Raw genomic sequence first — 110,395 nt, 5'->3', positions numbered from 1 at the left:
ACCCCACAGATCTCGACGGAGGCACGCACCGAATACAGATAGTCATCGTGCGTCCGGGGGATCAGCTTCGAGATCCCGGTCGTCCCACCCGAAAGTTGCAGGAACGCGATGCCCGCGCTGGTCGACGCGGCTCGGGTGCCGTGGACACCGCTGGGCCCGGATTCCCGGCCCATCGGCGCCCACGTCGCCACATCCACGAGGACCGGAGTCGCACCGGTCAGGCGGGCGACTGTGGCTTCGTGAAGTGAGACTCGGTCCGGCCCGCCCTCCTCGGTGGCAACGACGATCGCCGCGGCGTCGGCGATCTGGCAGAACTGAGCGAGTTCGAGCTCGCGGTGCGTGGGGAGACCGAAGACGGGGAGGGCGCCCATTCGGAAGAGACCGGTAATGACGGCGACGTACTCGACGATGTTCGGCAACGCGACGACGACACGGTCACCACTATCGACACCACACGACGAGAGCCGCGCAGCGGCATCGAGGGAAGCCCGGTCGAGCTCGGCGTACGTCCACCGGACTTCCGCGCCGTGGGCGTCGACGCCGACGACGGCGGTGCGGTCGGCGAAGCGACGCAGCCGGTCGTCGAAGAACGCGGGAAAGGTCTCGCCGGTCCAGAGGCCGGCCTCGCGGTAGCGCGCAGCAACGTCGTCGGGGACGAGCCGGACCGGGAGCAGGGGTGACCTCACTGGACGCCCACCGCCCGCAGCATCGTGGCGAGCTTCGCGCCCGTCTCGCGTCCCTCGGAGGCGGGGTCGGAGTCGGCGACGATGCCTGCACCGGCGAAGAGCCGGAGCCGCTCACCGTCCAGGACGCCGGCGCGGATCGTGACGGCGAACTCGCCGTCACCGTCAGCGTCGACCCAGCCGACGGCTCCGGCGAGTGGACCGCGATCGCCCTCGAGCTCGTCGATCAGTGACAGTGCCCCAGCAACCGGAACGCCACCCACGGCCGGGGTCGGCTGCAGCAGCTGCGCGAGGTGGAGGGCGCTCGACGGCGCGCCGAGGCCGCGCGAGGGATCGAGGCGGGCTGTGATCGGCGTGCCGAGGTGGTGGAGCGTGTCGGTCGTGACGAGGACCGGTCGGGGTGCCGCTTGGAGTTCGACGCACCACGGCTCGAGAGCGTCGAGGATCGCGTCGACGACGTACGCGTGTTCGGCGAGGTCCTTGGCTGAGGTCTGCAGGGCGTCGGCCTGACGGCGGTCCTCACGGGTGTCGGACGACCGCGGCGCGGAGCCGGCAAGCGGGAAGCTCGTCACAGCTGACCCGTGCCGGCGGACGAGGAGCTCGGGGCTGCCGCCCAGCAGGACGGGGCTCTGGGTCGAGGCGGTCAGTGGCAACCCGAAGACGTAGCGACCGGGCCGCGTCGCCAGAAGCCGTGCGAGCACGGCAGCGGCCTCGAGTGGCGGTTGGCTGAGGATCTCGACGCAGCGGCCGAGGACCACCTTCTCGAGGTCGGTCTTACGGATCCGCTCGACCGCAGTGCGGACGCGCGACTCGTACTCGTGGACCGACGGCAGCTCGGTGACCTGGTGCGCGGACGGCACGGCCGCCCGCACGGTGAGGTCATCCGCCCACCGCCCGACGCGCTCTGCACCGTACGGCAGCGGCGCGACCCGGTGGGCGATCGCGGCGCCGCCCGGTGCGAAGTCGAGGGAGACGACGGCCCGCTCCCCCGCTCCCAGCTCGGCGACGACGGTGTCCGCCCAGGCCGTATCGGCGGTGTCTGTCATGGACGTGGACAGGATCCGGCCGGCCGTCACGGTCTCCTCGCCCGAGAAGAGCACGGCAGGCGCGGAGACCAGCCCGGTCTCGTCCAGGAGCGGCCGATCGACGATCTGCGTCACAGCGAGGCACCCCCGTCGACGAAGAGCTGCTGCAGGGTGACGTGACGCGCCGCATCCGAGAGCAGGAACGCGGCCACACCGGCGATGTCGTCGGGATCGGCGATCCGGCCGAGCGGGATACCGAGCCGGTACGCCGACGGGTCGCCGTCGAGGGCGGAAGCTCGGCCGACCTCGGCGTCGGGCCAGAGGTCGCGCTGCATGGCGGTGTCCGTGGAGCCGGGCTCGATCACGTTGCACCGGATCCGGCGGGCAGCCAGCTCGAGGCCCGCGCTCCGCGTGAGCGCCGATGTGGCCGCCTTGGAGGCGGCATAGGCGAGCAGGCCCGTGCGCGGCACGCGCGCTGCGTTGGAGCTGATCACCACCACAGCCCCGCCGTCGCTCATCTGTGCCGTGGCGTGCTGGAGCAGGTGCAGGACCCCGGTGGTGTTGACCGCGAAGTGGCGCTCCCATGACGCGGACGTCACGTCAGCCAAGCCGCCCGGTTCGAGGATTCCGGCTGCGGACGCCAGCCCTCCCAGCAGGCCGAGTGCCCGCACCGCGTCGGCGACCGCCGCGCGGACCGCGGCACCGTCGGCGACGTCCGCGACCAGTGCCAGAGCTGCGGGAGAGCCCTCCCGCTCCGCCTCTTTCGCCGCGAGGGCGAGGGCTTCGGCGTTGCGGTCGAGGAGGGCCACGGGGCGCCCCTCGGTGGCGAGCCGCAGCGCGATCGCCCGCCCGATACCGCTCGCCGCACCGGAGATCAGGACCGGCGAGCCGGTCGTCGTTGACAACATGTGATGATAGTAAGGGAAGCCTTACCTATAGCGAAACAGACTCATGGAGGAGACTGGCACCTATGGCCAACCCCAACCGTCCTGCCCGCCCGCAGCACGTCCTCCGGGTGGAGAGCAGTGAGCGCCTCAGTCCCCACCTCGTCCGGCTGACCCTGAGCGGTGACACGGTGGCCGACTTCCCGGAGGCCAACACGGACGCCTACCTCAAGCTCCTCTTCGTCGACCCCGCCCTGGGGCTCGAGCCGCCGTACGACGTCCAGGAGCTGCGTCGCACGCTGCCCGCCGACCAGCAGCCGGCCGTCCGGACCTACACGGTGCGGTCGGTCGACCGTGCAGCCGCCACCATCACGATCGACTTCGTCGTCCATGGCGACGAGGGCATCGCCGGGCCGTGGGCATTGGCCGCCCGGCCGGGTGACCGTCTCGTCGCCACCGGGCCCGGTGGCGCCTACTCGCCTGCCGTGGATGCGCCGTTCCACCTGCTCGCCGGCGACCTCGCGGCCCTCCCGGCCATCGCGGCCGCGCTCGAGGCGATGCCCGCCGACGCCACGGGCGTCGCGCTGCTGCAGATCCACGACACCGACGACCGCATCGAGCTCGTCGCTCCCGAGGGCGTCGAGGTGCACTGGCTGCTCGACGAGCGCGAGGACGACGAGGAGTTCCTCGCCCGTGCCGTCGCCGGCGCGACCTGGCCCGAGGGCACGCAGGTGTTCGTCCACGGCGAGCGGAGTGCGGTGAGGGCGATCCGCGGTGTCCTGCGCGAGCGCGGAGTGCCGCGCGAGGCTCTCTCGATCTCGGCGTACTGGGCGCGCGGTCGGACCGAGGACACCTTCCAGGCCGAGAAGCGCGAGCCGATCGGCCAGATCGACTAGCGCCTACTCCGGCCCGCCATAGAGCTCACCCAGCCGCGAGCGACCACCGTCGAGGGCGGTCAACGCCCAGAGCCCCGAGGCGGTGAGGGCGAAGGTGTGCTCGAAGTGCGCGGCCCACGAGCCGTCATCGGTCTTCACGGTCCACTCGTCGTCGAGCTCGTGCGTCTTCTTCGTCCCGAGCGTCACCATCGGCTCACAGCAGAGCGCGATCCCGCGCTGGAGCTTCGGGCCGTGGCCAGCCTTGCCGTAGTTCGGGACGTCGGGGTCCATGTGCATCTCGGTGCCGATGCCGTGGCCGAAGTACTCCTCGACGATGCCGTAGCGCTCACCGCCCGGCTGGGACCGGATGTAGCTCTCCACCGCGTGGCCGATGTCGGAGACCCTCCCGCCGAGCCGTGCTGCGGAGATCCCGGCCCACATCGACTCCTCGGTCACCCGCAGCAGCTCGGCCACGTCGGCTGACGCCGGCCCGACGGAGAGTGAGATCGCGGCGTCGCCGTGCCAGCCGTCGACCATCGCGCCGCAGTCGATCGAGATCAGGTCACCCTCGGCGAGAGGCGAGTCGTCAGGGATGCCGTGCACGACGGAGTCGTTGACCGACGTACAGATGGAGGCGGGGAAGCCGTAGTAGCCCAAGAAGTTCGGGAGCGCACCACGGGAGCGGATGGACTCCTCGGCGAGCGCATCGAGCTCGCGGGGGGTCACCCCCGGACGGACCGCGGCCCGCAGCACCTCGAGGGTCTCCCCCACAACGAGACCAGCTCGCCGCATGACGGCGAGCTGGTCCGGAGTCTTGAGCTGGGGACGGCCGAACATCAGCTCTCGGAGACGGAGGCGAGGCCGGCGAAGATCCGCACGGTCACCTCGGTGACCTCACCGAGGCCGTCGATCTCGAGGACCAGGCCACGCTCCTTGTAGACGGCGATCAGCGGCTCGGTCTGCTCGAGGTAGACCTCCTGGCGCTTCCGGATGACGTCGGGGGTGTCGTCGTCGCGACCCTCCTCGACAGCACGGCGGTGCAGGCGGTCGACGATCTCGTCCTGGTCGACTGTGAGCACGATGACGGCGTCGAGCTTGTGACCGGTGAACTTGATCATCCCGTCGAGCTCCTCGACCTGCGCGAGGGTGCGCGGGTACCCGTCGAGGAGGAAGCCGTGCTCGGCGTCCTTCTCGTCGATCCGGTCGCGGACCATGAGGTTCGTGACCTCGTCGGGCACGTAGAGACCCTGGTCCATGAAGCTCTTGGCCTGGACCCCGAGCGGCGTGCCCTGGGACACGTTGGCGCGGAAGATGTCGCCGGTGGAGATCGCGGGGATGCCGAAGCGCTCGGCGATGAACTTCGCCTGAGTGCCCTTACCGGCTCCGGGCGGACCCATGATGATCAGACGCATCAGCGGAGGAACCCTTCGTAGTTGCGCTGCTGCAGCTGGCTCTCGATCTGCTTCACCGTGTCGAGGGCGACGCCGACCATGATGAGGATCGACGTTCCACCGAACGGGAAGTTGCTGTTGGCGTTGATCAGCGCGAGGGCGATGAGCGGGATCAGCGCGATCAGACCGAGGTACAGCGAGCCCGGCAGCGTGATGCGGGACAGGACGTAGGACAGGTAGTCCTCGGTCGGCTTGCCCGCACGGATACCGGGAATGAAGCCGCCGTACTTCTTCATGTTGTCCGCCACTTCCTTCGGGTTGAAGGTGATGGAGACGTAGAAATAGGTGAAGAAGACGATGAGCAGGAAGAACGCCGCCATGTAGAGGGGGTGATCGCCCTTGACGAAGTAGGTGTTGATCCAGTCGACCCACTTGGCGCTGCTGTTCTGGTTGAACTGCGCGGCCATGGCCGGGAGGTAGAGCAGGGAGCTCGCGAAGATGACGGGGATGACGCCCGCCTGGTTGACCTTGAGCGGGATGTACGTCGACGACCCACCGAACATGCGGCTCCCGACCATCCGGCGTGCATATTGCACCGGGATCCGGCGCTGCGCCTGTTCGATGAAGATGACCGCGGCCATCAGTGCGAGTCCGATGACGAGCACGACGCCGAAGGTCCACCAACCATGCTGCTGCTTGACGGCCCACATGGTCGCCGGGAAGGTCGCGATCACCTGGGTGAAGATCAGGATCGACATGCCGTTGCCGATGCCGCGCTCGGTGATGAGCTCACCGAGCCACATGATCACGGCGGTTCCGGCGGTCATGGTCACGACCATGACGAGGAAGGTGCTCTTGCTGTTGCTGTAGAGCAGGTCCTTGTCGCACTGGAGCAGGTTGCCCGAGCGGGCCAGCGCCACGATGCCGGTGGCCTGCAGGAGCGCCAGGCCGAGCGTGAGATAACGGGTGTACTGGGTGATCTTCGTCTGGCCGGACTGGCCCTCGTCCTTGAGGCGCTCGAGTCGAGGGATGACCACGACGAGCAGCTGCAGGATGATGCTGGCTGTGATGTACGGCATGATCCCCAGCGCGAAGATCGTCAGCTGGAGAAGCGCTCCGCCGGAGAAGAGGTTGACCAGGTTGTAGAGACCGGCACCTGCACCCTCCTTCGTGATGTTGATGCAGTCCTCGACGTTTCCGACGTTGACGCCGGGGGCAGGGAGCTGCGAGCCCGCCCGGAAGATCACGATGATCAACAGGACGAACAGCAGCTTGCGACGCAGATCCGGAGTACGGAAGGCGTTCGCGAACGCGCCAAGCACGTGAGGTTCCTCTTCTCAGCTATGAATACGCATGGGCGTGGACAGACGCGCCACAGGCCCGGGGAAGCCTAACAGGGCCGGAGATGCACGAACGCGGTCGGGGCACCCTCGAGGGGTACTCCCGACCGCGTTCTTGAGATGTGCGAACCTCAGGCGACGGTGACCGTGCCGCCGGCAGCCTCGATCTTCTCCTTGGCGGAGGACGAGGCGGCGTCGACGGTCAGGTCGACCTTGACGGAGATCTCGCCGGTGCCGAGCACCTTGACCGGCTCGTTCTTGCGAACGAGGCCCTTGGCGACGAGGTCCGCGACGGAGACGGTGCCACCGTTGGGGAAGGTCTCGTTGATCTTGTCGAGGTTGACGACCTGGAAGGTCACCTTGAAGGGGTTCTTGAAGCCCTTGAGCTTGGGCAGACGCATGTGGATCGGCATCTGGCCACCCTCGAAGGCGACGGGAACCTGGTAGCGGGCCTTCGTACCCTTGGTACCGCGACCGGCGGTCTTACCCTTGGAGCCCTCACCACGACCGACGCGGGTCTTGGCAGTCTTGGCGCCCGGGGCGGGACGAAGGTGGTGCAGCTTGAGCGGGTTGTTCTCAGCCATGATCAGTCGACCTCCTCGACCGTCACCAGGTGACGGACGGTGTTGACCATGCCGCGGATCTCCGGGCGGTCTTCCTTGATGACCACGTCGCCGATGCGCTTGAGACCCAGGCTGCGAAGCGTGTCGCGCTGGTTCTGCTTGAGGCCGACGAGGCCCTTGTTCTGGCGAACCTTGAGCTGAGCCATCAGGCCGGCACCCCCTCGGTGGCCGGCGCGGCGGCGGCAGCCTCAGCAGCAGCCTCCTCGCGAGCCTTGAGGAGCGCGGCCGGAACGACCTGCTCGATCGGAAGGCCACGACGCGCGGCGACAGCCTCGGGCTGCTCGAGCATCTTGAGGGCCTCCACCGTCGCGTGGACGATGTTGATCTGGTTGGACGAACCGAGCGACTTGCTCAGGACGTCGTGGATGCCGGCGCACTCGAGCACCGCGCGCACCGGACCACCGGCGATCACACCGGTACCGGGGGCGGCCGGACGGAGCAGGACGACGCCCGCAGCCTTCTCACCCTGGACGGGGTGAGGGATGGTGCCGCCGATGCGAGGAACCTGGAAGAAGTGCTTCTTCGCCTCCTCGACACCCTTGGCGATGGCCGCGGGAACTTCCTTGGCCTTGCCGTAGCCGACGCCGACGAGACCGTTGCCGTCACCGACGATCACGAGGGCGGTGAAGCTGAAGCGACGACCACCCTTCACGACCTTGGCGACGCGGTTGATCGCGACGACGCGCTCGATGTACTGGCTCTTCTCGGCCTGGCCGCCGCGGCGGTCGTCACGACCACGGCCACGGCCCTGGCCGTCACGCTGGCCGCGCTGGGGAGCAGTTGAGCTCATCAGATATTCCTAGTCTCTCGGTCGCTCGTCAGAACTGGAGGCCGCCCTCACGAGCGGCGTCTGCCAGGGCCGCAATGCGACCGGTGTACTTGTTGCCGGCACGGTCGAAGACGACCGCCTCGATGCCCGCAGCCTTGGCGCGCTCGGCGACGAGCTGGCCGACGGCCTTGGCCTTGGCGGTCTTGTCACCGTCGTTCGCGCGCAGGTCGGCCTCGATGGTGGACGCGGAAGCGAGCGTCTTGCCCACCAGGTCGTCCACGACCTGAGCGGTGATGTGCTTGGCCGACCGGGTGACCACCAGGCGCGGACGCTCGGCAGATCCCTCGATCTTCTTGCGGCCACGGACCTGGCGCTTGAGGCGCGACTTGACCCGAGCAGCGGTGTGCTTGTTGTTGGACAGTGAGATGGCCATCGTCACTTACCAGCCTTTCCGACCTTGCGGCGGACGTTCTCGCCGGCGTAACGAACACCCTTGCCCTTGTAGGGCTCGGGCTTGCGAAGCTTGCGGATGTTGGCCGCAACCTCACCGACCTGCTGCTTGTCGATGCCGGTGACACCGAGCTTGGTCGGGCCCTCGACGGTGAAGGTGATGCCCTCGGGGGCGTCGAAGATGATCGGGTGGCTGTAGCCGAGCTGGAACTCGAGCTGCGTCGGGCCCTTGGGCAGGACGCGGTAGCCGACGCCGACGATCTCGAGCTTCTTCTCGTAGCCCTCGGTCACACCCACGACCATGTTGTTGATCAGGGTGCGGGAAAGACCGTGGAGCGACTTGGAGATGCGCTCGTCGTCGGGGCGCTTGACGTCGAGGACGCCTTCGCCCTTCTCGACAGTGATGGGCTCGGCCACGACGTGCGACAGGGTGCCCTTGGGGCCCTTGACGGTCACGGTCTGACCCTCGATCTGAACGTCCACGTTGCCCGGGACCGGGACGGGGAGCTTGCCAATACGCGACATGTTCTCTACTCCTTCCCAATCACCAGACGTAGGCGAGGACTTCGCCGCCCACGCCCTTCTGGTTCGCCTGACGGTCGGTGAGCAGGCCCTGGCTCGTGGAGATGATCGCCACGCCGAGACCGCCGAGCACCTTCGGGAGACCCGAGTGCTTGGCGTAGACGCGGAGGCCGGGCTTGCTGATGCGGCGCAGACCTGCGAGCGAGCGCTCGCGGTTGCGGCCGTACTTGAGCGTGAGCGTGAGGGTCTTGCCGACCTCACCCTCAGCGGGCTCCTTCACCTCGAACGAGGCGATGTAGCCCTCCTGCTTGAGGATCTCGGCGACGCCCTGCTTGATCTTGCTGTGGGGCATCGTCACCGAGTCGTGGAACGCCTGGTTGGCGTTGCGCAGACGCGTGAGCATGTCTGCGATCGGGTCAGTCATCGTCATGATGTTGTTTCTTTCTCGAAGTGGTTTCGCACCGCACAGGCGAATGCGACCTTCAACGGACTAGATGGTGGTCTTCACCAGCTGGACTTGGTCACGCCGGGGAGCTCGCCACGGTGGGCCATCTCACGCAGGCAGATACGGCACAGGCCGAACTTGCGGAACACGGCCTTCGGGCGGCCACACCGCTGGCAGCGGGTGTAGGCGCGGACGGCGTACTTCGGCTTGCGCGCGGCCTTGACCTTGAGCGCGGTCTTCGCCATGTCAGTTCTCCTTGAACGGGAAGCCGAGCGCCTTGAGCAGCGCGCGACCCTGGTCGTCGTTGGTGGCAGTGGTGACCAGCGTGATGTCCATACCGCGCGGGCGGTCGATCTTGTCCTGGTCGATCTCGTGGAACATGACCTGCTCGGTCAGACCGAAGGTGTAGTTGCCGTTGCCGTCGAACTGCTTGCCGTTCAGACCACGGAAGTCGCGGATGCGGGGCAGGGCGAGGGACAGGAGACGATCGAGGAACTCCCACATGCGGTCGCCACGCAGCGTGACGTGGGCGCCGATCGGCATGCCCTCACGCAGCTTGAACTGGGCGATCGACTTGCGGGCCTTGTTCACGAGCGGCTTCTGGCCCGTGATCGCGGTGAGGTCCTTGATGGCGCCCTCGATGAGCTTCGAGTCACGAGCGGCCTCGCCGACACCCATGTTGACGACGATCTTCGTCAGGCCGGGGACGAGCATGGCGTTCTTGAGCTCGAACTGCTCCTGGAGAGCAGGCGCGATCTCGGCGCGGTAACGTGCCTTGAGGCGGGGCTGGGTTGCCGTGTTTTCGGTGGACGCTGCAGACATTGTCAGATCTCCTTGCCCGACTTGCGCGAGATGCGCACCGAGCGCTCCGCGGCGTAGGTGGAACCGTCGGGGCGACGCTTCTGCACGGCGTCACGACGGAAGCCCAGGCGGACGGGCTGGCCGTCCTCGAGGAGCTGCACGTTGGACACGTGGATCGGCGCCTCGGAGGCGATGATGCCGCCCTGGACCTGAGCGCCGGCGGCGTTCTGGCCCGACTTCAGGTGGCGCTTGATGATGTTGACGCCCTCGACGACGACGCGGTCCTCGTCACGGAGGACGCGGATGACTTTGCCGGTCGCACCCTTGTCCTTGCCCGCGATGACCTTGACCTCGTCACCAGTCTTGATGTTGAACGACTTCGTCATCACAGCACCTCCGGAGCCAGCGAGATGATCTTCATGAACTTCTTCTCGCGCAGCTCGCGGCCGACCGGGCCGAAGATACGGGTGCCGCGGGGCTCGCCGTCGTTCTTCAGGATGACGGCAGCGTTCTCGTCGAAGCGGATGTAGGAACCGTCGGGACGGCGGCGCTCCTTGACGGTGCGCACGATGACGGCCTTGACGACGTCGCCCTTCTTGACGTTGCCGCCGGGGATCGCGTCCTTGACAGTGGCGACGATGGTGTCACCGATGCCGGCGTAGCGACGACCAGAGCCACCGAGAACGCGGATGCAGAGGATCTCCTTGGCACCCGTGTTGTCGGCGACCTTGAGTCGCGACTCCTGCTGAATCATGGATAACTCCTTGTCGAGCCGGTTCTCTCACGCATCCAGGGCGTGCGAGCCTTGCCGAACCTTGATGTGGAATGTTCACCGAACAAGCGCCGGGGAACGGTTAAGTCTCCCCGGCACTCGCTCGTTTCGCCAAAACGGCGTAGGACTACTTGGCCTTCTCGATGATCTCGACGAGGCGCCAGCGCTTGGTGGCGGACAGCGGGCGGGTCTCCATGACCAGGACGCGGTCGCCGATGCCGGCGCTGTTCTGCTCGTCGTGCGCCTTCAGCTTGGTCGAGCGACGCAGGACCTTGCCGTAGAGCGGGTGCTTCACGCGGTCCTCGACAGCGACGACGATGGTCTTCTCCATCTTGTCGCTGACGACGAGGCCCTCGCGCACCTTGCGGCTGTTGCGCTCTTCAGTCTGCTCAGTGGTCTCAGCCATGATCAGGCCTCCTTGTTCTCGGCGCCCGGCGCGGTGCGAATACCGAGCTCACGCTCACGCACGACCGTGTAGATGCGGGCGATGTCCTTCTTGACGACGCGGAGACGGCCGTGGCTCTCCAGCTGGCCGGTGGCCGCCTGGAAGCGGAGGTTGAAGAGCTCCTCCTTGGCCTCACGAAGCTTGGCCTCGAGGTCGACGTCGTTGAGCTCGTCGAGCTCCAGTGCGGTAGTGATCTGGTTTGCCATCAGAACTCACCCAACTCTCGCGTGATGAAGCGGCACTTCATGGGGAGCTTGTGGATCGCGCGGCGCATCGCCTCGCGGGCCACGTCCTCCGGCACACCGGAGAGCTCGAACATGACGCGGCCGGGCTTGACGTTGGCGACCCACCACTCGGGGGAACCCTTACCGGAACCCATGCGTGTCTCAGCGGGCTTCTTGGTCAGCGGGCGGTCCGGGAAGATGTTGATCCAGACCTTTCCACCACGCTTGATGTGACGGGTCATGGCGATACGAGCCGACTCGATCTGTCGGTTGGTCACGTAGTGACCCTCGAGTGCCTGGATACCGAAGTCACCGAAGGCGAGCGAGGTGCCGCCCTTGGCAGCGCCATCCCGCTTGGGGTGGTGCTGCTTGCGGTGCTTGAGGCGACGGGGCATCAGCATGGTGTCAGCCCTCCTGGGTCTCTGCAGGGGTGGTGGCCAGCGCGGTGTCGCCACCGGCCGGAGCCTCGGTCACCGCAGGAGCGTCGGCGGCCGGAGCGTCGTTGCGGGCGCCACGGGAGCCACGGCTCGGACGCTCGCCACCACGGGTCGGACGACCGCTGCGACCGGGAACGCCGGCGCGGGCAGCCTTCTGGGCGTCACGCTCGGCCTTGGTGCCGGCGACCTCACCCTTGTAGATCCAGACCTTCACACCGATGCGACCGAAGGTCGTACGAGCCTCGTAGAAGCCGTAGTCGATGTCGGCACGCAGGGTGTGGAGCGGAACGCGACCCTCGCGGTAGAACTCGGTACGGGACATCTCAGCACCGTTGAGTCGACCGGAGCACTGAATCCGGATGCCCTTGGCACCGGAGCGCATCGTGGTCTGCATCGCCTTGCGCATGGCACGACGGAACTGCACACGACCGGAGAGCTGCTCAGCGACGCCCTGGGCGACAAGCTGAGCGTCGACCTCGGGGTTCTTGACCTCGAGGATGTTCAGCTGGACCTGCTTGCCCGTGAGCTTCTCGAGCTCGGTGCGGATCCGGTCGGCCTCGGCGCCACGGCGACCGATGACGATGCCGGGACGCGCGGTGTGGATGTCCACACGGACGCGGTCACGGGTGCGCTCGATCTCGACGCGGGCGATACCGGCACGCTCCATGCCCTTGGAGAGGAGCTTGCGGATCGCAACGTCCTCGCCCACGTAGGACTTGTAGAGCTTGTCGGCGTACCAACGCGACGTGTGGTCGGTCGAGATGCCCAGGCGGAAGCCGTTGGGGTTGATCTTCTGACCCATGAGTTACTTCACCTTCTTCGCGGCGACGACGTCAGCCGGCTGGACGGCCAGCGTGATGTGACTGGTCCGCTTGTTGATGCGGGTGGCACGGCCCTGGGCACGGGGGCGCCAGCGCTTCATCGTCGGACCCTCGTCGACCTGCGCGACCGAGACGACCAGGTCGCCACGGTTGAGGCCCTCGGTGGTCTCGGCGTTGGCAACGGCGCTCTCGAGCACCTTGTAGACGGTCTCGGAGGCCGCCTGCGGCGCGAACGCCAGCAGGGAGAGGGCCTCGTCGACGGGCAGGCCGCGGACCAGGTCGACGACACGGCGGGCCTTCAGCGGCGTGATCCGCTGGTAGCGGGCGCTCGCGAAGGCACCGACCTCCTCGCCGAGGACGGAGGCGCGGCGGGCGGAGACGTTACGACGGTCAGTGGTGCTCATCGACGCTTCCCCTTCCGGTCTTCCTTGACGTGACCCTTGTAGGTGCGGGTCGGTGCGAACTCGCCGAGCTTGTGCCCGACCATGGAGTCGGTGATGAACACCGGCACGTGCTTGCGACCGTCGTGCACCGCGATCGTGTGTCCGATGAAGGACGGCAGGATCATGGAGCGGCGCGACCAGGTCTTGATGACGTTCTGGGTGCCCTTGTCGTTCTCGGCGTCCACCTTCTTCTCGAGGTGGCCGTCGACGAAGGGACCCTTCTTCAGGCTGCGAGGCATTGGACTACTCCCCTATCAACGCTTGTTCTTGCCGGACTTGCGGCGTCGGATGATGAGGGCGTCACTGGCCTTGCGCTTGCGCGTGCGGCCCTCGGGCTTGCCCCACGGGGAGACGGGGTGACGACCACCGGACGTCTTACCCTCACCACCACCGTGCGGGTGGTCGACCGGGTTCATGACGACACCACGGACGGTCGGGCGAACGCCCTTCCACCGCATGCGGCCGGCCTTGCCCCAGTTGATGTTCGACTGCTCGGCGTTGCCGACCTCACCGATCGTCGCGCGGCAGCGGACGTCGACGAAGCGCATCTCGCCCGAAGGCATACGCAGCGTCGCGCGGCTGCCCTCACGGGCGACCAGCTGGGCCGAGATGCCGGCCGAGCGGGCGATCTTGGCGCCACCGCCGGGACGGAGCTCGATCGCGTGGATCGTGGTACCGACCGGGATGTTGCGCAGCGGGAGGTTGTTGCCGACCTTGATGTCCGCCGTCGGGCCCGACTCGATGACCGTGCCCTGGGACAGGTCCTTCGGCGCCACGATGTAGCGCTTCTCGCCGTCCGCGTAGTGCAGCAGGGCGATGCGCGCGGTGCGGTTGGGGTCGTACTCGATGTGAGCGACCTTGGCCGGCACGCCGTCCTTGTCGTAGCGCTTGAAGTCGATGATCCGGTAGGCGCGCTTGTGACCGCCACCCTTGTGACGGGTGGTGATCCGGCCCTGGTTGTTGCGGCCGCCGGTCTTGGAGAGCGGGCGGACCAGCGACTTCTCGGGCGTGGTGCGGGTGATCTCGACGAAGTCGGCCACCGAGGAGCCACGACGGCCCGGGGTGGTCGGCTTGTACTTACGAATAGCCATCAGGCCTGACCTCCGAAGATGTCGATCCGGTGACCCTCGGCGAGGGAGACGATCGCGCGCTTAGTGTCCTTGCGCTTGCCGAGGCCGAACTTGGTGCGACGCACCTTGCCGACCCGGTTGATCGTGTTCACCGAGGTGACCTTGACGTCGAAGATCTTCTCGACCGCGATCTTGATCTCGGTCTTGTTGGCGTCAGGGTGCACCAGGAAGGTGTACTTGTTCTGGTCGAGCAGGCCGTAGCTCTTCTCAGAGACGACCGGCGCGAGCAGGATGTCGCGGTGGTCCTTGTGCAGGGTGCTCACTTGGAGTCCTCCTTGGCGGTCTTCGAGGAGACGAAGGCGTCGAAAGCGCTCTTGGTGAAGACCACGTCGTCGGCGGCCAGCACGTCGTACGCGTTGAGCTGGTCGACGTTGATGAGGTGGACCTCCGGCGCGTTGCGCAGGGACAGCCACGTGGTGTCGTCCTCACGGTCGAGCACGACGAGGTACTTCGCGCGCTCGGTGAGCTGACGCAGGCCCGCGAGGGCGGCCTTCGTCGACGGCTTCTCGCCGAGGCCGAAGCCCTCGACGACGTGGATGCGGCCGTTCTGCGCGCGGTCCGAGAGGGAACCGAGGAGCGCAGCAGCGATCATCTTCTTGGGGGTGCGCTGGCTGTAGTCACGCGGCTGCGGGCCGTGGACGATGCCACCACCGGCGAACTGCGGCGCGCGGGTCGAGCCCTGACGGGCGCGACCGGTGCCCTTCTGCTTGTAGGGCTTGCGGCCACCACCGCGCACGTCGGCGCGGGTCTTGGTGGCGTGCGTGCCCTGACGAGCGGCAGCCTGCTGGGCGACGACGACCTGGTGGATCAGCGGGACGTTGACGGCAACGTCGAAGATCTCGGCCGGAAGCTCGACCTTCACAGTGGTCAGTGCCATGGTCACTTCTCCGTCTTCTTCGCGGCGGAGCGGAGGACCAGGAGGCTGTTCTTGGGGCCGGGAACGGCGCCCTTGACCAGGATCAGGCCCTTCTCCGCGTCGACGGCGTGCACGGTGAGGTTCTGGGTGGTGACCGTGTCAGTACCCATGTGACCCGCCATGCGGACGCCCTTGAACACGCGACCGGGGGTGGCGCACGCGCCGATGGAACCCGGCTTGCGGTGGTTGCGGTGAGCACCGTGGGACGCCGAGACACCGGCGAAGCCGTGGCGCTTCATCGTGCCGGCGAAGCCCTTACCCTTCGACGTACCGGTGACGTCGATGACGTCACCCGCGACGAAGGTGTCGACCGCGAGCTCCTGGCCCACGGTGTAGGACGCGGCGTCGGCCGTGCGGATCTCGACCAGGTGGCGACGCGGCGTGGTGCCCGCCTTGGTGAACTGACCGGCCTCCGGCTTCGTGACCTTGCGGCTCGCGATCTCGCCGAAACCGACCTGGATGGCGTTGTAGCCGTCCACCTCGGGCTGGCGGATCTGCGTGACGACGTTGGTCGCGGCGGCGACGACGGTCACGGGGATGACCTTGTTGTTCTCATCCCAGACCTGGGTCATGCCGAGCTTGGTGCCCAGAAGACCCTTCACATTACGCTCGAAAGTCATCTCAATCGTCTCCCTCAGAGCTTGATCTCGATGTCGACGCCGGCAGGCAGGTCGAGACGCATGAGCGAGTCGACGGTCTTCGGCGTGGGGTCGATGATGTCGATGAGGCGCTTGTGGGTGCGCATCTCGAAGTGCTCGCGAGAGTCCTTGTACTTGTGGGGCGAGCGAATGACGCAGTAGACGTTCTTCTCCGTCGGAAGCGGCACCGGGCCAGCCACCTTGGCACCCGTACGGGTGACGGTGTCCACGATCTTGCGCGCCGAGGTGTCGATCACCTCGTGGTCATAGGCCTTGAGCCTGATGCGGATCTTCTGTCCCGCCATCTGTCTCTCTCGTCCTTCTCTTCAACAGTCCGACCCCCGCGGTCGGGCGTGTCGCGCTGTTTCCACGCGATCGCGCCCCTCGTAAGGGCCACACTGCTCGGGGTTTTTGGGTTAACACCTGCCAGGGGACTGCCAGGTGGGAATCGGGTCTCCGTATCGGTGCGGACACAGCCTGACCACCGACACACGACTGGACCAGAGATCCAGGAGACGCGATTCAGTAATCAAGATGTAGCCGCACCCCGGCAACCCAGCCGGAGCAACTCGAGAATCTTGCCACTCGCCGCGGAGCTATACCAAATCCGGACGGCGGTGGCGCTCGGCCGGGATCATCAGGCACACGACCGCTGCCGCCAGGCACAGGATGCCTGCGGTGAGCCACGCCGTGAGATAGGTGCCCGTCGACTCCCGGGTCCAGCCGGCGAAGCTGGCTGCCACGCCTGCTCCCACCATATGCGACGCGAAGACCCAGCCGAAGACGACGCCGGACCGCTCCAGCCCGAAATGGCTCCGGCACAGGGCGACGGTGGGTGGCACGGTCGCCACCCAGTCGAGCCCGTAGAAGAGGACGAAGAGGAAGAGGCTCGGGTGGATCGAGTCTCCGAGCAGTTGGTCGACCCACAGCAGGCTGAGCCCCCGGAGCAGGTAGTACATGAAGAGGAGGAGGCGCGGGTCGATCCGATCGGTGAGCCAGCCCGAGGCGATCGTGCCGACGATGTCGAAGATCCCGATCAGTGCCAGCAGGCTCGCCGAGGTCGTCTCCGCCATGCCGTGGTCATGCGCGGCCGGGATGAAGTGGGTGCCGATCAGGCCGTTGGTCGACCAGCCGCAGACCCAGAAGCTCACGAAGAGCGCCCAGAAGGTCCACGTGCCGGAGACCTCACGCAGCGTGGTCAGGGCCAGGGTCGCGGCACCCGGGGTCCGTGGGGCCGGGACGGGCACGGCGTCGGCCGGGCTGCCGTACGGCGTCTCGCCGATGTCCCCCGGGGAGTCCCGCATCACGAGCCAGACCACGGGCGACAGCACGAGGGCGAAGACGGCGACGATGCCTGCGGCCCACCGCCAGCCCGGCCCGTCGACGAGGTGGGCGATCAGCGGCAGGAAGACCAGCTGTCCGGTGGAGCTCGCCGCCGAGAAGACGCCGGTGACGAGGCCGCGGTGGCTGACGAACCACCGGTTGGCGACGATCGCGCCGAAGACGAGGGCCAGCGCGCCCGTCCCGATGCCGACGGCGAAGCCCCACAGTGCCCACAGCTGCCAGGCGCTCGTCATCACGAGGGTGAGCCCCGACCCGGCCGCGGTGAGCACCAGGGCCAGCGGGACGACGCGGCGGATTCCGAACCTCCCCATCAGTGCCGCGGCGAACGGCGCGGTCAGGCCGTAGACGATGAGGTTGAGCGAGACTGCGCCCGAGGTCACGCCCCGGGACCAGCCGAAGTCGCGCTCGAGCGGCTCGAGCAGGGCTCCCGTCGAGGATCGGAAGCCTGCGGCGGCGACGAGCGCCAGCATCGTCACCGTGGCCACCACCCACGCGCGGTGGAGTCGCCGTCGGCGTACGACGGGGGCGGCGGTGAGGGTCACCGAGCGATTCTCCACGATTGGGGCGACGTCCGGCGACCGGGTTAGCGTCCTCGGATGCCACGGCAGAATCTGACGAAATCCTTCGCCCTCCGGCTGGCCGCGCTCGGGTCGGTCCTTGCAATCCTCCTTCCCCTCTCCCCCGCTCCGGCCCAGGCCTACGCATGCGGTCGGTCGAGCGGCTGCACCTCCTTCGAGCTGGTGTCGGCCGGCGCCTCCTACAACTGGTACCCGCTCGTGTGGCGCTACGAGTTCAAGGGCGGCCGCAAGGCCCCCAAGCAGTGGGACCTCAGCGGCGCCGGCCGCGAGTACCAGCAGAACGGCATGCTCACGATCGTGGGCAACAAGGGCGTCCACGCGAAGCCCGTCGCCTCGACCTGGTCCAACGTCGCCTACACCCAGGGCCGCTGGGAGTCGCGCATGCGCACGCGCACGTACGGCGCCGGCCAGCACTTCCGCGTCCAGTTGGCGCTCACCCCCGCGACCAAGGCCGCCCGGCACTGCGGCGCCCAGGACGTGACCTTCCTCGACTACACGCCGGCCCGGAAGAACACCTACCACGTGGAGGCGCACACGCTTCCCGCTGCGACCTTCACCTACTCCAAGAAGCTCGGCCGCCAGATCGGCGACGACGAGTGGCACGTCTTCGGCGTCGAGGTGACGAAGAAGCACATCGCGTGGTTCGTCGACGCGCACCTCGTCTCCCTCGAGGACCGTCCGGCGGCGCTGTCCGGCACCGCCTTCACGATGCAGGCGCGCCTCGTCCCCGTCGACGGCGCCTCCATGGAGAAGACCCGCCTCCAGCTCGACTGGGCCCGCTACTGGTCGATGAAGAAGAAGGGCCGCGCACTCGGCTCGGCGCCGTCACCCACGCAACACGTGAATAAGACCGCCTGCTGAGGCTACGTTTCCACCCATGACCCCCACGATGCGACGCACCTCCGTCTTCGCGCTGGCCGTGGCGCTCTGCTTCTCCCTCGTCACCGCCGGCCCTGCGTCGGCGAAGAAGGGGTCCTGCGGGCGTGCGAGCGGGTGCACGAAGTTCGAGCTCATCCACGCCGGCTCCACCTACGGCTGGTACCCCGCGGCCAAACGGATGGAGTTCGAGTCGGCCAAGGGGGTCCACCCTCCGGCGGCATGGAGCCTCAACGGTCACGCCACCACGTGGGCATCCGGGAAGGCGGGGAGCGGGACGCTCAAGACGATGGCCGGGCCTGACGCCGGGAACCTCTTCACGACGTGGCGCTTCGGCAAGGTCAACGGCCGGTGGGAGGTGCGCTTCCGCAGCCTGTCGAAGCGGGACCCGGGTTCCTCGACCATCCAGATGCAGAACCCCTCGACCGGCGCGTGGGAGAACGTGCCGGCCGTCGACTACAACGTCCGCCTCGAGCTCGTGCCCTATGGCTCGCCGGCCGTTCGGTGTACGCCGACGTCGATCCTGATGTCGGGCTACAACCCGGCCGTCCGGCGCACGGCCACCATCGGAGTCACGGCTCCGGGGGCGACGTACGCCGGCACCGTGACGCCGTGGTCGCAGGTCGCCGACCTGAACAGCTCCCGGCACTGGAGCGGCCCGGTCAACTCCAAGCAGTCGGCCTGGCACGTGTGGGCCGTGGAGCTGAAGCCGACCGTGATCACGTGGTTCCTCGACGGCAAGGTCGTACGCCGGGCCCCGCGGCCCGCGTCGATCAGGAACACCGCCTTCATGTTCCGCGAGACGCTGCTCGCCTCGACCGACGCGTCGAAGCACACCGCGCTCGTCCAGACGCAGTTGGACTGGGCCCGTTACTGGACGCTCAAGCGGACCACCAAGAAGAAGAAGAAGCGTCGCGCGCTGAACACGGCGCCTCTTCTCGCGCGCAGCGGCGCGAGCTCCCTCGGCCCCTGCTGATCAGCGGGTCCGGGTGTAGGCGAAGTCCGCGATCTCGCGGCCCTCGGCAAGACCCCGGCGCTCGAACTTCGTGAGCGGTCGCTCGTCCCAACGGGCGACCGCTCCGCCCGTCAGCGTGGGCTCCGTCGCCATCGCCTCGGCGATGTGCTCGGCGTAGTCGGCCCAGTCCGTGGCCAGACGCCACGTGCCACCGTCGACGAGCCGCGAGGCCGCCGTGCCGATGAACGGTTGGTTGATCAGGCGGCGCTTGTGGTGGCGCTTCTTGTGCCACGGGTCGGGGAAGAGCGTCCACAGCTCCGTGATGCTCCCCGGCCGGAAGAGCTCGGTGATCGACCAGGCGGCGTCGACCGTGCAGAGCCGCACGTTCGTGAGGGGCTCACCGGCGGAGCCGGCCTCCTCGACCCGCGCCAGGGTGTCCGCCACACCCGGCAGCCAGACTTCGAAGGCCAGCACGTTCACGTCCGGGTGGGCGGCGGCGTAGGACGCCGTCGTCTCCCCCACACCGGAGCCGATCTCGACGTAGAGCGGTGCTTCGCGGCCGAACCACGCGGCGTTGATGTCGAGCGGCACCTCGATGTCCTCGACGGCGTCCGCGCCCTTCACCCATTCGCCCGCACGACGCTCCCACGCCTCGGCCTGGCGCTTGGTGAAGCGGCTGCCGCGGCGGGCGTAGGAGAGCACCTCCCGGAGCGGGCGGCCGTCTTCGGAGAGGCGCACGTTCGGACGCGCGTCCGGGGAGGCGTTACGGGAGCGGGCGAGCCTGCCGTGGCGGTCGTGCGAGTCGTCGTTCATCGGAGCCGTTCTGTCGTTGCATGACGAAGGCCCCCGGGAATCCCGGGGGCCTTCGCTGAAGCTAGCGGCTCACGCCGCAGTGATCACTTGGTGATCTTGGTGACTCGACCGGCACCAACGGTGCGGCCGCCCTCACGGATGGCGAAGCGGAGACCCTCGTCCATGGCGATGGGCTGGATGAGCTCCACCGACATCTCGGTGTTGTCACCCGGCATGACCATCTCGGTGCCCTCGGGCAGGGTCACAACGCCGGTCACGTCAGTCGTACGGAAGTAGAACTGCGGACGGTAGTTGTTGAAGAACGGCGTGTGACGGCCGCCCTCCTCCTTCGAGAGGATGTAGACCGAAGCCTCGAAGTTGGTGTGCGGGGTGGTCGTGCCCGGCTTGATGACAACCATGCCGCGCTCGACGTCCTCGCGCTTCGTACCACGAAGAAGGAGACCGACGTTCTCGCCGGCCTGGCCCTCGTCGAGGAGCTTGCGGAACATCTCGACGCCGGTGACGGTCGACTTCTGCGAGGTCTCGCGGATGCCGACGATCTCGACCTCCTCGCCGACCTTGACGATGCCGCGCTCGATACGACCGGTGATGACGGTGCCACGACCGGTGATCGTGAAGACGTCCTCGACGGGCATGAGGAACGGCTTCTCGGTGTCACGCTCGGGGGTCGGGATGTAGTCGTCCACGGCCTTCATGAGCTCGAGGACGGACTCGCCCCACTTGGCGTCGCCCTGCAGCGCCGGGAAGGCGGCCACGCGAACGACCGGGATGTCGTCGCCCGGGAACTCGTACTCGTTGAGGAGCTCGCGCACCTCCATCTCGACGAGCTCGATGAGCTCCTCGTCGTCGACCATGTCGCACTTGTTGAGCGCCACGACCAGGGCCGGCACGCCGACCTGGCGGGCGAGCAGCACGTGCTCACGCGTCTGCGGCATCGGACCGTCGGTGGCGGCGACCACGAGGATCGCGCCGTCCATCTGGGCCGCACCGGTGATCATGTTCTTGATGTAGTCCGCGTGACCCGGGCAGTCGACGTGGGCGTAGTGACGACCCTCGGTCTGGTACTCGACGTGCGCGATCGAGATGGTGATACCGCGCTGGCGCTCCTCGGGAGCCTTGTCGATCTCGTCGAACGGCGTGAACGGGTTGATGTCCGGGTAAGCGTCGTGCAGCACCTTGGTGATCGCCGCGGTAAGAGTCGTCTTACCGTGGTCGATGTGACCGATCGTGCCGATGTTGACGTGCGGCTTGGTCCGCTCGAACTTCGCCTTAGCCACTGTGGGCTCCTCCTGTGTGGGTTACTTGCTTGACTCGTACTAAAGGGTGTTGCCGCAGGCTCCCTGAGGACAAATCCTCAGGGGGACGATCACTCGCCGCGAGCCTTCTTGATGATCTCGTCGGCGACGTTCGTGGGAACCTCGGCGTACGAGTCGAACTCCATCGAGTACGAAGCCTGACCGGAGGTCTTGGACCTCAGGTCGCCAACGTACCCGAACATCTCGGACAGCGGCACAAGGGCGGACACGACGAGGTCGCCGTGGCTCTCCTCCTGCGCGCGGATCTGGCCGCGGCGGGAGTTGATGTCGCCGATCACGGTGCCGAGGAAGTCCTCGGGGGTCGTGACCTCAACGGCGAACATCGGCTCCAGCAGGACCGGCTTGGCCATGCGGGCGGCCTCCTTGAAGGCCTGGTTGCCGGCGATCTTGAAGGCGAGCTCGGAGGAGTCGACGTCGTGGTAGGCGCCGTCCTCGAGGGTGACCTTCACGTCGACCATGGGGTAGCCGGCCAGGATGCCGAACTGCATGGCCTCCTGGGCGCCCTGGTCGACCGACGGAATGTACTCACGCGGGACGCGACCACCGGTGACCTGGTTGACGAACTCGTAGCCCGCACCCAGGCCCGTCTCCGGGTTGATGTTCGGCTCGATGTTGATGATCACCTTGGCGAACTGACCCGTACCACCGGTCTGCTTCTTGTGCGTGTAGCTGTGGCCGGTGACCGTGCCGCGGATGGTCTCGCGGTAGGCGACCTGCGGCTTGCCGACGGTCGCCTCGACCTTGAACTCGCGCTTCATGCGGTCGACGAGGATCTCCAGGTGGAGCTCGCCCATACCCGCGATGATGGTCTGGCCGGTCTCCTCGTCGGTCTTGACGACGAAGGTCGGGTCCTCCTCGGCGAGACGCTGGATGGCGACGCCGAGCTTCTCCTGGTCGGACTTCGTCTTCGGCTCGATGGCGACCTCGATCACCGGGGCCGGGAAGGTCATCGACTCGAGGACGACCTGCTGCTTGTCGTCGGAGAGCGTGTGACCGGTACGGGTGTCCTTGAGGCCCATGACGGCGACGATCTGGCCGGCGCCGACGGAGGCGATCTCCTCACGCTTGTTGGCGTGCATCTGGTAGACCTTGCCGATCCGCTCCTTGCGGCCGTTGCTCGAGTTGAGCACGGTGGCGCCGGCGGAGAGCGTGCCGGAGTAGACGCGGACGAACGTGAGCTTGCCGAGGTGCGGGTCGGAGGCGATCTTGAACGCCAGCGCGGCGAGCGGCTCGTCGGCCGACGGCCGGCGGACGATCTCGTTCTCCGGGGTCTCCTCGGCGTTCGGCTTGTGGCCGACGATGCCCTCGACGTCGAGGGGCGACGGGAGGTAGTCGATGATCGCGTCGAGCAGGGGCTGGACGCCCTTGTTCTTGAACGCGGTGCCGGTGAGGATCGGGTTGAGCTTGTCGGCGAGCGTCGCGCGACGGATGGCCGCCTTGAGGGTCGGCACGTCGAACGTGTCACCGTCCTCGAGGTAGGTCTCCATGATCTCGTCGTCGGCCTCGGCCAGCGTCTCGATCAGCTTCTCGCGGTACTCGGCGGCCTTGTCGGCCAGGTCCGCGGGGATCTCCTCGACGACGTAGTCCTCGCCCTGGGCGGTCTCGCCGCGCCACACCTTGGCGTTCATCTCGACCAGGTCGACGACGCCGATGAAGTCACCCTCGGCACCGATCGGGATCTGGAGGATGAGCGGGGTGGAGTTGAGCTTGTTCACGATCGAGTCGACGACGCGGTAGAAGTCGGCACCGGTGCGGTCGAGCTTGTTGACGAAGCACATCCGCGGGACGGCGTACTTGTTGGCCTGGCGCCACACCGTCTGCGACTGCGGCTCGACGCCGGCCACACCGTCGAACACGGCGACGGCACCGTCGAGGACGCGGAGCGAACGCTCCACCTCGACGGTGAAGTCCACGTGACCGGGGGTGTCGATGATGTTGATCTGGTGCTTCTTCCACCAGCAGGTCGTCGCGGCGGACGTGATCGTGATGCCGCGCTCCTGCTCCTGCTCCATCCAGTCCATGGTGGCGGCACCCTCGTGCACCTCACCGATCTTGTAGGAGATACCGGTGTAGAAGAGGATGCGCTCGGTCGTCGTCGTCTTACCGGCGTCGATGTGAGCCATGATGCCGATGTTGCGGACGACGTTGAGGTCGGTGGTGATGTCGACAGCCACTGTCAGGGGTTCCTTAGGAGTAGGAGTGAGTTGGTGACCTCCTGCCACCGACCAGCGGGTCGCGCCGGTCGGCGGCAGGAGGAATGATCACCAGCGGTAGTGCGCGAAGGCCTTGTTGGACTCGGCCATCTTGTGGGTGTCCTCGCGCTTCTTCACAGCGGCACCGAGGCCGTTGCTCGCGTCGAGGATCTCGTTCATGAGGCGCTCGGCCATCGTCTTCTCACGACGGTCGGCGGCGTAGCCGACGAGCCAGCGCAGCGCGAGCGTGGTGCCACGCGTGCCCTTGACCTCGATCGGGACCTGGTAGGTCGCGCCACCGACACGGCGGGACTTGACCTCGATGGCCGGCTTGACGTTGTCCATGGCGCGCTTGAGCGTCAGCACCGGGTCGGTGCCGGTCTTCTCGCGGCAACCCTCGAGGGCGGAGTACACGATGCGCTGGGCAACCTGCTTCTTGCCGTCCTTCAGGACCTTGGAGACGAGCTGGGTGACGAGCTGCGACCCGTAGACGGGGTCGACGTCGATCGGACGCTTAGGAGCGGGACCCTTGCGAGGCATGTCACTTCTCCTTCTTCGCGCCGTAGCGCGAACGGGCCTGCTTGCGGTTCTTGACACCCTGGGTGTCGAGCGTGCCGCGGATGATCTTGTAACGAACGCCGGGCAGGTCCTTCACACGACCGCCGCGAACGAGCACGATGGAGTGCTCCTGAAGGTTGTGGCCGACGCCCGGGATGTAAGCGGTGACCTCGACGCCGGACGAAAGGCGCACACGGGCGACCTTCCGGAGGGCGGAGTTCGGCTTCTTGGGCGTGGTGGTGTAGACGCGGGTGCAGACGCCACGGCGCTGCGGAGACCCCTTCAGGGCAGGCGTCTTGGTCTTGGACGCCTTGTCCTGGCGGCCCTTGCGGACCAGCTGGTTAATGGTGGGCACCTTGGTGGTTCCCTTTCTTGTTCTACTATCTCTCCGCTGCGCAGTGCCCCGGAGGTGAAAAGTGTCTGCCCTGTTCCAGACACGATCACCAAGGCTACCGGCGCGCCGGTGAGGGGGTCAAAACGCCAACCAGGCCGCGGAGCGAGCCCGCTCGCAGGCGTGCGAACACGGCGATGCCGAGGATCGCACCCACGATCGTCATGCCGCCGCCGAGCCAGAGCGTCCAGCGGGCGCCGTACTCCGCACCGATCCATCCGATGATGGGCGCACCGAGCGGGGTCCCGCCCTGCACGACCGTCATGTAGAGGGCCATCACGCGCCCACGCATGGCCGGGTCGGCCTCGAGCTGCATGGTCGAGTTGGCGCTGTTGAGCAGGGTCAGCGAGCAGAACCCGATCACCGGGCAGAAGAGGGCGAAGAGGGCGTACGCCGGCAGCGATCCGGCCACGATCTCGGCCGCTCCGAACGCCGCGGCCGCGAGGGCCAGCAGGCGGAGCCGGATCTTCACCCGTCGCGCCGCCATCAGCGCGCCCGTGAGCGACCCGACTGCGAGCGCGGAGCCGAGGACGCCGAACTCGCCGGCACCCTTGTGGAAGACCGAGGTGGCCATGAGGGCGCTGGTGATCTGGAAGTTGAGGCCGAACGTGCCGGCGAAGAAGACGATCGCGAGGACGAAGAGCATCTTCGGCTGGCTGCGGACGTAGCGGACGCCCTCGAGGAGCGCGCCCGGCCCGAGCACGCGGCGCATAGGCGTCTGCAGGAGGCGAGCGTCCATCCGGCGTAGCTGGATGATGACGGCGAGGTAGGAGACGGCGTTGAGCGCGAAGACCCAGCCGGTGGCCTCCTGGCCGCTCCCCCAGGCCGCGATGAGTAGGCCGGAGAGCGCCGGGCCGACGAGGCGGGCGACGTTGAAGCTCGCCGAGTTGAGGCCCACGGCATTGGTGAGGTCCTCGCGACCGACCATCTCCGAGACGAACGACTGCCGGCCGGGAGCGTCGAAGGCGGCACCGATGCCCAGGCCGAAGGCACAGAGGTAGACCAGCCAGATCGAGGAGTGCCCGGTGATCGCCGCGACGGCCGCGATCGCGGAGAAGATGCCCATCGTGGCCTGCGTGACCTGCAGAAGGTCGCGCTTGGCGAACCGGTCGGCGATCACGCCGGCGTACGGCGTCAGGAGGAGGACGGGGAGGAACTGCAGGCCGGTCGTAATGCCGACCGCGTCACCGCCGCCGTGCAGTGGCTTGAGGACCAGCCAGTCCTGTGCGACCCGCATCATCCAGGTGCCGGTGTTGGAGACGACGCTACCGGCGAGGTACAGCCGGTAGTTGGGGTTGCGGAGGGCTCTGAACGTGGGACTCACTGTATAGGGAACCTATACGCCCCGAGGCGCTATTCCCGAATCGAGCGGTCGCGGACCCAGCGGGCGGCCTCCCAGCCGAGGAGGCCCACGCCGACGCCGGCGAGGCAGGCCCAGATCCACCACGCGCGGCCGGCGTCCGAGAGGCGGCCCGCGAAGGGGAGGAGGGCGACGAAGGCGACGGCCCAGACGATCGTGCCGACCAGGAACATCCGGGCGGCGTCGAAGGGGTGCTGCTCCATCGCCCCGCGCCTCAGAAGGTCTCGAGCAACTCGGGCGTGAGGTCGTCGACGACGGGCTCGGGGACCGGGACCGGCTCGTGCTTGCGGGCGAGGCGGACCTCCGAGTGCGCGCCGCAGCCGTGGCTGAACGCGACGACACGGCCGTCGTCATTGGCGTCACGGTTGGCGCAGACGCCGAACGTCTGGGCCAGCGAGCCCGACAGGCGGAGCAGGAAGCCGCAGGTGCTGCACGGGTGCGGGGCCGACTGGGCGATCGGCGCCTCCGGACCGGCGGGGCCGTGCCACCAGCGCTCAGCCGCCTGGTCGAGTCCCTCCGGGCTCAGCGTGCGGACCCGGCCGAGGCCGAGATCCGTCGCGACCTGACGGATCTGGGCCTTCGCGTCACTGTCGAGCGGGTCGTCACCGAAGGAGTAGGTCGGCACCAGCCGCGGGTCCTCGTCGGAGACGGGCAGCAGGTCGCCGGGAGAGAGGTCACCGGGCTGGAGCCGCTCCCGGTAGGGCACCCAGGCGGGGGCCGTGATGGCCTCCACGCCGGGCAGCAGGACGACCTCATCAACGGTGGGAGCGCCCTCGGGCAGGACGGCCAGCGTGACGGCCCAGTGCCAGCCGACGTACCCGGGCTTCTCGGCCTTGAAGTAGTGGGTCACCACGGTGGCGTCGCCGGGACCGGCGGCCTCGGTGCCGACGCCGAGCCAGTCCCCTACGCCGGTCTCGTCGACGAGTGCCGAGCGGGCGGCGTCGACGTGGGCCTGGGGCGCGTCGGGGCTGAGCATGGAGGTCACCGCGACATCATCCCTGATCCGGCGACGCGCTGTCAGGTCGGGGGCGGAGCGACACGCGGCGGCTGCAAGGATGGGTGCCGTGACGGAGGACGCCGGCAAGCCGGACAGCGGCGCGGCGAAGGCGGCCCAGGCCGCCGGCACCGCCGCTCGCGGCACGGCCCGCGGCGTTGCCGCCACGGCGCGTGGCGTCGGGCGGTTCTCACGGTTCACGTTCCGCCAGGCCCGCCGGGCCGCGTCGGCGCAGGGCGCTGAGGCGTCGGGCCTCTCGCGGCTCATCGAGATGCATGCGTTCAACACGGCCGGTGACGCCGCCGTCGCGATCTCGCTGGCAGGCTCACTCTTCTTCCAGGTGCCCGGCTCGGGCGGTTCGTCGTCGCGTGAGTCGGTGGCGCTCTTCCTCGGGCTGACGATGCTGCCGTTCGCGATCGTCGCGCCGCTGCTCGGTCCGTTCCTCGACCGCGTCGCGCACGGCCGCCGCTGGGCGATCGGCGCGGTGATGGCGGTGCGCGCCTTCCTCTGTTGGGTGCTGGCCGGCGCGTTGGCCAAGGAGTCCCCGGCCATGTTCCCCGCCGCCCTCGGCGTGCTCGTCGCCTCCAAGGCGTACGGCGTCACCAAGGCCGCCGCGGTCCCCCGACTGCTCCCTGAGGGAGTCACGCTCGTCAAGGCCAACGGCCGGGTAGCGATGGCCGGCATCGTGGGCGTCTGCGCCTCGGCGCCGATCGCCGGGCTGGCCTCGATGGTCGGCCCGCAGTGGGTGCTGCGGTGGGCGTTCCTGCTCTTCGTCGTCGCGACCGTGTTGGCGATCCGGCTGCCAGCCTCGGTGGACTCCAACGTGGGTGAGGGCACGTTGGCCTTCCGCCGCGAGGGGAAGCCCGCGACCGGGACGCTCCGGATGCCGATGCCCGCCACCGTCGCCTATGCCCTGCGGGCGAACTGCGCACCGAAGTTCCTCTACGGCTTCCTGCTGATGTTCTTCGCGTTCCTGCTTCAGGCGCACCCGCTACACGACTGGTCCCCCACACTGCTGATCGCGATCGTGGCGGGGGCGGCCGGCACCGGCAACTTCCTCGGTGTCGCCGCGGCCTCGGTCGTCCGCAACATCCGGCCGGCCATGACCGTCTCGGCCGTGATGGTGCTGGACACCGCCGTCGCGCTGCTGGCGGCCCTCTTCTACTCGGTGCCGCTCGTCGCCCTGCTCGGACTCGTCACCGGGCTCGGCGCCTCGCTCGCGAAGTTCTCGCTCGACTCCTCGATCCAGGCGCACATCCCACCGTCGGTGCAGACCTCGGCCTTCGCCCGCTCGGACACCACCCTCCAGCTCGCCTGGGTGATCGGCGGCTTCGTCGGCATCGCCCTGCCGCTCAACGCACGGCTGGGCCTCTTCGTGACCGCCGCCGTGCTCGGCGCGTGGACCTTCTACGTGTTGATGAGCAGGCCGGGTCGGCGTACGGCCTGAATCAGAGCTCGAACTCGTCGGCAAGGTTGCGCAGCGCCGGCGCGATCTTCTTGCCGAGATCCTTCGTCGGGGGACGGCCGTGGGCGTAGCCCTCGCGGATGTCGTCGAGGAGCTTGATCACGTTCTCGACGATGATCTCCATCTCCTCGGGCTTGCGGCGCTTGGCGTTGGCGAGGTTGCGCGAGACCGACGGCGCGGAGTCGAGCACCTTCACGTGACCGGCCTGGGCGCCCTTGCGGCCCTGGTAGACCTCGAACTCGACGCGGGTGCCGCCCTTGAGCAGCTTGTCGGCGCCGGGCTGGAGGGCGTCCGCGTGGACGTACACCTCGGTGCCGTCCTCCTGCGCGATGAAGCCGAAGCCCTTCTCGGCGCTGAACCACTTCACCTTGCCAGTGGGCACGGGGCTACCTCTTCTTGCTTGCGTCGCTGGGGATGTACGTCGAGTTGCCTGCGTTGATGAGGCCCGAAAAGCCTAGCGGAGATGGTCCTCAAGCCACGCGGGGAATTCTCGCAGGGACTCCAACACGACATGCGTGCCGGCGTCGAGGAGCTCCTCGCGGGTGCATCCCCCGGTGAGGACGCTGACACTGGTGACCCCGGCGGCGAGCGCTCCCTCGACGTCGTGGATGTGGTCGCCGACGTACACGCTCGCGCCCTCGGCCCTGAGGATCTCGGCCTTGCCGACACCCCAGACCCAGCCCTCGAGGTGGTCGACCTCGAAGCCGAGGTGGTCCACGTGGAGCTGCGCGTTGGGCTTGAACTTGCCGGTCACGACGATGACGCGTCCGCCGTGCTCGCGGACCGCGGCCATCGCCTCGTGGGCACCCGGCAGGGCCGGCACGTTGATGATCGCGTGGGCCGGGTAGAGGGCGCGGAAGCGGTCGGTGACCTGGGGGAGATCGGCCTCGGGGATGTACGGCGCCAGCATCACGTCAATGGGCGGTCCGAGCTTCTCGACGAGCTGCTCGGCGGGGAGCTCCACGCCGATCTCACCGCCCAGTGCACGCAGCACATCGGCGAAGCCCGGAGCGGTGTCGATCAGCGTCATGTCGAGGTCGAACCCGACGGTGAGCTGCCTTGACATGGCTCCGAGAGTAGTGCGCAGGTGCCAACCGTCGTGCCGATAGGGTCCGCACGTGGCCACAGACGAGCGCAGTTCCTGGAAGGTCTTCCGCGAGACCGTCATCCTGCTGGTCGTGGCGGTCGTCCTCGCCATCGCGGTCAAGACGTTCCTGGTGCAGGCGTTCTACATCCCCTCGGGCTCGATGGAGCCGGGCCTCCAGATCAACGACCGGATCCTCGTCGAGAAGCCGTCGTACTGGTTCAGCAGCCCGAAGCGCGGCGACATCGTCGTCTTCGGCGACCCGGGTGGCTGGCTCAACGAGGCCGAGAACGCCGGCCCCACCAGCGCCGTCTCCAAGGGCCTCGAGAAGATCGGGCTCTACCCCAGTGGCGGCCACCTCGTGAAGCGCGTCATCGGCGTGCCGGGTGACACCGTCGTCTGCTGTGACAAGCAGGGCCGGATCTCCGTCAACGGGACGCCTCTGGACGAGGACGAGTTCATCGACCCGCAGCAGACCTGTGACGGCCCGCAGGGCCCCGGCTGTGTGCCGGGATGGAAGGCCGTCGTGCCCAAGGGGAAGCTCTTCGTGATGGGCGACAACCGTGACGACTCGGCCGACAGCTCCTTCCACCTCTGTCAGTCCGGTGGTGACACGCCCTGTGATCCGTCGAGCGCCTTCGTCGACGAGAAGCTCGTCGTCGGGCGCGTGATCGCGCTCGTCTGGCCCTTCGGGCGGTTCAGCATCGAGCACCGCCCCGACGTCTTCGCCGACGTCGCTCCGGCCACGAAGTAGCTGACGGCTCTGGTGCGTGCGATCGCAAGGCGCCGGAGGGAAGGCGGCCCGGGTTTGGCCGTCGACCGACGAGCAACGCCGCGAGCGTGCGTGCCAGGGTCGTCAGCGGACGCGGATGGTGAGGCCGTCGCCCAGATCGATGAGCGCGCCACTCTCGAGCGTGACGGGAACGCCTGCGCGGAGCTCCTCGGGCTTGTGACCCGGCTGCACGACGAGGGTGCCGTTGGTCGAGCCGAGATCCGTCACGACCGCTCGGCCGGCCCTGTCGCCGGTGCCGGGCCTGACCTCGAGGTGCGTCGAGGAGATCTCCGAGTGCGGGCTCGGGACGGCGACGAGCAGCGGCTGGTCCTCCGGCGGGAAGCGACCCGCGTCGGGCCGACGGCCGATGACGACGAGACCGTCGACGTCGACCTCGGCGCCGCTGGAGAACGAGAGATGAGGAGCTGGTGCCGCCGGCGTCATCGGCGCGAGCGCCTCGGTGGGCTCCTCGTCGACGACCGCAGCCGGAGGCGTGCTCGGCGGGCCTGCCGGCGGCGCCGGCAGGCTCGGCGGCGTGACGGGAAGGCCGGTCGGCGGCCCGGCCGGGACGGGCGGGAGCGGGGGTACGTCGGGCGTCCATGACGGCGGGGCGCCAAGCGGGTCCACGTCGTCGATCACCGGGATGTCGTCGGTGGCCGCATCCTCGTCACCCTCGAGGTCGGTGTCGCTCACATCAGCGTCGGCGGGGTCACTCGAGCTCAGGGCGTCGGCCTCGCCGCTGGCAGACGCCTCGTCGTCGACGTACTCACCGAAGAGGGCGTCGTGCACCTCGGTCGGCGCGTCACCGAAGTCGCCCTGCTCCGACTCGAGGAGCTCGTCGTCCTCGGCGAGGTCGTCGAGCTCGTCGGCCTCGTCGTCACCGGCCTCCTCCTCGTCTGACGGGTCGGACTCGTCGACGAGGTCGGCCAGGTCGTCGTCCGAGGAGGCGTCGGGCGCGAGGCCGAGCGGCGCGGCCACCGGAGGTACGGGCGGCGGGGGCGTCGTGGGCGGCGCAGGGATGACGGCCGGCTCGTCTGCCAGGAAGTCGACGTCCGCGGCGGGCAGCTCTGCGGATCCAGCCGGGTCGGCAAGCGGTGCGAGCTGGACGACCGAGGCCAGGCGCGAGCCGCGGCTCGGTGTCCGCAGGGCGCCGAGGCGGACGAGACCCTCACTCACCGCGAGCGGGGTGCCGTCCGCGGGTTCGTCGGGCAGGGAGATGGCGTAGGCGCTGGCGGCGAGCGTGCGCTCGCTCCACATCGAGCCGGGGTCGGCCGAGACGACCACAGGACCCTCGGCGGTGTCGAAGGTGGCGGTGGCGCCGCCGCGCACGAGGACGCGGACGGAGTCACCGCTGTCCGCGAGGAGGACGAAGCCGGGCAACGACGAGAGGCCGCCCGCCACCAGGGCGTCAAGCACGGCGTCGAAGCCGGCACCGTCGTCGACGAGCGGCCACAGCGCGCCGGCGCGGGCCTTCTCGGTCCCGGGCAGCAACACCGTCGCGTTCACGCCCACGATCCCCAGCCAGCCACCCGGTCGATAGGAGAGGGTCCGTTCAGTCACAGGCACATCCCACCACACCACCCTCCACTACCGTTGGAGGGATGAGCGGTCAGATGGAGGCAGGCGAGGGCTTCCGCTCCCTCGCCGACCAGCTCCGCTCGTGGGACGACGAGCAGATGGGACGGCTGCTGCACGCGCGCCCAGACCTGGCCAGCCCTGCTCCGCAGGACTCCGCCCAGCTGGCCGCCCGCGCCTCGACCAGGGCGAGTGTGAGCCGGGCGCTGGACGGTCTCACCCACTTCGAGCTCGCGCTGGTCGGTGCCGTGATGACCTCCCAGCCCGTGCTTCGGACCTCGCTCGAGGCACGCGGCGAAGCGGTCTCTGCCGCCCTGTCACTGTTGCTGGAACGTGCGCTCGTGTGGAGCTCCTCGGCTGGCCTGCGGGTGGCGAGCGGCGTGAGCGAGGCGCTCGCGCCGGGGAGCTTCCCGACCTCCACCTCCCCCGAGCCGCCGGGCCTTCCCACCTCTGCGCGCTCATCGCAGCTCGTCGACCGTGCTGCCGCAGGCGCCGCCTTCGAGGCCGTACGCCGACTAGAGCTGCTCCTCGACACGTGGGGCACACGGCCGGCCACCGCGCTGCGCACCGGCGGGCTCGGTGTGCGTGAGCTCAAGGCGCTCGCCGCCCGGGTCCAGGTGGACGAGCAACAGGCCGCACTTCTGGCTGAGGTCGCCGTGGCGGCCGGACTCGCCGCGACCGCCGCGGACGAGGACGGCAACCCGTCCTGGATGCCGACCGACGCGTTCGACGCATGGAGCGCCCGACCGACCGCCGAGCGCTGGCTCGTGATGGCCCGCGCGTGGCTCGACCTCGAGCGCGCTCCCGGCCTCGTCGGGGGTCGTGACTCAGCCGGCAAGCCCGTCAATGCGCTCGTCGCCGAGCTCGTCTCACCCGACCTCGCTGAGACCCGCCGCATGGTGCTTGCGTCGCTCGCCGAGCTGCCCGCAGGGGAGGTGCTGGCCGCCACCACCGGCGTGCCGGCGCTGGTCGCGCGCCTCGGGTGGCTACGCCCGCGGCGGTCGCGGGCGCGGGAGAGCCAGGTGCTGTGGGCGGTGACCGAGGCGGGGTTCCTCGGGGTGACCGGACTGGACGGGCTGTCGACGTACGGCCGGAGGCTGGTGGCCGGCGAGACCGAGGGCGCGACGGCGGTGCTGGCCGAGCTGTTGCCGGCGCCCGTCGACCACGTGCTGCTCCAGGCGGACCTGACGGCGGTGGCCCCGGGGCCACTCGAGCCGACGCTCGCGCGGCAGCTCGCCCTGGTGGCGGAGGTGGAGTCACGGGGCGGGGCGACCGTCTACCGGTTCACGACGGCGAGCGTGCGCGGCGGACTGGACGCAGGCTGGACGGCGGCGGAGATCCACGCCTTCCTCGCGACCGTCTCGCGCACACCGGTGCCGCAGCCGCTGACCTATCTCGTCGACGACACGGCACGCACCTACGGCTCGATCCGGGTGGGTCATGCCGAGGCCTTCCTGCGTGCCGACGACGAACACGCGCTCGCGGAGCTGATGCACCACCCGAAGGCCTCCACGCTGGGCCTGCGGCGGATCGCGCCGACCGTCCTCATCTCGACGACGCCGATCGACATCCTCCTCCCCCGGCTCCGCGAGCTCGGCGCCGCACCCGTCGTCGAGGCGGCTGACGGATCGGTGCACATCGCGCGCCCCGACGCCCACCGCGCCCGCCTCCCTCGCAGCCGACGCAGCGGAGCGGCCGTCGCCGTGGCCCGCGAGGCCGCCCGCGTCCCCGGCGTGGTCGCCGCCATCCGTGCCGGCGACGCCGCAGCCGCCTCCCGCCCTCGTCGGGACGGGCCGCTCTCACCTGCCGATGCGCTGGCCGAGCTGCGCGACGCCATCGACTCGGCGCAGTCCGTCGTCCTGACGTACGTCGACAACCACGGCACCCTCTCCGACCGCGTCGTCGCACCGCGCGCGATCCGGGAGGGTCAGCTGCTCGCCGAGGACCAGCGCTCCGCCGAGGACCGGATGTTCGCGATCCACCGCATCCGCGACGTGCGCGCCCTCTGAGTGGTGAGCGCGCCTCACTCCCTCAGGGCGGGGTCAGGCACTCGCATCCCGGGGTGTTCAGGCGCGACCGGGCTCCGCCGAGGTGAGCACGAGGCGGTTTCCGCGGTAGTCGTAGTGGTTCATCGCATCCAGCCGCGGCGAGTAGGCGTGGAGCGAGAGCGCCGGCAGCGGACCGGCGTTGCGCACGTTGTGGACGTGCCCGGCGGCGTAGGCCCGGGCGTCACCCGGCGTGAGGTCGGCGAGCTGGAGGCCGCCGTCGACGTCGTACTCCACCAGGGCGCCCGACAGCACGGTGTAGGCACCCGTCGCGGTGCCGTGGTCGTGGTAGCCGGTGTCGGCGCCGGGCGCCCACGTGATGAGCCAGACCTCGAGGTCGTCGGCGCGCTGGAGCAGGAGGACGTCGCGTCCGTCCGAGGGGGCCTCGAGCAGATGGAGGAGGGCCGGGTCGCGCGAGTAGTCACGGAGGGCCTCGAGCAGCGGGAGCACGGTCAGGGCGGTCATGACTGAATACTAGAGTAAGTAACTCGACTTTATGCAATACGCGTCCGCAGCCAGCCCACTCGTAGGATTGCCCCTCGTGGATGGACCCCTGATCGTGCAGTCGGACAAGACCCTGCTGCTCGAGGTGGACCATCCGGCGGCAGGCGAGGCGCGCAAGGCCATCGCCCCGTTCGCCGAGCTGGAGCGCTCGCCGGAGCACATTCACACCTATCGCCTCACGCCGCTCGGGCTCTGGAATGCCCGCGCGGCCGGCCACGACGCCGAGCAGGTCATCGACGCACTCCTCTCCCACAGTCGTTACGCCGTGCCGCACGCACTGCTCGTCGACATCGCCGAGACGATGGCGCGCTACGGCCGCCTCAGGCTGGAGAAGCACCCGACCCACGGCCTCGTGCTGGCCTCCACCGACGCCGCCGTCTTCACCGAGGTCGTCCGCTCCAAGAAGGTTGCCGGCATGCTGGGCGCCCGCGTCGATGACGAGGTGCCCGACGCCGAGGCCGCGATCGTCGTGCACGGCTCGGAGCGCGGCAACCTCAAGCAGGCCCTGCTGAAGCTCGGCTGGCCGGCCGAGGACTACGCCGGGTACGTCGACGGCGAAGCCCATCCGATCGAGCTCGACCAGTCCGGGTGGGAGCTCAGGCCGTATCAGTCCGAGGCGGCCGAGTCCTTCTGGCACGGCGGGTCGGGTGTCGTCGTACTGCCGTGCGGGGCCGGCAAGACGCTGGTCGGTGCCGCAGCGATGGCGCACGCGAAGGCGACGACACTCATCCTCGTCACCAACGCCGTCTCGGCGCGCCAGTGGAAGGACGAGCTCGTCAAGCGGACCTCCCTCACCGAGGACGAGATCGGCGAGTACTCCGGCACCAGCAAGGAGATCCGCCCCGTCACGATCGCGACCTACCAGGTGCTCACGCTCAAGCGGAAGGGCGTCTACCCGCACCTCGAGCTGCTCGACGCCCGAGACTGGGGTCTCATCGTCTACGACGAGGTGCATCTGCTGCCCGCGCCGATCTTCCGGATGACCGCCGACCTGCAGGCCCGCCGCCGCATCGGCCTCACCGCGACGCTCGTGCGTGAGGACGGCCGCGAGGGCGACGTCTTCTCCCTCATCGGCCCCAAGCGGTACGACGCCCCGTGGAAGGACATCGAGTCGCAGGGCTACATCGCGCCGGCCGACTGCGTCGAGGTCCGCGTGACCCTGCCCTCGGCCGAGCGGATGATCTACGCCACGGCCGAGCCGGAGGAGCGCTATCGCCTCGCGTCCTGTACGCACCACAAGATCGACGTGGTTCAGTCACTCGTGACCAAGCACAAGGGACAGCCGACGCTGATCATCGGCCAGTACCTCGAGCAGCTGCACGAGCTCTCGGAGGCGCTCGACGCCCCGGTCATCTCGGGTGAGACGCCGGTGAAGGAGAGGCAGCGCCTGTACGACGCCTTCCGCTCGGGCGAGCTCGGACTGCTCGTCGTCTCGAAGGTCGCGAACTTCTCCATCGATCTGCCTTCTGCGGAGGTGGCGATCCAGGTGTCCGGCTCCTACGGCTCACGCCAGGAGGAGGCCCAGCGCCTCGGCCGCCTGCTCCGCCCCGGCCCTCCCCTGCCCGACGGCTCTCGCAAGGTCGCGCACTTCTACACCGTCGTGTCGCGGGACACCGTCGACGCCGACTTCGCCCAGAACCGCCAGCGCTTCCTCGCCGAGCAGGGCTACGCCTACCGGATCATCGACTCGGACGACATCGACAAGGCGCTCGACGCCTGATCAGGAGGCGACGCGGTTCCCGTAGCGCTGGCGTGCAGCCTCGCCACTGGTGCCCAGCACCTGACCGATGTCCTTCCAGGTCATGCCCGCGCCGCGAGCGGCCACGACGCGATCGAGTAACTCCGCCTCGACCTCCGACCGCTTGCCCGCCGCCAGTACCAATCGGGCACGAGCCGACAGGACCGGATCTTCGGCACCGTCTTCTCCCAACGACTCGAAGTAGTCAGCCAGCTCGTCCTGGATGGCAATCAGCTGATCGAGATTCCGGACCACAGGATCACCTCAAGAACTTTCGTCGGGCAGGTCGCATGGCGTGAACCGCGACGATTGTCCTCCACCTCCGGACCAAGCCGACCTCAATCAGATTGCCAGCACGATCAGGCCCAATCCGCATCTCCAAGCCCTCCTCAAGCTGGCTGACAACGATCGCGTTCTCGACCGCATGCAGGATGTCTTCGTCGACGATCCCGTGGCGGTGTGCCGAGCCCACCACGATGACTTCCCTTTCTTTGCTCACAAGTTTCCTTGCCCGCAGCGAAAGGGTCAAGCCCGCGCGATCGCGCTCCGCCGGCCGGCGGCTCGGTTCCAGTGACCTGCGCATGGCACGCATACGAACCCCACGAACTCAAGGGCGTGGCCGCCGGGAAGCTCCACGCTCCCGGAGGCCAGTTTGTGAGCCGGGGATCCGCATTGACGCCCCGCGGAGCCGCCGTGGAGACACGAGCAGCGAGGGCCGGACACAAACGGGTCGAGACGCGGGACGGAGGGGGCGTTGGGCAGCATGGCGGCTCCTAGATGAGATCGAGCCTCGAGACTCAGACCGCGCACCCCTACTTCGGCCACGCGGAGGGCACAGCTGTGGACACACGTGACTGGCGCACGGGCTGGGGAGAGCCGATGGCCCAGCTCGTGCCTGATGGGCTCTGCTAGACACACCGAAAAGCCGTCGTACAACAGGATTTCCGTTCCCTAGCGTCGTTCCTCGTGCCCAGAGCGGGCACACCTCTCAGCACCTGCAGAGATGACGAAAGGACAGACCAGAGGACACCACGATGGAGAAGATCACACCGAAGCTCATGAACTGGGCTTCGATCCTCGAGGACAAGACCCGCGCGCAGGCACTGACGACGGCGACCATGCCGTTCGTCTTCCCGCACGTGGCGCTGATGCCGGACGCCCACCTAGGGCTGGGCGCAACGGTGGGGTCGGTCATCCCGACCCTCGGCGCGATCATCCCGGCGGCGGTCGGCGTCGACATCGGTTGCGGCATGATCGCGGTCCGCACGCAGTACGCCGCCGGCGAGCTGCCGCGGGACCGGCGACCGCTGCGCGAGGCGATCGAGCGCGCGATCCCGCTGAGCGCCGGTGCCGCCAACCGCAAGGTCAGCCGTGCCCACACCGAGCAGCGCCTGGCCGAGCTCACCCGGATGGCGGAGCAGGCGGGCTTCGACCCGGCCTCCTACGCCAAGGCGTGGGAGCTCCAGCTCGGCACGCTCGGCTCGGGCAACCACTTCATCGAGGTGACGGTCGACGAGCTCGACCAGGTCTGGCTCTTCCTCCACTCCGGCTCGCGGGGTGTCGGCAACAAGATCGCGCAGCGGCACATCCGTGTCGCCGCCGACCTCTGCAAGAAGCAGTGGATCCAGCTGCCCGACCGGGACCTCGCCTACCTCGTCGAGGGCACGGACGAGTTCGACGCCTACATCCGCGAGATGCGCTGGGCACAGCACTACGCCCTGCTCAACCGCGAGGAGATGATGGACCGCGTCGTGCGGCAGTTCGCCGAGTGGGTGGGCCTCTCGTCGGCCGACGAGGTGCAGCGGCTCGAGGAGATCAACTGCCACCACAACTACACGGAGCAGGAGACCCACTGGGGCAAGCAGGTGTGGCTCTCCCGCAAGGGCGCGATCAACGCGGAGTCGGGGCGCGCGGGCCTGATCCCGGGGAGCATGGGGACGGCGTCGTACGTCGTCAGCGGGCTCGGCAACCGGCTGGCGCTCAACTCCGCACCCCACGGTGCCGGGCGCAGCTTCAGCCGCTCCGCCGCCCGACGGCAGTTCTCGACCGAGGACCTCAGGAAGGCGATGGTCGGCATCGAGTACCGCGACACCGACGCCTTCATCGACGAGATCCCGGCTGCGTACAAGGACATCGACCAGGTCATGGCCGACGCACGTGACCTCGTCGAGATCCGCCACACCCTCCGGCAGATCGTGAACGTCAAGGGCGACTGAGCGAGGCCAAGCGCCGGGCGTGCGCGTGTGCTTGCGCCGAGCGAAGGAGCCCACGGCCCGAAGGGCCGGTCGGGCGACTGACCGGGGGCGGTGAGATGGATGCGGTGCCTTCTCAGCCACGTCACTAGAATTGCGGCATGGCTGAGAAGGCGCTGCTCCTGGAGAACATCCACCCCCTCGCGGTCGAGACGCTCGAGCGTGCGGGCTTCGAGGTGGAGCTCAAGAGCGCGTCCATGTCCGAGGACGAGCTGATCGCCAACCTGCCCGGCGTGACCCTGCTGGGCATCCGCTCCAACACGCACCTGACCGAGAAGGTCTTCGACTCCGCCACGGACCTGCGTGCGGTCGGCTGCTTCTGCATCGGCACCAACCAGGTCGACCTCACCGCCGCGGCGAACAGGGGCATCGCCGTCTTCAACGCGCCGTTCTCCAACACCCGCAGCGTCGTCGAGCTCGTGATCGCCGAGATCATCAGCCTCGCCCGCCGCCTGCCGGAGAAGACCCAGAAGATGCACGCCGGCATCTGGGACAAGTCCGCCAAGGGCTCCCACGAGGTCCGCGGCCGCACGCTCGGCATCGTCGGCTACGGCAACATCGGCACCCAGCTCTCGAACCTCGCCGAGGCGATGGGCCTCCACGTCATCTTCTACGACGTCGCCGACCGCCTCGCCCACGGCAATGCCCGTCGGATGCCGAGCCTCGAGGCGCTCCTCGCCGAGGCCGACGTCGTGTCCCTGCACGTGGACGGCCGCCCGGGCAACGCCGGCATCTTCGGCGACGAGCAGTTCCGCCTGATGAAGCCGCGCAGCCTCTTCATCAACGCCGCCCGCGGCATGGTCGTCGACACCGCCGCGCTCCGCGAGCACATCCTGAGCGGCCACATCGCCGGCGCCGCGCTGGACGTCTTCCCGATCGAGCCCAAGGCCCAGGGTGACGAGTTCGAGAGCCCGCTGCGCGGCCTCGACAACGTCATCCTCACGCCTCACGTCGGCGGCTCGACGCAGGAGGCCCAGGAGGAGATCGGCCACTTCGTCGCCAACAAGCTCAAGAACTTCCAGCTCGAGGGCTCCACCGCCCTCAGCGTCAACCTCCCCGCCGTCCAGCCGCCGGCACTGTCCGAGGGCAGTCGCGTCGGCTTCCTGCACGTCAACGTCCCGGGCGTCCTGGCCGACGTCAACAGCGTGCTCGCGACCGAGGGCGCCAACGTCACCGGCCAGTACCTCGCCACCCGCGGCGAGCAGGGGTACGTCGTCACCGACCTGTCCGTCGAGCTCAGCGAGGGCGCGCTGGCGAAGCTGGAGGAGTCGCCGCACACACTGTGGCTCCGCCACTACAGCAGCTGAGTGTTGCGCCACTACTCCGCGTGAGGTTGAGTCTCTCCCCATGGAGTTGCCTCAACATTGGCCCTTGGCCGACGCTGACCCACTTCGCGACGAGCTGCTGACGGCGTACGCCGCCCCCGACCGTCGCTTCCACGGCATCCGCCACCTGCGCGAGGTGCTCGAGCACCTCGTCGAGCTCGCCAGCGAGGGCACACCGTTCGACCCGGAGCCGGTGACGCTGGCGGCGTGGTTCCACGACAGCGTCTACGACGGCGAGCGGGACTCCGAGGAGCGCGCCGCGGCGTGGGCGCGCGAGGCCCTTCCCGACCACGTCTCCGAGGAGACGGTGGAGGAGGTCGCCCGGCTGGTGCTGCTCACCGAGACCCACCAGCCCGAGGCCGGCGACAAGAACGGCGCCGCCCTCTGCGACGCCGACCTCGCGATCCTCGCCGACAGCGCCAGTCGCTACGGGGACTACGTCGCGTCGGTGCGCGCCGAGTTCGGGCACCTCGAGGATGCCGAGTTCACCGAGGGCCGCACCCACCTGATCGAGAAGCTGCTCGACCGTCCGACGATCTTCCACACCGCCCACGGACGGGCGGTCTGGGAGGCCGCGGCACGCACCAATCTGGCCGATGAGCTCGCCCAGCTCCAAGGTCGATAACGATTCGACTGGATCGATTCGTCACCGGACAATGTCACGAGTGGGATTCGCGACGTACGCCGAGGTGCTCAAGGAGCCGATCATCCGGCGCACGGTCCTCCTCGGGCTGGTCATCCGGATCCCGCTCTGGGCTGCCAACATCGTCCTGACGCTCCACGTCGTCACCCACCTGGGCCGCTCCTACGCCGAGGCCGGGCTGGTCGGCATGGTCGTCTCCGGTTGCCTCGCGATCAGCGGTCCGTGGCGCGGGCGGATGCTCGACCGCAAGGGACTGCGTACGGCGCTGACCCCCTCGCTCGTCGTCGGTGGGTTGGTCTGGTGCCTCGCACCTTGGGTCGGTTACTGGCCGCTCGCGCTGCTGGCCGGCCTCAGCGCGCTCTTCACCGTCCCGAGCTTCCCGATCATCCGTCAGGTGCTGATCAGCCACGTGCCGGACGAGCAGCGCACCACAGCGCTCTCGATCGACTCAGTGGCGGTCGAGGTGAGCTTCCTGATCGGCCCCGTCCTCGGCGTCTTCGCCGCCACGTGGCTGCCGACCCCGGTCGCGCTGATGATCTGCCAGTTGGCCGTCGTCGCCGGTGCCGCAGCCCTCTGGGTCGCCAACCCGCCGCTCAACAGCGTCCACTCCGACCTCTCGGCCGGCCACGTGCCGGTGCGCGCCTGGCTGTCGCCCACTGCGTGCGCCGTGCTCGCGATGACGATGATCTGCACGGTCATCCTCGCGGCGGAGGACCTCTCCACCGTCGCCGCCCTGCGGCACTGGGGCCGCCCGACCGACATCGGCTGGGTGCTGGCCCTGTGGGGAGCAGGCTCCGGGGTCGGCGGCCTCGTCTACGGCGCGATGAAGCGCCCGCCCAGCGCCGCCGCCCTGCTCATCCTGCTGGCCGGGTCGACCGCACTCGTCGCACTGGCGCCGCACCAGTGGTCGTTCGTCGTCCTCCTCACGCTCTCGGGCGCCTTCTGTGCACCGACCATCACCGCCACCGTCGACGCGCTCTCACGGCTGGTGCCGGCGAGCATCCGCGGCGAGGTGATGGGTTGGCACGGCTCGGCCCTCACCTTCGGCTCGGCCGCCGGCGCCCCGCTGATCGGCATCGCACTGGACCAGGGTGGCTGGGCCGCCGGATTCGGGTTCGCCGGCCTGGGCGGGCTCGCCGTCGCCGTACTCGCCCTCGTGGTCTCGAGGAGTTTCGCCGCTCGGGAGGTCGTCGTGGAGGAGGAGACGCCGCTGCTCCTGGCGCCCGACCCCCTTGCGGGTCCCTCAGAAGACGTCTCGCGGGCGGAACTGCACTGAGAGCCGTGGCCCGGCATGGGCCACCTTGGGCACCGCGTGCTCCCACGTCCGCTGGCACGACCCGCCCATGACGAGCAGGTCGCCGTGACCCATCTCGAAGGAGATCGAGTCGCCGCCACCCCGGGGTCGCAGGGCCAACCGACGCGGGTCGCCGAGCGAGACGATCGCCACCATGGTGTCGCTGGTGCGGCCACGCCCGATCGTGTCGCCGTGCCACGCCACCGAGTCACGGCCGTCGCGGTAGTAGCAACAGCCCGCCGTCCGGAAGCGCTCCCCCAGCTCCGCCTCGTAGTGGTCGCTCAGCGCCTCGCGCGCGTGCCGAAGCACCGTGTGCGGCAGCGACTCCCCCGCCATGTAGGTGTGCAGCAGCCGCGGTACGTCGACGACCCGGTCATACATCTGGCGCTGCTCAGCGCGCCAGGGCACCCGATCGATCAGCGCACGGAAGACGTCGTCCGCATCCGGCAGCCAGCCGCTCGCCACGTCCACCCACGCCCCACCCCGGAGCGGAGTGCGGGCCAGGCCCGCCATGTCGAACCCGTCGGAGTCCAGACCGGCGGTGGCGAAGAGTGAACCCTGGAAGTCCATACGCCCAGAGTAGAACATACTTTCGAATTGATTCCGCGGACACGGGACCATGGCCCCACCTATCCTCGAACTATGGACCAGGTGCTGGCGCCCCGCGTGCGCTCGCTGAAGCACGAGACCATCCGCGAGTACGTCCGCGGTCTCGTCGCTCAGGAGGAGCCCGGCACACCCGCCCCGTCCGAGCGCGAACTGGTCCACCGCTTCGGCGTCGCCCGCATGACGGTCCGCCAGGCCCTCGACGCCCTCGTCGTCGAAGGGCTGCTCGAGCGGATCCCCGGCCGCGGCACCTTCGTCGCACGTCCGCGACGCCGCGCCACGCCCGTCCTCTCCTTCACCGACGACGCCGTCCGCCGGGGCAAGGTCGCCGACTCACAGACACTGGTCTCCCGCCGCGAGGCGGCCTCGGAGTCCGTGGCCAAGGCGCTCGGCATCTCCGAGGGTGACGCGGTCATCTACTGGCGCCGGCTCCGCACCGTCGACGGCGCACCGACCTGTGTCGTCGACGCCTGGCTCAACGAGATCCTGCTGCCCGGCTTCCTGCACTCGCCGCTGCCGGCCAGCCTCTACGACGAGCTCGGAGCACGCGGCCTGCGTCCCACCTGGGCCGAGGACATCATCAACGTCGGCCCGTCGGTGCTCGATGAGGCCGCGCTGCTCGAGGTCCCGCGCGAGGCGTTGGTCGTCCGTGGTCAGCGCCGAGCCTTCGCCGGTGAGGTGATCGTCGAGGTCAGCCGCGCCGCGTGGCGGACGGACCGGTTCCAGCTGCGCCTCCAGCTCGGCACCACCGACTAGAGCGGCGGCATCCGGTCAGAAGCTGACGGTCGGTGCGGTCTGCTGGCCCTCGGGGGCCTTGTAGAAGTCGCGCTTGCCGACCTTGGCGAGGCCGGTGAAGAACATCCACGGGATCGTGACGACGAGCTTGTTGAGCGTCGAGACAGCGTCGTTGTAGTAGGTGCGCGCGAAGGCGATCTGGTTCTCGGTCTCGGCCAGCTGCTTCTGCAGGTCGAGGAAGTTCTGGTTGGCCTTGAGGTCGGGGTACGCCTCGACGGCGACGTTGAGCCTGCCGAGCGCGCCCTGCAGCTGGGCGTCGGCGGCGGCCTTGGCCGGGACGTCGGTGCCTGCGGCGGCGGCCTGGACGCCCGCCCGAGCGCGGGTGACCTCCTCGAGGACCTCCTTCTCGTGCGCGGCGTAGCCCTTGACGGTCTCGACGAGGTTCGGGATCAGGTCGGCGCGACGGGTGAGCTGGACGTCGATCCCACCCAGCGCCTCCTGGGCGCTGACGTCGGTGGAGCGCAGCCTGTTGAACCCCACGACCCCGAAGAGGACGAGGGCGACGACCACGACGAGGACGATGATCCCGATCAGCATGGCCGCATCCTGTCACTCACCAGGAGCCGCCGCCACCACCGCCGCCACCGCCGCCACCGCTGAAGCCACCGCCGCCGAAGCCGCCGCCTCCGGACGACGAGGAGGTCTGGGTGGCCGTGTAGGACGCGATCGCGCTGTTGACCGTGCTGTCGAAGTCGCGGACCAGGTCGGAGGTGACGTCGCCGCCGTGGGCGAGTACGGCACCGGCGTAGTACCCGCCGAAGTACGTCGGCACCGGCGGCTCGGACCCGACCTCGGTGCGGTACTTGTCCGCCCACTCCTTGGCACAGTCGAAGGCCACCGCCCACGGGATGTAGGCGGTGTACAGGTCCTGACGGCCGGAGAACTCGAAGCGGTCCTTGCTGCTGGGCGTGGACAGCACGCGCCGGAACCCTCCGAGCTGTGACCAGAGCTCACGGCCCGTCTTGGTGCGCTTGGTGCCGGCACCGGCCGCAGCCATCGAGAAGCCGAAGATGGCGAAGGCGCCCGGGATGATGCCGAGGATCGTCATCCCGAACGGGTTCCAGATCAGGTTGGCCAGCATGAGCGCGAGGCCGCCGAGCACGAGGAGACCGCCGACGCCCGCGAAGCCGGTCCGGGAGAGGTGTCCCTGCTCGATCGCGTAGAGCTTCACCGCCGACTTGAACGACTTCATCTCGCTCTGCAGCTTCTGGCCGGCGGTGACGTCACGCTTGCTCGCGGTGAAGGTGCCGTGGCCGCCGGCCAGCCGGTGCGCCGTCGTGAGCGCAAGGTCGGAGGGGTCGTCCGCCGCGACGGGAGCCACGCTCCACGAGTCCTCGCTGCGGTCCAGCGTGAGGACGCCGCGCTGGGCGCCGTCGAGGAGGGTGGCGACGAAGGCGTGCCGGGGAATGGTCTCGCGCAGGAGGTAGGCGCCCTGGGCCGGGTTGAGTCCCGGGGGCGGCGCGTAGACCAGCGGGAAGGGTGGCTCCTTCTCCCGCGCCCGTGCACCGAGCCGAGCGCCCAGAAGGGCGCCGGCCACACCGAGGATCAGAACGAGGATCGTGAGCCAGAGCTGCGTGCCGAGGACGTGGTCCCAGCGCATGGTCCACGGCAGATGGCCGCCCTCGGCGGGCGTCTTCAGGTCGAGGTGGGTGAGCAGGGTGACCGGCGTCCTGGCCGGCAGGGAGTCGAGGTGGATGCCCAGCTCGCGCGTGCCGGTGCCGGTCGGCGTACAGGGGACGGTGGCACTGCCCTGACCGACACCGCAGCGGACGGAGGTGGCTGCGTTCACGGGCAGCTTCACGGTGACGTCGACGTTCGTCATCGCCTGCTGCCAGCCGCCGGGCACGACGTTCCAGTAGAAGCTGCTGCCGCCGGCCTCGTCCTTCAGCAGGACGCCGGGGATCGTGTAGCGGATCTCGTAGTGGTGCGTCCCTCTGTCCAGCGTGGTGCCGGCATCGCCGATCTGGAGGACGGTGTAGCGCCCGCGTCCCTGACTCTCCTCGGAGTAGGGCTCCGCGGCACCGTCGCGGCTGACCGAGATGTCCTCAGGCGTACGTCGGGCGTGCGGTGCGTTCGGGTCGTAGCGGTCGAAGAAGCGGAAGATGCCGTGCCTGTCACCACTGGGGAAGTCCACGTCGATGGACTCCACGGCGCTCAGGTCGCCGTCCCGATCGACGGTGAAGCTCGCGTCGTAGCGGCTGATCGACGTCGGCTCGAAGGTCTCGTCCGCGCTCGGCGCGATGTCGAAGATCAGCGCCGGTGCGGCCAACAGACCGAGCATCACGAGCACGCCGACGACGTAGACGACGAAGCGGTTCACGCCCGCGACTCTAGGGGAGGAAATGGCCGAAGGGCCTGATCCTTTCGGACCAGACCCTTCGTGTGTGGTGCGTGGGACCTCGTCAGAAGTCCATACCGCCCATGCCGCCCATGTCGCCACCCGGCATGGCAGCGCCAGCCTTCTCCGGCTTGTCGGCGACGACAGCCTCGGTGGTGAGGAAGAGCGCCGCGATGGAGGCGGCGTTCTGCAGCGCGGAGCGCGTGACCTTGGCCGGGTCGATGATGCCCTCGGCCAGCAGGTCGACGTACTCGCCGGTGGCGGCGTTGAGGCCCTGGCCCGACGGAAGCGAGGCGACCTTCTCGGCCACGACGCCACCCTCGAGACCGGCGTTGATCGCGATCTGCTTGAGCGGGGCGGAGATGCCGGCCTTGACGATCGCGGCACCGGTGGCCTCGTCGCCGGTCAGGTCGGCCTCGAGCTTCTCGAAGACGGCCGCGCCGGCCTGGACGAGCGCGACACCACCACCGGGGAGGATGCCCTCCTCGACAGCAGCCTTGGCGTTGCGGACGGCGTCCTCGATGCGGTGCTTGCGCTCCTTGAGCTCGACCTCGGTCGCCGCGCCGACCTTGATGACGGCCACGCCGCCGGCCAGCTTGGCGAGGCGCTCCTGGAGCTTCTCGCGGTCGTAGTCGGAGTCCGACTTGTCGATCTCGGCGCGGATCTGGTTGACCCGGCCCTCGATCTGGGCCTGGTCGCCCGCGCCCTCGACGATGGTGGTCTCGTCCTTGGTGATGACGACCTTGCGGGCCTGGCCGAGGAGGCTCAGGTCGGCGGTGTCGAGCTTGAGGCCGACCTCCTCGGAGATGACCTGGCCACCGGTGAGGATCGCGATGTCCTGGAGCATGGCCTTGCGGCGGTCACCGAAGCCCGGGGCCTTGACGGCGACGGACTTGAAGGTGCCCTTGATCTTGTTGACGACCAGCGTGGAGAGGGCCTCGCCGTCGGTGTCCTCGGCGATGATGACCAGCGGCTTGCCGGACTGGATGACCTTCTCGAGCAGCGGCAGGACGTCCTTGACGGAGCTGATCTTCTGGTTGGCGATCAGGATGTAGGGGTCCTCGAGGACCGCCTCCATGCGCTCGGGGTCGGTGACGAAGTAGGCCGAGATGTAGCCCTTGTCGAAGCGCATGCCCTCGGTGAGCTCGAGGTCGAGGCCGAAGGTGTTGGACTCCTCGACCGTGATCACGCCCTCCTTGCCGACCTTGTCCATGGCCTCGGCGATGAGCTCGCCGACCGTGGTGTCAGCGGCGGAGATGGACGCGGTGGCGGCGATCTCCTCCTTGGTCTCGATCTCCTTGGCGTTGGAGAGGAGCTGGGCGGAGATGGCGTCGACGGCCTTCTCGATGCCCTTCTTCAGACCCATCGGGTTGGCGCCGGCGGCCACGTTGCGCAGGCCCTCGCGGACGAGTGCCTGGGCGAGGACGGTCGCGGTCGTCGTACCGTCGCCGGCGACGTCGTCGGTCTTCTTCGCGACCTCCTTGACCAGCTCGGCGCCGATCTTCTCGTAGGGGTCCTCGAGCTCGATCTCCTTGGCGATGGAGACACCGTCGTTGGTGATCGTGGGGGCGCCCCACTTCTTCTCGAGGACGACGTTGCGGCCCTTCGGGCCGAGGGTGACCTTGACGGCGTCAGCGAGGGTGTTCATACCCCGCTCGAGGCCACGGCGGGCCTCCTCGTTGAAGGCAATCAACTTAGGCATGCTCTATGGCTTCCTTCGTACGTCGTGAGTGGAACTGTGGAAGTTCTTGGTTGTCACTCTCCTGTCGAGAGTGCCAGCTTCATGTTTAGCACTCGACCCCCGAGAGTGCAAGAAAGATGGTTGGTCCGGTCGCTCAGGTGGTCGCCGGGGCGGCGTGGCCGAAGGGGAGCGTGTCGCGCTCACCGAGAGCCGCGAGGACGGACGGGATCAGGGCCTCTGCCGTACGTCGGTAGCCGAGCTCACTCGGGTGAAACTGGTCGATCGCGAACATGTCGTCGGGATTCGTCACGAAGAACGGCCCGACGACGTGGGCGAGCGAGACGACGTGCGCACCTGCCTCGAGCGCGGCCTCACGCTGGGCGGCAGCCAACTGGCGGGAGGCCCGAGCGGCGAGGCTGCGCAGAGGATCCGGCAGCGGACGCAGGGCGCCGAGGTCGGGGCAGGTGCCGACCACCACCGCGGCACCGCGGGAGCGCAGCGAGTCGATCACCGCCACGAGGTCGCGGGTCGACTCGCTGAGCGGGATCCGATGGGTGACGTCGTTGCCTCCGACGATGACCACGGCGACGTCGGGGGCGTAGTCGTCCTCGAGGGTGGCGAGCTGCTGCTCGGGGAGCATCCACGTCTCCGCGCCGACCTTGGCGACCGTCCGCAGTCGCACCGGGCGCTCGAGCTGGTCGCCGAGCTCCTTGGCCAGTCGTGCGCCCAGGGTGCCCTTGGGTCGCGTGGCTCCGAGGCCGGCGGCGATCGAGTCCCCGACGATCAGGAGGTCGAGCGGCTCGCCCATCGCGGTGTAGCGGCGGCGATAGACCTTGTCCGCATCCAGCGCGACCTCACCGAGCGGCTTGCCGATGATCTCGCGGGCGTGGGCGGCCTGCTTCTTGAGCAGCTGCATGAACCCGGCCGCACCGAGCACGGCCACTCCCCCGACGAGTGCCGCCGTCGCCCCCGCGCCGGCCAGCATCTTCACGTTCCGGTCCACGTCACCTGTCTACCCGGCGCGGGTGAATCAGCGGCGAACTCCCCAAAGTGTCACGGTGACCCTTTGCGCTGTGAGTGACCGTTGCGAAGCGTCACCCACAGCGCGAACCGTCACGGTGACCCTTTGGTCGAGCCAGCGTCGAGCGGTGTTGGCTCAGATGATGTTGGCGGCCTCGAAGGCGTCGTAGTTGGGGGCAATGGTGGCGGCGGGGCCGACCTGGTCGGCGACGGCGTCGAGGGTCTTGAGGCCGTGGCCGGTGTTGATGATGACGGTCTCGAGGGTCGGGTCGAGCTGGCCGGTCTCGACGAGCTTCCGCGTGACGGCGACGGTGGTCCCGCCGGCGGTCTCGGTGAAGACACCCTCGGTGCGGGCGAGCAGGATGATGCCGGCGCGGATCTCCTCGTCGGTGACCTCCTCGACGGCGCCGGCGGTCTGGCGGGCGATGTCGAGGACGTAGATGCCGTCAGCCGGGTTGCCGATCGCGAGCGACTTGGCGATGGTGTCGGGCTTGACCGGGCGGATGGCGTCGACGCCGGCCTTGAAGGCGGTGGCGACCGGGTTGCAGCCGGTGGCCTGGGCGCCGAAGATCTTGTAGTCCTTCGCCTCGACGAGGCCGAGCTTGATCAGCTCCTGGAAGGACTTGTGCACCTTGGTCAGCTGCGAGCCCGAGGCGACCGGGATGACGACCTGGTCGGGCAGGCGCCAGCCGAGCTGCTCGGCGATCTCGTAGCCCAGGGTCTTGGAGCCCTCGGCGTAGAACGGACGGACGTTGACGTTGACGAACGCCCAACCCTCCTCCTCGGCGGCGATCTCCTGGGCGAGCTTGTTGACGTCGTCGTAGTTGCCCTCGACGGCGACCAGGCGGTCGGTGAAGATCGCGGAGTTGACCTGCTTCGGCTTCTCCAGGTTCGAGGGGATGAAGACGGCGGTCGGGATGCCCGCGCGGGCACCCGCGGCGGCGACGGCGTTGGCGAGGTTGCCGGTCGAGGGGCAGGCGAAGACCTTCGAGCCGAGCTCGACGGCCGCCGACAGGGCGCAGGCGACGACGCGGTCCTTGAAGGAGTTCGTCGGGTTGGTCGAGTCGTCCTTGACCCAGAGCTTCGCGATGCCCAGCTCGGCGCCGAGGTTCTTCGCCTCGATCAGCCGGGTGAAGCCGGGCTCGGTGTTCGGGCTCTGCTCGATGTCGTCGGGCACCGGCAGCAGCGCCTTGTAGCGCCAGATGTTGGCCGGGCCGGCCTCGATCTCCTCGCGGCTGATCGCCGGGAAGTCGTAGGCGACCTCGAGCGGCCCGAAGCAGTCCGGGCACGCGTAGAAGGGGCCGAGATCGGTCCGGTGACCGCACTCACGACAGGACAGCGCCACCGCGTTGCCGAATGCACCCTTGCGGGGACCAGTGCTCATGAGAAACCTCCTCCTCATCTTCCCTGGACGACTGTCGCACCAGGCCGGAATTAGCACCTGCTCCAGCACCCCTGGGGAGGAGAACGCTGGTCGGTTGCCGGGACTTCACTGGGCCGTTCCCTCAGTCCCTCTCGATGAGCTGACGCCAACTGTAGCCGTCAGGAGAGGTCGCTCGCCACCCGACTCAGGAGTTCGAGCACACCGTCGGGCCCGGGCACGACGACATCGGCCAGTGGCACGAGGGCTGATTGCTCCTCCGAACCCGAGCAGACGAGGAGCGTGGCCAGCCCCTCCCCGGCCCAGGCCTTGATGGTCTGGAATGCCTCCAGGTCGCCGAGGTCGTCCCCGGCGAAGAGCACGCCCTTGGCGGGCAGGGAGGTGATCAGTCGGTCGACGACGATGCCCTTGTCGGTGCCGCCCCCGCGGATCTCGACGACCAAGCGGCCGGGCTCGACCTCGAGGTCGTGCGACTCGGCGGCGGCGGTGAGGATCGGGAGCAGCCGCTCGAAGGCCGCCTCCGCGTCGTCCAGCCGTCGCGTGTGTACGGCGACCGCCAGTCCCTTGTCCTCGATCCAGGCGTCCGCGGCATCGGCCTGACGCAGCAGGCGCGGAAGGTCACGCTCGAAGGTGGCCAGCCCGGCGGGCGGTCGAGGACTGCTGACGACACGGTGGCTGGAGGACCAGCGCTCGGCGCCGTACTGCCCGAAGACGCGCAGCTCGGCACCGGTGCCGGCCATCCGGTCGGCGACCTCCTCGAGGCCGCCGAGGTCGAGGACCTGGCGGGCCGGGCGGCCGGTGACGACGGCGATCGCGGCGACCTTGGAGGCGAGTGCGACCAGGACGTCGGCGGCGTCGGGGTGGATCCGCGCCTTGGCGGGATCGTCGACGATCGGGGACAGGGTGCCGTCGAAGTCGAGGGCCACGAGCGTGTCCGGGGCCACCTGCAGAAGTGCGGCGTAGCGCTGTTCACCCTCGTCAGAGACCCATCGCATGTCTGCCAGCGAACCACATTCAGCAGCATGAGCAGAAAGTCACGTTCACCACACGTGGTGAACGTCAGTCGAACAGCGACCCGATCCGCGCCGCGAGCTCGTCGCTCGCGGAGCTCGCCCACGAGGCCGAGAGGTGGTCCTCGTCGAAGTAGGTCCATGCCTCGCCCACGGCGGCCGGGCACTGTCCGTCGGCACAGACCAGCGGGACGGTGTCGACGAAGCTCGCGCCGGTCTCCGCCGCCACGGTCTGCGTCAGCGGGTTGCTGGTCACGCCGGAACCGGTGGCCGGCGCGAGGCAGGACGCCTGGGTGTTGCCTGGCGTCGTGGCACATGCGTCGAGAGCCACGGATCTCGTCGGAATGTCGCCGAGGACGACGACCTTGCCGGCAGCCGGGACCTCCTGGGTCAGCAGCTTGCGGACCCCACCTGTCCACGTCTGCTCCATCGTCTGCCCCGACCAGGGGGAGGTGTCGTAGAGGCCGCGGTAGCCGACGATCACCGCATCCGGGCGCAGTGCCTTCACCTGGCCGACCGCCCAGTCACGGAACGCCGCACAGGTCGGGAACGGCTTGTCGTTCATGGTCTGCGGCACGAAGAAGGGCGCGCAGCCCAGCTTCACGAGCGGCACAATGCGGAAGTGCTGGGCCTTGCCGATCTGGTCGAGGGCGGGCAGCCACATGCCGGCGTGGGAGTCGCCCTGGACCACGACGGTGCGCGTGGCCGTCGTGTCGCCGTACACGCACGCGGGGGCGGCGCTGGCGCTGTTGTCGGCGTAGCAGCCGAAGTGCGTGCGCCAGAAGTCGGCCCTGTGCTCCGCCGGGTCGAAGGCGGGCAGTGGGGCGCCGGCCTTGGCCTGCACGACAGCTGCCTGGATCCTGTCTGCCAGCGTCTCGGTGGGGACGACGGCGGCAACTGCCGGGTGCTCCTTCTGCCAGGCCTCTGCGGCCCTGTTGCGCTCCTCGAGCTGGTGCGTCGACCAGGCGTTGGCACCCAGGACGGCGGCGACGACGAGACCGATGGTCACGGGCCATAGTGCGAGGGCCCCACGACGGCGGAGCAGCGGGATCCACGAGCGCTGGAACGGCACCTCGAGGGCCAACCAGGAGAGCGTCGAGAGGCCGAGGATGATCCCGGCGAGGACGAGGTCGGTCTGCAGGGTCGACCAGTGTGCGGGCAGCTTCGCCGGCGCGAGCTGCAGCACCGGCCAGTGCCAGAGGTAGACCGAGAAGGAGATCGTGCCGAGCGCGCGGAGCGGGGCGAGCCGGAGCAGCTGGGAGATGGGGCCGGTGGGCGCCGCGAGCAGCGCCATCGTCGCCAGCACCGGCACGCCTGCCTGCCAGCCGGGGAAGGGTGTCTCGCCGGTCATGGTCGCCACCGAGACGGCGATCCCTGCGGCGCCCGCGAGGCCGAGGGTCCACTGCAGCCAGCGCGGGAAACGAGGGGCGAGCACCGCCAGGCAGGCGCCGCCGCCGAGCTCGAAACCGCGGGCCAGCGTGTTGAAGTAGGCGGTCGTCGGGTCGAGCGGCGTGACGTGGAGTGACCACGCGAACGACGCTGCAGTGGCGGTCGCGACGATCGCGAGCATCAGCCACTTGTGGGTGCGGAGGCGGACGAGCACCGCCAGCAGCAGGGGCCAGACGAGGTAGAACTGCTCCTCCACGGCCAGCGACCAGTAGTGCTGGAAGAGCGACGGCGTCGACGAGGCGAAGTAGTCGGTGCCCTGCAGTGCGAAGTGGATGTTGGCGAGGAAGCCGGCGGCCCACAGCGCGTCCTCACCGGCCTGGTGGGTGCGCTCCAGGGAGTCGACGTACGCACAGACGACGAGGGTGGTGAGGAGGACCAGGGTGGCGGCGGGCAGGACCCGGCGGGCGCGCCGGGCGTAGAAGCCGACGAGGGAGACGCCCCCGCGCGCCTTGGCCTCGTGCAGGACGAGGCCGGTGATGAGGAAGCCGGAGATGACGAAGAAGACGTCGACCCCGAGGAAGCCGCCCCCGAAGCCGGGAATGCCCATGTGGTCGGCGACCACGAGGGCCACGGCGAGGGCACGCAGGCCCTGGACGTCACCCCGCTTCCGCCTCCTCGGAGGTACGTCGACGGCCGGCTCGACCGCGACAGGGACCTCGGCCTCGACGACCGGCTCGACAACCGCCGTCATGGTCCTACTTCAGCGGGCCCGTGAGGATGATCGTGAGCCGTGACGTCGACATCGGCTTCTCGGCCGGGGCGGTGCGCTTGATGCCGAGGTCGAGGGCGAGCTGCTTGGCAGCGTCCTTGTCGTCGGCCGGGTAGTAGACCGTGGTCTTCGGGATGGAGCCGTACCAGTTGTCGGCGCCGACGACGGTCCAGCCGGCCTTCTCCACCTGGTCGCTGACCGTGGCGGCCAGGCCGTGGATCGAGGTGTTGTTGAAGACGACGACCTGGTACTTCTTCCGGTTCAGCGGCTTCGGCGCGGCCGAGGTGGTCGCCGGCGGGGCGACGGTCGGGGTCGAGGTCGCCTGCGAGTCGCTCGCCGGGCCGCTCGGGTCGGCGGTGGAGGAGATCGTCGTGGTCGGGATGTCCACGGTGTCGTCGCCGCCACCCCGGGTGACGACGAAGGCGATGGCGGCCATCACGACGGCGAGGATGCTGAGCAGCACCACCGGCGACGGCAGGACCACTCCGCGCTGGGTGTGGCGCGTCATGATCAGACTTCGAAGCCGAGCCTGCGCGCGGAGCGCTGGCGCTGGCGGGCAGCACGCAGGCGGCGCAGGCGGCGGACGAGGAGCGGGTCGGCCTCGAGCGCCTCGGGACGATCGATCAGCGCGTTGAGGACCTGGTAGTACCGCGTCGCCGACATGTCGAACTTCTCGCGGACCGCGGCCTCCTTCGCGCCGGCGAACTTCCACCACTGGCGCTCGAAGTCGAGGATCTCGCGGTCGCGGTCGCTGAGCTCACTCGTGACCACGGGCTCGTGGTGGGCAGGCGTCGCAGACATGTCCTTCACTGTAGACGAGCGAATCACAGAGATGTAGTTCAACCCGCCCGGCTGTGACGTTTGGGACCAATGAGGTCAATTGGCTCTCCCTGTAGGGTCACAGATATGTCGGTCGACCTCGTGGTGGTGGCGAACCGGCTCCCCGTGGACCGGGTCGAGCTGGCAGGTGGCGAGCCCGGCTGGCGGACCTCCCCGGGCGGTCTCGTGAGCGCGCTCGAGCCGGTGCTGCGTGAGAACGACGGCGTCTGGGTCGGGTGGCCGGGAGGCACCGACGAGGAGCTCGAGCCCTTCGAGACCGGGGGTTTGCGGCTCATCCCCGTCGCCATGTCGGAGGCCGACATCAACGGCTACTACGAGGGCATGTCGAACGGCACGCTGTGGCCGCTCTACCACGATCTGGTGGCCAAGCCGATGTTCCACCGCGAGTGGTGGGACTCCTACCAGAGGGTCAATCGGCGCTTCGCCGCCAAGGTGGCCGAGGTCGCCGGCGAGAACGCCACCGTCTGGGTCCACGACTACCAGCTGCAACTGGTGCCGGCGATGCTGCGCGAGCTGCGCCCCGACCTCCGGATCGGCTTCTACCTCCACATCCCCTTCCCACCCGCCGAGCTCTTCCAGCAGCTGCCGTGGCGCCGTCAGATCCTCGAGGGCCTGCTCGGCGCCGACCTGGTCGGCTTCCAGCTCCCCGAGGCCGCCGCGAACTTCCGGCGGCTCGTGAACCACCGGGTCGGGCATCCGACCGAGGGTGAGGACGTGATCCTTCCCGACGGGCGTCGGGTGCGGGCGTCGGCGTACCCGATCTCCATCGACTTCGAGGGCTATGAGGAGCTGGCCAAGTCTCCGGCTGTCGAGGCCCGCGCCAAGGAGCTCCGCGAGGCGCTCGGCAATCCGCGCAAGGTCTTCCTCGGCTGCGACCGCCTCGACTACACCAAGGGCATCCTCGCCCGACTCAAGGCCTTCGGCGAGCTCATGGAGGACGGCCACTTCGACGTCGAGGACGCCATCTTCGTCCAGGTCGCCGTGCCCTCCCGCGAGGCCGTCGAGGAGTACATCACCCTGCGCGACGAGCTCGAGATGATGGTCGGCCGGCTCAACGGCGACCTCGGCCGCATCGGCCAGCCCGCGATCCACTACATGCACTCCTCCTACCCGCGTGAGGAGATGGCGGCGCTCTACCGGATGGCCGACATCATGGTCGTGACGCCGTACCGCGACGGCATGAACCTCGTCGCCAAGGAGTACGTCGCCACCCGGATCAACGACGACGGCGCGCTCGTCCTCTCCGAGTTCGCCGGTGCCGCGGAGGAGCTGCGCCAAGCGTGGCTGATCAACCCCTACGACCTCAACGGCATGAAGGCCGCGCTCCTCGAGGCCCACCAGGCCGACGACGCCGAGCTGAAGCGCCGGATGAAGGCGATGCGCGCCACCGTGCGGACGCACGATGTCGCCGCGTGGGCGAAGTCGTTCATGGCGGACCTGGAGAGCCGACAGCTCTAACCGGCGTTCTTCGCCTCCTCCGGTCCCGAGGGACCGGTGACCTCGGGCTGTTCCTGCTCGTCGAAGGTCGAGTGCGGGCGCATGAGGACGGTGATCTCGCGCTTGAGGTCCTCCCCCAGCTCGCCCCAGCCGTCCTTGTAGTCGTAGACCGCGGCGAGCGAGCGCGCCTCGTAGTCGCCGTTGAGGATGTCGACGTCGTTGGTCGTGATGAGGCCCGGGTGCACCACACCGATCGCGGCGCTGACCTTGAGCAGGTCCCTCCTCAGCGTGGTCAGGTAGGTGCCGGCCCGGACGCCCTTGTCGGGCGGGTCGAGGCCCCGGGCGAGCCAGGCGTTCTGGGTGGCGACCCCCGTCGGGCACCTGTCGGTGTGGCAGCGCTGGGCTTGGATGCACCCGACCGAGAGCATCGCCTCGCGGGCCACGTTGATCATGTCGGCGCCGAGCGCGAAGGCCACGACCGCGTTGTCCGGAAGGCCAAGCTTGCCGCTCCCGATGAACGTCACGCGGTCGGTGATGCCCGACTCGGCGAAGGCACCGTAGGCACGCGCGAAACCCATCCGCCAGGGCAGTGAGACCGAGTCGGTGAAGAGCAGCGGCGCGGCACCCGTGCCGCCCTCGCCGCCGTCGATGGTCACGAAGTCCACGCCACGCTCGCCGCTCTCCATGTGCGCGGCCAGGTCGTGCCAGAAGCCCATCTCCCCCACTGCAGACTTGATGCCGACCGGCACACCCGTCTCGGCGGCGAGCAGCTCGACCCAGTCCAGCATGGAGTCCACGTCCCGGAAGGTCGTGTGCCGGCTCGGCGAGGCACAGTCCTTGCCCTGCGGGATGCCACGGATCGTGGCGATCTCCGATGTCACCTTGACACCCGGCAGCAGTCCGCCGAGACCCGGCTTGGCTCCCTGGCTGAGCTTGATCTCGATCGCCTTCACCGGCGCCCCGGCGACCAGGTCCTTGAGTCGCTCGAGGTCGAAGTTCCCGCGCTCGTCGCGACAGCCGAAGTACGCCGTCCCGATCTGCAGCACGAGGTCGGCGCCGTTGCGGTGGTAGTCCGAGAGGCCGCCCTCACCGGTGTTGTGCATCGCGCCTGCCAGCGCGGCGCCCTTGTTGAGGGCCGTGATCGCGTTGCCCGACAGGGATCCGAAGCTCATCGCGCTGACGTTGACGATCGAGTTCGGGCGGAACGCCTTGGCCCGTCCGCGCGGACCGCCGAGCACCTTGGCGCTGGGCAGCGTGGCGCTCCTGTCGTGGTCGTCGGGCAGCCTGTCGGCGAAGGTGCGCTGCTTGATGTAGGCGTGGCCCTGGATGTGCTCGGTGTCGACGTCGGTACCGAAGCCGAAGTAGTTGTTCTCGCCCTTGCTGCTTGCATACACCCAGCGCCGGGAGTCGCGGCTGAACGGCCGTTCCTCCTCGTTGCTCGTCACGATGTACTGCCGCAGCTCCGGGCCGATCTCCTCGAGCAGCCACCGGAGATGGGCGATCACGGGGAAGTTCCGTTGCAGGGCGTGCTTCTTCTGGATCAGGTCGCGCGCAGCAACGGCACCCACGGCCACCGCTGCCCCACCCACCACGGCGCTGAGCTTCACACGTGCGGGTCTACTCCTCGCCGGGGTCGGCGTCAACGCACTAGGTTCGTCCACGTGAGCCTGCTCCCTCGCGTTCCGTCCCGGTCCACCTTGACGTCGGCCGCCGGAAACGTGGCGCACAAGGTGATGTACGGCGGCATCGCCGACCTCCGGCCGATGCCGAAGGCCCTGATCGACGAGGGCTGGCTGCGTGAGGTCTACCGCTATCGCCCCGTCGCCGGTGTCACGCAGGTCGGTGACCCCGTGCTGCTGGTGCCGCCGCTGGCCGCACCGGCCCTCTGCTACGACCTGCGACGGGGGTGCTCACTGGTCGAGCACCTGGTGTCGACCGGGCGGCCGACGTACCTCGTGGACTACGGGCAGATCTCCTTCCGCGACAGGTCGATGGGCATCGAGCACTGGGTCGACGAGCTGCTGCCCGAGGCGATCCGCGCGGTCTCGCGCGACGCGGGCGGACGTCCGGTGCACGTCGCCGGCTGGTCGCTCGGCGGGATCTTCGCGACGCTGGCCGTGGCCGACGCCCCGGATCTGCCCGTCGCCTCGCTGACGATCTTCGGGTCACCCTTCGACGTGACGCGGGTGCCGCTCGTGGCACCCTTCCGCCCGCTGGTGGACTTCACGAACGGGCGGATCATCACGACCGGCTATCAGCTCATCGGGTCGGCACCGAAGCCGATCGTGAAGTGGGTCTTCCAGCTCAGCTCGGTCGACAAGGTGCTCACCAAGCCCTGGGCCATCGCCACGCATCTCGGCGACACCGACTTCCTCGCCCAGATCGAGGCCGTCGACCACTTCACCGCCAACATGACGGCCTATCCCGGCCGGTCCTTCGGGCAGCTCTACCACCGCTTCTTCCGCAGCAACGTGATGATGGACGGCCGGGTCGAGGTGGGCGACCGCTTCATCGAGCTCGACCGGCTCACCGTTCCGACGCGCATTTTCGCCGGCGCCACCGACGCCATCGCGCCCGTGAAGTCGGTCGAGGCGATCGTGCCGCTGCTCAGCAGCGCCGAGGAGGTCCGCTTCGACATCGTGCCGGGCGGGCATCTCGGCATGCTCACGGGACGGGCCGCACGACGTACCACCTGGCCGATGTTCGACGAGTGGATGCGTGACCATGACGGGCGCGTCAGCGGAGTGACCTCTCGGTGACCTCGCTGCCCACACGGACCCGCCTCGGTTACGGGGCCGGCTCCGTCGCAACAGGCGCGTTCGGCACCGTGCCGGGCCTGATGCTGTTGCCCTACCTGACCGACACCGTCGGCGTCGCGCCCCTGTTCGCCGGCCTCGTCCTGCTGCTGCCGAAGGCATGGGACGTCGTGCTCAACCCGATCGCCGGCCGCATCTCCGACCGCACGGTGGACGCACGTGGACCCCGACGTCCGTGGCTGTTGCGCGGTGGCCTGGGACTCGTGGTCGGCTTCGGACTGATCTTCGCCGCACCGCACCTGCCGATGGCACTGACGACGCTGTGGGTGCTGGTCGCGTTCGTGGCCACCGCGACGGCGTACGCCTTCTTCCAGGTGCCCTACGTCGCCATGCCCGCCGAGCTCACGGACTCGCCCGTCGAACGCACGCGACTGCTCGCGTGGCGGGTCGTCCTGCTCGCCCTCGCGATCCTGATCGCCGGCGGTTCGGCGCCTGCGATCCGCGACGCGATCGGAGGCCGCGACGGCTATCGCGTGATGGGCCTCGTCATGGCGGTCGTCATGCTGGTGGGGGTGCTGGCGGCGTACGTCGGCACGCGCAACGCGTCCTCCACCACGGTGGCGCCTGCGGCCGGCGGGCTCCGCTCCCAGCTGGCCCTGGTCGCACGGGTGCGGGACTTCCGCGTACTGCTCACCACCTTCGTGGTGCAGGCCCTGGCTTTCGGCGCGATGCTCGCGGGCGTCGACTATCTGGCCCGCCACGTGCTCGCGGACGCCTCGCGCGACAACGCGGACGGGCTGTCGACGATCCTCTTCGTCTGTTTCGTCGGACCCGGCCTGCTGCTCACGCCCCTGTGGGCTGCGGTCGCTCGCCGGATCGGGAAGAAGCGGTCGTACGTCGTCGCCTCCCTGCTCCTCATCGTCGCGACCGTCGTGCTCGTCGGTGCGCGGTCGCTGCCTCACGGGGTGACGTTCGTGGCTGTCGCGGTGGTCGGCATCGGTTACGCCGGTGCGCAGGTCTTCCCGATGGCGATGCTGCCGGATGTCGCCGCCCGCGACGCGGAGCTCTCCGGCGAGAGCCGGATCGGGATCTTCACCGGCATCTGGACCGCCGGGGAGACGCTCGGGCTCGCGGTCGGCCCCGGCCTCTATGCGCTCATCCTCGCCCTCGGCGGCTACGTGTCCTCCGACGGCGGTGAGGTCACGCAGCCGTCGAGTGCCGTCACCGCGATCGTGCTCGGCTTCTCGGTCCTGCCGGCGCTGCTGGTCGCCGCCAGCCTCTTCTGGCTGCGTTCGTACTCGCTCAAGGAGGGCACCGATGCCTGACCCGTCCGACGTCCTGGGCCGGCTGCTGGCCGCCCAGCAGCGCGACCTGCCGGTGCACGGCGGCCGCACCCTCGCCTATGTCTACGACTCCGGCCTGCCGGAGGTCGACCGGGTCGCACGCGAGGCGGTCGCCGCCTATGCCGGCTCCAACGGACTGGATCCGTCTGCCTTCCCGAGCCTGGTGCAGCTGGAGAACGAGCTGGTGGGCTATGCCCTCTCGCTCGTCGACGGCCCGCCCTCGGCGGTGGGGACGGTCACCTCAGGTGGCACCGAGTCGGTCCTGCTGGCGGTGGTCGCCGCCCGCGACTCCCGGCCCGACGTCACGCGGCCGCGGATGGTGATCCCGTCGACCGCCCATGCGGCGTTCCACAAGGCGGCGCACTACTTCGGCGTCGAGGCGGTCGTGGTCGAGGTGGGCGAGGACTTCCGAGCCGATGCGGCGGCGATGGCTGCGGCGCTCGAGGAGGACGTCGACCGCACGATCCTGATGGTGGCCAGCGCGCCGTCGTACGCGCACGGCGTCATCGACCCGGTGACCGCGATCGCCGCGACCGCCGCCGCACGCGGTGTGCGATGCCACGTCGACGCCTGCATCGGTGGCTGGGTGCTGCCCTTCGGTGCTCGGCTCGGACGCGAGGTCGAGCCGTGGACGTTCGCGGTGCCGGGCGTCACCTCGATTTCGATGGACACGCACAAGTACGGCTATGCCCCCAAGGGCACCTCGATCCTGCTCCATCGGACTCCGGAGCTGCGCCGGCCGCAGCTCTATGCGACGGCCTCGTGGCCGGGCTACACGGTGATCAACACGACCCTGCAGTCGACCAAGTCGGGCGGGCCCCTGGCCGGGGCCTGGGCGGTGGTGCAGCAGTTGGGCGATGCGGGCTACCTCGAGCTTGCGCGTCAGGTGTTCGAGGCGACCGACCGACTCGTCGCGGGGATCGCCGCGATCGACGGCCTGAGGCTCCTGGCCGAGCCCGACTCGACCCTGCTCGCGGTGGCGACCGACGACTCCCTCGACGTCTTCACCCTCATCGACGAGATCAACCAGCGAGGCTGGCACGTCCAGCCGCAGCTCTCCTACGGCGCCTCGCCGGCCAACGCCCACCTCTCGCTGTCGGCAGCCACACTCCCGCACGTCTCCGACTTCCTGTCAGCACTGGCTGACTCGGTGAGCGCGGCGAGGGCGCTCGGGCCGGTCGAGGTCGACCGGGGGATCGCCGACTTCGTCCGGTCGTTGGATGTGTCGGCACTCTCCGACGAGGAGTTCGAGGGCATCCTCGCCGCCGCCGGCCTCGGCACCGGTGATGGCCTGCCGGAGCGGATGGCCCCGATCAACGCCCTGCTCGACCTCGCCGCTCCGGCCACCCGCGAGGCCGTGGTCCGGTCGTTCGTCGACCAGCTGAGCCGCCCGGTCAGGCCCTAGTCAAGGCCGCTTGCCGGCGCCGATGCGGAGCCACGGGAAGCACGTCGCGACGTCAGCGGCAGCTCGCCCGTGCCGCATGCCTTCACAGCTCTCACACATAGCTCCCGCGACAGAGCCTTGCGCCCAGTTGACGCTCATGTTAAGATCGGCGCAAGCATCAATCGTCACGCCGACCCGGGAGAAGCGATGACCGGCACCCTCACCACGGAGCAGATCCGTGGCTTCGGGGTGGCCGTCACCGGCCCGGTCGACGGTGGCCTTGACGACATCTGCGCCGAGCTCGATGAGCTTGAGACCCTCAAGCATCAGATCGAGGCCCGACAGGCCAAACTCGCCCTCCAGGTCGACCGGCTCCTGCGTGAGCGTGCCGCCGCGCAGGGCGTCCCGGTCTCACGGCAGGGCAAAGGTGTCGCTGAGCTGGTGGCTCGGTCCCGTCGGATCTCCCCGGCCTACGGCCGCACCGTCGTGGCCCTGGCCAAGCAACTCCGTGCCCTGCCGCAGACCTTTCAGTCGTTCTGTGCCGGTGACCTCTCCGAGCACCAGGCGACCCTCGTCGCACGCGAGGCCTCGATCCTCGAGGCCCCTGACCGGCTGACCTTCGACACCCGCTTCGCCGCCACACCCGGTCTTAAGGAGATGGGCACCCGGAAGATCGCCCACCGCGCCCAGACCCTCGCCCTCGCGTTGGACGAGGACGCCGTCGTCCGGCGTCGGGACAAGGCGGTCGAGGACCGGCACATCAGCGCCCAGCCCACCGACCGTGGCGACGGGATGGGTTGGCTCAAAGCACTCATGCCCATCGAGCAGCTCGCGGCTGTCAAGGACAGTCTTGGTGCTGCTGCGGACACCGCGATCGCGCTCGGGGTCGACGCCACCCGTGCCCAGGTCATGGTCGACACCCTCATCGCCCGCCTCACTGGCGCCGGCAGCGGAGCGGAGACGGTCGCCCTCGAGCAGCCGGCCCACCCGGTCACGATCAACCTCCTCATGACCGCCGAAGCCCTGCTGGACGGCGACCACACCCAGCCCGCGATGCTCGTCGGACACGGTCCCATCCCGAACCAACTCGCCAAGCGGCTCATCGAGACCGCGGTCCTCGATGTGCAGAAGGTCGAACTCCGTCGCCTCTTCACCGCCCCCGAGACCGGTGAACTGGTCGCGATGGAATCCAAGGCCCGGCTCTTCCCCCAAGCCCTCGCCCGGTTCATCCGACTCCGCGATCAGCTCTGCAGGACACCGGGCTGCGGCGCAAGGATCGGCCACATCGACCACGTCCACGACTGGGCCGACGGTGGAGAGACCTCAGCAGTCAATGCCCAGGGCTACTGCCGCCAGTGCAACTGGGCCAAACAGGTCATCGGCCACCAGCCCAGCCACCCACCACCCCTGCTCACACCCTCGGCTTCGACCGGCCCCGCTATCCCGCGACGGCCCCACTTAGTCATCGGCTACGACGCCGACCTCGAACTCGCCGCCTGACGTCAGCCGTCCGCGCCCGTAGCTCCCCCGGAAGCCCTCTCATCGGCAGGGATGCAACGTCGAACGGCCTCACGCGAGCGCGGGAAGCACCTGCGACTCGAAAAGCTCCTGACCCGACCTGTCGTAGGCCGCCTCGGGGAAGTAGGTGATGGCGTAGCTCATGCCCAGCTTCTCCGCGGCGGTCAGCCTCTCGATGATCTGGTCGGGCGTGCCGACCAGGCCCTGCTCGCTGACCCTCCGGCTGTACTCGGCGGCTGCCTTCTCCCCGAGGCTCTGGGTCAGGTGCTCCTTGAACCACGCGAGCCGCTCGTCGACCTCGGCCTGATCGGCACCGATGAAGATGTTGTAGTTGGCGCTCCGCGTGATCTCGTCGAAGTCGCGGCCGAGGGTGACACAGTGCTCCTGGAGCAGTGATGACTTGTGCGCGAAGCCCTCGGGCGTGCCGTCGAAGTTGGTGTAGTCGGCGTACTGCGCGGCGATCCTCAGCGTGACCTTCTCGCCGCCACCGGCGATCCACATCGGGATGTTGTTGCGCGGGCTCGTGCGCTGCAGGGGCAGCGGACGGCACAGGGCGCCGTCGACCTGGTAGTACTCGCCGTCGAGCGTCGAGCTGCCGGTGGTCCATCCCTGCTGGAAGATCTGCACTCCCTCGCGCAGTCGGCCGAGCCGCTCCTTCGGACCCGGGAAGCCGTAGCCGTAGGCGCGCCACTCGTGCTCGTACCAGCCGCCGCCGATACCCATCTCGAGTCGGCCGCCGGAGACGTGGTCGATCGTCGCGGCGACCTTCGCAAGGTAGGCCGGGTTGCGGTACGCCATGCACGTGCACATCTGCCCGAGCCGGATCCGCTCGGTCGACGCGGCGAACGCCGACATCAGCGTCCAGGCCTCGTGCGTCGCGTCCTCGCTCGGCTGCGGCGTGGTGTGGAAGTGGTCGTAGACCCAGAGGCTCTCCCAGCCGTCGACACCGTCGGCGTGCTGGGCAAGGTCACGCATCACACGCCACTGGTCGGCGTCGGGGACACCGACGAGGTCGAAGCGCCAGCCCTGCGGGATGAAGACACCGAATCGCATGCTCGTCACGTTAGCCTCCGTCTCCATGAGCGCTCTCGCTGGACTCGTCTCCCGCGGTCTCATGGCACCCGACTGGGCGGAAGCACTTGCGCCGGTCGACGCGCAGATCGGCGTACTGGGCAGTTTCCTGCGCGAGGAGCTCGCCAAGGGACGGCCCTACCTCCCTGAGGGAGACCACATCTTCCGTGCCTTCCAACGGCCGCTGGCCGACGTACGCGTGCTGATCGTGGGCCAGGACCCCTACCCCACTCCGGGACATGCGATCGGGCTCTCGTTCGCGGTGGACGCCTCGGTGCGCCCGCTGCCCGCGTCGCTGCGCAACATCTACCAGGAGCTGGCATCCGACCTCGGCGTGAGGCCGCCCGAGCACGGTGACCTCTCGCCGTGGGCCGACCGCGGCGTGATGCTGCTCAACCGGTCGCTGACGGTGCGGCCGGGGGCGCCGGCATCCCACGCAGGCAAGGGCTGGGAGGCGATCACGGCGGCGGCGATCACGGCGCTCGCTGCCCGTGGTGGGCCGCTGGTGGCGATCCTCTGGGGCCGGCCGGCGCAGACGCTGCGCCCGCTGCTGGGTGAGATCCCGGTCATCGAGTCACCACATCCGTCGCCCCTGTCGGCCCATCGGGGCTTCTTCGGCTCGCGTCCCTTCTCCCGGGCCAACGAGCTGTTGCGGGCACAGGGCGCTGACGAAATGGACTGGTCGTTGCCCTCGGCGTGAGACTGGGAGGCATGCAGATCCTCTCGATCCAATCCCACGTCGCGTTCGGTTACGTCGGCAACTCCGCAGCCGTCTTCCCGCTGCAGCGGCTGGGCCACGAGGTCTGGCCGGTGCTGACGGTGAACTTCAGCAATCACACGGGCTACGGCGAGTGGCGTGGGCCGGTGATCGCGGGCGATGACGTCGCTGCCGTGATCGACGGGATCGACGAGCGCGGCGTGCTGCCGAGCGTGTCGGCGGTGCTCTCGGGCTACCAGGGCGGTCCTGCCGTCGGGGCGATCGTGTTGGAGGCCGTACGTCGGGTCAAGGACGCCAATCCGCGTGCGCTGTACGCCTGCGACCCGGTGATGGGCGATGTCGGGCGCGGGATGTTCGTGGCTGCGGGGATCCCGGAGTTCATGCGGGACTCCGTCGTGCCGGCGGCTGACGTGATCACGCCGAACCACTTCGAGCTCAACTTCCTCGCGGGCGTCGAGTCGAGCGGCACCCTGGACGAGGTGCTCGCCGCGGTCGACGTCGTGCGAGCGACGGGGCCGTCCAACGTGCTGGTCACGTCGGTGGTCACCTCCGACGACCGCTCGCTCGACCTCGTGGCGGTCGACGAGACCGGCGCCTGGGCCGTGACGACGCCGCTGCTCCCGATCACGCCCAACGGCGGCGGAGACGTGACCGCGGCGGTCTACCTCGCTCACCTGCTGTCGGAGGGCTCCACGCCGGTCGCGCTCGAGCGGACCGCCAACACGCTCTTCGCGATCCTCGAGCGCACGCTGGCGTCCGGACGCCGGGAGCTGGAGCTGGTCGCCTCCCAGGACGACATCGCCGCTCCCCCGACCCGCTTCACCGTCCGCCAACTGCGGTGATCAGACCTCGTCGAGGAAGTCGATGATCGAGCTGGTCACGATGTGGGCGAGCTCCTCGTCGTAGTCCGGGTGCCCGGGCTCGAGGAAGAGGTGTCCCTCACCTGGATAGGTGAAGAGGTCGTGCTTCGGGATGTGCTTCACGAACCCCTCCTCCGCCTCCGGCTCCCGCCACGGGTCCTCTTCGGTGAGGTGGGCTTCGGCCGGTACGTCGGCGGGCCAGGTCTTGTCCCACCAGGCCGGGTCGGCCACGCCGTAGAGGAAGAAGGCCGCAAGGGCGCCGTCGCGGAAGAGCACCTGCTCGGCCGCACGGGCGCAGCCCATCGAGAGGCCGCCGTAGACGAGCTCGTCGGTGGAGAGCGTGTCGACGAAGGCGCTCGCCCTGTCGGCGAACGTCTCCTCGCCCACCTCGTTCGCGTAGGCGACGCCCTCCTCGACCTTCCCGAACGTCCGCCCCTCGAAGAGGTCGGGCGTGTGCACCGTGTGCCCGACGATGCGGAGCTTCTCCGCCAGGTCGAGCACGCCGTCGGTCAGGCCACCGGAGTGGTGGAACAGCACGATCTCAGCCATCAGTGATCTCCCATCTCGCAACCTTCAGGTCGATGACTCCACGATGGACCGGAGTGCCCTCGACATGCCAGTGCTCCTGCGCATCGATCATCAGGTGCGGCGGCAACGAGCCGTTGGCCCGCACCACCCGCCACCACGGCACGCCGTGCCCGTCCCGGGCCATGACACCTCCGACGCCACGTGGCCCGCCGCGTCCGAGGAACTCCGCGATGTCGCCGTACGTCACCGCATGGCCAGGTGGCACCCGCTCGACGACGGCCAGCACGGCCTCGATGTAGTCCTCGGGGATCCCCGCCATGGTTCGACCCTAGCCAGTGCGACCGACAACCCGGCGAGTCGAGTGCGACCAGGCATGAGGGTCCGTACGACGTGTGCGTCCACGCATCGCACTCCTGCGAGCTGTCAGAAGACAAGACCCGGGCACCCGGGTCGCCGTGTAGTGGGCGACTACGCCGCCCGATGATGCCCGACCTATCGATCACCCCGGCGCCCAAACTGGCTCCGCACGCCGGAGGGAGCGGCTCCAGGACAATACGACCGCCCTCAGCGCAAGTAGGCCAGCGACCCACCCCTGCGTCCTAATGGATCGGGCTCAACGCGACGAAATGCTCCTCGACTTCCTCGCCACCATCGCCGTGCACGAGACGGCTCAGAACTTGGAAAAGGTTCGGCCCTGGCGTGCAACTTAAGACCAGCGGCACTTCGCCGGGGTCGTACTCCTCATCAGCCAACGTCAGCCTCCCATCGATCAGACGGACTACCGATTCCGTGTAGGAATCCCAGCCCTCTCGCTGCGTTGCGGGCAGCGGTTGCTCGCGAGACTCAACGGACACGCGGACATCTTCCCAGGCGGCGTGCGTTGTGATCGCGACGGCCCCTTCGATGGGCAAGATCCGGACTTCATCACCTCCGACGAAGTCGAAGACGTCGTCGAACGAAATGCTCGAATTGAAAAGCACGTAAAAACCGTCGCATGAATTAATGTGCCGGGACTGAGGATGACCCACGGCACTGACCCGCTCTAGCTCGGCGTTACTGTGCCCTCCTTCGATTGCACCTTGATCGATGGGTCCAATGGGCGAGATATCGATCAGGTATTGGTCGAAGAACTCTTCGCCATCCGTATCACCGCCACGCTCAGCCACCGAAGCCTTCCACGTCGCGGCTGGCTCCATTCGGACCTGCACCTGGAAAAGGCCAGGACCAACGAGAAGCGGCCTTCGCCGTCCGGCCGGTCGACCATTCCCATTGGATAAGTAGATCGGCCCGTCGAATTCAGTCTCGACGACCGCGAAGTGAGACCATCCCATCGAGTCTGCCGGTCGCAGGAAGGGAAAGTATTCCGCAAGAACCTCCACCCGTTCCGATGCTCCGACCCACACCGCGAGGGAATTACCGAGCCGTTCAACCCCAAATCCCCGGGTATTCACTGAAGGCGTGGCCACTCCGGGTGTGAACCTGAAACCGTCGGGGGCAAGAAAGAAGGCGCCGACGCTCGTCTTGATGGACAACTTGGACGATCCTCGAATTGATTGAATCACTTGGGGGCGGTGAATGGAAGGGAAGCGGTGGCAGTCGATGGTCGATGAGAGATCTTATGAACGGATACGTACTGCCTCACCATCGCCTAGCCAAGATCAAACCGGCTTACTCGTCTCCAACGCAATGTCAATCACCGTGTGAGGGTCGCTCCAGAGAACACGATACGCTTCATTGATCTTTTCGGGAGTAAGGTCCACGGTTCGCCCACTTATACTTCGAATAGATTTGTCGTCTGCATTCCGGCACCGGTGCCTTTGAGCTTCGTAGGCAAAGCTACGTGAGCGTCGCAGAACGTGTCGGAAGGGCAGCTGAACGTTCGCGCCTAAGGGTCGATCTCATTGGCCCCGCTCGAGCTGGCCCAGAACGTCCAGTGGACGGCTGTGGAACTGCTGGTCGCAACGAGGACGGGCAAGTTTTACTGGGGCCCATCTGGAGCCTCGTGCCGGAATCGAACCGACGTCAACGGGTTACAAAGCCGCCGCACGACCACTGTGCTAACGAGGCATGCGCCCGGAGGCGCCCACGCATCCTATTGAATGTCCGCATGGACCTCCTAAGCGAGCCACACCACGACGGATCACCGCTCTACTGCTCGACGCAGGCGCCGGAGCTGGGCGAGCTGGTCACGGTGCGGTTGCGGGTCGCGGAGGGGGACCCGGCGACGCGGGTGTGGGTCCGGACGACGTACGACGCCGAGCCGATCTACCGCGAGGCGGAGCGGGCCGACAGCCCGACCGGCAGAGACTCGTGGTGGGAGGCGACGGTGGAGTGCCACTCCCCGATGACGCACTATCGCTGGCTCCTTGCAGCCGACGATGAGAGCCAGAGGTGGCTGACCGCAGCCGGCATCGCGGAGCACGAACCCAGCGACACCTTCGACTTCAAGCTGTCGACCCACAAGCCGGCGCCGGAGTGGACCAAGGACGCGATCGTCTACCAGGTCTTCCCCGACCGCTTCGCCCGCAGCGCCGCGGCGGACGAACGCCCGACCCCCCACTGGGCGAAGCCGCAGGAGTGGGACGAGCTGCCGTCGTACGAGGGGACGGATGACCGCACGTGGCTCGGCCTCTACGGCGGCGACCTCGACGGGATCATCGAGCACCTCGACCACCTCGCCGATCTGGGAGTGAACGTCCTCTACACGACTCCGGTCTTCCCGGCGGAGTCCAACCATCGCTACAACGCCAGCACGTTCGACCAGATCGATCCGCTCCTGGGAGGTGACGAGGCCTATCAGCGACTGGCCGAGGCGCTCGAGGAGCGTGGCATGCACCTCATCGGCGACCTCACCGCCAACCACACCGGCGACACCCACGAGTGGTTCAAGGAGGCAAGGGCCGGTGATGCTGCCGCCTCTGCGAAGCGGCACTGGTACTACTTCCACGGCGAGGGCCCGGACGCGCCCTACGAGACCTGGATGGGCTATCCGACGCTGCCCAAGCTCAACCACACCAGCGCCGAGATGCGCGCCGCCATGATCGAAGGCCCCGACTCGACGGTCGCGCGATGGCTGAAGGCCCCTTATTTCCTTGATGGTTGGCGCATCGACGTCGCGAACATGAGCGGACGCCTCGGCGCGATCGACGTCAACCACATGGTCGCCCGCATCATCCGGCGCACGATCGAGGAGGAGAACCCCAACGGCTGGCTGATCGGCGAGCACAACCACGATGCCAGCACGGACATCGACGGTGACGGCTGGCACGGGACGATGAACTACTCGGGATTCTCGTGGCCGATCTGGTCGTGGCTCCGCGCCGAGACGACCGACGCGCGGCCGTTCGGCCGGCCCGTCGCCGTACAGCGCAGGGACGGGCACGCCACCGTCCAGGCGCTCAAGGAGTGGCGCGCCCGCTACGGCTGGCGCGCGGCGCTGCAGAGCTGGAGCATCCTCAGCTCCCACGACTCCGCCCGCATCCGCACCCTCGTCCGCGACCCGAAGCTCCATCGGGTCGCGGCCGGCCTGCTCTTCACCCTGCCGGGCGTCCCGATGATCTTCGCCGGCGACGAGATCGGCCTCGAGGGCGTCAACGGGGAGGACGGCCGCCGCACGATGCCCTGGTCGCGTCGCGACCAGTGGGACACCGAGACCCTCGACTTCTACAAGGAGACGGCGAAGTTGCGTCATCAGCACGTCGCCCTGCGCGAGGGATCGCTGCGCTGGGCGTACGTCGACGACGACTCGATCAGCTTCCTGCGCGAGCACCCCGACGAGACCCTGAGGATCACCGCCGACCGGGCCGCCGGGACCTTCACCGTCGACGCCGTGTGAAGGTCAGGAGGACGGTGTTGTCAAGGTCAGCGGCACCCACGGGTCGGTGACGTACGCGCCGTTGGTCTCCAGCCGCACGGCCTGGACCCCGATGGGGACACCGTCGTGATAGGTCACGAGCGAGACGCCGGCCTCGCGGCGCGGCTTCGAGCCGAGCGCGAAGGCATAGGCTGCACCACCGGTCGTGCCGGTGGTGAACGACCACCCGGTCTTCCCGTTGGAGCCGGTGACGGCGTCGGGGCCGACGAAGAGGTGGACGTGGCCGGCGAGCACGAGGTCGACGCACCCCCGCTCGAGTGAGGCACGCCCCGCGTTCGCGTCGTGGACCAACAGGGTCGTCACCCGATGTCCGTCCGCATCGGAGTCACACGCGGCATCGGCCAGCTTCTCGCCGATCTCGGAGACGGTGAGGCCCTTCTGGTCGCGCCAGTCCCCCAGCCCCGAGGAGCGCGGATCGGCGACACCCAGCAGCGTCGAGCCGCCGGGCCCTTCGACGACCGAGCCGTCGAGGACCTTCCATCCGTCGTCCTTCATCGTGCGCCCGACGAACGACCCGTGGTCGTGGTTGCCCGGGATCTGCCAGCGCGGCCAGTCCTTGAAGGCAGCCGTCACGGAGTCCAGCGAGAACTCCTCCCACGACGAACCGGTCGAGGTGTCGTCCCCGAGGTCGAAGACCGACGTCGCACCGCCCTTCTCCCCGATCGCCCGGGCCACGGCGTCCATCCCGATGTTGTCGTGCCGGTCGGTCACGACCAGGACCACCGTGTCGCCGTCGGCGGGCTGGTGCAGGATCAATCCGTCCGCTCGCTCGGCGGCGTCGTCGTAGAACTTCTTGCTCGTGGAGTAGGAGGAGATCATCGACTCGATCAACCGTCGCGCCTCGTTGCCGGAGACATCACCGCGGATCGAGATGTTGTCGAACTCCTTCGGGACCGCCACGCCGTCGAGGTACTCCGGCAGCGGTATCCATCTCGCGGCCGCGGGCTCGGCCGTGCCGACCCACGGCTGCCATGCGGCGAGCGCGAGCGCCAGCCCGACGAGGACGGCGGCCACTCCACGCACGGTCGGGATCCGCTCCCAGATCAGCTGACGTCGACGGTGCGGGCCCAGCAGCCGCCACACCAGCAGGGGCAGTGCACCCAGCACCGCGGCGCGCAGCGCAGCATCGAGGATCATGCTGCGCAACACCCCGGCGAGCTTCTCCCGCTCGCCGTCGGCCGCGCTGGCCAGATAGGCGTAGCGGTCGACGAGCTCCTCCATGCTGGAGGTCGTCGTCTTCCCCAGCGTCACCTCGACGGCGATCGGCGCACCCGACGGGATCCGTACGTCGGGCAGGACCGGTCCGGTGTGGACCGTGACCTGGCCGGGGTGACGGAGGGACAGCGAGGGGGCGATCGTCGCCTCGTGGGAGAGGAACGTCGCCTGCCGCGTGCTGCTCGAGAGCACCACGAGGAAGGCGAGCACGGACAGGCCGAGCCACACGGCGACGTACGCCGCGGAGATCCGCACTGCTCGTGAGGTCATGTGCCCCTGAGGCGGCCTACGCCCGGCCCTGCGACACGGCGTAGAGGACGACGGAGGCGGCGACGGAGGCGTTGAGCGACTCCACCGAGTTGGCCATCGGGATGGACACGATCTGGTCGCAGGTCTCGCGGACGAGGCGGCCGATGCCGTTGCCCTCGGCGCCGACGACGATCACGAGCGGCTCGTTGGCATAGCCCTCGATGGCGGGCAGCTCGAAGTCGCCGTCCATGTCGAGGCCGATCACCATGCAGCCCTCGTCCTGGTAGGCCTTGAGCTGACGCGTCAGGTTGACCGTCTGGGCCACCGCGAGCCGGGCGGCGGCACCGGCCGCGGTCTTCCAGGCGGCGGCGGTCATGCCGGCCGCACGGCGGTCGGGGATGACGACGCCGTGCGCACCGAAGGCAGCAGCGGAGCGGATGATCGCACCGAGGTTGCGCGGGTCGGTGACGTGGTCGATCGCCACGATCAGCGGCGTCTCCTTCGCCTCCGTCGCGATGTCGATCAGGTCGTCGGCGTGCGCGTACTCGTACGCCGGCACACGCGCGGCCAGGCCCTGGTGGCCGTTGAAGCCGGTCATCCGGTCGAGCTCGGTCTTGGTGACCTCGAGCAGCGAGACGCCGAGCTCGGCGGCGAGCTGGAAGGCCTCGCGCAGACGGCCGTCACGCTCGGCACCCTCGGCGACGTAGACGCCGTTGACCGGCACGCCTTCACGCAGCGCCTCGACGACGGGGTTGCGACCGATGATCCACTCGGCGTCCGACGTGCTCCGCTTGCGGTTTCCGGGGCGCTTGGACGCAGCCTTCTCGGCGGCCTGCGCCTTCTTGTGCGCCTTGTGGTACGGCCGGTCCTCGGCCTTCGGGGTCGGTCCCTTGGCCTCGAGGCCACGACGGCGCACGCCGCCGGAGCCGACCTGGGCGCCCTTCTTGTTGGACTTCTGGATCGCGCCTCGGCGCGAGGAATTGCCAGGCATTAGGCGATCTCCCACTTAGGTCCGGACGGGGTGTCCGTGATGTCGATGCCGGCGGACTTGAGCTGGTCCCGGACGGCGTCGGCGGCCGCCCAGTCCTTGGCCTCACGCGCAGCTGCACGCTGCTCGAGCAGGCTCTGCACGAGTACGTCGACGGCGGCTGTCAGCCGCTCGCTGGACTCGTCCGGGCCGGCGGTGCCCCAGGCCTCGTCGGCCGGGTTGAGTCCGAGGACGTCGAGCATGAGCAGCACGGAGCCGGTCACGGCGACCAGTGCCTCGAGGTCGCCATCGACCGGGCGGCCGTCGGCGAGCAGCTTGTTGCCCTCGCGGACGGTGTCATAGAGGACAGCGACCGCCGCCGGCGTACCGAGGTCGTCATCCATGGCGGCGACGAACGCCTCGGGAAGCTCGGCGCCTAGTCCGGCGTCCTCCGGGCCGAGCGCCTCGAAGGCGCGGTCGAGGAAGCCCTCGATCCGGCGGAACCCGGACGCGGCCTCCTCCAGTGCGTCGAAGGAGAACTCCACGTGCGAGCGGTAGTGCGCCGCGAGGAGGTAGAAGCGCAGCTCGATCCCGCGGAAGTGCTCGAGCACCGCCGGGATGGTCAGGGAGTTGCCAAGCGACTTCGACATCTTCTCGCCGGCCGTGGTGATCCAGGCGTTGTGCATCCAGAAGCTGGCGAACGCGTGGCCGGCGGCCTTCGACTGCGCCACCTCGTTCTCGTGGTGCGGGAAGCGCAGGTCGAGGCCGCCGCCGTGGATGTCGAAGGCCTCACCGAGGTACTTGCCGGCCATCGCCGAGCACTCGATGTGCCAGCCGGGGCGGCCTGGGCCCCACGGGCTCGGCCAGCTCGCCGTCTCGGGCTCGGTCGACTTGCGACCCTTCCAGAGCGCGAAGTCGCGGGGGTCGCGCTTGCCCCGCGGGTCGGCGTCGGCCGCAGCCTCCATGTCCGCGACCGACTGGTGGGTCAGCTCGCCGTAGGAGTCCCACGAACGCACGTCGAAGTAGACGTCGCCCGAGCTGTCTGGCGCGGGATAGGCGTGCCCGCGCTCGATGAGCATCTCGATCATCGTGATCATCTCGGGGATGTGCCCCGTCGCCAGCGGCTCATAGGTCGGCGGCGCGACATTGAGCAGGTCGTAGGCCTGCGTGACCAGCCGCTGCACGTCGTACGCGAGGTTGTACCAGGGCCGGCCCTGCTCGGCGGACTTCGCCAGGATCTTGTCGTCGATGTCGGTGACGTTGCGGATGAACGTCACCGCGTACCCCGACCAGCGCAGCCACCGCTGCAGCACGTCGAAGTTCACGCCGGAACGCATGTGGCCCACGTGCGGCTCCGACTGCGGCGTCAGGCCGCAGACATAGAGGGACGCCTGACCGGGCACGAGGGGGACGAAGTCACGGACCTCGCCGGTCTGGGTGTCGTGGAGCCTGAGAGTCACCCTCAGAGTCTAGGGAAGGTGGTACGCCGGCAGGCATTCCTGACGCGCGGCGTCAGGCGACCTCGAAGGTGTGCTTGTCCCACCCCGTCGCACCGTCGGGCGCCGGGTCGGCCACCGCACCGGTCTGCACCTCGCCGTCCGCGCCGGTCGCCCGGACACGGGCGTTGTGCAGGCCGGACTCCAGCTCCATCGCCACTCGCCACTGGACCCAGGAGTCGATGGTCGGCTCGGTGGCGAGCTCGGCCGCCGTCCACGGCCCGCCGTCGACGCTCACCTCGACGGCCTTGATCCCGGTGTGCTGGTGCCACGCGGTGCCGGCGATCACGACGCGACCCTCGCCGTCCAGCTTGGCGGTGTCTCCGTAGCCGGGGGTGTCCACGCGCGAGCCGAGCTTGATCGGCCCCTTCGCGCTCCAGCCCAACGGCGTCCAATACCCCTCCGCCTTGTCGAAGCGGGTGACCTCGAGGTCCACGAGCCACTTGGTGGCGCTCACGTAGCCGTAGAGGCCGGGTACGACCATCCGCACCGGGAACCCGTGCTCGACGGGGAGGGGTGCGCCGTTCATGGCGACGGCGAGCATCGCGTTGCGGTCGTCGGTCAGCGCCTCGACGGGCGTCAGGCAGGTCCAGCCGTCGCTGCTCGTCTGCAGCACGCCGTCCGCGTCGGGATGGATGCCTGCCTCGGCCAGCAGCGGCGCGATCCGTACCCCGCTCCACCACGCGTTGCCGATCAGATCACCGCCGACCGTGTTGGAGACACAGCAGAGTGTGAGCCAGTCCTCGGTCAGCTCACGGGCCAGCAGCTCGTCGAGGCTGAGCTCCATCGGGTGGTCGACCATCCCGTGGATCCGGAGCCGCCAGGTCGCCGGGTCGACCGCGGGCGCCAGGAGGGCCGTGTCGATCCGGTAGAAGTCGGTCGTCGAGGTCAGCCACCCCGGCTGCCCGTCCACGCCGAGATCGGCGCCTGCGGGGACGGTCGGCTGCGTCACGCCGGGGAGCTGCAGGGCGGCACGGGCCTGCTCGACCTGTCGCCTCCCGCCGCCGGCGTACCGACTGCCCAGGGCGGCGATCGCACCCAGGGCGGCGACGACGCCGACCCGGACCAGGAACCCCCGCCGCGTTGCCCCTTCCCTCCCGCCGAATCCGGCGTTTCTTGCTGTCGAATCGGGGGGAAGGGCATCCAGCAGCGCGGGCAGGACGACGATCCACGTGACGAAGCCCGCGGCGATCGGCACCAGCCGCCACCCCGCGGTCCCGGGCTGCGCCACGACGGCGAGCGCTGCGACCACCGCCAGCACCGCCATGCCCGCCCACACCCACACCCGCGGAGCCCCCGCCGCCAGTACGCCGACCACGACCGTCACCACGATCACGACCCCCGTCACAAGGATCGGCTTGTCGGCATGGCCGACCGCCTTGATCGCGCGCTCGGTGAGGTGGCCGGGCGGATGCCGGATGATCCAGGTGCCGACCGCCTCGACCGGACCGTCCTTGGTGCTGAGGAGGCGGGCGAGGAGCTGCGCCACGGCGAGCCCGACCAGGGCGGTGAGTGCGCCCGCAAGGGCGCGCGGGGCTCGGGATCGCACAGGCCGATTCTGCTCCTCCCCCGGCTGCGACCGCCCGCCGAGATGTGACGAAGTGATGACAGGATGCTGCCCGTGAGCCAGCCCCTGCCCCGCATCGGACTCGGCACCGACGTCCACCGCCTCGTCCCCGGGGCGCCGCTGTGGCTCGCGGGCCTGGAGTGGCCCGACTCCGAGGTGGGCCTCGAGGGTCACTCCGACGCCGACGTCGCGGCCCACGCCTGCTGTGACGCCCTCCTCTCGGCAGCCGGCCTCGGCGACCTCGGCTCGAACTTCGGCACCGCCGAGCCCGAGTGGGCGGGCGCCTCCGGCGCGACGCTGCTCGCCGAGACCGCCCGCCGCGTGCGCGCCGCCGGCTTCGAGATCGGCAACGTCGCCGTCCAGGTCATCGGCAACCGCCCCAAGCTCGGCCCCCGCCACGCCGAAGCCGAAACTGCGTTGTCAGGGGCCCTCGGCGCCCCCGTCTCGGTCAGTGCCACGACCACCGACGGACTCGGCCTCACCGGCCGGGGCGAGGGGATCGCAGCCCTCGCGACTGCGCTGGTCTACCGCCGATAGGGGCGCTACCTGAGCAGGCGCTCCGCAGTCGCGACGTCCTCGGGGAAGGTGATCTTGAGGTTCAGCGACGAGGACGGCACCGCGGCGATGCGGAGATCCGTGTAGCGGGCGAGAACCGCTGCCGTGTCGGTGGCATCGAAGCGGTCAACCTCAGCGCGGGTGTAGGCGGCCAGCAGCTCCGCAGCCCGGAACGCCTGCGGAGTCTGCACTCCCACGACTCCGGCGTGAGGGGCCAACGACGCGCGGTCGACGAGCCCGACGACGGGGGCGACGGGGATCGCTCCGCCGACCTCGGCGGCCATCGCGATGGTCAGGTCGAAGAGCTCGGGACTAGCCAACGGGCGGGCAGCGTCGTGGATGGCGACGACGTCGATCTCACCGGACTCGATCTCGGGCCGCAGCGCCCGCAGCGCGTTCCACTCGGACGCATGACGAGTGGCCCCACCGGGAACCAACAGGACCTCGCCCGCACCGAGCACCGGCATCACAGCAGCCGAGACGGCCTGCTCCTCCCCCGCGGCGTGGACGAGCACCAGACGACGTACGTCCGAGGTCCGCAGCGCGGCGCGGAGGCTCATGCCAAGGACGGTGGTGTCGGCGAGCGGCAGCAGGACCTTGTTGACCTCGGCGCCCACCCGGGTACCCGCACCGGCGGCCAGGATGACGACGGCGGCGGGCATGCGGCAGAGAGTAGCGCCGCGCTCGGTCGGCGATCGTTTTCACGGCTGTAACAGGTTGTGACAGTGGCCTAACACACGCTCCCTACGTTCTGGATCACCAGAAGGAGGCAGCGATGGCGCTACCGCTCGGGTCGGTCGGGGCTTCACACAACCCGGGTCACCGGTCGTGAGTCCGCGCGCCGTCACGCGGACCGAGGACTGGCAGCCGGTCTGCAAGGTCGCCGACCTCGAGGTCGAACGCGGAGCCACCGCCCTCGTCCACGGCCAGGCCGTCGCGATCTTCCGCCTCGCGAGCCGTGCGGGCGACGAGGAGGACGAGGTCTATGCCCTCGGCAACCACGACCCGTTCGCCAAGGCGTCGGTGATCTCCAAGGGGATCGTCGGGCTTCGAGGCGACATCCCGTTCGTCGCCTCGCCGGCCCACCGCCACGCCTTCGACCTGCGCTCGGGCAAGTGTCTCGAGGACCCGCACTTCTCGGTTCCCGCCTACGCCGTCAAGGTGGTCGACGGCGTGGTCTTCATCGGGGCCCGCCTCTAACCGGCCGTCAGCGCTTCCAGCAGTCGTACGTCGTCAGGCGTGGCCACCCGACGCCCCTCGGGCGGAGCCTCGACGGTCTCCACCGTGAAGCCGGCGAAGGACAGGTGCCCGACGAGCTCGGCGAAATCCGTCGTCGGCAGCCCCTCGCCGATCGCCTCGACCACCTCGGGCGGCAGCACGAGCGGCGAGGTGACCTGCCAGAGCCCGTCGCGGTCGATGGTCTGGCCGACCATGCCCTCAGACAGGGACTTGACCGTGTCGGTCACGGGGCGCACCCCGACCACGACGCTTCCGCTCGACGCCGACTGCGCGGCAGCCGTCGCGATGAACCACGCCGGCGTCATCGGGCAGAGCACGTCGTGCAGCACGAGAGGTTCGTCCGCCTCGGACAGCGCCGCCCACGACGTGGCGAAGTCGACGAGCTGGACGCCCGCATCACCCAGCGCCCAGGCCGCACACGCGATCAGCGACTCCCCGTGGATCAGGGAAAATGGGAGCGACCCCCGGTCCGTCTCGATGACGGCGCCGAGGGTCGGCTCAAGATCAGGCAGCTCCAACGTCAGGAAGCCAGGACCTCGTCGAGCATGGCCTCGGCCTTGTCCTCGTTGGTCTTCTCGCACAGGGCGAGCTCGGACACAAGGATCTGGCGAGCCTTGGCGAGCATCCGCTTCTCACCGGCGGAGAGGCCGCGGTCACGCTCACGGCGCCACAGGTCGCGGACGACCTCGGCCACCTTGTTGACGTCGCCGGAGTGGAGCTTCTCCAGGTTGGCCTTGTAACGGCGCGACCAGTTGGTCGGCTCCTCGACGTGCGCGGCACGCAGGATCTCGAACACCTTGTCGAGCCCATCGCGGTCGACGACGTCACGGACGCCGACCAGGTCGAGGTTGACGGCGGGCACGCGGACCACAAGGTCCTGCTGGGCGATGATCCTCAGGACGAGGTACTGCCGCTCCTCTCCCTTGATGGTGCGCATCTCGATGTCCTCGATGATCGCGGCGCCATGATTCGGATAGACAACGGTCTCGCCGACAGTGAAAGTCATAAGTCGTAGAACCCCTTCCTAGGAAGATCAGTCTACCACGGATTTCCATCGGTGAAATTCGCGTTTTCGCAGGTCAGAGGCCGAATGACCCGATTCCAAGGGGTTGACAGAACATACGTTCGTGTGGTGGAAAGGCCCTCAACATGGCCGTCATGACTCTTCCCACGTCCGCGATCCGATGGCTCGGCGGCACCACGCCGGCCCTGTTGGTGCGGGCGGCCCACCCCCGCCAGGCCCTCCTCACGACGATCGCGCTGACTGCCGCCGCCTCGCTCTCGGGCCGCGCGGGACGTGAGGTCGCGCTCGTCGCGGCGACCGTCCTGGTGGGCCAACTCGTGCTGGGGTGGAACAACGACCTCGTCGACGCCTCCGCCGACCACGACCACCAGCGGATCAAGCCGATCGTCGACGGCCTGCCCGCTTCCACGCTCTCCTTCGCACTCACCTGCGCCGTGCTCCTGCTCATCCCGCTCTCGGTGAACAACGGCCTGATGGCGGGTGCCTGCTACCTCGTCTCGGTCGCGGTCGGCGCTCTCGGCACGCTCCGCAACCGGCTGGTGCGGCAAGGTCCGCTGAGCTGGCTTCCGTGGGCGATCTCGTTCGGCCTCTACCCCGCCTTCCTGTCGTACGGCGGCTGGGGCGGCCGAGCGACCGGCGACGCGCCGTCGATCACCCTCACCGTGCTCTGCGCACTGCTCGGTGTCGGCGTCCATGTCTTCACTGCCCTGTGGGGCCTCGTGGCCGACGACGCGGACGGCTGGCACTACCTGCCGCTCTGGCTCGCCCGGCGTACGGGTGCCACACCCCTGCTCCTCGGAAGCATCGTCTACCTCGGTGTCGTCGGTGCCGCGATCGCGGTCGTCGCCGAACAGTCCGGCCTCGCTGCGTAGAAGTCAGCCGGTCCCGCTAGCATGTCGGCCGTGATGAACGTTCGCCGCAAGCTCGCTCTGACCGTTGCTGCTGCCGCTGTCACCGTCCCGGTGCTCAGCTCCTGCTCGGCGGGCGGTTTCGACTACGCGACCGACCGCCCCAACGTGATCGCCAACGGCGGCTACCACATCTCCGGCGCGGTCCACGTCCTCGCGGCCCGGATCATCACTCCGGCGCCCGGTCAGGGCACCTTCGTCGCGACCATCAGCACCGACGCCGACTCCGAGGCGGTCAAGCTGACGACGATCAGTGGCGACGGCATCTCCCCCGCCTTCTTCAACGACATCGAGGTCGGCACGGCCAGCGCCGTGAACATGTACACCGACGGCGGCATCCCGGTCACCGGCGACGACGTCCAGGCCGGCAAGATCGTCCCCGTCACCCTCGGCTTCGACAACGGCGACAAGATCACCGTCAACGCGGTCGTGGTGACTCAATGCAACGAGTACGCCGACCCGGCCGTGAAGATCAGGGCAGGCGCCGCCGACGAGGCCGAGGCCTACAGCTGCGACTACCCGACCGTCCCCGCCCTCGGCGAGTGACGCGGGCATCGCGGTGAGCTCTCGCCTGATCCTGCTCCGCCACGGCGAGAGCGAGTGGAACGCGCTCAACCTCTCCACCGGCTGGGTCGACGTGGCCCTCTCGGAGAAGGGCCGTGCCGAGGCTGTCACCGGCGGCCAGCTGCTCAAGGACCGGGGCATGCTGCCCGACGTCGTCCACACCTCGCTGCTGCGCCGCGCGATCAACACCGCTGCGATCGCGCTCGACGTCGCCGACCGCCACTGGATCCCGGTCAAGCGTGACTGGCGCCTCAATGAGCGCCACTACGGCGCACTGCAGGGCAAGAACAAGTCCGAGACGCTGCAGAAGTTCGGCGAGGAGCAGTTCAACCTCTGGCGTCGCTCGTACGACGTCCCCCCGCCGCCCCTCGACGCCGACTCCGAGTTCTCCCAGGTCGGCGATGTCCGCTATGCCGGCATCGAGGTCCCCACGACCGAGTGCCTCAAGGACGTCGTCGCCCGGATCGTCCCGTACTTCACCGACGAGGTCGTGCCTGACCTCACCGCCGGGAAGACCGTGCTCATCACCGCCCACGGCAACAGCCTCCGCGCGCTCGTGAAGCACCTCGACGGCATCTCCGACACCGACATCGCTGCCCTGAACATCCCCACCGCCCAGCCGCTCGTCTACGAGCTCGACGACGACTTCAAGCCCGTCGTGATCGGAGGCGAGTACCTCGACGCCGAGGCTGCCGCCGCGGCTGCAGCCGCCGTCGCGAACCAGGGCAAGGCCTGACGGCAGCCTGGCGGTGCGTCGGCGGCGTTGCACGCCGCTCGCCGGCCGCTGCGCTCTAAGGCCGCCTTCGCGGCGGCGCCTTGCCGCCGCACGCGCCATCTGCCGTCAGGCGATCGCTCGCGGCCGTCGCCTCGCGACCCAGACGCCTGCCAGCGCGACGACCCCGCCGACATACGCCAAGGGTGCAGGAGCCTCGCCGAGGAGCACTGCGGCGAGGGCGATGGAGATGACGGGGACGACGTACGTCGAGATCCCGAGCTGCGAGGCAGAGAGGTGCTGCAGCGCATAGCCGTACGTCGTGAAGGCGACAGCTGTCGGGCAGACACCGAGGTAGACCAGCCAAAGGATCGACGCGGCGGGCGCCTCACTGAGGTCGTGGACGAGTTGGCCGGCCCACGGCAGCGTGGCGATCGCACCGATCCCGCAGGCCATCCAGATGAGCTGCAGGGCGGGGATCCGGCCGGCGAGCGGCTTCTGCAGGACGAGCGAGATGGAGTACGCCGCCACCGAGACGAGACAGAGCAGGACTCCGAGGACCGGCCCGTCGGCGTCGGCTCCGCCGCCCGAGGAGAGCGCGATGATGGCGACACCGAGGAAGGCCAGGGCGAGACCGATCGCGATCCAGCGGGTGAAGCGCTCATCGAGGAAGATCGCCGCCAGGACCGCGATGACGACCGGCGAGAGCTGCAGGACGAGCGAGGCCGTCCCGGCGTCGACGTGGTGCTCGCCGGTGTTGAGCGCGACCATGTAGACGGCGTACCAGAGCAGGCCGATGGCGATGATCCGCCACCACTGGTTGGGCGTCGGTGCCACGAGCCGCACCCGTGACCGGAGGCGCGACCACACGACGATGACCGTCAGGCAGACCGCGCCGACCACGAGCCGGCCGAGTGCCATCGCCCCCGGTCCGAAGTCATCCGCCAGGTGCCGGATCGCGACGAACGCGGAGGCCCAGAAGACCAGCGTGATCGAGACCGCGAGGACGGGCTTCCAGGGCGCAGGTGTCACGCGGTGACACTAGTGAGCGGCGCCGGGCGCGCCGCAACCGGTTAAACGGTCACGCTTCGGCGTAGGCGGGGTTCTGGCCGGTCACGACGAACACGATCCGGTTGGCCACGGAGACGGCGTGGTCGGCGATGCGCTCGTAGTAGCGGCCGAGGAGGGCGACATCGACGGCGGCCTCGACACCGTGCGACCAGTCGTCACCCAGCATGTCAGCGAAGGTGTTGCGCCGCAGGCGGTCCATCTCCTCGTCGTCGACCGCGAGGGAGCCGGCGTCGCTGACGTCGCGGCTGCGGATGATCTCGGCGGTGCGGTGGACCATCGCCTCGGCGACCTCGGCCATCTTCGAGATGGTCGCGTGGGGACCTTCGGGGACGGCGACGTTCGGCACCCGGAGGCGGGCGATCTTGGCGACGTGGACCGAGAGGTCCCCCATCCGCTCGAGGTCACTGACCATGCGCAGGGCGGCGACGATGACACGGAGATCACCGGCGACCGGGGACTGCTGGGCGAGCAGCTCGAAGCAGCGCTCCTCGACGGCCTCGCGGGCGTGGTCGATCGCGGCGTCTCCGGTGATGACCTGCTGGGCGAGGTTCTCGTCGGCGCCGAGGAGGGACTGGGTGGCGAAGCCGACGGCCACCTCGACCTGGTCACAGATGTCGGCAAGGTCGGAGAAGACCGCCTCGAGTTCGTCGTGGAACGCTTCACGCATGCGGCCAACGTTACGCAGGAGCGCGTGACCACCCGGGGTCGAAGGATGAACGGGCGGTGAACGTTCCTGGATTCGGGCTCAGAATGGCAAAGCGCGGGTGAACCACGGACTTACGCTGGGGTCGTGAACCCGACGACGCAGGCGTTTGTCGCCGCGATCCTCGGGGCAGTCGTCGCCGGAGCCGCCGTGCTCGCCTGGCACATCAGCGATCGCCAGCAGCGTCGGCTCCCGGTGACCGAGGCACCGGTCGTCCCGCCCGAGGTCGCCACGGTCCTCTCCGTGCTGCGCTCCTCGGCCGTCGTGCTCGACGATGACGATGTTGTGGTCAAGGCCAGCGCGCCGACGTACGCGCTCGGCCTGGTCCGCGGCACGACACTCCTCTCCGACGAGCTCTCCTCCCTCGTCCACCAGGTCCGCCGCGACGGGCAGATCCGCGAGACCGAGCTCGTCCTCTCGCGCGTGGGCGCGCCCGCACGTCACGTGGTCGCGCGCGTGGCGCCGCTCGGCACGCGCCTGGTGCTCGCCCTGCTCGAGGACCGCACCCGCGAGCGCCGGATCGAGGCCGTACGCCGCGACTTCGTCGCCAACGTCTCGCACGAGCTCAAGACGCCGGTCGGCGCGATCCGCGTGCTGGCAGATGCCGTCAGCGACGCCGCCGACGACCCGGTCGCGGTGAAGCGCTTCTCGGAGCGGATGCTCATCGAGTCCGACCGCCTCACCGAGCTGGTGCAGCAGATCATCGAGCTCTCCCGCCTCCAGGGCGACGAGCCGCTCGAGGCGCCGATCGAGGTCGACGTCGACGCGGTGATCGCCAACGCGGTCGACGTCGTCGGCGTCGACGCGCAGCGCAAGCACATCACCATCGTCACCGGCGGCAAGAAGGACCTCGGCGTCGTCGGCAACGAGGAGCAGGTGATGACGGCGGTGACCAACCTCGTCGCCAACGCGGTCAACTACTCCGAGCCGGGCTCGTCGGTCTCGATCACAACGAAGGCCACCAACGGGAACGTCGCGATCTCCGTGGTCGACCAAGGGATCGGCATCCCGTCCGACGAGCTCGATCGCATCTTCGAGCGTTTCTACCGGGTCGACCCCGCCCGCCACCGCTCCACCGGCGGCACCGGCCTGGGCCTGTCGATCGTCAAGCATGTCGCCGCCACCCATGGCGGCGAGGTGAAGGTCTGGTCAGTCGAGGGACAGGGCTCGACCTTCACACTCACCCTTCCGCAATATGTCGCGGCGGACCATGCCGCACCCCATCAGGAGGTAAGCCCGTGACCCGGGTTCTTGTCGTCGAGGACGAAGAGTCCTACTCCGAAGCCCTGTCCTACATGCTCCGCAAGGAGGGCTTCGAGGTCGCGATCGCCGAGAACGGCGACGACGCGCTCAAGGAGTTCGACCGAAACGGCGCCGACATCGTGCTGCTCGACCTCATGCTTCCGGGCATCCCCGGCACCGAGGTCTGCCGTCAGATCCGCCAGACGTCCGCCGTGCCCGTCATCATGGTCTCGGCCAAGGACGACGAGGTCGACAAGGTCGTGGGCCTCGAGCTCGGCGCCGACGACTACGTCACCAAGCCCTACTCCCCGCGTGAGCTCGTCGCCCGCATCCGCGCCGTCCTGCGTCGCGGCACCGAGCCCGACCTTGCTCCGCAGACCCTCGAGGCCGGCCCGGTCCGGATGGACGTCGAGCGTCACGTCGTCACCGTCAACGGCGGTGAGCAGCGGCTGCCGCTCAAGGAGTTCGAACTCCTGGAGATGTTCCTGCGCAACCCCGGTCGTGTCCTCACCCGTGGTCAGCTCATCGACCGCGTCTGGGGCTCGGACTACGTCGGCGACACCAAGACGCTCGACGTCCACGTGAAGCGCCTCCGCGCCAAGCTGGAGCCCGACCCTTCGGAGCCGAAGTACCTCGTCACCGTGCGCGGCCTCGGCTACAAGCTCGACCTCTGACAGGCACCAGCGGAGCGTCGGATCCCGTCAGGGCTTCAAGTGTTCGAAGGCGGCGAGATTGGCGGTGGACTCTCCTCGGGAGAGCCTCCACTCCCACTCCTTGCGGATCGAGCTGGCGAAGCCCAGCTCGAGGATCGGGTTGAACGACTCGTCGGCGTACGTCAGGACCGAGCCGAGCAGGCGGTCGAGCTCGTCGGGCGTGACGAGCGCGAGCGGGAGCCGGGCGTCGAGGTAGATGTCGCCGTCCTTGTCGAGCGCGAAGGCGACGGCGTACAGGCGGAGGTTCTTCTCCAGGAGCCAGCGGTAGACGCCCTCGAAGTTCTCGTCGGGCTTGCGGCAGACGAAGGCGTGCACGCCGAGTGCGTGGGTGCCGAGGTCGAGGCGCACCGGCGTCTGGAGCTTCCGCTCACCGGGCAGGGCGAAGGAGAAGCTGACCTGGCCGGTCTCGCCATCCTCGGTCGATCCGGTCTCGGTGAACTCGACCTCGTTGTCACCCAGCCACGTCCGTACGACGTCGAGCTGCTCGTCGCGCGTCATGAGGCTCCTTCGCGGACCAGCGAACCGGCCTTCAGGTAGAGGTCGAGGGTGTGGGCGGCGGTGGCCTCCCAGGAGAAGTCACGGGCGTGTGCGACCGCGCCTGCGCTGAGCCGCGCGTGCAGCCCGGGGTCGAGGAGGACCCGGATGAGGGCGTCGGCCCAGCGGGCGGGGTCATGGCCGTCGACCAGGAGTCCGGACTCACCGTGCCGAACCGCAGTGGTCAGCCCGCCGACCGCAGCCGCGACGACCGGCGTGCCGCAGGCCTGCGCCTCGATCGCGACCAGGCCGAAGGACTCGTTGTACGAGGGCACGGCGACGACGTCGGCGGTGGAGTACCAGGTGGCGAGCTCCTGCTGGTCCACCGGCGGGATGAACCGCACCACGTCGCTGACGCCGAGCTGGGCGGCGAGGGCCGCGAGCGACTCGGGCCGATCCAGTCCGCTGCCGGACGGCCCGCCGATGATGGGGACAAGGAGCGTGGACCGCAGCGAGGGGACCCGCTCCAGCATCACGGCCACGGCGCGGAGGAGTACGTCGGGCGCCTTGAGCGGCTGGATCCGGCCGGCGAACATCACGATGTGGGCCGCGGCCGGCAGCCCGAAGAGGGCCCGCGCCCGGCCCTTGCCCTCCGGCATGAAGCGGTCGAGGTCGACGCCGGGATGCACGACCGCGACGCGGGCGGGATCGGCGTCGTAGAGCTCGATCAGCTGGGAGGCCTCGAGGTCCGTGTTGGCGATGAGCAGGTCGGCCGCCTCGACCACCTGCTCCTCCCCGATCAGCCGCGCGGCCGGCTCGGGGGTGTCGTCCTCGGCCATCCAGAGGTTCTTGACCTTGGCCATCGTGTGCATCGAGTGGACGAGCGGGACCCCCCAACGATCCCGGCACAGGGCTCCGACCTGGCCGGAGAGCCAGTAGTGGGAGTGGACGGCGTCGTACCAGCCGGGCTCGTGGGTCGTCTCGACGCGGAGCACCTCGCGGGCGAAGGTGCAGAGCTGGCCGGGCAGCTCCGCCTTCGAGAGCCCCTCGAAGGGTCCGGCCGCCACATGGTGCACGGTGATTGCGGCGCCGGTCGTGTCGACGCCGTGTGAGGCGGGCTGCGTGGAGGAGGTCGCCCGGGTGAAGATGTCGACCTCGACGCCCTGCGCGGCGAGGCGCCGCGAGAGCTCCAGTACGTAGACGTTCATGCCGCCGGCGTCGCCCGTTCCGGGCTGGTCGAGCGGCGAGGTGTGGAGGCTGATCATCGCCACCCGGCGTACGGCCTCCGCACTCACGCGGTCCAGAATAGGCACCATGACGAAGACAGCGGTGGTCACTGGGGCGTCCTCGGGTATCGGCGCGGAGACGGCGCGCCAGCTCGTCGCCGCCGGATATCACGTCTTCCTCGCCGCCCGTCGACTCGACCGGATCGAGGCCCTGGCCGCCGAGCTGGGCGAGGGTGCGGCCACGCCGATCACCACCGACGTCACCGACACCGCCTCCGTTGCGGCGCTGGCGGAGGCGGTCGGCCCGCGGCTCGACGTACTCGTGAACAACGCCGGTGGCGCCTTCGGCACCACTCCTGTCGCCGAGGGTGACCCCGAGGAGTGGCGGGCGATGTTCGACGTCAACGTGATCGGCACGCTGGCGGTCACGCGCGCCCTGCTGCCCGCCCTCGTCGCGAGCGGCGCCGGCGCCATCGTCAATGTCGGCTCGATCGCGGGCCGGATCGCCTACGAGGGCGGAGGCGGCTACAACGCCGCGAAGTTCGGGGTGAAGGCGCTCACCAACGCGCTGCGCCTCGAGATCGTGGACCAGCCCGTGCGGGTGATGGAGATCGCCCCCGGGATGGTGAAGACCGAGGAGTTCTCGCTCGTGCGGATGGCGGGCGACGCGGAGGCGGCGGAGAAGGTGTACGCCGGCGTGCCCGAGCCCCTGGTCGCCGCCGACATCGCCGACGCGATCGTCTGGATGGTCACGCGGCCCGCCCACGTCAACATCGACGAGCTCGTGATCAAGCCCCGGGTGCAGGCGGCTCCGCACAAGGTCCACCGGATCTAGGGCGCTTTCGCGGATTCTTTGCGAGCGCGACCCCGGTGGAAGACTTTGCCGTGTGCAGACGATCGGACTCATCGGCGGACTGAGCTGGGAATCCAGCGCCGTCTACTACGAAGGTCTCAACAAGGGTGTCCAGGCCCAGCTCGGTGGCCTCCACTCCGCGAAGGTCGTGCTGGTGTCGGTGGATCTCGCCGAGCTGACCGACCTGCAGCAGCAGGGCGACTGGGACACCGTCGCGCAGATCCTGGGTGACGCCGCGAAGGGCGCTGAGGCCGCGGGTGCGGACTTCCTGCTGCTCGCCGCCACCACCTTCCACCGCGTCTACGACCAGATCGCCGCCGCCGTGTCGATCCCCGTCGTGCACCTCGCCGACCTGATGGCCGAGCGGATCAAGGCTGCCGGCTTCTCGACGGTCGGGTTCATGGGCACTGCGTTCACGCTGACCGACCACTTCTTCGCCGAGCGGATCGGGTCCCACGGCATCAACGTCAACATGCCGGACGAGCTGCACACGGACACGCTGGACTCGATCGTCTACGACGAGCTCATCTTCCGCACGATCAACCCCAGCTCCCGCAAGCGCGTCATCGGCATCGTCGACGAGCTGACCGACGCCGGCGCCGAGGCGATCGTCTTCGCCGCCAGCGAGCTCTCGCTGCTCGTCCGCCCGCAGGACGTCGAGATCCCCGTTCTCGACGTCATCACCGTGCATGTCGAGGACGCGGTCAGCCGCGCCCTCGCCTGATCTCTGCTTAAGAAACCGAAGGAAGTCATGAAGGCCAACCTCCGCAACGTCGCCATCGTTGCCCACGTCGACCACGGCAAGACCACGCTGGTCGACGCGATGCTCAAGCAGGGCGGTGCGTTCAGCGCCCACGCGATGGAGTCGGGCGTCGACGACCGCGTCATGGACTCCGGTGACCTCGAGCGCGAGAAGGGCATCACGATCCTCGCGAAGAACACCGCCATCTTCTACAACGGCGAGCACGCCCCCGAGGGCGGCATGACGATCAACATCATCGACACCCCCGGCCACGCCGACTTCGGCGGCGAGGTCGAGCGCGGCCTGTCGATGGTCGACGGCATCGTCCTCCTCGTCGACGCCTCCGAGGGCCCGCTCCCCCAGACCCGCTTCGTGCTGCGCAAGGCGCTCAACGCCGACATGCCCGTCGCCCTGGTCATCAACAAGGTCGACCGGCCTGACGCCCGCATCGACGAGGTCATCGACGAGGTCTACGAGCTCTTCATGGACCTGCTCGACGACTCGCACTCCGAGAACGCGATCGACTTCCCGATCATCTACGCCTCGGGCAAGAATGGCATCGCCTCGACGGTGAAGCCCGCGAACGGCACCCTCCCCGAGGGCGACAACCTCGAGCCGCTCTTCAAGACGATCCTCGACACCATCCCGGCTCCGGAGTACGACGAGGGCGCGCCGCTCCAGGCCCACGTCACCAACCTCGACGCCTCCCCGTTCCTCGGTCGGCTCGCGCTGGTCCGCATCCACCAGGGCTACCTGAAGAAGGGCCAGCAGGTCGCGTGGATGACCCGCGGCGGTGACGTCAAGAACGTCAAGATCACCGAGCTGCTCATCACCAAGGGCCTCGAGCGCGAGCCCGGCGAGATCGCAGGCCCCGGTGACATCGTCGCCGTCGCCGGCATCGCGGAGATCATGATCGGCGAGACGCTCGCGGACCCGGAGAACCCCATCGCGCTGCCGCTCATCCACGTCGACGAGCCCGCGATCTCCATGACCATCGGTACCAACACCTCGCCGCTCGTCGGCAAGGTCAAGGGCTCGAAGGTCACGGCCCGCATGGTCAAGGACCGCCTCGACCAGGAGCTCATCGGCAACGTGTCGCTGCGCGTCCTCCCGACCGAGCGTCCCGACGCCTGGGAGGTCCAGGGTCGTGGGGAGCTGGCTCTCGCGATCCTCGTCGAGCAGATGCGTCGCGAGGGCTTCGAGCTCACCGTCGGCAAGCCCCAGGTCGTCACCAAGGAGGTCGACGGCAAGGTGCACGAGCCGGTCGAGCGCCTCACGGTCGACGCCCCCGAGGAGTACCTCGGCGCGATCACCGAGCTCCTCGCCACCCGCAAGGGCCGCATGGAGGGCATGACCAACCACGGCACCGGCTGGGTCCGGATGGAGTTCGTCGTCCCGGCCCGTGGCCTGATCGGCTTCCGTACCGACTTCCTCACCGAGACCCGCGGCACCGGCATGTCGTCCTCGATCTCCGAGGGTTTCATCCCGTGGGCCGGCGAGATCCGCGCCCGCAACAACGGCTCGCTCGTGGCCGACCGCGCCGGTGCGGCCACCGCGCACGCCATGACCTCGCTGCAGGAGCGCGGCACGATCTTCGTGAAGCCGGGCACGGAGGTCTACGAGGGCATGATCGTCGGCGAGAACTCCCGCTCCGACGACATGGACGTCAACATCACGCGTGAGAAGCAGCAGACCAACATCCGCTCCGCCACGTCGGACAACTTCGAGAAGCTCACCCCGCCGAAGGAGCTCTCCCTCGAGCAGTGCCTCGAGTTCTGTCGCGACGACGAGTGTGTCGAGGTCACGCCCGACATGGTCCGGATCCGCAAGGTCGTCCTCGACGCCAACGAGCGCGCCAAGACGGCCTCGCGGTTGCGCAAGGCGAACAAGTAGTCCCTGCAGTCAGAAGCTGCCGTCACGCATGGCCCCGCCCCTAGGGTGGGGCCATGCGTGTTTCTGAGCTCGGGACGGTGGCCTTCCTCGGCGGCACGGGTGCCTTCGGTACGTCGTTGGGCTGGCGCTTCGCGAAGGCCGGCGTTCCTGTCATCCTCGGAAGTCGCTCGCAGGAGCGAGCTGACGCGGCGGCCGACGCAGTCAACGCGAAGAGTGGTGGTCGAGTCACCGGCATGCTCAACGCCGAGGCCGCCGCAGCGGCGGACATCACGGTCATCGCCGTGCCCTGGAGCGCGCACGCTGAAGTCCTCAAGCCGCTGCACGACGCCCTGCGCGGCAAGCTCGTCGTCGACGCGGTCAACCCGATCGGCTTCGACCATCGCGGCGCCTACCCGCTGCACGGCTGGGAGGGCAGCGCGGCGCAGCAGGCAGCCGCCCTGTTGTCGGAGTCGACCGTCACGAGCGCCTTCCACACCGTCGCCGCCGACCTCCTCGCCCAGGACGGCCCACTCGACTCGGACGTGCTCGTGATGGGTGATGACGAATCCGCCGTCGCCACGGTCTGCGCGCTCGCTGAACTGGTGGACGGCGTACGTGGTGTGCCGGCGGGACAACTGCGCAACAGCCAGGCAGTGGAGGCGCTGGTCGCGAACATCATCGCGGTCAACCGTGCTCACGGCATCCATGCCGGTCTCCGGCTGACCGGCCTCCCCGAGAACTAGAACCTGTTCTATTTCTGGCGTGGTCGGTAGGTTGGCGATGTGACCCTCAAGATCGGCTACAAGGCCTCCGCAGAGCAGTTCGGTCCCCGTGACCTCCTCGACTTCGGCGTCCTCGCGGAGGAGGTGGGCCTCGACTCCGTCTGGGTCAGTGACCACTTCCAGCCGTGGCGCCACATCGGCGGCCATGCGCCCGCCGCGCTGCCATGGCTCGGTGCCCTCGCCGAACGCACCTCGCGTGTCCTCCTGGGGACCTCGGTGCTTACCCCGACCTTCCGCCACAACCCGGCGATGGTCGCCCAGGCCTTCGCCACGCTCGCGCAGCTGGCGCCGGGCCGGATCGCCCTCGGCGTCGGCTCCGGCGAGGCGCTCAACGAGGTCGCGGTGCTCGGCGAGTTCGAGTGGCCCGAGTTCAAGGAGCGTTACGCGCGCCTGCGCGAGGCCGTCCGCCTGATCAAGCAGCTCTGGGCCGAGGAGCGGGTCAACTTCGACGGTGAGTACTACAAGACCGTCGACGCCACCGTCTACGACCGGCCCGACCAGCCGATCCCGATCTACATCGCCGCCGGCGGCCCGCAGGTCGCCAAGTACGCCGGCCGTGCGGGCGACGGCTTCATCTGCACGTCGGGCAAGGGCATGGAGCTCTACACCGAGAAGCTCCTCCCCGCCCTCGCCGAGGGCCGGGAGCTGTCGGGACGCACCGGCGACGCCGACCGGATGATCGAGATCAAGCTCTCGTACGCCCATACCCGCGAGGAGGCACTGGAGAACTGCCGCTTCTGGGCTCCGCTCTCCCTCACCGCCGAGCAGAAGCACTCGCTCCAGGACCCCTCGGCCATGGCCGAGGCCGCCGACGCGCTCCCGATCGAGCAGGTCGCCAAGCGCTGGATCGTCGCCACGAACGTCGACGAGGTGCTCGCCGAGGTGAAGCCGTACGTCGACGCCGGTCTCAACCACCTGGTCTTCCACGCCCCGGGCATGGATCAGGCGGAGTTCCTCCGCGAGTTCGGCGCTGAGGTCCTCCCGGCGCTCCGCGAGCTCTGACAGGCGGGGCTCGCAAAGCACCGGCGCGGACGTGCCTCCGGACGAGGGGATTGTCGACATCGTCGTGGCGACCTGGCGCGGGCTCCGCGATGCCGTCGCCGATCCTGGTGTCGACGTCGACCCAGCGCGGGCGAAGATCGCCTTCAATCGACTCTGGACCCGTCTGGTCCTCGACTCACATCCCGAGTCCGACGTCGTGAGCCGCACCACCGATGGAAGCGACCATGGCGACGCGGCCTGAGGCTAGTCGTACGGCTGGTCCTTGCCCGCCACCGTCAAACCATCGATCACGACGAAGCCGTGCTTCTCGTCCTCCTCCGGGTCGAAGCCGACCCGGCCGCCGGGCGGGATGACGACGTTCTTGTCGAGGATCGCGTTCTGTACGACGGCGCCGTCACCGATCTTCACGTCGTTGAGCAGCACCGAGCCGGTCACCGAGGCGCCCTCGGACACGAAGACGCCGGGTGACAGCACCGAGCGCTCGACCGAGCCGCCTGTGACGACCACGCCGGGCGAGAGGAGCACCTCGTCGACGCGGGAGTGCACCACCTTCGCCGGTGGGAACGGCCCGTGCGACGTGTAGATCGGCCAGTCGTAGTTGTAGAGGTTGAAGACCGGCAGCGGCGAGACGACGTCCATGTGCGCGTCGTAATAGGACCGCATCGTCCCCACGTCGCGCCAGTAGCCACGATCGCGCTCGGTGGCGCCGGGGACGACGTTGTCCTTGTAGTCGTAGACCGCCGCCTCGCCCCGATCGACGAAACCGGGGACGATGTCCCCGCCCATGTCGTGCTTCGACGAGGGGTCGGCGGCATCGCGTGTCACCGCCTCCACGAGCGCGTCGGTGTCGAAGATGTAGTTGCCCATCGACGCCAGCACCTCGTCCGGCGCGTCCGGCAGGCCGACCGGATCGGCCGGCTTCTCGAGGAACTCGCGGATGCAGCGCGGGTCCTCCTTCTGCACGTCGATCACGCCGAACTGGTTGGCCAGGGAGATCGGCTGGCGGATCGCGGCGACCGAGCAGGGAGCGCCGAGCTCGATGTGCTGCTCGACCATCTGCGCGAAGTCCATCCGGTAGACGTGGTCGGCGCCGACGACGATCACGAGGTCGGGCCGCTCGTCACCGACGAGGTTGAGCGACTGGTAGATCGCGTCGGCCGAGCCGAGGTACCAGTTCTTGCCGACACGCTGCTGGGCCGGGACGGAGGCGACGTACTGGCCGAGCATGGTCGAGAGACGCCATGTCTGCGTGACGTGGCGGTCGAGCGAGTGCGACTTGTACTGGGTCAGCACGACGACCTGCAGACAGCCGCTGTTGACCACGTTGGAGAGCGCGAAGTCGATGAGGCGGTAGATGCCGGCGTACGGCACGGCGGGCTTCGCGCGGTCCGCCGTGAGCGGCATCAGGCGTTTGCCCTCGCCCCCGGCGAGGACGATGGCGAGGACCTTCTTGCGCAGAGGCACGACCATGTCTGTCACATTACCCACGGGCTACTGTCTGAGACGTGCGCGTCGACATCCTGACCCGTGAGTACCCGCCGGAGATCTACGGCGGCGCGGGCGTCCATGTGGCCGAGCTCGTCCGCGCCCTCCGTGCGGGCGAGGACACCATCGAAGTCCGCGCGTTCGGAGCGCCGCGGGACGAGCAGCACACGACGTCGTACGCCGACCTCGACTCCCTCATCCAGGCCAATCCCGCGCTCCGGACCCTGGGCGTCGACCTCGCGATCGCCAACGACGTGGCGGGGGCGGACGTCGTGCACTCGCACACCTGGTACGCCAACATGGCCGGTCACCTCGGCGGCCTGCTGCACGGCATCCCCCACGTCCTGACCGCGCACAGCCTCGAGCCACTGCGGCCGTGGAAGGCCGAACAGCTCGGCGGCGGCTACGCGCTGTCGAGCTGGGCGGAGAGGACGGCGTACGAGGGCGCGAGCGCCATCATCGCGGTGAGCAACGCGATGCGCGACGACGTACTCCGCGCCTATCCGGCCGTCGACCCGGCCAAGGTCCACACGATCCTCAACGGCATCGACTCGACGCTGTGGTCTCCGCGGATCGACAACGATCGCGTCCGGGAGCTCGGCGTCGACCCTGACCGGCCGAGCGTCATCTTCGTCGGCCGGATCACCCGGCAGAAGGGCCTTCCGCTCTTCCTCCGCGCCGCCGCGCAACTGCCCCCGGAGGTCCAGCTCGTGCTCTGCGCCGGCGCCCCGGACACCCCCGAGATCATGGCCGAGGTGACCGGACTGGTCGACGACCTGAAGCGCGAGCGGGAGGGTGTCGTCTGGATCGACCAGATGCTGCCGCGTGACGACGTGGTCGCACTGCTGACCCAGGCCACCGTCTTCGCCTGCCCCTCGATCTACGAGCCGCTCGGCATCGTCAATCTCGAGGCGATGGCCTGTGGCACCGCCGTCGTCGCGACGGCCACGGGCGGCATCCCCGAGGTCGTCGTCGACGGGACGACCGGCAGGTTGGTGCCGATCGAGCAGGCCACCGACGGCACCGGGACCCCGCTCGATCCCGAGCGCTACGTCGCCGACTTCGCCGAGGCGCTCAACGCGACCCTCGCCGACCGAGCCGCTGCCAGTGCGATGGGCGAGGCCGGGCGCACACGGGTCGTCGAGGACTTCAGCTGGACCGCGATCGCGGAGCAGACCCGAGCGCTCTACGCCACGCTGGAGCGTCGCTAGAAGCAGAAATCTCGTTGTGACCCGCAGCTCGCGAGTTGCCCCTAGAATCCGGACGTCTGGGGAGTCAGAAGGCAGGTGCAGTGGTGGAGTCCCGCGAGCCGGAATCGGCTGCGACGCTGCTCCAGCGCGCCCAGCGCGTCGCCGAGGAGCTCCAGCGGGCGGCCCAGGCCGAGGCTGAGGAGCTGACCCGCGGGCTCAAGGAGCAGCAGGCCGAACTCGAGCAGACCCGCCTGCTGGCCGAGCAGGACCGCGAGAGCGCGCAGCGGATGCTCGCGCGGGCGGAGGAGCAGTACTCCCAGTCGGCGGACGACGCGCGTCAGGTCGTGGCCGACGCGGTCGAGCAGTCGCAGCAGCTGGTCGTTGCCGCCGAGGAGCGGGCGGCCGCCATCATCGCCGAGGGTGAGGCCAAGGCGGAGGCCCGTGCGGCGGAGTCCGAGACGATCGTCGCGGCGGCGGAGGGTCAGGCACGTTCGATCCTCGAGGCCGCGCAGGCAGCGGCCGACAAGCTGATCCTCGAGTCGCGTCAGCGCGCCGAGCTCGACGAGATCGCCACCCGCGAACAGACCAAGGCGACCGCGGCCCAGGCCGCGAGCCACGTCCAGGAGCTCATGCAGCAGGCGCAGCGGCACTCCGCCACGCTCAAGGTGGAGGCCGAGCGGGAGGCGGACGATGTCCTCGCCCGCGCCGACGCCGTCCACGACAAGGCGAAGGAGGAGGCCGCCTCCGTCATCGCCGAGGCCCGCGTGCAGGCCGGCCGGATCGTCGAGGCCGCCCACGCCGAGGCCCAGAAGCACCTCGATGACGCCGGGGAGCAGATGGAGTGGACCCGCCAGGCCGTCGCGAAGCTCATGGAGACCGCCGAGCTCGAACGGGCGCGTCTCACGCGTGACGGCGAGGCCGCTGCCGAGGCGCACATCAACCGCGCCAAGGCGTTCGCCGACAGCCACGCCGAGGAGACCCGCGCGGCCCTCGAGGAGGAGCGGACCCGCTACGAGGCCGACGCACAGGCGCTCGCACACGAGGCGACCGAGACGCTGCGGGTGGCCGGCGAGGAGGCGCAGCGCCTCCTCGAGGCGGCCACCAACCAGGCGAAGCGGGTCGTCGAGGAGGCCGAGCAGTCCGCGTCGGCGATCGAGGCCCGCGCCCAGCGACGCGTCGAGGAGGCCGAGACGAGCGCGAAGCTGCTGCGCCAGAGCGCCGTCGAGGAGTCGGCCCGACGTCAGCGTGAGGCCCAGGAGGAGGCTCGACGTACGCGTGCCGAGGCCATGGACTACCTGACCAAGGCCCGCGCGGAGGCAGACCGGATCATCGCTCATGCACACGGCTCCGTGACCGAGACGAAGGCCGAGCTCGAGGCCCTCCGACTGCGCCGCGACGCCATCACGAAGGAGCTCGGACAGCTCTCCGGAGTCATCTCCGCGCTGGCCGTCCCGACCTCCTCAGAACCGTCCTAGACGACCGTCTCCCGACCCCTACACTGTCCCCGCACCCAATGAGAGGAAACCGGCGATGACCGAACAGCCGTCACAGTTCACCTTCGTCCGTCGTGGCTATGACCCCGATGAGGTGGATGGGCGCTTCGCCGAGTTCGCCCGCGCGATCAAAGAGCTCGCCGCCCAGCGTGACCAGCTGGCCGTCCAGCTGAGCAACGCGTCCAAGGCCGCTGCGGCCCCCGCTCCTGCCCCTGTGAGCAACGAGCCCGCCTCCTTCGAGCACCTCGGTGAGCGCGTCGGGCAGATCCTCGGCCTGGCCCGCGACGAGGCCGAGGACATCAAGGCCAAGGCGCACAGCGAGATCTCCTCCGCCCGTGCCGAGCACGACACCCACGTCGCCTCGACGAAGGCCGAGGCCGAGGCGTACGCCGCCGGCCTGAAGCAGGACGCGGAGACGGAGGCCAAGCGGCTGGTCGCCGACGCCCGTCGTCAGGCCGATGAGATCCTCGACGCCGCCCGCCGCGACGCCGACGCCCGGATGAACGAGGCGCAGGCCGTCTACGAGGAGCAGAAGGCGACCGCGGCCAAGGCCGCCGCCGACTTCGAGAACACCCTCAACGAGCGTCGCCGTCAGCACGAGTCCGACTTCGCCGCCTCGGTGGCCGAGTCCAACGCTCGTCTCGACCACGCCAACAAGCTCGTCGACGACGCGCGCGCCGAGGCCGAGCAGCTCCGCAAGGAGGCGCAGCAGGAGTCGCGTCGCCTCGTCGACAACGCCGAGCTGGAGGCCAGCTCGATCGTCTCCGAGGCGAAGGCGCTCGCTGCCCGTGTGAAGTCCGACTCCGACCGCGAGGTCGCCGCCGCGACCCAGCGCAGGGACTCGATCAACGCCCAGCTCGCCAACGTGCGTCAGATGCTTGCGACGCTCACCGGCCAGTCGGCCGCCTCCATCGACCCGGCCGTCGCTCCGGCTGCTCCGACGGCTCCGCCGGCCCCGCCTGCCGAGTAGTTCCTCAGGCGCGCAGAGCGCGGAGCCGCAGCGCCAGGATCAGGGCGCAGATCGGTGTGATCACAAGATTGGGCACCCCCACCGCGAGGTGGTGGGTGCCCAGTCCGTAGATGACCCACGCAGCACCCTGGATGGTCGCGATCGTCCACGTCCACACGCTGACGCCGCGCATCGCCCGCGGGTTGTCACGGTGCTCGAGCGTGTGCCGGGCCTGGGGGATGAACTGGCCGATGTCGATGATCGCCACCAGCCAGCCGAGGATCGCGCTCATGCGTGCTCCGCTGCCGACCGCTGGTTGGCACGACCGATCGCCACGATCGCCAGCGCCGACAGGAGATTGACCACCGCAGCGATCACGACCGGCGGCGCATCCGTGGTGAGGCCGTAGGTCAGCAGCAAGGCGTTGAAGAGGACGGCGACGGCGTACGCACTGAAGCTGATGCCACCGAGGGTGTGGGGGTCGTGGCGATGGCGCCAGGTCCGGACCACCTGCGGCAGCCACATCGTCGCGGCGCCGGCACTGCCGACGTATCCGACCGCTTCGAGCATGGGTCGAGGGTAGTCAGCAGTAGGTGAGCATCTGGGCGAGCGCCTCCTTCTCGCTCAGGTCGATGGCGAGCTTCCACGTGGTCTTCACGGCGATCCAGCGCGTGGCGTAGAGGCACTGATAGTCCTTGCGCGGCCGCCAAGCCGCCGAATCGCCGTCACCCTTGCTCATGTTGGCGTGGCCGTCGACGGCGAGGAGCTCATCGAGGTCGTTGGCGAACTGTCTTCGCCGCTCCGGTGTCCACTGGTCGGCACCGCTCGCCCACGCCTCGGCCAGCGGGACGACGTGGTCGATCTGCACGCCCTGGGCCTGGTGGAGGTCCTTCAGGTCGTCGAAGGTGAGGGTGGCTCCCGTGTAGGGGTCGTGCCACGTACCGGCCAGGACGTCGTGGGCGCATCCGCCCTGCTGGCCGACCTTGGTGCTCCCGGGCACGGCATCGCGCAGGAGTACGTCGTCACGCTGGTTGCACCCGTTGCCGTCGGTGTCACTCCAGCTCGTTCCGAAGGCAGCACGTTCGTAGTCGACCGGGTTGTGCCGCGGCTCGACCACCAGCCCGTCGAGGCTCACCTGGGTCGCCGGCGCAAAAGTCTGTGCATCTCCAGAGGAGGGTGTCGACGTACCGGAGGATGCTCCTCCTCGATCTGGCACAGACGTGTGCGAATTTTCCGCTTGGGAGCAGTAGCCGACGGCAGCGAGGACGAGCACCGCGATCGCCCCCAGCCGCTTCGTTCCCCGCACGGCCGAGACCGTACGCGACGTCACCGACAGGAGCAGCTCAGGCCCCCAGCGCGACCGCGATGTAGCCGACGGCGAAGACCGCGACCACCAGCCCGACAGCGATGCCGATCCCGAGGCCCCACGTGTGCCGGACGTACCAAGGGAACAGCCGGCGGAACTCCGGCGACACCTGCTTGACCATGCCGTACGCCGGTGATCCGACCGCCGTCTCCATCCGCAACCCCATCGACACCAGGTGCTGAGTGAGGCGGTCCCAGTCCGCGTCACTCACAATGCCTGCGCGGAGCGTCGCTCGGCGGCTCCCCTGCCCGAGGTGGAGCAGCCCTTCCGGGACCGGATTTTGGCCGTCCACCACGATGCTCCCTGCACCGAGCAGCGGTGCCTTGTCGCTGCCCGACTCGAAGACCGTCGTACGTCGGCCCACGTGGACCTCCAGGCGGTCCGGGGCGGCGACGTACTCAATCCGGGAGAACCGCCAGTCCCTGATCAGCAGCAGAATCGGAATGAGGGCGATGTAGCCGATCACGATCCCGGCCGTCACCCAGGTGCCGAGCTCGTCGTGCCAGCTGAACCACATCACCGCCACGACCACGAGGAACGCGATCATGCCGGCGCGAGCTCGCTGCCAGGTCGCCGCCTTGTACGTCGCCGGGTCCGGTCGTACCGAGAAGAGCGGCGTCGTGACATCCATGTCCGGTCAACGACGCATCGCGGCGGCCGTCACCCGGCCAGCAGCGTCAGGGAGCAGTTAGCCCTCGCGGGTATTGGCAATTCCGTCACGCGGTCGCACCTTCAGACATATCGTCAACACCGAATTCGCCTTTAGATCGCCTACTTCTTGCCACCCCAAGGGAGGGAACCGTGGCAGCAGGAGACTCGGCACGGCGCAGTGCTGCCCAGTCGCGGGCACGAGCGATGCGTGAGAGAGAACGAGCGCTTCACTTCGAAAAAGGAGCCGACTACGAACAGCGGCTTGCCGTGGTCTTGCGAACACTTGAAGTCGACGGCTGGATGGTCTTGGAGGACCGACGCTGGCCCGGATCGAAGCGCGCGAACGTGGACTTCATCCTCATCGGACCACCCGGCGTGGTGGTCATCGACGCCAAGTCTTGGGAAGAGGTCTACGTCGAGCGGGGAGTCCTATTCCGCGGGGAGGAAGACGAAACCGACACGATCGAATCACTGGACACTCTCGCAGGACAGATAGTCGAAAGCGTTGGGCCCTGTGGCTTGACCCGCGCATCAATCTCGGTCGTGCTCGCCTTCGATAATCGTCGCTTCGGTCCGTTCCCAGTCGGCCACGCCACTGCAATCGGCGACGCCGGGCTGATTACTTGGCTTCAGCAGCAGCGGAGAAGACTTACCGCCGACAAGATTCGAGAGATTGGCAAGCTTGTCGAAGAAGCCTGTCCGGAGTTCGAGCCGACGGAAGAGAACCGGAGGCGGCGCCCTCATCCACGGCTTCGCGGGTCAGAGCCCGAGGCTCTGATCGACGTGGAGGCGCTCACCGCGGCATTGCTCGAACGCGAACTGGCAGGACCGATCGAAGACTGGATGACATTTCTCCACCCCGATCAGAACAAGGTCGTTCGGGCGCATTGGACGGGGCCGGCCCGCATTGGCGGGCCTGCAGGTACAGGCAAGACTTCCGTCGGCCTTCATCGAGCCGTCTACCTGGCCGAGCGGTCTAAGGACCCGATTCTGTTTGTCAGCTTCGTGAGAACTCTTCCCGTGGTGCTCGGTTCACTCGCGCGCCGGCTCTCCCCCACCGCGGCTGACAACATTGAATTCACTGGGATCCACCGACTCGCGCACACCATCCTGCGGGAAGCCGGCCGATCCGACGAGATCAGGCTCGACCCATACAGAGCCCGCCGGGCGTTCGATAAGGCATGGCGCGAAACACCCTCGGTCGCGGCCCTTCGCTCAATTGATGAGCGCAAGCAGTATTGGGCCGAAGAAGTCGACTACGTCATCAAGGGACGTGGGCTGATCGACTTCTCCGCATACAAGGAACTCGATCGGATCGGCCGGAAGACCCGGCTCACCACTGAACAGCGCGGACATGCGTGGGACCTCTACATCGCCTATCAGGCGAACCTCGACGCCGCGAACGTTCACGACTTCAACGACTTACTGATCCTCGCCCACGAGGCAGTTCAAGATGCGCCCGACCTCTTCACGTTCGGAGGCGTCGTTATCGACGAGGTACAAGACCTCAACCTCGTTGGGCTCCACCTGTTGACGGCGCTGGCGCCCGATCGACCCAACGGACTTCTCCTCATCGGCGACGGTCAGCAGGCCGTCTACCCAGGCGGATTCCGACTCACTGAGGCTGGCATCAGCGTCAAGGGTCGGGCCAGTGTCCTTCGGGTCAACTACAGAAACACCAAAGAGATTCTGGACACCGCGGCGAGCGCCGTCGCCGGAGACATGTTCGATGACCTCGAGGACAACCCCATCTCGGGTGACCGGGCACCGGAGGTCGTCAGACATGGTTACCCGCCGCTCATCGTGACGGAGCGATCACGGACAGCTCTCGAGGCGAAGGTTCTCACGCAGATTCGCGCTACTCACGAGCGGCTCGACGTCGCGTGGGGCGACATGGCCGTCCTCTTCCTCCGTTCGAAGGATGCGGACGACTGGGCCAAGGACCTCGCCCGCAAGGGCGTTCCAGTCGTGGACTTGGAGAAGTACGACGGCACGACGACCGATCAGCTCAAAGTCGGGACAATCAAACGGGCGAAGGGACTTGAGTTCAAGTACGTGCTGATGCCGGAACTCGAGCCGGGCCTTCCGGATATCTGGTCAGGCGAGACGGCGGCCGCCTATCAGGAGCGCTGCGAACGCCTGCGGCGTGAACTCTTCGTCGGAATGACGCGTGCCCGGGATGGACTCTGGCTTGGTTACCTCGACCGGCCAACAAACACTTCGCCGTCCCGGTTTTGATCGACCTCCGTCAAACGTTCCGCCCGGCCACCCGTCTGCTGATAGAACACACGGGTGGCTGAGAGCTGGTCGGATCGCGAAGTCGACCTCGTGGTCGATTACTACTTCCGCATGCTCACCCTGGAACTGTCCGGCGAGAGGTACTCCAAGACCGAACACAGGAGGGAGCTTGCGTCGCGCGTTGCCCGCTCTGACGGCTCGCTAGAGTTCAAGTTCCAGAATATCTCCGCGGTCCTTGACGAGCTTGGTGCTCGCTGGATCAACGGCTACAAGCCCCGCCGGAACGTTCAGAACTCGCTCCGCATGCGTGTCACCAACCGCTTCGAGCAATCCGCCGATCTTCGCCACGACATGATGCGAGCGGTGGAGGCACCCGCCGTGGATGTCGATCCAACGCTTGGCCCGATCGAGGCGCCGCCCCGCATAGATCGGCCAACCTCCCGCCGTCCGCGCTCGCCTCGTCGGGTGGACTACGCGGCCGTTGAAGCAGGCAATCGCTCTCTTGGCCTCGCAGGGGAACGTGCGGTCGTCGACTTCGAACGGGCCGTGCTCGAGCGCGCGGGGCGCTCTGATCTTGCGGCCGAGGTGGTTCACACCTCAGTGGAGGTGGGCGACGGCCTCGGTTACGACGTGAGGTCGTTCGATCCGGGCACTGAGACCGAGCGCTTCATCGAGGTCAAGACCACGCGCGGCGCGGGCGAGGTGCCCTTCTACCTGACGAAGAACGAGATCGACTTCTCCGAAGAGGCGGGAGTGGCCTTCGAGCTTCGCCGCCTCTTCGACTTCGGCGCTCGCACGCGGCAGTACCGGCTCGCCGGTCCTCTAAGCGAGAACGTCTGGCTCGAGCCGCAAAGCTTCCTCGCGGGTCCGGCTTAACGCTCCATCGAGATCACCCGCTCGACCTCGCACCAGTCGTAGGCACGCAAGCCGTACGGCGACCACGGCTTCGACCTGCCGGGCAGACCGTAGTGAGCGATCACGACAACCCCCAGCAGTTCGCCGTCGACCTCGTCCATGTCCCACCGGATGTCCTTGTCATCGACAAGGTGCGTCTGGAGCAGGTCGTCGAGTTGTGTCACCTTGATGCCTGATTCCGTCTGATGGACGACGCCGACACGGGAGTAGTCGCGGTCAGCTGCTCGGCGAACTCCTCGACATCGAGGTTCCCATCGGCGTCCGCGCAGAAGACGTCCTTCGCGCAGTGGCGTCGGCGTAGGCCATCGATGGACCTGGCGAGTGGATTCGGCTCCATGCAGGCGAACCTGGTGCCGCAGACCGCACATTGTCGAGCCCTGGCGCCTGGACCGTTCCAGGGTCAGCCGCCTAGCGGCAGGACCCGTCGCCGGCAATGGCCAGACCCGCAAGATCACCGTCGCCGTACGTCGTCTTCCCGACGTTGTCGGCGAACATCAACTGGTTCGGGTCAGCGACGTGGGCGAGGCCGAGGACGTGGCCGAGCTCGTGCATGACGATGGCGCGCTCCTCATCGACCATTCCGCGCGAACTGAGACGCGCGAAGGACGAGCGGTCGAGCGCGACCGCTCCGGTGACGTAGTGGGCGAGCCGACCCTCAACACTGACCGAGAGGCTGCCACCCACGCCAGCGACGTGCTTGCCGAACTCCTCCTCGGCAAGGGCGGGGACGTCCTTCGCATCGGAGAACCCGATGAGCACGGGGCGCTCGTCCGTGCCGTTTTGCCGGCTGGCCCAGAGGTCGCTCGAGACGCCGTCGTACACGAACTCAAGACCGGACGCCGTCTGGGCAGCCGCGACCGCCGACTGGATGAAGGAGGCGTAGTCCGAAGGCGCGCCGTCGGGGTTGATGGCGTAGTGGATCGGGCGGCAGGGGTCGTATCTGACGGGATCGCCGGACGAGTCGGTGGTCATGAAGGCGTAGCTGGTCGAGGCTTCTGACGGCACGACCGCAGGGAGGATGCGCTGCGGTCCCTTGATTCCGATCGCGCGACGCACCGCGTCGCCGGCTCCACCCGGGGTCAGAGCGAGCGCGCAAGAGACGATCAGGACGCCAACGACCCCGAGCACCAGCCAGGTGTAGAAGGACGATCTGGACTTCGCGCGAGACCGGCCACGGGACACCTGATGCGCTCGGTGATACGCGTGCGGACTGTCCATCGCCGCCGGGCGGCCCTGCCAGTCCTTGGTGAGGCGAGTCCATTGCCGGCCGTCGTAGTACCGCAGCCCGCGGGTGTCCCCAGTCTCGTACCATCCCGGCGGCATCGGCCCACGGACTGGACGCCGACGCGGACCCGCCGGACGCGTGACGCCGGTCCAGCGACGTCCATCGTGCCAGCGCTCTGACAGCCCGTCAGGGGTGGCGTACCACCCGGCAATCAGTCCGTCGTCTTCGACCGTCATGTCATGGCTCCCCTGAGACTCGAGACGTGGCCGAATGTAAAGGAGTCCGCGCGCGTGGCAGCACGCCCGTTCGGGTCGTCCTTCCTACCCGAATGGATCAGTCGAGCGCGTCCCAGCCCTCGGGGCGGAGCTTCTTGGGGAGGCCCTCGACCACCAAGGAGTAAGAGGTCTGAACCGCGTCGAGGAGCTCGTCGTCGGGGATGGCGTCATACGACAGGTTGTTCCAGCCGTTGCGGCCGATGTAGGCCATGACGGTGGCGCCCTCCGGATAGCGAGCGAGCCACTCGTCGGCCACCTCGCGGGAGCCGCACTTCACGCCGACGGCGTCGGCGCGGAAGAAGGCGAAGATCTTGCCGCGCTCCCCCGGGCCGACCTTGGCGACGTCGTGGTCCTCACCCCACGGGCTGTCGGGCCAGGCGCCCGGCAGGCCAAGGCAGAAATCGCGCATGGTCGCTGCATCCATGCGGCCATCGTGGCAGACGTCAGCGGGCGTTGTAGTGGGCAGCGATGCGGGCTGCGGACAGGGCGGAGTGGTAGATCGCCACATTGTCGAGGCTGCCGTTGAAACTGGCGGCGGTGGGCAGGCTCAGGATGCCCGGAACGGTACCGGCGCCGATGCGCCACCACCCCGTGAAGGAGCTGACCCATGAGGTGGTGCCGGAAGCGACCTGCTTGCCGTCGACGTAGAGGACGGCACTCTCGGTCAGGCCACTTCCGGTGACCGCGACGGCGAGGTGGTGCCACGTGCCGTCGTTGTACTTCGCCGCGCTGGTCAGCGGATGCTGACTGACAGAAGCCCAGGCACCGTAGGAGATCTGGCCGGTCGCCTCCAGGCGCACCTGACGGTCAGCGGGGAAGGAGGTGGCGTCCTTGGTCGCCTCGAACCCGATCAACGGTGCGACGCTCTTGGCCGTGGTCTTGAACCAGGCTTCGAGGGTGAATGACGCGGGCGACGAGATGGCGTTCCCGTCGGGGATGATCCGGCTGCCGGAGCCCAGGGTCACCCCGTAACCGGTGTTGTTGGGCAGTGCGCCGGCCGTCTGATAGCCCGCGATGCTGGTGTAGCGGCCGGTGTTCTGGTTGCCGCTGTAGTCCGAGGCCCATTGACCGCTCGGCTCGTCCAGGAGATAGAACAGATAGGGCTTGTCGGCCATGACCGCGGCGACGTACGGCTGGACGGTTCGGCCCACTGTCCAGATGTTGCCGGAGTTCGTGGTGCTGTCGGTGAAGGTGGCGGTGGCGACGCCGCCTGCTCCGAGGACCAGCCCTCCGGCAAGAGTCGCGGTGAGGACCTGGCGAGCAACGGCATGCCCGCGTCGCGGCGTTCTCGCTGCGGAGGTATCGGTCCCGCGGGAGTCGCCGTCACGTGTGCCCTTGTCCTGATCCTTTCCCCTGCGCCGGCGCCTGCGGTCGGGGTCCCCCGCCAGGATGAAAGCTGCGATGGTGGCCCAGAACCAGAGGGCCAGTGCGAGGAAGTTGTGCTGGTTGAGCCAGACGACGGGGAGCCCGACGTAGGGCGCGAGGAGGACCGCCCTGGCCTTGAAGGCGGTTCGTGGCGCCGGGGTGGAGTCGGGGAACACGTTGTTGTCCCCTGCCGTCGTGTAGGTGCCGTCGTCACGGCGTTCCACGACCCGGTGGACGAGGAGCTCCCCATCAGTTCGAGCCGGGTTGGTGAACACCATGACGCGGCCCAGGCGTGGGTCTTCGTTCGCAGGGATGGGCTGGGCGATGACGATGTCGCCGACGTTGATGGCGGGCTCCATGGACCCCGAGCGAACGACGTAGGACCCCCAACCGAAGGCCAGGGGCGCCAGCGCGACAACGATGAAGGTGAGCAGGAGCCCCCTGTAGACCCGGGCTGCGATGAGCAGGATCAGTCGCACCCATCGCCGGAGGTCGGCGACGGCGATGGGTGCGAGATGAGCCGAGAACACGGGGCGGGGGTGTGGTCCGTCGTCGGTCAGTTGGACTGGAGTTCCCACTGCATGTCGAGGCCCGCGTGAGCGCCCTGCAACGAGTCGATCTCAGTCTGGGTCATGCCGGTCGTGTCGAAGCGCCAGGTCATCTTGTAGGTCCGGGACTGGGTTCCAGCGGCGACGTCCCACCCTCCGACGGCGTTGGAGTAGTTGCTGGCCTGGGCGAACGTGGCGAGGGAGACGTCCTGGGCCACATCGCCGACCGCCTGGAAGCCGGTGCAGTCCTGGAACGAGCCGCCGTTCCCTTCCTGGATGGTCACCAGGATGTGCTGGGCGAGGGTCGAGGAGGAGAACGTGGGGTTGACGGCGTAGCCCTTGACCGTGCCCGGCACCGAGGCGTTCGCCGTCACGGTGATGCACTTGGAGTCTGTGTCGCCGGGCGTGATGTTCGAGACCTGGAACATGGCCCCGCCCCTGTCGTCGTCGGTCAGCGCGACCGAACCGGTGGACCAGTCGTTGCCCGAGTTGCGGGTCTGGCCGGTGAAGGCGGCGTACGAGCCCTGCCAGACGAGGGCGCCCGCAGCGACGACGGCGAGCGGGGTGGCGCAGGCGGCAGTGATCTTGGCGGCGCGCGTGGAAAGGACGTGCATCAGTGGTTCTCCCGAGGTGTCTGCCGTGTCGGCATGAGGGCGATAGCCGCGCGACGGGCATGTCGATCGCGGTGAGACGATGCTCACACCGGCAGGGTTCGCCCACGGAATCCAAGACCGCGATTTTGGGCCGAAGCGCCCAAGTTCAGCCGGTCGCACCCGGGACCATAGTCCCAACGGACTATCCCGTAGTCACCTCAGGGAACAGCAGTGCGGTGGATCGGAGCCACCAGGCGATTCCGATCCACCGCACTGTTCAAGCGGTCAGCTGATCAGCTGCAGCCGGAGGTGCTGCCGCAGCCTTCGCAGACGTAGCACGAGCCGGCGGGGCGCATCTTGGTGCCGCAGGTGAAGCAGAGCGGGCTGTCGATGGCAGAACCGCTGATGAGCTCGAGGAGCTCGGCGGTCGTGTGTGCCGTCTTCGGGGCCTCGACGGCGGCGGCCGTGACAGCCTCCTCCGCGGGGGTCTCGACCGCGTCGAGCTCGGCGTCGCTGAGGACGTGGCTCTCGGCGCTGTCGTGCGTCTCGACCGGGGCGGCCGGCGCAGCCATCAGCTCGGCGGCGTTGCCGGTCTCCTCGACGGGCTCGTAGGAGCCCGTCTCGAGGTAGCGCTGACGCTCGTCGGCGGTGTAGATGCCGAGGGCGGCACGCTGCTCGAACGGCAGGTAGTCGAGCGCCAGGCGACGGAAGACGTAGTCCATGAGGGACTGCGACATCCGCACGTCGGGGTCGTCGGTGAGGCCGGCCGGCTCGAAGCGCAGGTTGGTGAACTTCGAGACGTAGGTCTCCAGCGGGACGCCGTACTGCAGGCCGATCGACACCGCGATCGAGAAGGCGTCCATGACACCGGCCAGGGTCGAGCCCTGCTTGCCCAGCTTGAGGAAGACCTCGCCGAGCGTGCCGTCCTCGTGCGCACCGGAGGTCATGTAACCCTCGGCGCCACCGACCGTGAAGGAGGTGGTGCGGGAGACGCGCGACTTCGGCATCTTCTTGCGGGTCGGGGCGTAGACGACCTTCTCGACGACCTTCGTCTCGACGGCGGCCGGAGCCTCAGCCTTGACGTTGGAGTCCTTGCCCGTGTTGTCGCCCTTGCCGTCGGAGAGCGGCTGGCCGACCTTGCAGTTGTCGCGGTAGACGGCGGTCGCCTTGAGGCCGAGCTTCCAGGAGTCCATGTAGACCTGCTCGATCTCCTCGACGGTCGCGCTCTCGGGGAGGTTGACGGTCTTGGAGATGGCGCCTGACAGGAACGGCTGGGTGGCGGCCATCATGCGGACGTGGCCCATCGGGGCGAGCGCGCGCTTGCCCATGGCGGTGTCGAAGACCTCGTAGTGCTCTTCCTTGAGCCCGGGGGCTCCGACCACGTGGCCGTGCTCGGCGATGTAGGCAACGATCGCCTCGACCAGCTCGTCGGAGTAGCCGAGCTTGCGCAGGGCACGCGGGATGGTGAGGTTGACGATCTGCAGCGAGCCGCCGCCGACGAGCTTCTTGAACTTCACGAGCGAGAAGTCGGGCTCGATGCCGGTGGTGTCGCAGTCCATCATGAAGCCGATGGTGCCGGTCGGGGCGAGCAGCGACGCCTGGGCGTTGCGGAAGCCGTTCTTCGCACCGAGGGTGACGACGTCGTTCCACGCACGCTCGGCGGCCTTGATGACCGGGGCGTCGACCGAGTTGATCGAGCGGATCTGGTCGTTGGCGGCCTGGTGCTTGCGCATGACGCGCTGGTGCGCCTCGGCGTTGCGGGCGTAGCCGGCGTACGGGCCGACGACGGCGGCGAGCTCGGCGGAGCGCTTGTAACCCGCGCCCGTCATGAGCGACGTGATCGCGGCGGCGAGGGTACGGCCACCATCGGTGTCGTAGCCCAGGCCGAGGGCCATGAGCAGCGCGCCGAGGTTGGCGTAGCCGATGCCGAGCTGACGGTAGTCACGCGTGGTCTGGCCGATCGCCTCGGTCGGGAAGTCCGCGAACGAGATCGAGATGTCCATGGCGGTGAAGATCAGCTCGGAGGCCTTCTGGAACTTGACGACGTCGAACGTGTCGTCGTCCGTGAGGAACTTCAGCAGGTTGAGCGAGGCCAGGTTGCAGGACGAGTTGTCGAGCGACATGTACTCCGAGCACGGGTTGGACGCGGTGATCCGGCCGGTCTCGGGGTTGGTGTGCCAGTCGTTGATGGTGTCGTCGTACTGCAGACCCGGGTCCGCGCACTCCCAGGCGGCGACGGCGATCTTGTGGAACAGCTCGCGGGCGTCGACCTCCTCGATGACCTCGCCGTGCTTGCGGCCACGAAGGGCGAACTTGTCGCCCTTCTCGACGGCGCGCATGAACTCGTCGGTCACGCGGACGGAGTTGTTGGCGTTCTGGTACTGGACCGAGGTGATGTCGCGGCCGCCGAGGTCCATGTCGAAGCCGGCGTCACGCAGCGCGCGGATCTTGTCCTCCTCGCGCGCCTTGGTCTCGACGAACTCCTCGATGTCGGGGTGGTCCACGTCGAGGACGACCATCTTCGCGGCACGACGGGTGGCGCCACCGGACTTGATCGTGCCGGCCGACGCGTCAGCACCACGCATGAAGGAGACCGGGCCGGACGCCGTACCACCACTGGACAGCAGCTCCTTGGAGGAGCGGATACGCGAGAGGTTGAGGCCGGCGCCGGAGCCGCCCTTGAAGATGAAGCCCTCCTCCTTGTACCAGTTGAGGATCGAGTCCATCGAGTCGTCGACCGAGAGGATGAAGCAGGCCGAGACCTGCTGCGGGGCGTCGGTGCCGACGTTGAACCACACGGGGCTGTTGAACGAGAAGTACTGGTGGACGAGCAGCCACTTGAGCTCGTGTGAGAAGAGCTCGGCGTCCGCGTCGGAGGCGAAGTAGCCGTACTGCTTGCCCGCGGCCGTGTAGGTGTCGACGACCCGGTCGACGAGCTGCTTCAGGCTCCACTCGCGGCTGTCGCTGCCGACCGCGCCGCGGAAGTACTTGGTCGTGACGATGGTGGAGGCGTTGATCGACCAGAAGTCGGGGAACTCGACCCCGAGCTGCTCGAACACCGTGTCGCCGGTCTTCCAGTTCTTCTGGACGACGTCGCGTCGCTCCCAGGTGATCTCGTCGTAGGGGTGGACACCCTCGGTGCTGAAGACCCGCTCGATGGTCAGGCCCGCCCCGGCTGCGCTGGCTGCGCCTGACGCCGTGTCGATCGATCCCTCGGTCATTGCTCGTCCCGTCTCTGCGTGCTGTGTGTGGTGGTGGGTGGTGCTGTGGTCGGTCAGGGCCGGGCAGGTCGCTTCCCCACAACCTGCCCGGCCCCGTCTGGGGGCTCAGCCCGACGTCGTCGGACTGAGCAGGGCCCGCTCGGTGCGCAGCATCGAGATCTCGGACTCGAAATCGTCGGCTGACTCAAACTGGCGGTAGACGCTGGCGAATCGGAGGTAGGCCACCTCGTCGAGGCGGCGCAGCGGGCCGAGGATGGCCATCCCGACCTCATGGGCGGGGACTTCGGCATACCCGCTGGTGCGCAGGGCGTCCTCGACCTCCTGCCCGAGGCAGGCGAGCGCGTCCTCGGTGACCGGGCGGCCCTTGCAGGCCTTCCGGACGCCGGCGATCGCCTTGTCACGGGTGAACGGCTCGGTGGCTCCGCTGCGCTTGAGCACCGTGAGCTGCATGAGCTCGACGGTGGTGAACCGCTTCTCACAGTTCACACACGTACGACGACGCCGAATGGACCCGCCGTCGTCGGCCACCCGGGAGTCGAGGACCTTGGTGTCGGTGTGCCGGCAGTAGGGGCAGTGCATCGCTGATCTCGCCTCCTCTCGGGGTGGGCGTCGGTGAGGCTGTGGCGTCCCGCTGTGGAGAGACCGGTGCATAACCACCGATCCTCTGTGGACTAGATGTGGAGAACTACATCCGTGTAACTACTAGATGTAGTGGTAACCCTAACCCCGTCCGCCCGAGAAGAGTCAAGCGACGGAGACGCTGTTTTTCGCGTGTCGCGTGGGAAAGATCGGAATTGGGCAGAATGTCCCGCGTGGGAGCGAGAGGGAAGCGGGCCGGAGCCCGCACGAAGGCCCGGATCCCGCGTCGAGCGCTCGCCCTCCTGGCCGGCGGAGTGGTCGCCCTGGCCCTCTGGATCTACCTGGTCTGGTCGGCCATCCACTTCGGTTCGTCGGCCCGCGGAGGGGACGACAGTGACTGGTGGCTGGCCGGGGCGATGACGGTCGGCGCGATCGCAGCTCTCTTCGTCTGCATGATGCTGCTCGTCCAGGCGGGGCGGGTGGCTGGCGTCGCCGCGACGCCGCCGCCGAAGGCTCCTCGCACCCACGGCGGCAAGCGCGCCGCACGGTGAAGGACGAGGGGCGCGGCAGCGGTCTTCCCTTCCGCGCCACGCCCCTCGGTGTTTCCCCGTTGATCCCGCCGAGTGGGGTCGAGGCACGCGGCGAGAGGTCTGTATTCAGTTGTGGAACCGTGGGGTCAGCGCGGGACGCGGAGCGTCTGACCGGCCTCCAGCGCGCCGCCGGAGAGGTGGTTGAGCTGCTTGATCTGCTCGACCATGTCGCCGGTGTGGCCGTCGACGGCGACCGAGGAGGCGATGCTCCACAGCGTCTCGCCCGAACCGACCGTGATGGTCGCGAGGTCCTCGGGACGCTCCGTCGCGGTGGAGTTCGCCGCGAGACCGAGACCCAGGGCGAGCGCCGTCATCAGACCGGCACCGAAGACGACCAGACGGCCACGACGCGTCAGTCGCACGGTCGAGGTGCGGGCGGGCGTCGCCGTACGCACGGGGCGGGCGGCCGGAAGGACTCGGGCGTCGAGGGTCATGGTCGTCATGGCGTGCTCCTGGGGAAGTAGGATTTTTGCTGTCTGACTGAAGTTCTAGACGTGCCCACCGACAGAACCTGTCGTTCGAACACATGTACGAGGTTAGATCAGGTGTTCGAACGAATTCAAGGCGTGTCTCGAACATTTTTTCGAACCTGAGCGCTAGAGTCGTGGCCATGAGCAAGAAGATCTCCGAGCTGCCCGACGGGCCGGCCGACGCCACCGGGCTCACCCCGCGCCAGCAGCGGATCCTCGCCACCCTCAGGGACTCCATCGAGCAGCGGGGTTACCCGCCGAGCATGCGCGAGATCGGCGCGGCGGTGGGGCTGACCTCGACCAGTTCCGTCGCCCATCAGCTGCGCACCCTGGAGGACAAGGGCTTCCTGCGCCGTGACCCGCACCGGCCGCGCGCGCTCGAGGTCTTCCTGCCTGAGGTGATGGCGGCCCGCAAGTCGATGGGCACCGCTGACCCCGATGACCAGATCGACGCGACCGGGCTGGGTGACGCCGCTCCCCCGGCGCAGTACGTGCCCCTGGTCGGTCGGATCGCGGCCGGTAGCCCGATCCTCGCCGAGCAGCACACCGAGTCCGTCATGCCGCTGCCCAAGGAGCTGGTCGGCGATGGCGAGCTTTACATGCTCGAGGTCAGTGGTGACTCGATGATCGACGCCGCCATCTGCAACGGCGACTATGTCGTCGTGAAGGCGCAGCAGACCGCCAACAACGGGGAGATCGTCGCTGCGATGATCGACGGTGAGGCGACCGTCAAGACCTTCCAGCGCAAGGACGGCAAGGTCTGGCTGCTGCCGCACAACGCGGCGTACGACCCCATCGACGGCACCCACGCCACGATCCTCGGCAAGGTCACCGCGGTCCTGCGGTCCCTCTAGACCACCGACTGTTCACCTTCCGGCCCCGTCACCTCGACGGGGCCGGAGGCGTTTGTGGAGCGTGATGTCGTTCGCGCGGTGGAAGCGCACGTACAAGCCCGTCTGGCATTCCGACATTCCGGAGGCCTCCCTTCCGGTGCGCATCCGCAAGCGACACCGGCAGTTGCACGAGCACCTCGCCTACGA

At 68.7% G+C, this 110,395-nt stretch carries 122 protein-coding genes, 1 tRNA gene and 1 riboswitch (2 of these 124 only partly in view); of the genes, 42 read left to right on the top strand and 81 right to left on the bottom strand.

Annotated features, from left to right (window positions below):
• The 3 genes in view from LH076_RS02910 to LH076_RS02900 are tightly spaced (each overlapping or abutting the next) and all read right to left on the bottom strand, a layout consistent with a single transcriptional unit that may run on beyond the window.
• Positions 1-686, bottom strand: the start of a protein-coding gene (locus tag LH076_RS02910; RefSeq protein WP_227782503.1) for a (2,3-dihydroxybenzoyl)adenylate synthase. It extends 961 nt beyond the left edge of the window; the window shows 686 of its 1,647 coding nt (coding positions 1-686); its start codon is at positions 684-686; its stop codon lies off the left edge, out of view.
• Positions 683-1,843, bottom strand: coding sequence for an isochorismate synthase MenF (locus tag LH076_RS02905; RefSeq protein ID WP_227782502.1), 1,161 nt, complete (start codon positions 1,841-1,843; stop codon positions 683-685). The genes LH076_RS02910 and LH076_RS02905 overlap by 4 nt, the downstream gene beginning before the upstream one ends.
• Positions 1,840-2,616: an SDR family oxidoreductase gene (locus tag LH076_RS02900; protein WP_227782501.1), complete on the bottom strand. Its 777-nt coding sequence runs from the start codon at positions 2,614-2,616 to the stop codon at positions 1,840-1,842. Before LH076_RS02900 ends, LH076_RS02905 begins: the two co-directional genes overlap by 4 nt.
• A 62-nt stretch (positions 2,617-2,678) precedes the next feature.
• On the opposite strand from LH076_RS02900, the gene LH076_RS02895 reads away from it, so the two are divergent.
• Positions 2,679-3,488, top strand: a complete 810-nt coding sequence (locus LH076_RS02895) for a siderophore-interacting protein (protein ID WP_227782500.1) — start codon at positions 2,679-2,681, stop codon at positions 3,486-3,488.
• Between the two features lie 3 nt (positions 3,489-3,491).
• Here LH076_RS02895 and map read toward each other — a convergent pair whose 3' ends face one another.
• The 25 genes from map to LH076_RS02770 all read right to left on the bottom strand — a co-directional run bounded on the left by map (position 3,492) and on the right by LH076_RS02770 (position 17,520).
• On the bottom strand, positions 3,492-4,304 hold the full coding sequence (map, locus tag LH076_RS02890; RefSeq protein ID WP_227782499.1) for a type I methionyl aminopeptidase: 813 nt from the start codon (positions 4,302-4,304) through the stop codon (positions 3,492-3,494).
• Positions 4,304-4,879, bottom strand: coding sequence for an adenylate kinase (locus LH076_RS02885; RefSeq protein ID WP_227782498.1), 576 nt, complete (start codon positions 4,877-4,879; stop codon positions 4,304-4,306). Before LH076_RS02885 ends, map begins: the two co-directional genes overlap by 1 nt.
• The gene (gene secY / locus LH076_RS02880) at positions 4,879-6,180 is read right to left on the bottom strand and encodes a preprotein translocase subunit SecY (protein WP_227782497.1); all 1,302 of its coding nucleotides are present in this window, start codon (positions 6,178-6,180) and stop codon (positions 4,879-4,881) included. Before secY ends, LH076_RS02885 begins: the two co-directional genes overlap by 1 nt.
• A gap of 149 nt (positions 6,181-6,329) precedes the next feature.
• Positions 6,330-6,782, bottom strand: a complete 453-nt coding sequence (gene rplO, locus LH076_RS02875) for a 50S ribosomal protein L15 (RefSeq protein WP_227782496.1) — start codon at positions 6,780-6,782, stop codon at positions 6,330-6,332.
• 2 nt (positions 6,783-6,784) lie between these two features.
• Entirely contained in the window at positions 6,785-6,967 is a 183-nt protein-coding gene (rpmD, locus tag LH076_RS02870) for a 50S ribosomal protein L30 (RefSeq protein ID WP_227782495.1), read from the bottom strand.
• Positions 6,967-7,611 carry a 30S ribosomal protein S5 gene (gene rpsE / locus LH076_RS02865; protein WP_227782494.1) on the bottom strand — a complete coding sequence of 215 codons (645 nt, stop codon included), beginning with the start codon at positions 7,609-7,611 and terminating at the stop codon, positions 6,967-6,969. Before rpsE ends, rpmD begins: the two co-directional genes overlap by 1 nt.
• A 28-nt stretch (positions 7,612-7,639) precedes the next feature.
• Positions 7,640-8,023 (bottom strand): 50S ribosomal protein L18, encoded by a 384-nt coding sequence (gene rplR / locus LH076_RS02860; RefSeq protein WP_227782493.1) that lies wholly within the window; start codon positions 8,021-8,023, stop codon positions 7,640-7,642.
• A gap of 2 nt (positions 8,024-8,025) precedes the next feature.
• A complete protein-coding gene (gene rplF, locus LH076_RS02855; protein ID WP_227782492.1) occupies positions 8,026-8,565 on the bottom strand; it encodes a 50S ribosomal protein L6 in 540 nt (179 codons plus the stop codon).
• A 19-nt stretch (positions 8,566-8,584) separates the two neighbouring features.
• Complete coding sequence (gene rpsH / locus LH076_RS02850; RefSeq protein ID WP_227782491.1) at positions 8,585-8,992, bottom strand: 30S ribosomal protein S8; 408 nt, start codon at positions 8,990-8,992, stop codon at positions 8,585-8,587.
• Positions 8,993-9,066: 74 nt separating this feature from the next.
• Positions 9,067-9,252, bottom strand: coding sequence for a type Z 30S ribosomal protein S14 (locus LH076_RS02845; RefSeq protein ID WP_008361020.1), 186 nt, complete (start codon positions 9,250-9,252; stop codon positions 9,067-9,069).
• Position 9,253: 1 nt separating this feature from the next.
• Entirely contained in the window at positions 9,254-9,829 is a 576-nt protein-coding gene (rplE, locus tag LH076_RS02840; protein WP_227782490.1) for a 50S ribosomal protein L5, read from the bottom strand.
• Positions 9,830-9,831: 2 nt separating this feature from the next.
• Positions 9,832-10,194, bottom strand: a complete 363-nt coding sequence (rplX, locus tag LH076_RS02835; protein WP_227782489.1) for a 50S ribosomal protein L24 — start codon at positions 10,192-10,194, stop codon at positions 9,832-9,834.
• Complete coding sequence (gene rplN / locus LH076_RS02830) at positions 10,194-10,562, bottom strand: 50S ribosomal protein L14 (RefSeq protein ID WP_136436435.1); 369 nt, start codon at positions 10,560-10,562, stop codon at positions 10,194-10,196. Before rplN ends, rplX begins: the two co-directional genes overlap by 1 nt.
• A 145-nt stretch (positions 10,563-10,707) precedes the next feature.
• Positions 10,708-10,986 (bottom strand): 30S ribosomal protein S17, encoded by a 279-nt coding sequence (gene rpsQ / locus LH076_RS02825; RefSeq protein ID WP_227782488.1) that lies wholly within the window; start codon positions 10,984-10,986, stop codon positions 10,708-10,710.
• A gap of 2 nt (positions 10,987-10,988) precedes the next feature.
• Positions 10,989-11,231, bottom strand: coding sequence for a 50S ribosomal protein L29 (gene rpmC, locus LH076_RS02820; protein ID WP_227782487.1), 243 nt, complete (start codon positions 11,229-11,231; stop codon positions 10,989-10,991).
• Positions 11,231-11,650 carry a 50S ribosomal protein L16 gene (rplP, locus tag LH076_RS02815; RefSeq protein WP_227782486.1) on the bottom strand — a complete coding sequence of 140 codons (420 nt, stop codon included), beginning with the start codon at positions 11,648-11,650 and terminating at the stop codon, positions 11,231-11,233. Before rplP ends, rpmC begins: the two co-directional genes overlap by 1 nt.
• 4 nt (positions 11,651-11,654) lie before the next feature.
• Entirely contained in the window at positions 11,655-12,488 is an 834-nt protein-coding gene (gene rpsC / locus LH076_RS02810) for a 30S ribosomal protein S3 (RefSeq protein WP_227782485.1), read from the bottom strand.
• 3 nt (positions 12,489-12,491) lie between these two features.
• Positions 12,492-12,911, bottom strand: coding sequence for a 50S ribosomal protein L22 (rplV, locus tag LH076_RS02805; protein WP_227782484.1), 420 nt, complete (start codon positions 12,909-12,911; stop codon positions 12,492-12,494).
• The gene (gene rpsS / locus LH076_RS02800; protein ID WP_227782483.1) at positions 12,908-13,189 is read right to left on the bottom strand and encodes a 30S ribosomal protein S19; all 282 of its coding nucleotides are present in this window, start codon (positions 13,187-13,189) and stop codon (positions 12,908-12,910) included. The genes rplV and rpsS overlap by 4 nt, the downstream gene beginning before the upstream one ends.
• 15 nt (positions 13,190-13,204) lie before the next feature.
• A complete protein-coding gene (gene rplB, locus LH076_RS02795; RefSeq protein WP_227782482.1) occupies positions 13,205-14,041 on the bottom strand; it encodes a 50S ribosomal protein L2 in 837 nt (278 codons plus the stop codon).
• Positions 14,041-14,343 (bottom strand): 50S ribosomal protein L23, encoded by a 303-nt coding sequence (gene rplW / locus LH076_RS02790; protein ID WP_227782481.1) that lies wholly within the window; start codon positions 14,341-14,343, stop codon positions 14,041-14,043. Before rplW ends, rplB begins: the two co-directional genes overlap by 1 nt.
• Positions 14,340-14,957 carry a 50S ribosomal protein L4 gene (gene rplD / locus LH076_RS02785; protein WP_227782480.1) on the bottom strand — a complete coding sequence of 206 codons (618 nt, stop codon included), beginning with the start codon at positions 14,955-14,957 and terminating at the stop codon, positions 14,340-14,342. Before rplD ends, rplW begins: the two co-directional genes overlap by 4 nt.
• A 2-nt stretch (positions 14,958-14,959) precedes the next feature.
• Positions 14,960-15,616, bottom strand: a complete 657-nt coding sequence (gene rplC / locus LH076_RS02780; RefSeq protein ID WP_227782479.1) for a 50S ribosomal protein L3 — start codon at positions 15,614-15,616, stop codon at positions 14,960-14,962.
• 14 nt (positions 15,617-15,630) lie between these two features.
• A complete protein-coding gene (gene rpsJ / locus LH076_RS02775; protein ID WP_008360994.1) occupies positions 15,631-15,939 on the bottom strand; it encodes a 30S ribosomal protein S10 in 309 nt (102 codons plus the stop codon).
• 291 nt (positions 15,940-16,230) lie between these two features.
• On the bottom strand, positions 16,231-17,520 hold the full coding sequence (locus LH076_RS02770) for an MFS transporter (protein ID WP_227782478.1): 1,290 nt from the start codon (positions 17,518-17,520) through the stop codon (positions 16,231-16,233).
• Between the two features lie 54 nt (positions 17,521-17,574).
• On the opposite strand from LH076_RS02770, the gene LH076_RS02765 reads away from it, so the two are divergent.
• Together LH076_RS02765 and LH076_RS02760 are read left to right on the top strand one after the other, a co-directional pair.
• Positions 17,575-18,417: a family 16 glycosylhydrolase gene (locus tag LH076_RS02765; protein WP_227782477.1), complete on the top strand. Its 843-nt coding sequence runs from the start codon at positions 17,575-17,577 to the stop codon at positions 18,415-18,417.
• Positions 18,418-18,433: 16 nt separating this feature from the next.
• A complete protein-coding gene (locus LH076_RS02760) occupies positions 18,434-19,408 on the top strand; it encodes a hypothetical protein (protein ID WP_227782476.1) in 975 nt (324 codons plus the stop codon).
• Here LH076_RS02760 and trmB read toward each other — a convergent pair whose 3' ends face one another.
• The 8 genes from trmB to LH076_RS02720 form a co-directional block, all read right to left on the bottom strand.
• On the bottom strand, positions 19,409-20,200 hold the full coding sequence (gene trmB / locus LH076_RS02755; RefSeq protein WP_227782475.1) for a tRNA (guanine(46)-N(7))-methyltransferase TrmB: 792 nt from the start codon (positions 20,198-20,200) through the stop codon (positions 19,409-19,411).
• 83 nt (positions 20,201-20,283) lie between these two features.
• Entirely contained in the window at positions 20,284-21,477 is a 1,194-nt protein-coding gene (gene tuf, locus LH076_RS02750; RefSeq protein WP_227782474.1) for an elongation factor Tu, read from the bottom strand.
• An 89-nt stretch (positions 21,478-21,566) separates the two neighbouring features.
• Positions 21,567-23,639, bottom strand: coding sequence for an elongation factor G (gene fusA / locus LH076_RS02745; RefSeq protein ID WP_415753310.1), 2,073 nt, complete (start codon positions 23,637-23,639; stop codon positions 21,567-21,569).
• Positions 23,640-23,777: 138 nt separating this feature from the next.
• Positions 23,778-24,248, bottom strand: a complete 471-nt coding sequence (gene rpsG, locus LH076_RS02740; RefSeq protein WP_227782472.1) for a 30S ribosomal protein S7 — start codon at positions 24,246-24,248, stop codon at positions 23,778-23,780.
• Between the two features lies 1 nt (position 24,249).
• Positions 24,250-24,621 (bottom strand): 30S ribosomal protein S12, encoded by a 372-nt coding sequence (gene rpsL, locus LH076_RS02735; protein ID WP_017932867.1) that lies wholly within the window; start codon positions 24,619-24,621, stop codon positions 24,250-24,252.
• A 94-nt stretch (positions 24,622-24,715) separates the two neighbouring features.
• Entirely contained in the window at positions 24,716-25,981 is a 1,266-nt protein-coding gene (locus LH076_RS02730; protein WP_227782471.1) for an MFS transporter, read from the bottom strand.
• Positions 25,982-26,010: 29 nt separating this feature from the next.
• Positions 26,011-26,220 carry a DUF2530 domain-containing protein gene (locus LH076_RS02725; RefSeq protein ID WP_227782470.1) on the bottom strand — a complete coding sequence of 70 codons (210 nt, stop codon included), beginning with the start codon at positions 26,218-26,220 and terminating at the stop codon, positions 26,011-26,013.
• 11 nt (positions 26,221-26,231) lie between these two features.
• On the bottom strand, positions 26,232-26,993 hold the full coding sequence (locus tag LH076_RS02720; protein ID WP_227783566.1) for a DUF3027 domain-containing protein: 762 nt from the start codon (positions 26,991-26,993) through the stop codon (positions 26,232-26,234).
• Positions 26,994-27,081: 88 nt separating this feature from the next.
• Between LH076_RS02720 and LH076_RS02715 the strand changes: the two genes are divergently transcribed.
• A complete protein-coding gene (locus LH076_RS02715; protein ID WP_227782469.1) occupies positions 27,082-28,458 on the top strand; it encodes an MFS transporter in 1,377 nt (458 codons plus the stop codon).
• A 1-nt stretch (position 28,459) separates the two neighbouring features.
• Here the strand turns inward: LH076_RS02715 and LH076_RS02710 are convergent, their stop codons facing one another.
• Both LH076_RS02710 and LH076_RS02705 read right to left on the bottom strand, forming a co-directional pair.
• On the bottom strand, positions 28,460-28,858 hold the full coding sequence (locus LH076_RS02710; RefSeq protein WP_227782468.1) for a cold-shock protein: 399 nt from the start codon (positions 28,856-28,858) through the stop codon (positions 28,460-28,462).
• Between the two features lie 72 nt (positions 28,859-28,930).
• Positions 28,931-29,542 (bottom strand): HAD family hydrolase, encoded by a 612-nt coding sequence (locus LH076_RS02705; protein WP_227782467.1) that lies wholly within the window; start codon positions 29,540-29,542, stop codon positions 28,931-28,933.
• A gap of 52 nt (positions 29,543-29,594) precedes the next feature.
• On the opposite strand from LH076_RS02705, the gene lepB reads away from it, so the two are divergent.
• On the top strand, positions 29,595-30,314 hold the full coding sequence (gene lepB / locus LH076_RS02700; RefSeq protein ID WP_227782466.1) for a signal peptidase I: 720 nt from the start codon (positions 29,595-29,597) through the stop codon (positions 30,312-30,314).
• Positions 30,315-30,416: 102 nt separating this feature from the next.
• Here the strand turns inward: lepB and LH076_RS16925 are convergent, their stop codons facing one another.
• The gene (locus LH076_RS16925; protein WP_265333830.1) at positions 30,417-31,892 is read right to left on the bottom strand and encodes an FHA domain-containing protein; all 1,476 of its coding nucleotides are present in this window, start codon (positions 31,890-31,892) and stop codon (positions 30,417-30,419) included.
• Positions 31,893-31,933: 41 nt separating this feature from the next.
• Here LH076_RS16925 and LH076_RS02690 point away from each other — a divergent pair, with 41 nt between their 5' ends.
• Positions 31,934-33,916, top strand: coding sequence for a helicase-associated domain-containing protein (locus tag LH076_RS02690; protein WP_227782465.1), 1,983 nt, complete (start codon positions 31,934-31,936; stop codon positions 33,914-33,916).
• Positions 33,917-33,973: 57 nt separating this feature from the next.
• Here LH076_RS02690 and LH076_RS02685 read toward each other — a convergent pair whose 3' ends face one another.
• Positions 33,974-34,417 (bottom strand): cysteine dioxygenase, encoded by a 444-nt coding sequence (locus LH076_RS02685; RefSeq protein WP_227782464.1) that lies wholly within the window; start codon positions 34,415-34,417, stop codon positions 33,974-33,976.
• 31 nt (positions 34,418-34,448) lie between these two features.
• Between LH076_RS02685 and LH076_RS02680 the strand changes: the two genes are divergently transcribed.
• A complete protein-coding gene (locus LH076_RS02680; RefSeq protein WP_227782463.1) occupies positions 34,449-36,176 on the top strand; it encodes a DNA repair helicase XPB in 1,728 nt (575 codons plus the stop codon).
• Here LH076_RS02680 and LH076_RS02675 read toward each other — a convergent pair whose 3' ends face one another.
• Complete coding sequence (locus LH076_RS02675) at positions 36,177-36,449, bottom strand: hypothetical protein (protein WP_227782462.1); 273 nt, start codon at positions 36,447-36,449, stop codon at positions 36,177-36,179.
• A gap of 40 nt (positions 36,450-36,489) precedes the next feature.
• Here LH076_RS02675 and LH076_RS02670 point away from each other — a divergent pair, with 40 nt between their 5' ends.
• The 5 genes from LH076_RS02670 (at position 36,490) to LH076_RS02650 (ending at position 41,690) form a co-directional block, all read left to right on the top strand.
• The gene (locus LH076_RS02670) at positions 36,490-36,768 is read left to right on the top strand and encodes a hypothetical protein (protein ID WP_227782461.1); all 279 of its coding nucleotides are present in this window, start codon (positions 36,490-36,492) and stop codon (positions 36,766-36,768) included.
• A 460-nt stretch (positions 36,769-37,228) separates the two neighbouring features.
• Positions 37,229-38,410: an RtcB family protein gene (locus tag LH076_RS02665; RefSeq protein ID WP_227782460.1), complete on the top strand. Its 1,182-nt coding sequence runs from the start codon at positions 37,229-37,231 to the stop codon at positions 38,408-38,410.
• A gap of 137 nt (positions 38,411-38,547) precedes the next feature.
• Positions 38,548-39,753 (top strand): phosphoglycerate dehydrogenase, encoded by a 1,206-nt coding sequence (gene serA / locus LH076_RS02660; protein ID WP_227782459.1) that lies wholly within the window; start codon positions 38,548-38,550, stop codon positions 39,751-39,753.
• A 64-nt stretch (positions 39,754-39,817) separates the two neighbouring features.
• Positions 39,818-40,396 (top strand): hypothetical protein, encoded by a 579-nt coding sequence (locus tag LH076_RS02655; RefSeq protein ID WP_227782458.1) that lies wholly within the window; start codon positions 39,818-39,820, stop codon positions 40,394-40,396.
• 31 nt (positions 40,397-40,427) lie between these two features.
• Entirely contained in the window at positions 40,428-41,690 is a 1,263-nt protein-coding gene (locus tag LH076_RS02650; protein WP_227782457.1) for an MFS transporter, read from the top strand.
• Here LH076_RS02650 and LH076_RS02645 read toward each other — a convergent pair.
• Positions 41,658-42,278 (bottom strand): alpha-ketoglutarate-dependent dioxygenase AlkB, encoded by a 621-nt coding sequence (locus LH076_RS02645; protein WP_227782456.1) that lies wholly within the window; start codon positions 42,276-42,278, stop codon positions 41,658-41,660. The genes LH076_RS02650 and LH076_RS02645 overlap by 33 nt on opposite strands.
• 72 nt (positions 42,279-42,350) lie before the next feature.
• Between LH076_RS02645 and LH076_RS02640 the strand changes: the two genes are divergently transcribed.
• Positions 42,351-43,070, top strand: a complete 720-nt coding sequence (locus tag LH076_RS02640; protein ID WP_227782455.1) for a GntR family transcriptional regulator — start codon at positions 42,351-42,353, stop codon at positions 43,068-43,070.
• Positions 43,071-43,085: 15 nt separating this feature from the next.
• Here LH076_RS02640 and LH076_RS02635 read toward each other — a convergent pair whose 3' ends face one another.
• The 9 genes from LH076_RS02635 to LH076_RS02595 form a co-directional block, all read right to left on the bottom strand.
• Complete coding sequence (locus LH076_RS02635) at positions 43,086-43,646, bottom strand: LemA family protein (RefSeq protein ID WP_227782454.1); 561 nt, start codon at positions 43,644-43,646, stop codon at positions 43,086-43,088.
• A gap of 16 nt (positions 43,647-43,662) precedes the next feature.
• Positions 43,663-45,429, bottom strand: coding sequence for a DUF2207 domain-containing protein (locus tag LH076_RS02630; RefSeq protein WP_227782453.1), 1,767 nt, complete (start codon positions 45,427-45,429; stop codon positions 43,663-43,665).
• Positions 45,430-45,511: 82 nt separating this feature from the next.
• On the bottom strand, positions 45,512-47,149 hold the full coding sequence (groL, locus tag LH076_RS02625) for a chaperonin GroEL (RefSeq protein ID WP_227782452.1): 1,638 nt from the start codon (positions 47,147-47,149) through the stop codon (positions 45,512-45,514).
• A 133-nt stretch (positions 47,150-47,282) separates the two neighbouring features.
• A complete protein-coding gene (locus tag LH076_RS02620) occupies positions 47,283-48,131 on the bottom strand; it encodes an SGNH/GDSL hydrolase family protein (protein WP_227782451.1) in 849 nt (282 codons plus the stop codon).
• A 153-nt stretch (positions 48,132-48,284) separates the two neighbouring features.
• Positions 48,285-49,532 (bottom strand): threonine synthase, encoded by a 1,248-nt coding sequence (gene thrC, locus LH076_RS02615; RefSeq protein ID WP_227782450.1) that lies wholly within the window; start codon positions 49,530-49,532, stop codon positions 48,285-48,287.
• An 11-nt stretch (positions 49,533-49,543) separates the two neighbouring features.
• Positions 49,544-49,673: riboswitch (SAM riboswitch) on the bottom strand.
• A 17-nt stretch (positions 49,674-49,690) separates the two neighbouring features.
• Positions 49,691-50,524, bottom strand: coding sequence for a trehalose-phosphatase (gene otsB, locus LH076_RS02610; RefSeq protein ID WP_227782449.1), 834 nt, complete (start codon positions 50,522-50,524; stop codon positions 49,691-49,693).
• A gap of 64 nt (positions 50,525-50,588) precedes the next feature.
• Positions 50,589-52,679 carry an acyltransferase family protein gene (locus LH076_RS02605; protein WP_227782448.1) on the bottom strand — a complete coding sequence of 697 codons (2,091 nt, stop codon included), beginning with the start codon at positions 52,677-52,679 and terminating at the stop codon, positions 50,589-50,591.
• A gap of 4 nt (positions 52,680-52,683) precedes the next feature.
• Complete coding sequence (locus tag LH076_RS02600; RefSeq protein ID WP_227782447.1) at positions 52,684-53,205, bottom strand: LytR C-terminal domain-containing protein; 522 nt, start codon at positions 53,203-53,205, stop codon at positions 52,684-52,686.
• A 2-nt stretch (positions 53,206-53,207) separates the two neighbouring features.
• The gene (locus LH076_RS02595; protein WP_227782446.1) at positions 53,208-53,498 is read right to left on the bottom strand and encodes a DUF3263 domain-containing protein; all 291 of its coding nucleotides are present in this window, start codon (positions 53,496-53,498) and stop codon (positions 53,208-53,210) included.
• A gap of 105 nt (positions 53,499-53,603) precedes the next feature.
• On the opposite strand from LH076_RS02595, the gene LH076_RS02590 reads away from it, so the two are divergent.
• Positions 53,604-54,995 (top strand): alpha,alpha-trehalose-phosphate synthase (UDP-forming), encoded by a 1,392-nt coding sequence (locus tag LH076_RS02590; protein WP_227782445.1) that lies wholly within the window; start codon positions 53,604-53,606, stop codon positions 54,993-54,995.
• Here the strand turns inward: LH076_RS02590 and LH076_RS02585 are convergent.
• Complete coding sequence (locus tag LH076_RS02585) at positions 54,992-56,581, bottom strand: FMN-binding glutamate synthase family protein (RefSeq protein WP_227782444.1); 1,590 nt, start codon at positions 56,579-56,581, stop codon at positions 54,992-54,994. The two genes, LH076_RS02590 and LH076_RS02585, sit on opposite strands and share 4 nt — an antisense overlap.
• A 54-nt stretch (positions 56,582-56,635) precedes the next feature.
• Between LH076_RS02585 and LH076_RS02580 the strand changes: the two genes are divergently transcribed.
• The 4 genes from LH076_RS02580 to LH076_RS02565 all read left to right on the top strand — a co-directional run bounded on the left by LH076_RS02580 (position 56,636) and on the right by LH076_RS02565 (position 61,957).
• Positions 56,636-57,733 (top strand): alpha/beta fold hydrolase, encoded by a 1,098-nt coding sequence (locus tag LH076_RS02580; RefSeq protein ID WP_227782443.1) that lies wholly within the window; start codon positions 56,636-56,638, stop codon positions 57,731-57,733.
• Entirely contained in the window at positions 57,730-59,055 is a 1,326-nt protein-coding gene (locus tag LH076_RS02575; protein WP_227782442.1) for an MFS transporter, read from the top strand. The genes LH076_RS02580 and LH076_RS02575 overlap by 4 nt, the downstream gene beginning before the upstream one ends.
• A complete protein-coding gene (locus LH076_RS02570) occupies positions 59,048-60,478 on the top strand; it encodes a pyridoxal phosphate-dependent decarboxylase family protein (protein ID WP_227782441.1) in 1,431 nt (476 codons plus the stop codon). Before LH076_RS02575 ends, LH076_RS02570 begins: the two co-directional genes overlap by 8 nt.
• Before the next feature lie 186 nt (positions 60,479-60,664).
• Positions 60,665-61,957 (top strand): HNH endonuclease, encoded by a 1,293-nt coding sequence (locus LH076_RS02565; RefSeq protein WP_227782440.1) that lies wholly within the window; start codon positions 60,665-60,667, stop codon positions 61,955-61,957.
• A 69-nt stretch (positions 61,958-62,026) separates the two neighbouring features.
• Here LH076_RS02565 and LH076_RS02560 read toward each other — a convergent pair whose 3' ends face one another.
• Positions 62,027-63,028, bottom strand: a complete 1,002-nt coding sequence (locus LH076_RS02560) for an LLM class F420-dependent oxidoreductase (protein ID WP_227783564.1) — start codon at positions 63,026-63,028, stop codon at positions 62,027-62,029.
• A gap of 25 nt (positions 63,029-63,053) precedes the next feature.
• Between LH076_RS02560 and LH076_RS02555 the strand changes: the two genes are divergently transcribed.
• Both LH076_RS02555 and pdxY read left to right on the top strand, forming a co-directional pair.
• Positions 63,054-63,746, top strand: coding sequence for a uracil-DNA glycosylase (locus LH076_RS02555; RefSeq protein WP_227782439.1), 693 nt, complete (start codon positions 63,054-63,056; stop codon positions 63,744-63,746).
• Between the two features lie 11 nt (positions 63,747-63,757).
• Positions 63,758-64,606 carry a pyridoxal kinase PdxY gene (gene pdxY, locus LH076_RS02550; RefSeq protein ID WP_227782438.1) on the top strand — a complete coding sequence of 283 codons (849 nt, stop codon included), beginning with the start codon at positions 63,758-63,760 and terminating at the stop codon, positions 64,604-64,606.
• On the opposite strand, the gene LH076_RS02545 is transcribed toward pdxY, so the two are convergent.
• The 4 genes from LH076_RS02545 to LH076_RS02530 form a co-directional block, all read right to left on the bottom strand.
• The gene (locus LH076_RS02545) at positions 64,607-65,173 is read right to left on the bottom strand and encodes a dienelactone hydrolase family protein (protein ID WP_227782437.1); all 567 of its coding nucleotides are present in this window, start codon (positions 65,171-65,173) and stop codon (positions 64,607-64,609) included.
• The gene (locus LH076_RS02540; protein ID WP_227782436.1) at positions 65,166-65,471 is read right to left on the bottom strand and encodes an MGMT family protein; all 306 of its coding nucleotides are present in this window, start codon (positions 65,469-65,471) and stop codon (positions 65,166-65,168) included. Before LH076_RS02540 ends, LH076_RS02545 begins: the two co-directional genes overlap by 8 nt.
• Before the next feature lie 280 nt (positions 65,472-65,751).
• Positions 65,752-66,684 carry a hypothetical protein gene (locus tag LH076_RS02535; RefSeq protein ID WP_227782435.1) on the bottom strand — a complete coding sequence of 311 codons (933 nt, stop codon included), beginning with the start codon at positions 66,682-66,684 and terminating at the stop codon, positions 65,752-65,754.
• A gap of 461 nt (positions 66,685-67,145) precedes the next feature.
• A tRNA-Thr gene (locus LH076_RS02530) sits at positions 67,146-67,219 on the bottom strand.
• Between the two features lie 40 nt (positions 67,220-67,259).
• On the opposite strand from LH076_RS02530, the gene LH076_RS02525 reads away from it, so the two are divergent.
• The gene (locus LH076_RS02525) at positions 67,260-68,987 is read left to right on the top strand and encodes a glycoside hydrolase family 13 protein (RefSeq protein WP_227782434.1); all 1,728 of its coding nucleotides are present in this window, start codon (positions 67,260-67,262) and stop codon (positions 68,985-68,987) included.
• Between the two features lie 3 nt (positions 68,988-68,990).
• Here the strand turns inward: LH076_RS02525 and LH076_RS02520 are convergent, their stop codons facing one another.
• From LH076_RS02520 to LH076_RS02505, 4 genes are read right to left on the bottom strand one after another with little or no spacing between them, the layout of a single operon-like run.
• Positions 68,991-70,511, bottom strand: a complete 1,521-nt coding sequence (locus tag LH076_RS02520; RefSeq protein ID WP_227782433.1) for a metallophosphoesterase — start codon at positions 70,509-70,511, stop codon at positions 68,991-68,993.
• A gap of 16 nt (positions 70,512-70,527) precedes the next feature.
• Positions 70,528-71,481 carry a 23S rRNA (guanosine(2251)-2'-O)-methyltransferase RlmB gene (gene rlmB / locus LH076_RS02515; RefSeq protein ID WP_227782432.1) on the bottom strand — a complete coding sequence of 318 codons (954 nt, stop codon included), beginning with the start codon at positions 71,479-71,481 and terminating at the stop codon, positions 70,528-70,530.
• Entirely contained in the window at positions 71,481-72,917 is a 1,437-nt protein-coding gene (gene cysS / locus LH076_RS02510) for a cysteine--tRNA ligase (RefSeq protein WP_227782431.1), read from the bottom strand. The genes rlmB and cysS overlap by 1 nt, the downstream gene beginning before the upstream one ends.
• 52 nt (positions 72,918-72,969) lie before the next feature.
• Positions 72,970-74,502 carry a molybdopterin-dependent oxidoreductase gene (locus LH076_RS02505; RefSeq protein WP_227782430.1) on the bottom strand — a complete coding sequence of 511 codons (1,533 nt, stop codon included), beginning with the start codon at positions 74,500-74,502 and terminating at the stop codon, positions 72,970-72,972.
• Positions 74,503-74,574: 72 nt separating this feature from the next.
• On the opposite strand from LH076_RS02505, the gene ispF reads away from it, so the two are divergent.
• The gene (gene ispF / locus LH076_RS02500) at positions 74,575-75,057 is read left to right on the top strand and encodes a 2-C-methyl-D-erythritol 2,4-cyclodiphosphate synthase (RefSeq protein WP_227782429.1); all 483 of its coding nucleotides are present in this window, start codon (positions 74,575-74,577) and stop codon (positions 75,055-75,057) included.
• A 5-nt stretch (positions 75,058-75,062) separates the two neighbouring features.
• On the opposite strand, the gene LH076_RS02495 is transcribed toward ispF, so the two are convergent.
• Positions 75,063-75,737 (bottom strand): IspD/TarI family cytidylyltransferase, encoded by a 675-nt coding sequence (locus tag LH076_RS02495; protein ID WP_227782428.1) that lies wholly within the window; start codon positions 75,735-75,737, stop codon positions 75,063-75,065.
• 166 nt (positions 75,738-75,903) lie between these two features.
• Between LH076_RS02495 and nirD the strand changes: the two genes are divergently transcribed.
• On the top strand, positions 75,904-76,275 hold the full coding sequence (gene nirD / locus LH076_RS02490) for a nitrite reductase small subunit NirD (RefSeq protein ID WP_227782427.1): 372 nt from the start codon (positions 75,904-75,906) through the stop codon (positions 76,273-76,275).
• Here nirD and LH076_RS02485 read toward each other — a convergent pair.
• Both LH076_RS02485 and LH076_RS02480 read right to left on the bottom strand, forming a co-directional pair.
• On the bottom strand, positions 76,272-76,832 hold the full coding sequence (locus LH076_RS02485; RefSeq protein WP_227782426.1) for a 2-C-methyl-D-erythritol 4-phosphate cytidylyltransferase: 561 nt from the start codon (positions 76,830-76,832) through the stop codon (positions 76,272-76,274). The genes nirD and LH076_RS02485 overlap by 4 nt on opposite strands.
• Before the next feature lie 2 nt (positions 76,833-76,834).
• A complete protein-coding gene (locus LH076_RS02480) occupies positions 76,835-77,320 on the bottom strand; it encodes a CarD family transcriptional regulator (RefSeq protein WP_227782425.1) in 486 nt (161 codons plus the stop codon).
• Positions 77,321-77,472: 152 nt separating this feature from the next.
• Here LH076_RS02480 and LH076_RS02475 point away from each other — a divergent pair, with 152 nt between their 5' ends.
• From LH076_RS02475 to LH076_RS02465, 3 genes are read left to right on the top strand one after another with little or no spacing between them, the layout of a single operon-like run.
• Positions 77,473-78,210: a hypothetical protein gene (locus tag LH076_RS02475; protein WP_227782424.1), complete on the top strand. Its 738-nt coding sequence runs from the start codon at positions 77,473-77,475 to the stop codon at positions 78,208-78,210.
• 30 nt (positions 78,211-78,240) lie between these two features.
• Entirely contained in the window at positions 78,241-78,792 is a 552-nt protein-coding gene (locus LH076_RS02470) for a hypothetical protein (RefSeq protein WP_227782423.1), read from the top strand.
• 13 nt (positions 78,793-78,805) lie between these two features.
• Complete coding sequence (locus tag LH076_RS02465) at positions 78,806-79,546, top strand: phosphoglyceromutase (RefSeq protein WP_227782422.1); 741 nt, start codon at positions 78,806-78,808, stop codon at positions 79,544-79,546.
• A gap of 105 nt (positions 79,547-79,651) precedes the next feature.
• Here LH076_RS02465 and LH076_RS02460 read toward each other — a convergent pair whose 3' ends face one another.
• Together LH076_RS02460 and phoU are read right to left on the bottom strand one after the other, a co-directional pair.
• On the bottom strand, positions 79,652-80,554 hold the full coding sequence (locus LH076_RS02460) for a DMT family transporter (RefSeq protein ID WP_227782421.1): 903 nt from the start codon (positions 80,552-80,554) through the stop codon (positions 79,652-79,654).
• A gap of 49 nt (positions 80,555-80,603) precedes the next feature.
• Complete coding sequence (phoU, locus tag LH076_RS02455; RefSeq protein ID WP_227782420.1) at positions 80,604-81,260, bottom strand: phosphate signaling complex protein PhoU; 657 nt, start codon at positions 81,258-81,260, stop codon at positions 80,604-80,606.
• Between the two features lie 123 nt (positions 81,261-81,383).
• Here phoU and LH076_RS02450 point away from each other — a divergent pair, with 123 nt between their 5' ends.
• Positions 81,384-82,538, top strand: coding sequence for a sensor histidine kinase (locus LH076_RS02450; protein ID WP_227782419.1), 1,155 nt, complete (start codon positions 81,384-81,386; stop codon positions 82,536-82,538).
• Positions 82,535-83,212, top strand: coding sequence for a response regulator transcription factor (locus LH076_RS02445; RefSeq protein ID WP_227782418.1), 678 nt, complete (start codon positions 82,535-82,537; stop codon positions 83,210-83,212). The genes LH076_RS02450 and LH076_RS02445 overlap by 4 nt, the downstream gene beginning before the upstream one ends.
• Positions 83,213-83,239: 27 nt before the next feature.
• Here the strand turns inward: LH076_RS02445 and LH076_RS02440 are convergent, their stop codons facing one another.
• Positions 83,240-83,749 carry a YbjN domain-containing protein gene (locus LH076_RS02440; protein ID WP_227782417.1) on the bottom strand — a complete coding sequence of 170 codons (510 nt, stop codon included), beginning with the start codon at positions 83,747-83,749 and terminating at the stop codon, positions 83,240-83,242.
• Positions 83,746-85,041 (bottom strand): D-inositol-3-phosphate glycosyltransferase, encoded by a 1,296-nt coding sequence (mshA, locus tag LH076_RS02435; protein ID WP_415753139.1) that lies wholly within the window; start codon positions 85,039-85,041, stop codon positions 83,746-83,748. Before mshA ends, LH076_RS02440 begins: the two co-directional genes overlap by 4 nt.
• Between mshA and LH076_RS02430 the strand changes: the two genes are divergently transcribed.
• The 6 genes from LH076_RS02430 to LH076_RS02405 are packed head-to-tail and all read left to right on the top strand — an operon-like array spanning position 85,040 to position 90,443.
• Positions 85,040-85,786: an SDR family NAD(P)-dependent oxidoreductase gene (locus LH076_RS02430; RefSeq protein WP_227782416.1), complete on the top strand. Its 747-nt coding sequence runs from the start codon at positions 85,040-85,042 to the stop codon at positions 85,784-85,786. The two genes, mshA and LH076_RS02430, sit on opposite strands and share 2 nt — an antisense overlap.
• A gap of 52 nt (positions 85,787-85,838) precedes the next feature.
• Positions 85,839-86,528, top strand: a complete 690-nt coding sequence (locus tag LH076_RS02425; RefSeq protein WP_227782415.1) for an aspartate/glutamate racemase family protein — start codon at positions 85,839-85,841, stop codon at positions 86,526-86,528.
• A 27-nt stretch (positions 86,529-86,555) separates the two neighbouring features.
• Complete coding sequence (gene typA / locus LH076_RS02420) at positions 86,556-88,439, top strand: translational GTPase TypA (RefSeq protein ID WP_227782414.1); 1,884 nt, start codon at positions 86,556-86,558, stop codon at positions 88,437-88,439.
• Positions 88,440-88,492: 53 nt separating this feature from the next.
• A complete protein-coding gene (gene npdG, locus LH076_RS02415) occupies positions 88,493-89,161 on the top strand; it encodes an NADPH-dependent F420 reductase (protein WP_227782413.1) in 669 nt (222 codons plus the stop codon).
• A 39-nt stretch (positions 89,162-89,200) separates the two neighbouring features.
• Positions 89,201-90,202 (top strand): glucose-6-phosphate dehydrogenase (coenzyme-F420), encoded by a 1,002-nt coding sequence (fgd, locus tag LH076_RS02410; protein WP_227782412.1) that lies wholly within the window; start codon positions 89,201-89,203, stop codon positions 90,200-90,202.
• A gap of 31 nt (positions 90,203-90,233) precedes the next feature.
• Positions 90,234-90,443, top strand: coding sequence for a hypothetical protein (locus tag LH076_RS02405; protein ID WP_227782411.1), 210 nt, complete (start codon positions 90,234-90,236; stop codon positions 90,441-90,443).
• Positions 90,444-90,445: 2 nt separating this feature from the next.
• Here the strand turns inward: LH076_RS02405 and glgC are convergent, their stop codons facing one another.
• A complete protein-coding gene (gene glgC / locus LH076_RS02400) occupies positions 90,446-91,672 on the bottom strand; it encodes a glucose-1-phosphate adenylyltransferase (RefSeq protein ID WP_227782410.1) in 1,227 nt (408 codons plus the stop codon).
• 35 nt (positions 91,673-91,707) lie between these two features.
• Between glgC and glgA the strand changes: the two genes are divergently transcribed.
• From glgA to LH076_RS02385, 3 genes are all read left to right on the top strand, one after another.
• Entirely contained in the window at positions 91,708-92,898 is a 1,191-nt protein-coding gene (glgA, locus tag LH076_RS02395) for a glycogen synthase (protein WP_227782409.1), read from the top strand.
• Between the two features lie 80 nt (positions 92,899-92,978).
• Positions 92,979-94,352 carry a hypothetical protein gene (locus tag LH076_RS02390; protein WP_227782408.1) on the top strand — a complete coding sequence of 458 codons (1,374 nt, stop codon included), beginning with the start codon at positions 92,979-92,981 and terminating at the stop codon, positions 94,350-94,352.
• A 55-nt stretch (positions 94,353-94,407) separates the two neighbouring features.
• Positions 94,408-95,340 (top strand): hypothetical protein, encoded by a 933-nt coding sequence (locus LH076_RS02385; RefSeq protein WP_227782407.1) that lies wholly within the window; start codon positions 94,408-94,410, stop codon positions 95,338-95,340.
• A 4-nt stretch (positions 95,341-95,344) separates the two neighbouring features.
• Here LH076_RS02385 and LH076_RS02380 read toward each other — a convergent pair whose 3' ends face one another.
• The 4 genes from LH076_RS02380 to LH076_RS02365 form a co-directional block, all read right to left on the bottom strand.
• Complete coding sequence (locus tag LH076_RS02380; protein ID WP_227782406.1) at positions 95,345-95,611, bottom strand: hypothetical protein; 267 nt, start codon at positions 95,609-95,611, stop codon at positions 95,345-95,347.
• On the bottom strand, positions 95,608-95,889 hold the full coding sequence (locus tag LH076_RS02375; protein WP_227782405.1) for a SemiSWEET family sugar transporter: 282 nt from the start codon (positions 95,887-95,889) through the stop codon (positions 95,608-95,610). Before LH076_RS02375 ends, LH076_RS02380 begins: the two co-directional genes overlap by 4 nt.
• Before the next feature lie 13 nt (positions 95,890-95,902).
• The gene (locus LH076_RS02370; RefSeq protein WP_227782404.1) at positions 95,903-96,454 is read right to left on the bottom strand and encodes an HNH endonuclease family protein; all 552 of its coding nucleotides are present in this window, start codon (positions 96,452-96,454) and stop codon (positions 95,903-95,905) included.
• A 208-nt stretch (positions 96,455-96,662) separates the two neighbouring features.
• A complete protein-coding gene (locus LH076_RS02365) occupies positions 96,663-97,316 on the bottom strand; it encodes a hypothetical protein (RefSeq protein WP_227782403.1) in 654 nt (217 codons plus the stop codon).
• A 224-nt stretch (positions 97,317-97,540) separates the two neighbouring features.
• Here LH076_RS02365 and LH076_RS02360 point away from each other — a divergent pair, with 224 nt between their 5' ends.
• Positions 97,541-99,574 (top strand): nuclease-related domain-containing DEAD/DEAH box helicase, encoded by a 2,034-nt coding sequence (locus tag LH076_RS02360; protein ID WP_227782402.1) that lies wholly within the window; start codon positions 97,541-97,543, stop codon positions 99,572-99,574.
• A gap of 54 nt (positions 99,575-99,628) precedes the next feature.
• Complete coding sequence (locus tag LH076_RS02355; RefSeq protein WP_227782401.1) at positions 99,629-100,450, top strand: DUF3883 domain-containing protein; 822 nt, start codon at positions 99,629-99,631, stop codon at positions 100,448-100,450.
• On the opposite strand, the gene LH076_RS02350 is transcribed toward LH076_RS02355, so the two are convergent.
• From LH076_RS02350 to nrdR, 7 genes are all read right to left on the bottom strand, one after another.
• The gene (locus tag LH076_RS02350) at positions 100,447-100,653 is read right to left on the bottom strand and encodes a hypothetical protein (protein ID WP_227782400.1); all 207 of its coding nucleotides are present in this window, start codon (positions 100,651-100,653) and stop codon (positions 100,447-100,449) included. The two genes, LH076_RS02355 and LH076_RS02350, sit on opposite strands and share 4 nt — an antisense overlap.
• Before the next feature lie 244 nt (positions 100,654-100,897).
• Positions 100,898-101,950, bottom strand: a complete 1,053-nt coding sequence (locus LH076_RS02345) for a DUF2510 domain-containing protein (protein WP_227782399.1) — start codon at positions 101,948-101,950, stop codon at positions 100,898-100,900.
• A gap of 97 nt (positions 101,951-102,047) precedes the next feature.
• A complete protein-coding gene (locus tag LH076_RS02340; RefSeq protein WP_227782398.1) occupies positions 102,048-102,413 on the bottom strand; it encodes an MmcQ/YjbR family DNA-binding protein in 366 nt (121 codons plus the stop codon).
• A 19-nt stretch (positions 102,414-102,432) separates the two neighbouring features.
• On the bottom strand, positions 102,433-103,884 hold the full coding sequence (locus LH076_RS02335; protein WP_227782397.1) for a signal peptidase I: 1,452 nt from the start codon (positions 103,882-103,884) through the stop codon (positions 102,433-102,435).
• 26 nt (positions 103,885-103,910) lie between these two features.
• Positions 103,911-104,516 (bottom strand): hypothetical protein, encoded by a 606-nt coding sequence (locus LH076_RS02330; RefSeq protein ID WP_227782396.1) that lies wholly within the window; start codon positions 104,514-104,516, stop codon positions 103,911-103,913.
• Between the two features lie 272 nt (positions 104,517-104,788).
• A complete protein-coding gene (locus LH076_RS02325; RefSeq protein WP_227782395.1) occupies positions 104,789-107,716 on the bottom strand; it encodes a vitamin B12-dependent ribonucleotide reductase in 2,928 nt (975 codons plus the stop codon).
• A gap of 105 nt (positions 107,717-107,821) precedes the next feature.
• Positions 107,822-108,295, bottom strand: a complete 474-nt coding sequence (gene nrdR / locus LH076_RS02320) for a transcriptional regulator NrdR (protein WP_227782394.1) — start codon at positions 108,293-108,295, stop codon at positions 107,822-107,824.
• Positions 108,296-108,528: 233 nt separating this feature from the next.
• On the opposite strand from nrdR, the gene LH076_RS02315 reads away from it, so the two are divergent.
• Positions 108,529-108,846: a hypothetical protein gene (locus LH076_RS02315; protein ID WP_227782393.1), complete on the top strand. Its 318-nt coding sequence runs from the start codon at positions 108,529-108,531 to the stop codon at positions 108,844-108,846.
• A 125-nt stretch (positions 108,847-108,971) separates the two neighbouring features.
• Here the strand turns inward: LH076_RS02315 and LH076_RS02310 are convergent, their stop codons facing one another.
• Entirely contained in the window at positions 108,972-109,328 is a 357-nt protein-coding gene (locus LH076_RS02310; RefSeq protein ID WP_227782392.1) for a LysM peptidoglycan-binding domain-containing protein, read from the bottom strand.
• Between the two features lie 167 nt (positions 109,329-109,495).
• Here LH076_RS02310 and lexA point away from each other — a divergent pair, with 167 nt between their 5' ends.
• Together lexA and LH076_RS02300 are read left to right on the top strand one after the other, a co-directional pair.
• Positions 109,496-110,209, top strand: a complete 714-nt coding sequence (gene lexA, locus LH076_RS02305; protein WP_227782391.1) for a transcriptional repressor LexA — start codon at positions 109,496-109,498, stop codon at positions 110,207-110,209.
• Positions 110,210-110,273: 64 nt separating this feature from the next.
• Positions 110,274-110,395: the beginning of an alkaline phosphatase D family protein gene (locus LH076_RS02300; protein WP_227782390.1), read on the top strand. 1,849 nt of this gene lie beyond the right edge of the window; only the first 122 of its 1,971 coding nucleotides appear in the window; the start codon lies at positions 110,274-110,276; its stop codon lies beyond the right edge, outside the window.

Source organism: Nocardioides sp. Kera G14 (genome assembly GCF_020715565.1).
In the GTDB taxonomy this organism is placed as follows: domain Bacteria; phylum Actinomycetota; class Actinomycetes; order Propionibacteriales; family Nocardioidaceae; genus Nocardioides.
The sequence above is the reverse complement of the archived record's forward strand: the minus strand, read 5'-3'. Positions and strand labels throughout refer to the sequence as shown.

What these genes read in the sequence shown, in the direction of transcription:
- LH076_RS02895 (WP_227782500.1), top strand. Translation starts at nt 2,679, where the DNA reads ATGGCCAACCCCAACCGTCCTGCCCGCCCGCAGCACGTCCTCCGGGTG.
- groL (WP_227782452.1), bottom strand. Translation starts at nt 47,149, where the DNA reads ATGCCTAAGTTGATTGCCTTCAACGAGGAGGCCCGCCGTGGCCTCGAG.
- rpsQ (WP_227782488.1), bottom strand. Translation starts at nt 10,986, where the DNA reads ATGGCTGAGACCACTGAGCAGACTGAAGAGCGCAACAGCCGCAAGGTG.
- LH076_RS02325 (WP_227782395.1), bottom strand. Translation starts at nt 107,716, where the DNA reads ATGACCGAGGGATCGATCGACACGGCGTCAGGCGCAGCCAGCGCAGCC.
- rplN (WP_136436435.1), bottom strand. Translation starts at nt 10,562, where the DNA reads ATGATTCAGCAGGAGTCGCGACTCAAGGTCGCCGACAACACGGGTGCC.
- LH076_RS02555 (WP_227782439.1), top strand. Translation starts at nt 63,054, where the DNA reads ATGAGCGCTCTCGCTGGACTCGTCTCCCGCGGTCTCATGGCACCCGAC.
- LH076_RS02595 (WP_227782446.1), bottom strand. Translation starts at nt 53,498, where the DNA reads ATGTCTGCGACGCCTGCCCACCACGAGCCCGTGGTCACGAGTGAGCTC.
- LH076_RS02345 (WP_227782399.1), bottom strand. Translation starts at nt 101,950, where the DNA reads ATGACGGTCGAAGACGACGGACTGATTGCCGGGTGGTACGCCACCCCT.
- LH076_RS02365 (WP_227782403.1), bottom strand. Translation starts at nt 97,316, where the DNA reads ATGGATGTCACGACGCCGCTCTTCTCGGTACGACCGGACCCGGCGACG.
- nrdR (WP_227782394.1), bottom strand. Translation starts at nt 108,295, where the DNA reads ATGCACTGCCCCTACTGCCGGCACACCGACACCAAGGTCCTCGACTCC.
- LH076_RS02685 (WP_227782464.1), bottom strand. Translation starts at nt 34,417, where the DNA reads ATGACCGCCCTGACCGTGCTCCCGCTGCTCGAGGCCCTCCGTGACTAC.
- LH076_RS02330 (WP_227782396.1), bottom strand. Translation starts at nt 104,516, where the DNA reads ATGCACGTCCTTTCCACGCGCGCCGCCAAGATCACTGCCGCCTGCGCC.
- LH076_RS02310 (WP_227782392.1), bottom strand. Translation starts at nt 109,328, where the DNA reads ATGACGACCATGACCCTCGACGCCCGAGTCCTTCCGGCCGCCCGCCCC.
- LH076_RS02495 (WP_227782428.1), bottom strand. Translation starts at nt 75,737, where the DNA reads ATGCCCGCCGCCGTCGTCATCCTGGCCGCCGGTGCGGGTACCCGGGTG.
- rplF (WP_227782492.1), bottom strand. Translation starts at nt 8,565, where the DNA reads ATGTCGCGTATTGGCAAGCTCCCCGTCCCGGTCCCGGGCAACGTGGAC.
- otsB (WP_227782449.1), bottom strand. Translation starts at nt 50,524, where the DNA reads ATGCGATGGGTCTCTGACGAGGGTGAACAGCGCTACGCCGCACTTCTG.
- rpmC (WP_227782487.1), bottom strand. Translation starts at nt 11,231, where the DNA reads ATGGCAAACCAGATCACTACCGCACTGGAGCTCGACGAGCTCAACGAC.
- rplV (WP_227782484.1), bottom strand. Translation starts at nt 12,911, where the DNA reads ATGAGCACCACTGACCGTCGTAACGTCTCCGCCCGCCGCGCCTCCGTC.
- LH076_RS02640 (WP_227782455.1), top strand. Translation starts at nt 42,351, where the DNA reads ATGGACCAGGTGCTGGCGCCCCGCGTGCGCTCGCTGAAGCACGAGACC.
- LH076_RS02565 (WP_227782440.1), top strand. Translation starts at nt 60,665, where the DNA reads ATGACCGGCACCCTCACCACGGAGCAGATCCGTGGCTTCGGGGTGGCC.
- LH076_RS02900 (WP_227782501.1), bottom strand. Translation starts at nt 2,616, where the DNA reads ATGTTGTCAACGACGACCGGCTCGCCGGTCCTGATCTCCGGTGCGGCG.
- rplO (WP_227782496.1), bottom strand. Translation starts at nt 6,782, where the DNA reads ATGGCTGAGAACAACCCGCTCAAGCTGCACCACCTTCGTCCCGCCCCG.
- map (WP_227782499.1), bottom strand. Translation starts at nt 4,304, where the DNA reads ATGTTCGGCCGTCCCCAGCTCAAGACTCCGGACCAGCTCGCCGTCATG.
- rplE (WP_227782490.1), bottom strand. Translation starts at nt 9,829, where the DNA reads ATGTCTGCAGCGTCCACCGAAAACACGGCAACCCAGCCCCGCCTCAAG.
- LH076_RS02520 (WP_227782433.1), bottom strand. Translation starts at nt 70,511, where the DNA reads ATGACCTCACGAGCAGTGCGGATCTCCGCGGCGTACGTCGCCGTGTGG.
- npdG (WP_227782413.1), top strand. Translation starts at nt 88,493, where the DNA reads ATGCGTGTTTCTGAGCTCGGGACGGTGGCCTTCCTCGGCGGCACGGGT.
- rlmB (WP_227782432.1), bottom strand. Translation starts at nt 71,481, where the DNA reads ATGCCTGGCAATTCCTCGCGCCGAGGCGCGATCCAGAAGTCCAACAAG.
- LH076_RS02705 (WP_227782467.1), bottom strand. Translation starts at nt 29,542, where the DNA reads ATGTCAAGGCAGCTCACCGTCGGGTTCGACCTCGACATGACGCTGATC.
- LH076_RS02540 (WP_227782436.1), bottom strand. Translation starts at nt 65,471, where the DNA reads ATGGCGGGGATCCCCGAGGACTACATCGAGGCCGTGCTGGCCGTCGTC.
- LH076_RS02635 (WP_227782454.1), bottom strand. Translation starts at nt 43,646, where the DNA reads ATGCTGATCGGGATCATCGTCCTCGTCGTGGTCGTCGCCCTCGTCCTC.
- LH076_RS02600 (WP_227782447.1), bottom strand. Translation starts at nt 53,205, where the DNA reads ATGACGCGCCACACCCAGCGCGGAGTGGTCCTGCCGTCGCCGGTGGTG.
- trmB (WP_227782475.1), bottom strand. Translation starts at nt 20,200, where the DNA reads ATGAACGACGACTCGCACGACCGCCACGGCAGGCTCGCCCGCTCCCGT.
- rplX (WP_227782489.1), bottom strand. Translation starts at nt 10,194, where the DNA reads ATGACGAAGTCGTTCAACATCAAGACTGGTGACGAGGTCAAGGTCATC.
- LH076_RS02720 (WP_227783566.1), bottom strand. Translation starts at nt 26,993, where the DNA reads ATGCTCAGCCCCGACGCGCCCCAGGCCCACGTCGACGCCGCCCGCTCG.
- LH076_RS02605 (WP_227782448.1), bottom strand. Translation starts at nt 52,679, where the DNA reads ATGACGGCGGTTGTCGAGCCGGTCGTCGAGGCCGAGGTCCCTGTCGCG.
- LH076_RS02340 (WP_227782398.1), bottom strand. Translation starts at nt 102,413, where the DNA reads ATGGATGCAGCGACCATGCGCGATTTCTGCCTTGGCCTGCCGGGCGCC.
- LH076_RS02885 (WP_227782498.1), bottom strand. Translation starts at nt 4,879, where the DNA reads ATGCGTCTGATCATCATGGGTCCGCCCGGAGCCGGTAAGGGCACTCAG.
- rplD (WP_227782480.1), bottom strand. Translation starts at nt 14,957, where the DNA reads ATGGCACTGACCACTGTGAAGGTCGAGCTTCCGGCCGAGATCTTCGAC.
- LH076_RS02725 (WP_227782470.1), bottom strand. Translation starts at nt 26,220, where the DNA reads ATGGAGCAGCACCCCTTCGACGCCGCCCGGATGTTCCTGGTCGGCACG.
- fusA (WP_415753310.1), bottom strand. Translation starts at nt 23,639, where the DNA reads ATGGCTCACATCGACGCCGGTAAGACGACGACGACCGAGCGCATCCTC.
- rplB (WP_227782482.1), bottom strand. Translation starts at nt 14,041, where the DNA reads ATGGCTATTCGTAAGTACAAGCCGACCACCCCGGGCCGTCGTGGCTCC.
- rplP (WP_227782486.1), bottom strand. Translation starts at nt 11,650, where the DNA reads ATGCTGATGCCCCGTCGCCTCAAGCACCGCAAGCAGCACCACCCCAAG.
- LH076_RS02680 (WP_227782463.1), top strand. Translation starts at nt 34,449, where the DNA reads ATGCAATACGCGTCCGCAGCCAGCCCACTCGTAGGATTGCCCCTCGTG.
- typA (WP_227782414.1), top strand. Translation starts at nt 86,556, where the DNA reads ATGAAGGCCAACCTCCGCAACGTCGCCATCGTTGCCCACGTCGACCAC.
- glgC (WP_227782410.1), bottom strand. Translation starts at nt 91,672, where the DNA reads ATGGTCGTGCCTCTGCGCAAGAAGGTCCTCGCCATCGTCCTCGCCGGG.
- rpsS (WP_227782483.1), bottom strand. Translation starts at nt 13,189, where the DNA reads ATGCCTCGCAGCCTGAAGAAGGGTCCCTTCGTCGACGGCCACCTCGAG.
- LH076_RS02475 (WP_227782424.1), top strand. Translation starts at nt 77,473, where the DNA reads ATGACTCTTCCCACGTCCGCGATCCGATGGCTCGGCGGCACCACGCCG.
- LH076_RS02560 (WP_227783564.1), bottom strand. Translation starts at nt 63,028, where the DNA reads ATGCGATTCGGTGTCTTCATCCCGCAGGGCTGGCGCTTCGACCTCGTC.
- rpsE (WP_227782494.1), bottom strand. Translation starts at nt 7,611, where the DNA reads ATGAGCTCAACTGCTCCCCAGCGCGGCCAGCGTGACGGCCAGGGCCGT.
- LH076_RS02480 (WP_227782425.1), bottom strand. Translation starts at nt 77,320, where the DNA reads ATGACTTTCACTGTCGGCGAGACCGTTGTCTATCCGAATCATGGCGCC.
- phoU (WP_227782420.1), bottom strand. Translation starts at nt 81,260, where the DNA reads ATGCGTGAAGCGTTCCACGACGAACTCGAGGCGGTCTTCTCCGACCTT.
- LH076_RS02760 (WP_227782476.1), top strand. Translation starts at nt 18,434, where the DNA reads ATGACCCCCACGATGCGACGCACCTCCGTCTTCGCGCTGGCCGTGGCG.
- rpsG (WP_227782472.1), bottom strand. Translation starts at nt 24,248, where the DNA reads ATGCCTCGCAAGGGTCCCGCTCCTAAGCGTCCGATCGACGTCGACCCC.
- rpsH (WP_227782491.1), bottom strand. Translation starts at nt 8,992, where the DNA reads ATGACGATGACTGACCCGATCGCAGACATGCTCACGCGTCTGCGCAAC.
- LH076_RS02380 (WP_227782406.1), bottom strand. Translation starts at nt 95,611, where the DNA reads ATGAGCGCGATCCTCGGCTGGCTGGTGGCGATCATCGACATCGGCCAG.
- mshA (WP_415753139.1), bottom strand. Translation starts at nt 85,041, where the DNA reads ATGGTGCCTATTCTGGACCGCGTGAGTGCGGAGGCCGTACGCCGGGTG.
- LH076_RS02525 (WP_227782434.1), top strand. Translation starts at nt 67,260, where the DNA reads ATGGACCTCCTAAGCGAGCCACACCACGACGGATCACCGCTCTACTGC.
- LH076_RS02430 (WP_227782416.1), top strand. Translation starts at nt 85,040, where the DNA reads ATGACGAAGACAGCGGTGGTCACTGGGGCGTCCTCGGGTATCGGCGCG.
- rplC (WP_227782479.1), bottom strand. Translation starts at nt 15,616, where the DNA reads ATGACTTTCGAGCGTAATGTGAAGGGTCTTCTGGGCACCAAGCTCGGC.
- LH076_RS02360 (WP_227782402.1), top strand. Translation starts at nt 97,541, where the DNA reads ATGCGTGAGAGAGAACGAGCGCTTCACTTCGAAAAAGGAGCCGACTAC.
- serA (WP_227782459.1), top strand. Translation starts at nt 38,548, where the DNA reads ATGGCTGAGAAGGCGCTGCTCCTGGAGAACATCCACCCCCTCGCGGTC.
- LH076_RS02545 (WP_227782437.1), bottom strand. Translation starts at nt 65,173, where the DNA reads ATGGCTGAGATCGTGCTGTTCCACCACTCCGGTGGCCTGACCGACGGC.
- rpsC (WP_227782485.1), bottom strand. Translation starts at nt 12,488, where the DNA reads ATGGGTCAGAAGATCAACCCCAACGGCTTCCGCCTGGGCATCTCGACC.
- rpmD (WP_227782495.1), bottom strand. Translation starts at nt 6,967, where the DNA reads ATGGCTCAGCTCAAGGTTCGCCAGAACAAGGGCCTCGTCGGCCTCAAG.
- LH076_RS02765 (WP_227782477.1), top strand. Translation starts at nt 17,575, where the DNA reads ATGCCACGGCAGAATCTGACGAAATCCTTCGCCCTCCGGCTGGCCGCG.
- LH076_RS02845 (WP_008361020.1), bottom strand. Translation starts at nt 9,252, where the DNA reads ATGGCGAAGACCGCGCTCAAGGTCAAGGCCGCGCGCAAGCCGAAGTAC.
- LH076_RS02665 (WP_227782460.1), top strand. Translation starts at nt 37,229, where the DNA reads ATGGAGAAGATCACACCGAAGCTCATGAACTGGGCTTCGATCCTCGAG.
- pdxY (WP_227782438.1), top strand. Translation starts at nt 63,758, where the DNA reads ATGCAGATCCTCTCGATCCAATCCCACGTCGCGTTCGGTTACGTCGGC.
- LH076_RS02590 (WP_227782445.1), top strand. Translation starts at nt 53,604, where the DNA reads ATGTCGGTCGACCTCGTGGTGGTGGCGAACCGGCTCCCCGTGGACCGG.
- LH076_RS02375 (WP_227782405.1), bottom strand. Translation starts at nt 95,889, where the DNA reads ATGCTCGAAGCGGTCGGATACGTCGGCAGTGCCGGCGCCGCGACGATG.
- lexA (WP_227782391.1), top strand. Translation starts at nt 109,496, where the DNA reads ATGAGCAAGAAGATCTCCGAGCTGCCCGACGGGCCGGCCGACGCCACC.
- thrC (WP_227782450.1), bottom strand. Translation starts at nt 49,532, where the DNA reads ATGAGCACTGGTCCCCGCAAGGGTGCATTCGGCAACGCGGTGGCGCTG.
- LH076_RS02385 (WP_227782407.1), top strand. Translation starts at nt 94,408, where the DNA reads ATGACCGAACAGCCGTCACAGTTCACCTTCGTCCGTCGTGGCTATGAC.
- LH076_RS02650 (WP_227782457.1), top strand. Translation starts at nt 40,428, where the DNA reads ATGTCACGAGTGGGATTCGCGACGTACGCCGAGGTGCTCAAGGAGCCG.
- rpsJ (WP_008360994.1), bottom strand. Translation starts at nt 15,939, where the DNA reads ATGGCGGGACAGAAGATCCGCATCAGGCTCAAGGCCTATGACCACGAG.
- LH076_RS02570 (WP_227782441.1), top strand. Translation starts at nt 59,048, where the DNA reads ATGCCTGACCCGTCCGACGTCCTGGGCCGGCTGCTGGCCGCCCAGCAG.
- LH076_RS02440 (WP_227782417.1), bottom strand. Translation starts at nt 83,749, where the DNA reads ATGACGCGCGACGAGCAGCTCGACGTCGTACGGACGTGGCTGGGTGAC.
- rplR (WP_227782493.1), bottom strand. Translation starts at nt 8,023, where the DNA reads ATGGCCATCTCACTGTCCAACAACAAGCACACCGCTGCTCGGGTCAAG.
- LH076_RS02645 (WP_227782456.1), bottom strand. Translation starts at nt 42,278, where the DNA reads ATGGACTTCCAGGGTTCACTCTTCGCCACCGCCGGTCTGGACTCCGAC.
- LH076_RS02690 (WP_227782465.1), top strand. Translation starts at nt 31,934, where the DNA reads ATGAGCGGTCAGATGGAGGCAGGCGAGGGCTTCCGCTCCCTCGCCGAC.